This window comes from Staphylococcus sp. KUGN1, assembly GCF_045984185.1.
Lineage (GTDB): Bacteria > Bacillota > Bacilli > Staphylococcales > Staphylococcaceae > Staphylococcus > Staphylococcus warneri_A.
In genome coordinates, this window is sequence record NZ_JBJQIL010000003.1 from 115,344 (window position 1) to 230,686 (window position 115,343).

The 115,343-nt window shown below is 32.4% G+C and carries 112 protein-coding genes, 3 pseudogenes, 1 riboswitch and 1 other annotated feature (1 of these 117 only partly in view); of the genes and pseudogenes, 72 read left to right on the forward strand and 43 right to left on the reverse strand.

Features of this window, described 5'->3' with window-relative positions; all coding sequences use genetic code 11:
• Nucleotides 1-102: 102 nt before the first annotated feature.
• Nucleotides 103-438 (reverse strand): putative quinol monooxygenase, encoded by a 336-nt coding sequence (locus ACJQQZ_RS09020; protein WP_107532948.1) that lies wholly within the window; start codon nt 436-438, stop codon nt 103-105.
• 185 nt (nt 439-623) lie between these two features.
• Here ACJQQZ_RS09020 and ACJQQZ_RS09025 point away from each other — a divergent pair, with 185 nt between their 5' ends.
• Entirely contained in the window at nt 624-1,331 is a 708-nt protein-coding gene (locus ACJQQZ_RS09025) for an SDR family NAD(P)-dependent oxidoreductase (RefSeq protein ID WP_124228189.1), read from the forward strand.
• Between the two features lie 31 nt (nt 1,332-1,362).
• On the opposite strand, the gene ACJQQZ_RS09030 is transcribed toward ACJQQZ_RS09025, so the two are convergent.
• The gene (locus ACJQQZ_RS09030) at nt 1,363-1,575 is read right to left on the reverse strand and encodes a hypothetical protein (protein WP_124228190.1); all 213 of its coding nucleotides are present in this window, start codon (nt 1,573-1,575) and stop codon (nt 1,363-1,365) included.
• A 214-nt stretch (nt 1,576-1,789) separates the two neighbouring features.
• Here ACJQQZ_RS09030 and lip point away from each other — a divergent pair, with 214 nt between their 5' ends.
• A complete protein-coding gene (gene lip, locus ACJQQZ_RS09035) occupies nt 1,790-3,853 on the forward strand; it encodes a YSIRK-targeted triacylglycerol lipase (RefSeq protein ID WP_124228191.1) in 2,064 nt (687 codons plus the stop codon).
• A 45-nt stretch (nt 3,854-3,898) separates the two neighbouring features.
• Here the strand turns inward: lip and ACJQQZ_RS09040 are convergent, their stop codons facing one another.
• From ACJQQZ_RS09040 to ACJQQZ_RS09050, 3 genes are read right to left on the reverse strand one after another with little or no spacing between them, the layout of a single operon-like run.
• Nucleotides 3,899-4,087, reverse strand: a complete 189-nt coding sequence (locus ACJQQZ_RS09040) for a VraH family peptide resistance protein (RefSeq protein WP_002451605.1) — start codon at nt 4,085-4,087, stop codon at nt 3,899-3,901.
• Between the two features lie 37 nt (nt 4,088-4,124).
• The gene (locus ACJQQZ_RS09045) at nt 4,125-6,005 is read right to left on the reverse strand and encodes an FtsX-like permease family protein (protein WP_124228192.1); all 1,881 of its coding nucleotides are present in this window, start codon (nt 6,003-6,005) and stop codon (nt 4,125-4,127) included.
• Nucleotides 5,995-6,753: an ABC transporter ATP-binding protein gene (locus ACJQQZ_RS09050; protein ID WP_145506181.1), complete on the reverse strand. Its 759-nt coding sequence runs from the start codon at nt 6,751-6,753 to the stop codon at nt 5,995-5,997. The genes ACJQQZ_RS09045 and ACJQQZ_RS09050 overlap by 11 nt, the downstream gene beginning before the upstream one ends.
• A 268-nt stretch (nt 6,754-7,021) precedes the next feature.
• Here ACJQQZ_RS09050 and ACJQQZ_RS09055 point away from each other — a divergent pair, with 268 nt between their 5' ends.
• From ACJQQZ_RS09055 to ACJQQZ_RS09070, 4 genes are all read left to right on the forward strand, one after another.
• Nucleotides 7,022-7,402 (forward strand): LptM family lipoprotein, encoded by a 381-nt coding sequence (locus ACJQQZ_RS09055; RefSeq protein WP_075778695.1) that lies wholly within the window; start codon nt 7,022-7,024, stop codon nt 7,400-7,402.
• A 14-nt stretch (nt 7,403-7,416) separates the two neighbouring features.
• Nucleotides 7,417-8,055 (forward strand): hypothetical protein, encoded by a 639-nt coding sequence (locus ACJQQZ_RS09060; RefSeq protein WP_124228193.1) that lies wholly within the window; start codon nt 7,417-7,419, stop codon nt 8,053-8,055.
• Between the two features lie 27 nt (nt 8,056-8,082).
• On the forward strand, nt 8,083-8,661 hold the full coding sequence (gene lepB, locus ACJQQZ_RS09065) for a signal peptidase I (protein ID WP_124228194.1): 579 nt from the start codon (nt 8,083-8,085) through the stop codon (nt 8,659-8,661).
• A 230-nt stretch (nt 8,662-8,891) separates the two neighbouring features.
• On the forward strand, nt 8,892-9,434 hold the full coding sequence (locus ACJQQZ_RS09070) for a GNAT family N-acetyltransferase (RefSeq protein WP_107532955.1): 543 nt from the start codon (nt 8,892-8,894) through the stop codon (nt 9,432-9,434).
• Nucleotides 9,435-9,546: 112 nt separating this feature from the next.
• Here the strand turns inward: ACJQQZ_RS09070 and ACJQQZ_RS09075 are convergent, their stop codons facing one another.
• Together ACJQQZ_RS09075 and ACJQQZ_RS09080 are read right to left on the reverse strand one after the other, a co-directional pair.
• Nucleotides 9,547-10,269: a DUF3169 family protein gene (locus ACJQQZ_RS09075; RefSeq protein WP_124228195.1), complete on the reverse strand. Its 723-nt coding sequence runs from the start codon at nt 10,267-10,269 to the stop codon at nt 9,547-9,549.
• Nucleotides 10,266-10,469, reverse strand: coding sequence for a helix-turn-helix transcriptional regulator (locus tag ACJQQZ_RS09080; protein WP_002451597.1), 204 nt, complete (start codon nt 10,467-10,469; stop codon nt 10,266-10,268). The genes ACJQQZ_RS09075 and ACJQQZ_RS09080 overlap by 4 nt, the downstream gene beginning before the upstream one ends.
• A 129-nt stretch (nt 10,470-10,598) precedes the next feature.
• Here ACJQQZ_RS09080 and ACJQQZ_RS09085 point away from each other — a divergent pair, with 129 nt between their 5' ends.
• The 7 genes from ACJQQZ_RS09085 to ACJQQZ_RS09115 all read left to right on the forward strand — a co-directional run bounded on the left by ACJQQZ_RS09085 (nt 10,599) and on the right by ACJQQZ_RS09115 (nt 16,925).
• Nucleotides 10,599-11,126: a DUF3267 domain-containing protein gene (locus tag ACJQQZ_RS09085; RefSeq protein ID WP_408023123.1), complete on the forward strand. Its 528-nt coding sequence runs from the start codon at nt 10,599-10,601 to the stop codon at nt 11,124-11,126.
• A 25-nt stretch (nt 11,127-11,151) separates the two neighbouring features.
• Nucleotides 11,152-11,331 (forward strand): hypothetical protein, encoded by a 180-nt coding sequence (locus ACJQQZ_RS09090; RefSeq protein WP_124228197.1) that lies wholly within the window; start codon nt 11,152-11,154, stop codon nt 11,329-11,331.
• Between the two features lie 4 nt (nt 11,332-11,335).
• Nucleotides 11,336-11,857, forward strand: a complete 522-nt coding sequence (locus ACJQQZ_RS09095; RefSeq protein ID WP_124228198.1) for a MepB family protein — start codon at nt 11,336-11,338, stop codon at nt 11,855-11,857.
• 202 nt (nt 11,858-12,059) lie between these two features.
• Complete coding sequence (locus ACJQQZ_RS09100; protein ID WP_124228266.1) at nt 12,060-13,169, forward strand: NAD(P)/FAD-dependent oxidoreductase; 1,110 nt, start codon at nt 12,060-12,062, stop codon at nt 13,167-13,169.
• The gene (locus ACJQQZ_RS09105) at nt 13,163-14,503 is read left to right on the forward strand and encodes a nucleoside recognition domain-containing protein (protein ID WP_145506178.1); all 1,341 of its coding nucleotides are present in this window, start codon (nt 13,163-13,165) and stop codon (nt 14,501-14,503) included. The genes ACJQQZ_RS09100 and ACJQQZ_RS09105 overlap by 7 nt, the downstream gene beginning before the upstream one ends.
• 14 nt (nt 14,504-14,517) lie before the next feature.
• A complete protein-coding gene (locus tag ACJQQZ_RS09110; RefSeq protein WP_124228200.1) occupies nt 14,518-15,447 on the forward strand; it encodes a CobW family GTP-binding protein in 930 nt (309 codons plus the stop codon).
• A 293-nt stretch (nt 15,448-15,740) separates the two neighbouring features.
• Nucleotides 15,741-16,925, forward strand: coding sequence for an acetyl-CoA C-acetyltransferase (locus ACJQQZ_RS09115; RefSeq protein ID WP_124228201.1), 1,185 nt, complete (start codon nt 15,741-15,743; stop codon nt 16,923-16,925).
• Between the two features lie 1,121 nt (nt 16,926-18,046).
• On the opposite strand, the gene ACJQQZ_RS09120 is transcribed toward ACJQQZ_RS09115, so the two are convergent.
• Entirely contained in the window at nt 18,047-18,763 is a 717-nt protein-coding gene (locus ACJQQZ_RS09120; protein ID WP_124228202.1) for a nuclease-related domain-containing protein, read from the reverse strand.
• Between the two features lie 107 nt (nt 18,764-18,870).
• On the opposite strand from ACJQQZ_RS09120, the gene ACJQQZ_RS09125 reads away from it, so the two are divergent.
• From ACJQQZ_RS09125 to ACJQQZ_RS09135, 3 genes are read left to right on the forward strand one after another with little or no spacing between them, the layout of a single operon-like run.
• Nucleotides 18,871-20,430, forward strand: coding sequence for a UvrD-helicase domain-containing protein (locus ACJQQZ_RS09125; protein ID WP_242238606.1), 1,560 nt, complete (start codon nt 18,871-18,873; stop codon nt 20,428-20,430).
• 6 nt (nt 20,431-20,436) lie between these two features.
• Nucleotides 20,437-21,141 carry a DarT ssDNA thymidine ADP-ribosyltransferase family protein gene (locus tag ACJQQZ_RS09130; protein WP_145506172.1) on the forward strand — a complete coding sequence of 235 codons (705 nt, stop codon included), beginning with the start codon at nt 20,437-20,439 and terminating at the stop codon, nt 21,139-21,141.
• Nucleotides 21,131-21,790 carry a DarT1-associated NADAR antitoxin family protein gene (locus ACJQQZ_RS09135; RefSeq protein WP_124228205.1) on the forward strand — a complete coding sequence of 220 codons (660 nt, stop codon included), beginning with the start codon at nt 21,131-21,133 and terminating at the stop codon, nt 21,788-21,790. Before ACJQQZ_RS09130 ends, ACJQQZ_RS09135 begins: the two co-directional genes overlap by 11 nt.
• A gap of 401 nt (nt 21,791-22,191) precedes the next feature.
• On the opposite strand, the gene ACJQQZ_RS09140 is transcribed toward ACJQQZ_RS09135, so the two are convergent.
• Nucleotides 22,192-23,559, reverse strand: coding sequence for an MFS transporter (locus ACJQQZ_RS09140; RefSeq protein WP_124228206.1), 1,368 nt, complete (start codon nt 23,557-23,559; stop codon nt 22,192-22,194).
• 111 nt (nt 23,560-23,670) lie between these two features.
• Here ACJQQZ_RS09140 and ACJQQZ_RS09145 point away from each other — a divergent pair, with 111 nt between their 5' ends.
• A complete protein-coding gene (locus ACJQQZ_RS09145; RefSeq protein ID WP_145506168.1) occupies nt 23,671-24,345 on the forward strand; it encodes an ArsR/SmtB family transcription factor in 675 nt (224 codons plus the stop codon).
• 142 nt (nt 24,346-24,487) lie between these two features.
• Here the strand turns inward: ACJQQZ_RS09145 and ACJQQZ_RS09150 are convergent, their stop codons facing one another.
• Nucleotides 24,488-25,192: a CHAP domain-containing protein gene (locus ACJQQZ_RS09150; protein WP_408023124.1), complete on the reverse strand. Its 705-nt coding sequence runs from the start codon at nt 25,190-25,192 to the stop codon at nt 24,488-24,490.
• An 835-nt stretch (nt 25,193-26,027) separates the two neighbouring features.
• Here ACJQQZ_RS09150 and ACJQQZ_RS09155 point away from each other — a divergent pair.
• A complete protein-coding gene (locus ACJQQZ_RS09155; protein ID WP_124228209.1) occupies nt 26,028-26,234 on the forward strand; it encodes a DUF6440 family protein in 207 nt (68 codons plus the stop codon).
• Nucleotides 26,235-26,485: 251 nt separating this feature from the next.
• Here ACJQQZ_RS09155 and ACJQQZ_RS09160 read toward each other — a convergent pair whose 3' ends face one another.
• From ACJQQZ_RS09160 to ACJQQZ_RS09180, 5 genes are read right to left on the reverse strand one after another with little or no spacing between them, the layout of a single operon-like run.
• Nucleotides 26,486-27,229 carry a cyclase family protein gene (locus ACJQQZ_RS09160; RefSeq protein WP_049425374.1) on the reverse strand — a complete coding sequence of 248 codons (744 nt, stop codon included), beginning with the start codon at nt 27,227-27,229 and terminating at the stop codon, nt 26,486-26,488.
• Nucleotides 27,230-27,250: 21 nt separating this feature from the next.
• Nucleotides 27,251-29,497, reverse strand: coding sequence for a 5-methyltetrahydropteroyltriglutamate--homocysteine S-methyltransferase (metE, locus tag ACJQQZ_RS09165; RefSeq protein ID WP_145506158.1), 2,247 nt, complete (start codon nt 29,495-29,497; stop codon nt 27,251-27,253).
• Nucleotides 29,494-31,332 (reverse strand): bifunctional homocysteine S-methyltransferase/methylenetetrahydrofolate reductase, encoded by a 1,839-nt coding sequence (locus ACJQQZ_RS09170; protein ID WP_124228211.1) that lies wholly within the window; start codon nt 31,330-31,332, stop codon nt 29,494-29,496. Before ACJQQZ_RS09170 ends, metE begins: the two co-directional genes overlap by 4 nt.
• Complete coding sequence (metC, locus tag ACJQQZ_RS09175) at nt 31,286-32,461, reverse strand: cystathionine beta-lyase MetC (RefSeq protein ID WP_002451529.1); 1,176 nt, start codon at nt 32,459-32,461, stop codon at nt 31,286-31,288. Before metC ends, ACJQQZ_RS09170 begins: the two co-directional genes overlap by 47 nt.
• Nucleotides 32,458-33,561 (reverse strand): PLP-dependent transferase, encoded by a 1,104-nt coding sequence (locus ACJQQZ_RS09180; RefSeq protein WP_002451528.1) that lies wholly within the window; start codon nt 33,559-33,561, stop codon nt 32,458-32,460. Before ACJQQZ_RS09180 ends, metC begins: the two co-directional genes overlap by 4 nt.
• A gap of 60 nt (nt 33,562-33,621) precedes the next feature.
• Nucleotides 33,622-33,999, reverse strand: a binding site (T-box leader).
• Between the two features lie 264 nt (nt 34,000-34,263).
• Between ACJQQZ_RS09180 and ACJQQZ_RS09185 the strand changes: the two genes are divergently transcribed.
• From ACJQQZ_RS09185 to ychF, 4 genes are all read left to right on the forward strand, one after another.
• Nucleotides 34,264-35,103 (forward strand): ParB/RepB/Spo0J family partition protein, encoded by an 840-nt coding sequence (locus ACJQQZ_RS09185; protein WP_124228213.1) that lies wholly within the window; start codon nt 34,264-34,266, stop codon nt 35,101-35,103.
• A gap of 147 nt (nt 35,104-35,250) precedes the next feature.
• A complete protein-coding gene (locus tag ACJQQZ_RS09190) occupies nt 35,251-36,129 on the forward strand; it encodes a mechanosensitive ion channel family protein (protein ID WP_002451526.1) in 879 nt (292 codons plus the stop codon).
• A gap of 20 nt (nt 36,130-36,149) precedes the next feature.
• Nucleotides 36,150-36,353: a DUF951 domain-containing protein gene (locus ACJQQZ_RS09195; protein WP_002451525.1), complete on the forward strand. Its 204-nt coding sequence runs from the start codon at nt 36,150-36,152 to the stop codon at nt 36,351-36,353.
• A gap of 11 nt (nt 36,354-36,364) precedes the next feature.
• Complete coding sequence (gene ychF / locus ACJQQZ_RS09200; RefSeq protein ID WP_002451524.1) at nt 36,365-37,462, forward strand: redox-regulated ATPase YchF; 1,098 nt, start codon at nt 36,365-36,367, stop codon at nt 37,460-37,462.
• Between the two features lie 165 nt (nt 37,463-37,627).
• Here ychF and ACJQQZ_RS09205 read toward each other — a convergent pair whose 3' ends face one another.
• Together ACJQQZ_RS09205 and ACJQQZ_RS09210 are read right to left on the reverse strand one after the other, a co-directional pair.
• Nucleotides 37,628-37,819: a hypothetical protein gene (locus ACJQQZ_RS09205; RefSeq protein WP_002451523.1), complete on the reverse strand. Its 192-nt coding sequence runs from the start codon at nt 37,817-37,819 to the stop codon at nt 37,628-37,630.
• Between the two features lie 61 nt (nt 37,820-37,880).
• Complete coding sequence (locus ACJQQZ_RS09210; RefSeq protein WP_002451522.1) at nt 37,881-38,702, reverse strand: GH25 family lysozyme; 822 nt, start codon at nt 38,700-38,702, stop codon at nt 37,881-37,883.
• Between the two features lie 375 nt (nt 38,703-39,077).
• On the opposite strand from ACJQQZ_RS09210, the gene rpsF reads away from it, so the two are divergent.
• The 3 genes from rpsF to rpsR are packed head-to-tail and all read left to right on the forward strand — an operon-like array spanning nt 39,078 to nt 40,196.
• A complete protein-coding gene (gene rpsF, locus ACJQQZ_RS09215; RefSeq protein WP_002451521.1) occupies nt 39,078-39,374 on the forward strand; it encodes a 30S ribosomal protein S6 in 297 nt (98 codons plus the stop codon).
• Nucleotides 39,375-39,395: 21 nt separating this feature from the next.
• A complete protein-coding gene (ssb, locus tag ACJQQZ_RS09220; protein WP_002451520.1) occupies nt 39,396-39,911 on the forward strand; it encodes a single-stranded DNA-binding protein in 516 nt (171 codons plus the stop codon).
• 42 nt (nt 39,912-39,953) lie between these two features.
• Complete coding sequence (gene rpsR / locus ACJQQZ_RS09225) at nt 39,954-40,196, forward strand: 30S ribosomal protein S18 (RefSeq protein WP_124228215.1); 243 nt, start codon at nt 39,954-39,956, stop codon at nt 40,194-40,196.
• A gap of 226 nt (nt 40,197-40,422) precedes the next feature.
• Here rpsR and ACJQQZ_RS09230 read toward each other — a convergent pair.
• Both ACJQQZ_RS09230 and ACJQQZ_RS09235 read right to left on the reverse strand, forming a co-directional pair.
• A pseudogene (locus ACJQQZ_RS09230) lies at nt 40,423-41,648 on the reverse strand (tyrosine-type recombinase/integrase).
• Nucleotides 41,649-41,667: 19 nt separating this feature from the next.
• The gene (locus tag ACJQQZ_RS09235) at nt 41,668-42,582 is read right to left on the reverse strand and encodes a helix-turn-helix domain-containing protein (RefSeq protein WP_260390684.1); all 915 of its coding nucleotides are present in this window, start codon (nt 42,580-42,582) and stop codon (nt 41,668-41,670) included.
• A gap of 149 nt (nt 42,583-42,731) precedes the next feature.
• Here ACJQQZ_RS09235 and ACJQQZ_RS09240 point away from each other — a divergent pair, with 149 nt between their 5' ends.
• The 20 genes and pseudogenes from ACJQQZ_RS09240 (at nt 42,732) to ACJQQZ_RS09335 (ending at nt 55,976) form a co-directional block, all read left to right on the forward strand.
• A complete protein-coding gene (locus ACJQQZ_RS09240; protein WP_124228216.1) occupies nt 42,732-42,980 on the forward strand; it encodes a hypothetical protein in 249 nt (82 codons plus the stop codon).
• Nucleotides 42,973-43,245, forward strand: coding sequence for a helix-turn-helix domain-containing protein (locus ACJQQZ_RS09245; protein ID WP_124228217.1), 273 nt, complete (start codon nt 42,973-42,975; stop codon nt 43,243-43,245). Before ACJQQZ_RS09240 ends, ACJQQZ_RS09245 begins: the two co-directional genes overlap by 8 nt.
• 15 nt (nt 43,246-43,260) lie before the next feature.
• Entirely contained in the window at nt 43,261-43,398 is a 138-nt protein-coding gene (locus ACJQQZ_RS09250) for a hypothetical protein (RefSeq protein ID WP_167321432.1), read from the forward strand.
• A gap of 1 nt (nt 43,399) precedes the next feature.
• Complete coding sequence (locus ACJQQZ_RS09255; RefSeq protein ID WP_260390685.1) at nt 43,400-43,819, forward strand: pathogenicity island protein; 420 nt, start codon at nt 43,400-43,402, stop codon at nt 43,817-43,819.
• A complete protein-coding gene (gene tscT, locus ACJQQZ_RS09260; protein ID WP_124228218.1) occupies nt 43,819-44,124 on the forward strand; it encodes a type II toxin-antitoxin system toxin TscT in 306 nt (101 codons plus the stop codon). The genes ACJQQZ_RS09255 and tscT overlap by 1 nt, the downstream gene beginning before the upstream one ends.
• Before the next feature lie 90 nt (nt 44,125-44,214).
• On the forward strand, nt 44,215-45,084 hold the full coding sequence (locus ACJQQZ_RS09265) for a primase alpha helix C-terminal domain-containing protein (RefSeq protein WP_124228219.1): 870 nt from the start codon (nt 44,215-44,217) through the stop codon (nt 45,082-45,084).
• Nucleotides 45,085-45,095: 11 nt separating this feature from the next.
• Nucleotides 45,096-46,466 carry a DNA primase family protein gene (locus ACJQQZ_RS09270; RefSeq protein ID WP_124228220.1) on the forward strand — a complete coding sequence of 457 codons (1,371 nt, stop codon included), beginning with the start codon at nt 45,096-45,098 and terminating at the stop codon, nt 46,464-46,466.
• Between the two features lie 249 nt (nt 46,467-46,715).
• Nucleotides 46,716-47,069, forward strand: coding sequence for a pathogenicity island protein (locus ACJQQZ_RS09275; RefSeq protein ID WP_124228221.1), 354 nt, complete (start codon nt 46,716-46,718; stop codon nt 47,067-47,069).
• Nucleotides 47,062-47,427 (forward strand): hypothetical protein, encoded by a 366-nt coding sequence (locus tag ACJQQZ_RS09280; protein WP_124228222.1) that lies wholly within the window; start codon nt 47,062-47,064, stop codon nt 47,425-47,427. Before ACJQQZ_RS09275 ends, ACJQQZ_RS09280 begins: the two co-directional genes overlap by 8 nt.
• On the forward strand, nt 47,428-48,069 hold the full coding sequence (locus ACJQQZ_RS09285; protein WP_124228223.1) for a pathogenicity island protein: 642 nt from the start codon (nt 47,428-47,430) through the stop codon (nt 48,067-48,069).
• Between the two features lie 409 nt (nt 48,070-48,478).
• Complete coding sequence (locus tag ACJQQZ_RS09290) at nt 48,479-48,820, forward strand: pathogenicity island protein (protein ID WP_145506155.1); 342 nt, start codon at nt 48,479-48,481, stop codon at nt 48,818-48,820.
• Nucleotides 48,821-48,849: 29 nt separating this feature from the next.
• Nucleotides 48,850-49,500: a hypothetical protein gene (locus tag ACJQQZ_RS09295; protein WP_124228225.1), complete on the forward strand. Its 651-nt coding sequence runs from the start codon at nt 48,850-48,852 to the stop codon at nt 49,498-49,500.
• Nucleotides 49,501-49,561: 61 nt separating this feature from the next.
• The gene (locus tag ACJQQZ_RS09300; protein WP_145506152.1) at nt 49,562-50,020 is read left to right on the forward strand and encodes a pathogenicity island protein; all 459 of its coding nucleotides are present in this window, start codon (nt 49,562-49,564) and stop codon (nt 50,018-50,020) included.
• Between the two features lie 2 nt (nt 50,021-50,022).
• Complete coding sequence (locus ACJQQZ_RS09305; protein ID WP_107541062.1) at nt 50,023-50,364, forward strand: helix-turn-helix domain-containing protein; 342 nt, start codon at nt 50,023-50,025, stop codon at nt 50,362-50,364.
• 4 nt (nt 50,365-50,368) lie between these two features.
• On the forward strand, nt 50,369-50,935 hold the full coding sequence (locus tag ACJQQZ_RS09310; protein WP_124228227.1) for a terminase small subunit: 567 nt from the start codon (nt 50,369-50,371) through the stop codon (nt 50,933-50,935).
• Nucleotides 50,936-51,067: 132 nt separating this feature from the next.
• Complete coding sequence (locus ACJQQZ_RS09315) at nt 51,068-51,586, forward strand: MarR family winged helix-turn-helix transcriptional regulator (protein ID WP_408023125.1); 519 nt, start codon at nt 51,068-51,070, stop codon at nt 51,584-51,586.
• Entirely contained in the window at nt 51,579-51,938 is a 360-nt protein-coding gene (locus ACJQQZ_RS09320; protein ID WP_124228229.1) for a rhodanese-like domain-containing protein, read from the forward strand. Before ACJQQZ_RS09315 ends, ACJQQZ_RS09320 begins: the two co-directional genes overlap by 8 nt.
• Nucleotides 51,935-52,159 (forward strand): annotated as a pseudogene (locus ACJQQZ_RS09325) (terminase small subunit); the annotation flags it as partial. The gene ACJQQZ_RS09320 and the pseudogene ACJQQZ_RS09325, both read left to right, overlap by 4 nt.
• Nucleotides 52,160-54,929: 2,770 nt before the next feature.
• The gene (locus ACJQQZ_RS09330; protein ID WP_241004985.1) at nt 54,930-55,163 is read left to right on the forward strand and encodes a hypothetical protein; all 234 of its coding nucleotides are present in this window, start codon (nt 54,930-54,932) and stop codon (nt 55,161-55,163) included.
• Nucleotides 55,164-55,721: 558 nt separating this feature from the next.
• Complete coding sequence (locus ACJQQZ_RS09335) at nt 55,722-55,976, forward strand: GlsB/YeaQ/YmgE family stress response membrane protein (RefSeq protein WP_002451497.1); 255 nt, start codon at nt 55,722-55,724, stop codon at nt 55,974-55,976.
• Between the two features lie 74 nt (nt 55,977-56,050).
• Here the strand turns inward: ACJQQZ_RS09335 and ACJQQZ_RS09340 are convergent, their stop codons facing one another.
• Nucleotides 56,051-56,227, reverse strand: coding sequence for a hypothetical protein (locus tag ACJQQZ_RS09340; RefSeq protein ID WP_182459457.1), 177 nt, complete (start codon nt 56,225-56,227; stop codon nt 56,051-56,053).
• Between the two features lie 414 nt (nt 56,228-56,641).
• Here ACJQQZ_RS09340 and ACJQQZ_RS09345 point away from each other — a divergent pair, with 414 nt between their 5' ends.
• The 3 genes from ACJQQZ_RS09345 to ACJQQZ_RS09355 all read left to right on the forward strand — a co-directional run bounded on the left by ACJQQZ_RS09345 (nt 56,642) and on the right by ACJQQZ_RS09355 (nt 58,369).
• Nucleotides 56,642-57,271, forward strand: a complete 630-nt coding sequence (locus tag ACJQQZ_RS09345; RefSeq protein WP_002451495.1) for a LysE family translocator — start codon at nt 56,642-56,644, stop codon at nt 57,269-57,271.
• Between the two features lie 20 nt (nt 57,272-57,291).
• Complete coding sequence (locus tag ACJQQZ_RS09350) at nt 57,292-57,870, forward strand: histidine phosphatase family protein (RefSeq protein ID WP_124228233.1); 579 nt, start codon at nt 57,292-57,294, stop codon at nt 57,868-57,870.
• 283 nt (nt 57,871-58,153) lie between these two features.
• Nucleotides 58,154-58,369, forward strand: coding sequence for a hypothetical protein (locus tag ACJQQZ_RS09355; RefSeq protein WP_185291342.1), 216 nt, complete (start codon nt 58,154-58,156; stop codon nt 58,367-58,369).
• 116 nt (nt 58,370-58,485) lie between these two features.
• On the opposite strand, the gene ACJQQZ_RS09360 is transcribed toward ACJQQZ_RS09355, so the two are convergent.
• The 8 genes from ACJQQZ_RS09360 to ACJQQZ_RS09395 all read right to left on the reverse strand — a co-directional run bounded on the left by ACJQQZ_RS09360 (nt 58,486) and on the right by ACJQQZ_RS09395 (nt 66,274).
• Nucleotides 58,486-59,112 carry an NDxxF motif lipoprotein gene (locus tag ACJQQZ_RS09360; RefSeq protein ID WP_124228235.1) on the reverse strand — a complete coding sequence of 209 codons (627 nt, stop codon included), beginning with the start codon at nt 59,110-59,112 and terminating at the stop codon, nt 58,486-58,488.
• 139 nt (nt 59,113-59,251) lie between these two features.
• Nucleotides 59,252-60,901, reverse strand: a complete 1,650-nt coding sequence (locus ACJQQZ_RS09365; protein ID WP_145506148.1) for a hypothetical protein — start codon at nt 60,899-60,901, stop codon at nt 59,252-59,254.
• Between the two features lie 207 nt (nt 60,902-61,108).
• Nucleotides 61,109-62,632 (reverse strand): alkyl hydroperoxide reductase subunit F, encoded by a 1,524-nt coding sequence (gene ahpF / locus ACJQQZ_RS09370; RefSeq protein ID WP_002451490.1) that lies wholly within the window; start codon nt 62,630-62,632, stop codon nt 61,109-61,111.
• Nucleotides 62,633-62,649: 17 nt separating this feature from the next.
• A complete protein-coding gene (gene ahpC, locus ACJQQZ_RS09375; RefSeq protein WP_124228237.1) occupies nt 62,650-63,219 on the reverse strand; it encodes an alkyl hydroperoxide reductase subunit C in 570 nt (189 codons plus the stop codon).
• A gap of 499 nt (nt 63,220-63,718) precedes the next feature.
• On the reverse strand, nt 63,719-64,420 hold the full coding sequence (locus ACJQQZ_RS09380; protein WP_049425230.1) for an ABC transporter permease: 702 nt from the start codon (nt 64,418-64,420) through the stop codon (nt 63,719-63,721).
• Entirely contained in the window at nt 64,407-65,270 is an 864-nt protein-coding gene (locus ACJQQZ_RS09385; protein WP_145506145.1) for an ABC transporter ATP-binding protein, read from the reverse strand. The genes ACJQQZ_RS09380 and ACJQQZ_RS09385 overlap by 14 nt, the downstream gene beginning before the upstream one ends.
• A gap of 98 nt (nt 65,271-65,368) precedes the next feature.
• The gene (locus ACJQQZ_RS09390) at nt 65,369-65,806 is read right to left on the reverse strand and encodes a LytTR family DNA-binding domain-containing protein (protein WP_242238600.1); all 438 of its coding nucleotides are present in this window, start codon (nt 65,804-65,806) and stop codon (nt 65,369-65,371) included.
• A gap of 195 nt (nt 65,807-66,001) precedes the next feature.
• Nucleotides 66,002-66,274, reverse strand: coding sequence for a hypothetical protein (locus tag ACJQQZ_RS09395; protein WP_241004983.1), 273 nt, complete (start codon nt 66,272-66,274; stop codon nt 66,002-66,004).
• A 221-nt stretch (nt 66,275-66,495) separates the two neighbouring features.
• On the opposite strand from ACJQQZ_RS09395, the gene ACJQQZ_RS09400 reads away from it, so the two are divergent.
• A complete protein-coding gene (locus tag ACJQQZ_RS09400) occupies nt 66,496-67,251 on the forward strand; it encodes an NADPH-dependent oxidoreductase (protein WP_049425227.1) in 756 nt (251 codons plus the stop codon).
• A 149-nt stretch (nt 67,252-67,400) separates the two neighbouring features.
• Here the strand turns inward: ACJQQZ_RS09400 and ACJQQZ_RS09405 are convergent, their stop codons facing one another.
• The 5 genes from ACJQQZ_RS09405 to ACJQQZ_RS09425 all read right to left on the reverse strand — a co-directional run bounded on the left by ACJQQZ_RS09405 (nt 67,401) and on the right by ACJQQZ_RS09425 (nt 73,981).
• On the reverse strand, nt 67,401-68,789 hold the full coding sequence (locus tag ACJQQZ_RS09405) for an L-cystine transporter (protein WP_002451484.1): 1,389 nt from the start codon (nt 68,787-68,789) through the stop codon (nt 67,401-67,403).
• Between the two features lie 266 nt (nt 68,790-69,055).
• A complete protein-coding gene (locus ACJQQZ_RS09410; protein ID WP_124228239.1) occupies nt 69,056-71,569 on the reverse strand; it encodes a glycosyltransferase in 2,514 nt (837 codons plus the stop codon).
• Between the two features lie 177 nt (nt 71,570-71,746).
• Nucleotides 71,747-72,616 carry a hypothetical protein gene (locus ACJQQZ_RS09415; RefSeq protein ID WP_002451482.1) on the reverse strand — a complete coding sequence of 290 codons (870 nt, stop codon included), beginning with the start codon at nt 72,614-72,616 and terminating at the stop codon, nt 71,747-71,749.
• A 116-nt stretch (nt 72,617-72,732) separates the two neighbouring features.
• Nucleotides 72,733-73,401, reverse strand: coding sequence for a hypothetical protein (locus ACJQQZ_RS09420; protein ID WP_002451481.1), 669 nt, complete (start codon nt 73,399-73,401; stop codon nt 72,733-72,735).
• A 172-nt stretch (nt 73,402-73,573) separates the two neighbouring features.
• Nucleotides 73,574-73,981 (reverse strand): general stress protein, encoded by a 408-nt coding sequence (locus ACJQQZ_RS09425; protein ID WP_124228240.1) that lies wholly within the window; start codon nt 73,979-73,981, stop codon nt 73,574-73,576.
• 213 nt (nt 73,982-74,194) lie between these two features.
• A riboswitch (purine riboswitch) is annotated at nt 74,195-74,297 on the forward strand.
• A 267-nt stretch (nt 74,298-74,564) separates the two neighbouring features.
• Between ACJQQZ_RS09425 and xpt the strand changes: the two genes are divergently transcribed.
• From xpt to ACJQQZ_RS09455, 6 genes are all read left to right on the forward strand, one after another.
• The gene (gene xpt / locus ACJQQZ_RS09430) at nt 74,565-75,143 is read left to right on the forward strand and encodes a xanthine phosphoribosyltransferase (protein WP_002451479.1); all 579 of its coding nucleotides are present in this window, start codon (nt 74,565-74,567) and stop codon (nt 75,141-75,143) included.
• Complete coding sequence (gene pbuX, locus ACJQQZ_RS09435; protein ID WP_107533229.1) at nt 75,143-76,411, forward strand: xanthine permease PbuX; 1,269 nt, start codon at nt 75,143-75,145, stop codon at nt 76,409-76,411. Before xpt ends, pbuX begins: the two co-directional genes overlap by 1 nt.
• Nucleotides 76,412-76,447: 36 nt before the next feature.
• The gene (gene guaB, locus ACJQQZ_RS09440) at nt 76,448-77,914 is read left to right on the forward strand and encodes an IMP dehydrogenase (protein ID WP_002451477.1); all 1,467 of its coding nucleotides are present in this window, start codon (nt 76,448-76,450) and stop codon (nt 77,912-77,914) included.
• Between the two features lie 27 nt (nt 77,915-77,941).
• Complete coding sequence (gene guaA, locus ACJQQZ_RS09445; RefSeq protein WP_002466433.1) at nt 77,942-79,483, forward strand: glutamine-hydrolyzing GMP synthase; 1,542 nt, start codon at nt 77,942-77,944, stop codon at nt 79,481-79,483.
• Nucleotides 79,484-79,613: 130 nt separating this feature from the next.
• The gene (locus ACJQQZ_RS09450; RefSeq protein WP_124228241.1) at nt 79,614-80,477 is read left to right on the forward strand and encodes a patatin-like phospholipase family protein; all 864 of its coding nucleotides are present in this window, start codon (nt 79,614-79,616) and stop codon (nt 80,475-80,477) included.
• A gap of 222 nt (nt 80,478-80,699) precedes the next feature.
• Nucleotides 80,700-81,899, forward strand: coding sequence for a GTP-binding protein (locus ACJQQZ_RS09455; RefSeq protein WP_107533227.1), 1,200 nt, complete (start codon nt 80,700-80,702; stop codon nt 81,897-81,899).
• Between the two features lie 109 nt (nt 81,900-82,008).
• Here the strand turns inward: ACJQQZ_RS09455 and ACJQQZ_RS09460 are convergent, their stop codons facing one another.
• On the reverse strand, nt 82,009-82,866 hold the full coding sequence (locus ACJQQZ_RS09460) for a trypsin-like serine peptidase (RefSeq protein WP_080496605.1): 858 nt from the start codon (nt 82,864-82,866) through the stop codon (nt 82,009-82,011).
• 593 nt (nt 82,867-83,459) lie between these two features.
• On the opposite strand from ACJQQZ_RS09460, the gene ACJQQZ_RS09465 reads away from it, so the two are divergent.
• The gene (locus ACJQQZ_RS09465; protein WP_124228242.1) at nt 83,460-84,077 is read left to right on the forward strand and encodes a CadD family cadmium resistance transporter; all 618 of its coding nucleotides are present in this window, start codon (nt 83,460-83,462) and stop codon (nt 84,075-84,077) included.
• A 199-nt stretch (nt 84,078-84,276) separates the two neighbouring features.
• Here the strand turns inward: ACJQQZ_RS09465 and ACJQQZ_RS09470 are convergent, their stop codons facing one another.
• Both ACJQQZ_RS09470 and ACJQQZ_RS09475 read right to left on the reverse strand, forming a co-directional pair.
• The gene (locus ACJQQZ_RS09470) at nt 84,277-84,348 is read right to left on the reverse strand and encodes a hypothetical protein (protein ID WP_369008234.1); all 72 of its coding nucleotides are present in this window, start codon (nt 84,346-84,348) and stop codon (nt 84,277-84,279) included.
• Nucleotides 84,349-84,413: 65 nt separating this feature from the next.
• Nucleotides 84,414-84,482 carry a hypothetical protein gene (locus ACJQQZ_RS09475; RefSeq protein WP_222422537.1) on the reverse strand — a complete coding sequence of 23 codons (69 nt, stop codon included), beginning with the start codon at nt 84,480-84,482 and terminating at the stop codon, nt 84,414-84,416.
• Nucleotides 84,483-85,136: 654 nt separating this feature from the next.
• Here ACJQQZ_RS09475 and ACJQQZ_RS09480 point away from each other — a divergent pair.
• The 3 genes from ACJQQZ_RS09480 to ACJQQZ_RS09490 all read left to right on the forward strand — a co-directional run bounded on the left by ACJQQZ_RS09480 (nt 85,137) and on the right by ACJQQZ_RS09490 (nt 89,698).
• Nucleotides 85,137-86,627 carry an NADH dehydrogenase subunit 5 gene (locus tag ACJQQZ_RS09480; protein WP_142996925.1) on the forward strand — a complete coding sequence of 497 codons (1,491 nt, stop codon included), beginning with the start codon at nt 85,137-85,139 and terminating at the stop codon, nt 86,625-86,627.
• Between the two features lie 13 nt (nt 86,628-86,640).
• Nucleotides 86,641-89,214 carry a DUF2309 domain-containing protein gene (locus tag ACJQQZ_RS09485; protein ID WP_145506142.1) on the forward strand — a complete coding sequence of 858 codons (2,574 nt, stop codon included), beginning with the start codon at nt 86,641-86,643 and terminating at the stop codon, nt 89,212-89,214.
• A gap of 112 nt (nt 89,215-89,326) precedes the next feature.
• Entirely contained in the window at nt 89,327-89,698 is a 372-nt protein-coding gene (locus ACJQQZ_RS09490; RefSeq protein ID WP_002451469.1) for a Na-translocating system protein MpsC family protein, read from the forward strand.
• 50 nt (nt 89,699-89,748) lie between these two features.
• On the opposite strand, the gene ACJQQZ_RS09495 is transcribed toward ACJQQZ_RS09490, so the two are convergent.
• Nucleotides 89,749-89,997, reverse strand: a complete 249-nt coding sequence (locus ACJQQZ_RS09495) for a hypothetical protein (protein ID WP_171970117.1) — start codon at nt 89,995-89,997, stop codon at nt 89,749-89,751.
• A 248-nt stretch (nt 89,998-90,245) separates the two neighbouring features.
• Here ACJQQZ_RS09495 and ACJQQZ_RS09500 point away from each other — a divergent pair, with 248 nt between their 5' ends.
• The 5 genes from ACJQQZ_RS09500 (at nt 90,246) to ACJQQZ_RS09520 (ending at nt 94,311) form a co-directional block, all read left to right on the forward strand.
• Entirely contained in the window at nt 90,246-90,953 is a 708-nt protein-coding gene (locus ACJQQZ_RS09500; RefSeq protein WP_002451467.1) for a GNAT family N-acetyltransferase, read from the forward strand.
• Nucleotides 90,954-91,027: 74 nt separating this feature from the next.
• Nucleotides 91,028-91,717: a phosphatase PAP2 family protein gene (locus ACJQQZ_RS09505; RefSeq protein ID WP_002451466.1), complete on the forward strand. Its 690-nt coding sequence runs from the start codon at nt 91,028-91,030 to the stop codon at nt 91,715-91,717.
• A 79-nt stretch (nt 91,718-91,796) separates the two neighbouring features.
• The gene (locus tag ACJQQZ_RS09510; protein WP_241005004.1) at nt 91,797-92,528 is read left to right on the forward strand and encodes an alpha/beta hydrolase; all 732 of its coding nucleotides are present in this window, start codon (nt 91,797-91,799) and stop codon (nt 92,526-92,528) included.
• A 27-nt stretch (nt 92,529-92,555) separates the two neighbouring features.
• Nucleotides 92,556-92,804 carry a hypothetical protein gene (locus tag ACJQQZ_RS09515; RefSeq protein WP_002451464.1) on the forward strand — a complete coding sequence of 83 codons (249 nt, stop codon included), beginning with the start codon at nt 92,556-92,558 and terminating at the stop codon, nt 92,802-92,804.
• 178 nt (nt 92,805-92,982) lie between these two features.
• Nucleotides 92,983-94,311 carry a sodium-dependent transporter gene (locus tag ACJQQZ_RS09520; protein WP_124228247.1) on the forward strand — a complete coding sequence of 443 codons (1,329 nt, stop codon included), beginning with the start codon at nt 92,983-92,985 and terminating at the stop codon, nt 94,309-94,311.
• Nucleotides 94,312-94,388: 77 nt separating this feature from the next.
• Here ACJQQZ_RS09520 and ACJQQZ_RS09525 read toward each other — a convergent pair whose 3' ends face one another.
• The 3 genes from ACJQQZ_RS09525 to ACJQQZ_RS09535 all read right to left on the reverse strand — a co-directional run bounded on the left by ACJQQZ_RS09525 (nt 94,389) and on the right by ACJQQZ_RS09535 (nt 96,762).
• The gene (locus ACJQQZ_RS09525; RefSeq protein ID WP_124228248.1) at nt 94,389-95,006 is read right to left on the reverse strand and encodes a LysE/ArgO family amino acid transporter; all 618 of its coding nucleotides are present in this window, start codon (nt 95,004-95,006) and stop codon (nt 94,389-94,391) included.
• 200 nt (nt 95,007-95,206) lie between these two features.
• The gene (hchA, locus tag ACJQQZ_RS09530) at nt 95,207-96,085 is read right to left on the reverse strand and encodes a glyoxalase III HchA (protein ID WP_075778224.1); all 879 of its coding nucleotides are present in this window, start codon (nt 96,083-96,085) and stop codon (nt 95,207-95,209) included.
• A 146-nt stretch (nt 96,086-96,231) separates the two neighbouring features.
• Complete coding sequence (locus ACJQQZ_RS09535; RefSeq protein WP_124228249.1) at nt 96,232-96,762, reverse strand: pentapeptide repeat-containing protein; 531 nt, start codon at nt 96,760-96,762, stop codon at nt 96,232-96,234.
• Between the two features lie 267 nt (nt 96,763-97,029).
• On the opposite strand from ACJQQZ_RS09535, the gene ACJQQZ_RS09540 reads away from it, so the two are divergent.
• The 6 genes and pseudogenes from ACJQQZ_RS09540 to ACJQQZ_RS09565 all read left to right on the forward strand — a co-directional run bounded on the left by ACJQQZ_RS09540 (nt 97,030) and on the right by ACJQQZ_RS09565 (nt 111,564).
• Nucleotides 97,030-97,938, forward strand: a complete 909-nt coding sequence (locus ACJQQZ_RS09540; RefSeq protein WP_002451459.1) for a PLP-dependent cysteine synthase family protein — start codon at nt 97,030-97,032, stop codon at nt 97,936-97,938.
• Nucleotides 97,931-99,076, forward strand: coding sequence for a bifunctional cystathionine gamma-lyase/homocysteine desulfhydrase (locus ACJQQZ_RS09545; RefSeq protein ID WP_124228250.1), 1,146 nt, complete (start codon nt 97,931-97,933; stop codon nt 99,074-99,076). Before ACJQQZ_RS09540 ends, ACJQQZ_RS09545 begins: the two co-directional genes overlap by 8 nt.
• 158 nt (nt 99,077-99,234) lie before the next feature.
• On the forward strand, nt 99,235-99,699 hold the full coding sequence (locus ACJQQZ_RS09550; RefSeq protein ID WP_145506137.1) for a MarR family winged helix-turn-helix transcriptional regulator: 465 nt from the start codon (nt 99,235-99,237) through the stop codon (nt 99,697-99,699).
• Between the two features lie 25 nt (nt 99,700-99,724).
• Nucleotides 99,725-100,063 (forward strand): annotated as a pseudogene (locus tag ACJQQZ_RS09555) (VOC family protein); the annotation flags it as partial.
• A 272-nt stretch (nt 100,064-100,335) separates the two neighbouring features.
• On the forward strand, nt 100,336-101,403 hold the full coding sequence (locus tag ACJQQZ_RS09560; protein WP_124228252.1) for a Leu/Phe/Val dehydrogenase: 1,068 nt from the start codon (nt 100,336-100,338) through the stop codon (nt 101,401-101,403).
• A 513-nt stretch (nt 101,404-101,916) separates the two neighbouring features.
• The gene (locus tag ACJQQZ_RS09565; RefSeq protein WP_145506133.1) at nt 101,917-111,564 is read left to right on the forward strand and encodes an Ig-like domain-containing protein; all 9,648 of its coding nucleotides are present in this window, start codon (nt 101,917-101,919) and stop codon (nt 111,562-111,564) included.
• A 114-nt stretch (nt 111,565-111,678) separates the two neighbouring features.
• Here ACJQQZ_RS09565 and ACJQQZ_RS09570 read toward each other — a convergent pair whose 3' ends face one another.
• A complete protein-coding gene (locus ACJQQZ_RS09570; RefSeq protein ID WP_124228254.1) occupies nt 111,679-112,038 on the reverse strand; it encodes a DUF1304 domain-containing protein in 360 nt (119 codons plus the stop codon).
• A gap of 143 nt (nt 112,039-112,181) precedes the next feature.
• Entirely contained in the window at nt 112,182-112,382 is a 201-nt protein-coding gene (locus ACJQQZ_RS09575) for a cold-shock protein (protein ID WP_002450876.1), read from the reverse strand.
• A 706-nt stretch (nt 112,383-113,088) separates the two neighbouring features.
• Here ACJQQZ_RS09575 and ACJQQZ_RS09580 point away from each other — a divergent pair.
• Nucleotides 113,089-114,087 (forward strand): LysM peptidoglycan-binding domain-containing protein, encoded by a 999-nt coding sequence (locus ACJQQZ_RS09580; protein WP_145506827.1) that lies wholly within the window; start codon nt 113,089-113,091, stop codon nt 114,085-114,087.
• A 153-nt stretch (nt 114,088-114,240) separates the two neighbouring features.
• The gene (locus ACJQQZ_RS09585; RefSeq protein ID WP_145506830.1) at nt 114,241-115,170 is read left to right on the forward strand and encodes an NAD-dependent epimerase/dehydratase family protein; all 930 of its coding nucleotides are present in this window, start codon (nt 114,241-114,243) and stop codon (nt 115,168-115,170) included.
• Nucleotides 115,171-115,216: 46 nt separating this feature from the next.
• Here ACJQQZ_RS09585 and ACJQQZ_RS09590 read toward each other — a convergent pair whose 3' ends face one another.
• On the reverse strand, nt 115,217-115,343 hold the 3' portion of the coding sequence (locus ACJQQZ_RS09590) for a glycosyltransferase (RefSeq protein ID WP_145506833.1). The gene runs 1,370 nt beyond the window's last position; only the last 127 of its 1,497 coding nucleotides appear in the window; the start codon falls outside the window, past its right edge; it ends in the stop codon at nt 115,217-115,219.

Genomic DNA, 115,343 nt, shown 5'->3' on the forward strand with positions numbered 1-115,343 from the left:
AAGAATGTAATTTGAGAATATTAGACAAAAAGGCGACCTCTATATTAAATCCATAGAAATCACCTTTTTATGTCAGTTAGAAAATTTTATTGTGAAAATGAGTTATTTTTCAGTTTCGCTAGAATATACAATGTGTGTGTCTATACGTTGAGGAGTATCTGCTAATAATTCCATAATCTCATTTGTTTCGTCTTCAGTACTAGGTTTTGAGTAGTGATTGTCTTTAGCTTCATCACTTCTGAAAAATTCAAAGGCCAATAAAACATCGTTATCTTCATCTGAACGACATAAAACCCAATCGGTAGGATCATCGATGCCCAATTCTTCTAAATGTTTAGCCTTTAAACATAGATCGAATAATTCTTGACCTCTGCCTTCCTTAGCTTTCATTTTAATAACAACGCCAGGTTGGTTATAAAATAGTCTTTTATCTTCCATAATCATTACCTCCTTTTTTAGCATTTTAGCAGTTACATATAATAGAACATAATATATTGATTTATTTAAATTAGTGACTTTAATCAACAATTGAAATTTTATGAATAAAAGGAAATAATGTGATTTAAAAGTATCAATATTGTATAGTGGGATTAACAATAAGACAGATTAATAGGAGTATATATATGAGACAAAAAGTATTAATAACTGGCGCAAATAAGGGAATTGGTTTTGAAACGGCAAAACAACTAGGTGACAAAGGATGGACGATATTATTAGGTGCACGTAATGAAGAAAGAGGTCGTGCTGCCGTTAAGACACTCGAAAATAAAGGTATAACAGCTGAATGGATACAAATTGATTTAAATAATATTGATACCATACATGCAGCTGCTGATTATATAGCAACACAACATTCTGATTTGAAAGCATTGATTAATAATGCGGGTATTTCAGGCAATATGAACGCATCACCACTGGATGTTGAACTTGATGAATTAAAGGAACTAGCAAATGTCAATTTCTTTGGTAATTTCGAAATGATTAAGACATTTACACCTATTTTAGCTAAAAATCACGGCAGAATATTAAATTTAACGATACCTTTGAATCCTAATAGCTTTTTCCATCCATTTAGTTATATTGCAACTAAATCTCCATTAAATTCGATGATTAAATTATTTGGTAGACATTTTAAGAAAAATAAAATACCGGTTGAAATATTTGGTGTCATGCCTGGAGGTATTACGACAGACTTGAATAATCATCAAAAAGGATTTTTAATGCGTTCAGTAAATGAAGGCGCACAATCCATAGTAAAAGTACTAACAGACAATCATAATCATAATGGTAAAATTTTATTAAGATTGATGCCATTTAAAATATTCAAATAAAGGGACACCATCATATTGGTGCCCCTTTTTATTATTTAATAATGACATATGAAAGACCTGTTAAAGTAAGGGTCAATACAGTAGTTAAAATAACGATTGTTAAGATTTTTTCTTTAAACGATACAGGTTTCAATCCAATAAATACAGTTAAGGTAAAGAAAAATAAACTTGCTATTAAATAGAAGATAAAAAGTATAAATATAAAACCACTTGGATTATTGAATAACTCTTGATATTGATCCATGAAAGGAACTCCTTAAATTAGAAAGATATTTTCAATATAACAAACATAACCATTAATTATCTAATTTATCAATCTATATAGTATAAAATCAATAAAAAACTTTACTAAAATACAAATAAAAGATTAAAAACAATTAAAGATTATATGATAAAATTAATTAACAGTTATTTTTTTGAATCTATAAGTGAGGGAAATACTTATAGAGGTGATTTTTTTGAAAAATAATAATCCGAAAAGACAGTTTAGTATTCGAAAATTTACAATAGGTGTTGTATCAATTGTAGCTGGTATTACATTTTTTGTTTCAGAACATGACGTTCAAGCTGCTGAGCAACAATCCTCCCACTTATCACAAGAATTAGTTCTTTCTCACTCAAAACCTTCCGATCAAGAAGCTAATGTGTCTTCAAAAGAATCGGAAATCGACAAAAATATTAATAAAGTAGACGGCGCGCAGTCTTATTCTCAACAAAATGAGCAACAATCCTCAAAAGAAGACAATAAGAAAATGCCAAAATCAACACAAGCAGAACAAGTTGAAAAACAGGAGCAACCTGCTTCTAATCAGACGCCTAATCAGTCTTCAAAAGAGGCCTCCATTAATAATCAGGAAAGTCATAACAAACAGCAACTTAGTGATGACAAAACTTCTAATATCAAACCAGAAAAAATTGAAAAAGCAGATGATCATAAGCGTATTCAAGATCAGTATCAAGATAAAAACAAGCAGGTTAATAATAATCAATCTAACCATTCGCAATTAAATCAAAAAGAAAACCCTGATTCATCAAATCATAAACAACAAAAGCAACGTCTAGACGTTAAACCACAAAACGATAACCAACAATTACAATCTCAAAATGATGTAAAAGAAAAATTAGATAACCAGCTAATTGAGCAGAAAGATACCAAACAGCAAAGTACCAATCAAAGCAAAGACAACACAACTTCTGTAAAGTCATCTAGCCAGCAACAACCACATTCATTAAAGACGCAACCCCATTCAACTCCAAGTCAAAAAGTTAACACAAATACATCTACTAACCAAACACAACAGCAAACTACAAATCAGAATATTAAACCTAAAAATACAGATGAAGCTACTGTCAAAAGTAATCAATATAAAAATAAATATCCAGTAGTACTAGTGCATGGATTTTTAGGATTAGTGGGTGACAATGCACCAGCTTTGTATCCCAATTATTGGGGCGGTACAAAATTCCCAGTTAAGAAACGATTAGAGAAGCTAGGTTATGACGTGCATGAAGCGAGTGTCGGTGCTTTTAGTAGTAACTATGACCGCGCTGTAGAACTGTATCATTATATTAAAGGTGGAAAAGTAGATTATGGTGCAGCACATGCTGCTAAAACGGGGCATGATAGATACGGTAAAGTTTATCAAGGGATTATGCCAGATTGGGAGCCAGGTAAAAAGATTCACTTAATAGGTCACAGTATGGGAGGTCAAACGATACGTCTGCTTGAGCATTTTTTAAGACATGGTAATCAGGAAGAAATAGAATATCAAAAAGCACATGGTGGTGAGATTTCTCCATTATTTACAGGTGGTAAAGATAATATGATTTCATCAATCACAACTTTAGCTACACCACATAATGGCACACCAGCTGCAGATAAACTTGGGAATACTGATTTTGTAAAAGGTGTATTTAATAGAATAGGGCGCTTAAGTGGAAATAAATATTCTCATATTGATCTCGGATTTTCACAATGGGGATTCAAACAACGTTCAGATGAAAGTTACATTGATTATGTGAAACGAGTTGCAAATAGTAAGATTTGGAAGACTCAAGATAGTGCAGTCTATGATTTAACGACTGAAGGTTCTGAGAAGCTAAATCAGATGACATCACTTAATCCTAATATTGTTTATACATCATTCACAGGATTAGATACACATACAGGACCATTAGGTAATGAGAATCCTAATATTAGACAATTTTTCTTATTTGATTTAACAAGTAGGTTAATCGGTAGAGATGATAATGTAAATGTAAGGAAAAATGATGGTATTGTGCCAGTGTCGTCTTCATTATTTCCTACAAATCAAGCCGCTAAGACGGTAGGGATGACTTCTCCATCTACAGATAAAGGTATTTGGCAAGTCAAACCAGTGATGAACGGTTGGGATCATTTAGATTTTGTCGGATTAGATGCAACAGATTATAAACGTATAGGTGAAGAATTAAGTCAATTTTATTTAGGAATTATCAATAATTTAATTAGAATTGAAGAAATTGATGGTATAAAACATTAAAAAACAGTGTGTGCTCAATATTGAGCACACACTGTTCTACTGTATTTATTGCTTTTCGTCACGACGTTTTAAGACATAGGCGCCACCTAGTAATCCAATTGGGATACCGGCTATCGGTGTTAAAGCGCTACTTAATACTATAACGATTAACGTTAACATAATGACGTTGAATACATTGACGTTTAAGTTTTTCAAATCCTCGTATGACTGTTTAATTAAATCTTTAAATTTCATGATAAATCTCTCCTTATACTTTTTATTTAAATAATGACTAAATGGCTTTTTTAATAACTCGACTAGAATGTAAGAATCCTATTAGCGCAAATGCAAAGTAGACAATAGTGTACACAATCATCACGATAATGATGGTAGTGTATGACACGTTTCCTATTAATTTCATAAAAGCAATTGCAGCAAATAAGGCATGTAATAATGCGATAATGAGTGGTAGGCCAAAGTTGAAAATGATTTTTAAAGTTAGCCCTTTTAACATGTCATGATGAGTAAAGCCCATGCGATTTAATATACGGAAATGATCAATTTCATCTTCAGTTTCATCTATCTGTTTAATATAAATAATACAGCCCGCAGCAATTAAAAATGATAAACCGAGGAATGATGTCACAAATACTAAAATACCATTTGTCGCATCTAAGTCCTTTTTAATTTCATTTTGCGATTGAATATTAGGATCAATTGATTTTGCAATGTGTGTGGCTTGTTTCATGTCTTGATGATGGTCAAGACTAATGCCATATATATTGTGTGTGATATCAGCCGTCTTTAATTTATTAAATTCGGCACGACTGACTTCAATGGCTGGCATATTAGATGTGAGATCAAGTGGCAGTATTTTATTTTTATCCTCTTTAGTCACTTTAAAAGTTTGTTGTTGCTTACCTTTTACAGTTACCGTTTGATTAATATGAACCTCCATAATACCAGGTGTATTTTTCGTATTTGTAATAATTGCGTCAGTACCCTTTAGATTGTCGTTTGGTACAAGTACATTGTGTATTGCCATACTTTTACTATCATTTTTTAATGTCAAAACCTTATCTTCTACTGATTTAGGAGAAATGGATTCATACGTTTTGGTGTGATAGTCGATATGATTTTTCTCCAATTGTTTTTTTAATAATTGAGCTTGCTTTTCAGTTGTTAAGTTAAAATCTTGAGGTGCTATAGATTTAAAAGTATTGTTGCTATTTTCTTGTGTAATTGTGGCGAAGCAAAGTACAGAAACGGTAACAGCCGAAATAACTGCAATAATAGTTAGAGACATCGCATTTTTCTTCATTCTATGCATAATTGAAGCGGTGAATACGACATCTGTAATAGTGACATGGCCATGTTTAAAGTGTTTAATTGATTTAAAAATCAGTGACACAGTGCTTCGGAAAAATAAATAAGCACCTACGACAGTTAGAAATAATATAATAAATGGTGATGTCATAGATAGTGTTAATTGTTTAAATGTACCGAACATTTCTGTAGCCATGTAATAACCTAAAACAATCATCGCAATACCTAACAGTCCGCTAATTACTTCTAAAAAGGTAATTTTAACTTTAGTGGCCTCAGTCTGACGGCGGTCTTTCATTAAAGCTAAAATACTACGCTTTTTTAAGAATATATAGATTTGGAATAGGATAAGTGTAAATGCAATGATTAATAGCAATAATGTTAAAGATAAAGCCATAGGTTCGAAACCAATAGTCAATTTAATTGTTAAATGCATTAATTTTGATGCGATATACAATAAAAGTTGGGAACCAAATATGCCTATCATCACACCTAGTACACCAGTGATTAGAAATATTGTTAGTTGTTCAATACATAACATTCTTAATATATTACTACGTGTTAAGCCTATAAGTTGAAATAAGGCAAACTCTTGCGTACGCCTTTTAATAAATAAATGATTCGCGTACATCAAGAAAATCACGATAATGATAAATAGAAATACTGACCCCACGGAGGCGCCTTTTTTAATAATTGCCAAAGCATTGTTATTATTAATACTGTGTGTGAATTGCAAAGTGGTAAAGCTAAAATACAAGATAATACTTAAAAGCAATGAAAATAAATAAATACCATAGTGTTTGATATTCATTCGTAAATTTTTAAGTGTGATTTGATTAAATGACATGAGTCACACCACCTAAAGAAGATTGAAGTTGAATGATACGTTCATAAAAGGCTTGTTTACTATCATCTCCTTGGTTAATTTCAGAATGAATATTGCCATCTTTTAACATAATGACACGCTTTGCAAAGCTAGCTGCGACTGGATCATGTGTGACCATTATGATAGTGGATTGAAATTTTCGATTCATTTCTTCAAGACGATTTAATAAATCTTGTGCACTTTTAGAGTCAAGCGCACCAGTAGGTTCATCGGCGAAAATGATTTTAGGTTGATGTACGAATGCACGTGCAGCTGCAGTACGTTGTTGTTGACCACCAGATATTTCATTTGGATATTTTTGGCTTAAATCATAAATGCCTAAAGCATTAGTAACCTCTTTATAATATTGCTCCATTTCCTTCTTACTATGTTGTTGAACAGATAAAGGCAACATAATATTTTCCTTAACTGTTAACGTTGGTAAAACACTATAATCTTGAAAGATAAAGCCTAATGACGTCTTACGAAATTGTGCAAGTTGTTTATTTTTTAATTGAGTTATATTGTGACCGTCAACAATCACAGAACCACTCGAAATCGTATCAATTGAACTTAAGACATTTAGAAGGGTTGTTTTACCGGATCCTGATGGCCCCATAATGGCCACAAATTCGCCCTTTTCAACTGAAAAATTAATATCTTTAAGTGCTTGATATTGCTTCTTCTTACCATAAATTTTGGATAATTGATTGACCTGTAAGATTGACATGTTATCACTCCTTATTTGCTTATATCTTTATTTTAGAAGTGATCTGTCATTCTAGCCTTTATCTAATCTTACAAATCATCGCCCTAAACTTACAGCTTTGAAAGGTTGAAGTGGTTGATGGTAATCATTTGTGATATTTAAAAATACGTATAAAAAATTAGAATTAATCATTTAATTTTTGTAAATGTAATTGAAATAATTTATTAAGTTATGTAATCATATAATTAATTGGTTTTACATATTTATAATTTGAAAGGAGTATCTGTTCATGAAAAAGATTTTATTTTTAGTGAGCACATGTTTATTATGTTTAACTTTAGCTGCGTGTGGGGGTAATGGTGAACAAAAAGAGCCTTCCAAAGAAAGTAAAAAATCTGATAAATATGAATACGAATACTACGAAGTATTAAATGATGGTGATGAAGAAACACCAAATGTTGAAATCAAATATAAAGATAGTAAAGGGAAATCCCATTTAGAAAAAACAACTTTAGATCATGTTTACGAACATATCTTAAGTGACGGCAATAAGAAACCATATATGATTAAAGATGGTAAAAAAATCCATGTTTATCGTCCACCATATATGATGTACGGCGATGATGAAACAGAAGGTAAAGCAGTGTCTAAAGATGAAGTATCTAAATAAGTAGAGGTGAGTTTATGAAGCGTTTATTATGTAAATTTAGTTTAATAACCATTACGTTTGTAACGATCATGACAGTTGCTTTGTCTACTCAATTAGATGCGGCAAGTACTTCAGGTGGTTCTAGCTCTAGTAGTTCTAGTAGCTCATCATCTAGTTCGTCATCAGCTTCATCAAGAGGTGCTTCATCCACATCATCAAGTTCATCTATGAGCCGTTCAAGTGCAGCTAATGCGTCACGAGCAGCTCAACAATCAAGTCAACGAGCGTCTCAACAAGCAGCTAAATCGAGTCAATCTAAGTCAGCACAAAGCAAACAATATAAAAAGAACTCGAATACCAAATCTTTAGTAAGTCCAAGACGTCCTTATAGTTCAAGTGCAGCATATCAAACTCAATTTATGTCGACGTCATTTTATAATAATTGGTTATATTTGTATCTCTTTTCTTCCGCATCTCAAGCCAGTCAGGAAAAGAAAAATAATGTTCAATATCAAATGAACATGTTGAAACATCAAATGAAAGACCATGAAAAATTATATACAGTAACAGTTGATACGAAACAAGGGAAACGTGTTGTAGTTGTACCCAAAAAGCAATACGACAAAATTCAAAAAGGGCAACACGTCAAAATTAAAAATGGTGTTGTTCAATAAATAATCATTTATAGTTAAGGAGTTTCTATGGGAAAAGAAATAATCGAGTGGATTGTTGCATTAGCAATAGGTATTATTATCACTATCATTCTCACAGTATTTATCGGTACTTCTTATACTGTTTCAGGAGAATCGATGCATCCTACTTTTGAAGATAAAGATAAAGTGATAGTTAGTAAAATATCTAAGACATTGAATCATATTGATTCCGGTGATGTCATTATTTTTCATGCTAATTCTAAAAGCGATTATATTAAACGATTGATTGGTAAACCAGGAGATACGGTTAAATATAAGAAAGATCAATTGTATATTAATGATAAAAAAGTTAAAGAACCCTATTTGAGTGAAAATAAAAAGTATAAAAATGGTAAGTATTTAACAGAAGATTTTAATTCTAAAACACTTAATGGAGCGAATGGGAAGGCTAAAATACCTGAAGATAAATATCTTGTATTAGGTGATAATAGACAAAATAGTAATGATAGCCGATATAAAGATGTTGGTCTGATTGATAAAAAGCAAATTGTAGGTAAAGTGATGTTTAGGTATTGGCCTTTCGATAAATGGGAAAGTGGATTTAATCCAGGAACATTTCCCAATTAAGTATCAATAAAGGGTCTCTATCGTTGATTAAAACTTTGAAAGAAAGGTGAGTCAACGATAGGGACTTTTTTCGTGGATAAGTATAGATGTTGTGGATAAGTTTGAATTAACAATTCGATAAAACTGTGCATATCAAGGGTTGGAGATTGATTGTAAGTTATCCACAACGTGTGTTATTATGTTGATAATTAACAGAATTGTGTGACAATAATGTAAATGGGGTGTAAAGGATGTTTGGATTTAAAGTAAATGAAGACGTAACTTTAAAGATATTAGAAGAGAGAGAAGCGGATACATTATTTAATCTTGTTGATCAATCGAGGGCATATTTAGCAGAATGGTTACCATTTGTAGCTTATACTAACCAAGTTGAAGATAGTCGAAAATTTATTCAAGCAGCGTTACGCCAATTTGCCTCAGGTAATGGTTTTCATTGCGGTATATGGATAGAAGACCAATTGGTTGGTGTGATTGGATTACACTATATTGACAATGTAAACAAGAAAACATCAATTGGGTATTATTTAGGTGAAAATCATCAGAAAAAAGGCATCATGACACAGTGTACTAAAGCATTGATTGATTATGCATTCCATGAATTAAAGTTAAATCGTGTGGAAATTAGAGCATCAGTTGAAAACAAAAAAAGCCAAGCGATACCAGAACGATTAGGTTTTACAAGAGAAGGTCGACTGAGAAGCGATGAAAAAGTACAAGGTCAATTTACAGATAGTTTTGTTTATAGTTTATTAAAATCAGAATGGGAATCATAAATAGAAAAAGACTAGATAATTATTCGTTATACATTATATATTCAGTGTTTCGTTGTGAATATATGTGCATAATACATAAATAATTATCTAGTCTTTATTTATTTCAATCAGTCTACGATTTATAAAATTTACGAACTTTTGATAAATAACCAAAGGCATTATAGATAAATAAAATGATAAGAAATAACACACCCAATGTTTGGTTTATGCCAGTATTGATTGAGTGGACAGATAAAAAGACTGCAAAAATTATAATTAATACTAAATTGATATGGTAAGTCTTAAACATTGATGTTAGCGTTATATATCGTTCACCTTCATCCATTAGTGATAGTGTTTTCTCAGTGTAATTAGCTTCGCCTAATTTAGGATAGCGATTATCTATTTTACGTGCGTATAGTCCTATCATTATTGAGGGTATCATTGTAATCATATATGGAACTATAGAATAAAGTGTATAGATATCGCTAACATTACCGATTACAAGTGTGAATAAAAATAGTAAACTAATTAAAATTTGCAAGTAGTATATAAAACTAGCATTTATAAACTTTAGACTAGACTTTTCTTCAAAAATATCTTCATCTACATTGCTATTTGGTTCGTCTATTTTATTTTTTAAGTCAATGGAGTGTTTTAATTCAATATACAGAAATATCGTTAATATAATGTTAATTAATGTCGCAATGATGCAAGATACGATAATAAAATTTTGACTGGTAAAATGAGTTTTATCAAATATACCAAGGTTATGAAGTGTTGGTATTAATAAACCAGCGATACCACCTGCGATTCCACCTATAATCATAAGTAATAGATAGCGTCCTACTTTCATAAATCTTCCTCCTCGATGATAAAGATACTTTCTACGGGTTCATTAAATATACGAGCAATTTTTATAGCTGTAAGTATAGAAGGTGTGAAGTCATTACGTTCTATCAAAGAAACGGTTTGCCTTGATATACCAGCTTTCTTAGCTAATTGAGTTTGATTATATCCATCTCTTGCTCGTAATTCTTTAAGTCGATTTCTCAAGTTGATCAACTCCTTAATATTAATGTATATGATAAACGTCATTTTGACAAGTATATTTGTCAAAATGACATATATGTTGTATATTACATATATCAACGAAATATAAATATATTCAAAAGAGGTGGTTTCATGCAACGCATTGATATTTTAGATAATCCTAAATTAATGAAACAGTTCTCTCAATACATGATTTTATTGTTTATTGTTTTTGGTATTATTTTTTGGATTATAGAGAGAAGTACTAATACTGTATATATATTTCAATCATTTATAGGTAATATTTTACTTTTTCTTATTTTATATTTCTTAATTTTTACAATTCATGAATGCATTCACGGTATTTTTTTCAAAATATTTTCACCTAGACACAAAGTACATTTTGGATACTCTAGTGGTATGATTTATTGTGCTATACCTGGTGGACAATTTACACCTTTGACTTTTCTAATTAGTGCTATTGCACCATTTATAATTATAACAGTGATATTAATTATTACGCTTTATTTAGGTATATTACCAAAGTTTTTCTTTTTTATTTTGGCGACATTACATGCTGGTAGTTGTGTTGGAGACTTTTATTGGGTTCTTAAAATGATTCAAACTCCAAAAAACTCAGAAATTGAAACTACTGACAAGGGCATTATTATTTATGAATAATTATTAGAACAAAGGGGTTTTAAAAATGGAGAATAAAGGATTTATGATTTCTAATCTACTAAATATATTGTTCATGTTTGTTATTGCCTTAGGTGTGATTGATAATCATTTAATTTTAGCTATTGCATTTGCTATTTTGGCAATGATCAATGCAGCGTATTTAATTTATAAGAGCAATGAAATAATTAAACAGAATGAAGGTTGATCACATGGTAAAAAATCTTAAATCATATCAATCAATAGAGTTATTAAATGAATTAGAACAAGTTTATCAGACTGCCATTTTAGATACAGTTGAACGAGAATTGTGGAATCATGAATATGAGGCACTGGAATTTAAATTATTTGGGTATAATTTCAAGAGTCGTTTAGCTAAAAAGACACCAAAGAAAAAGGGTTATTTCGTCACTTTGTGGGAAAAAGATATCAATGAGCAAAATACCCCATTACATTTTGATCAAATGAGTGACTATTTAATGATTTATGTAAACGATCAAGCACAAAAAGGCATATTTATTTTCGATAAAAAAACACTGTTAAATCATGGTATTTTAACTGATAATCATCACCAAGGTAAAATGGCTTTTCGTGTTTATCCAGATTGGGAAACAGATTTAAATGTAACTGCTTTAAAAACGCAACAATGGCAACACAAATATTTTATCAATTTAAGTCATAGTGACAGGGAGAATCAATTATCTCAAATTAATACGATGATTCATGTGAATTAAATAACAAAAAAACATCTACAAATAATATCACCCAATACTAAATTTACTTTATTAGTGGATTTAGTATTGGGTTATTTATGTTCATTAATGATAAAAGAATTGAGAGATATATTGAATTTTTAATAAGATAGGTCTATAATTTATAAATCGTAATTGTTTCGATTTAAATCTGAAAATAAATATCTCAAGGAAGTGTTTAATGATGCAACAACATCGAAAGTTAGTCATTATTGGCGCAGGTGCTGCGGGTATCGGCATGGCTATCACATTGAAAGATTTTGGTATAGATGATTGTTTAATATTAGAAAAAGAAGAGATAGGTTCATCATTTAAACAATGGCCTAAGTCAACTCGTACCATTACGCCATCGTTTACATCTAATGGATTTGGTATGCCAGATATGAACGCTATTTCTAAAGAGACGTCACCTGCGTTCACTTTTAACCAGGAACATGTATCTGGGGAAACGTATGCGAAATATTTAGAAGTTGTGGCTTATCACTATGGTATCAGTATTCAAACTAACACTGCTGTAACGCAAGTCTCTATGGAAGAGGGTCTATATCTCATCAAGACAACTCAAGGTGATTACACGGCAGATTATATTTTTGTAGCTACTGGTGATTTTCAATTTCCAAACAAACCATTTAAGTATGGTATTCATTATAGTGAAGTGACTGACTTTAATGAATTCGATAAGGGAGACTATGTTGTGATTGGTGGTAATGAAAGTGGTTTTGATGCTGCGATTCAATTAGCTAAAAATCAGTCGACGATTTCATTGTATACACGTACGACCGGTCTAAATGATGAAGACGCTGATCCAAGTGTAAGGTTATCACCTTATACACACCAACGCTTAAGCCAAGTAATCCAACAAGGTGCGTTGATAGAAATGAATGTGCATTATAGTGTTTCAGAAATTAATTATCAAGACGGTAGGTACTATATTTATTTTGAAAATGGTCATGAAGTACAAACCGTGAATGAACCTATTCTTGCTACCGGATTTGATGTAACGCAAAACCCTATCGTTCAAGAATTATTCGAAACGACAAAGCAAGATGTGAAATTAACACTTCAAGATGAGTCGACACGCTATCCTAATATTTTCTTAATAGGTGCTACAGTTGAAAATGATCATGCCAAGTTATGTTATATCTATAAATTCAGAGCGCGATTTGCTGTATTAGCACATGAGATTGCACAGAGGGAAGGCTTACCGGTCAATCATCAAGTCATAGAATCATACCAAAAGAATCAAATGTACTTAGATGACTATACTTGTTGTGATGTGGCGTGTTCATGTTAGAAGTGAAATATGATTTGAAGCGTGGGTATCATGATGCGATTCTCGAAGATACTCATCTCTTAACCATGCAACATATATCAAGATTGACATCTGCTGAAAAAGCTTTATTAAAATCAACGATTATCAAGAACAAATTGGATATATCTTTATTGGAGAGTGTAGTGTCTACTTCTCAACATAGTCACTATGTTATACAACACCTTGAGCAATTTCAGAAACAGCGACAACATCAAACACCGAATATCTTACAAATGATACTTGGCTGGTTGATGATATTACTCATGTTCGCATTGCCTATTGGTGTTGCATATCACTTTTCAGATTGGCTACAAAGTCATTATGTCGAACATTGCATTACCTTTTTAGCTTCATTAGAATATTTCCAAAATGGTATCATGCAACATATTTTCTTCGGAGATTATGGTGTGTTATCGCTAGGGACATATTCATTTGTATGGGCATTACCTGTAGTGGTGTTAATCAGTTTGTCTTCAGCTATCGTTGAACAAAGCTATTTAAAGGAGTGGATCACTTGGGCAATTGAACCCACGATGATACGCATTGGATTAAATGGAGAAGATATCATTCCTTTATTAGAAGGATTTGGATGTAATGCTGCGGCTATTACACAAGCAGGTCATCAATGTCATGCTTGTACCAAAACACAGTGCATGAGTTTGATTAGTTTTGGAAGTTCATGCAGTTACCAAATAGGAGCGACGTTATCTATATTTAGCGTAGCAGGTCATTCGTGGCTATTTATACCTTATTTAATATTAGTATTGGTGGGTGGCATTATCCATAATCGATTATGGATGAGGACAAACCATCACCCATTTGCAATTCAAATTGTTAATAGGTCCACCATACACTTGCCTTCTATGCGACAATTGAGTCAACAAATTTGGGGTAATATTTGCATGTTTGTCATTCAAGCTATGCCAATCTTTATCACAATCTGTTTCATTGTTAGTATCATTTCCTTAACGCCCGTTCTATCGCTCATTTCACATGTATTCATGCCAATATTGATGTATTTAGGTATTCCCAATGAATTATCTCCAGGTATCTTATTTTCCATGATTAGAAAAGATGGCATGTTGTTATTTAATATGCATCAAGGTGCTTACATTCAACAATTGTCTGTCATACAACTATTGTTATTAGTCTTTTTTAGTTCCACATTTACAGCGTGTTCTGTCACGATGACCATGGTATTTAAACAACTTGGATTGAATGAAAGTTTTAAAATGATAGCAAAACAAATGGTGACATCACTTAGTATGGTTATCATTATTGCAACCATTGCTAAGCTTATAGCAATTATGAATTAAAAGGAGTGGCTAAGATGGATATTGTGATCATAGGAGGGTTTTTAGGTGGTGGTAAAACCACATTATTGAATCATCTCGTGTCTGAAGCGGTGGCACAAGGGTTACAACCAGCGGTAATTATGAATGAGTTTGGTAAGCAAAGTGTGGATGGTCAATTAATTGATCAAAAGATTCCTTTAAATGAGCTTACTGAAGGCTGTATTTGTTGTGCAATGAAAGCAGATGTTTCAGATCAATTGCATCAACTATATTTAGATTATCAACCTGATATTGTATTTATTGAATGCAGTGGGATCGCAGAACCACTGGCAGTTGTAGATGCATGTTTAACACCCATCTTAGCACCATTTACTAGTATTAAACATATGTTGGGCATTGTAGATGCACAAATGTATCAATCGTTAAAATCTTATCCAAAAGATATCCAAGGTTTGTTTTATGAACAATTGAGTCATTGTTCTCACTTATTTGTGAATAAAATTGATTTAACACATGTGGATGTTACTAGCCAATTATTAAAAGAATTAGAAATTATCAATCCAGAAGCAGATATTCAAGTAGGTATGTACGGTCGAATCACTTTGCCTAAGTATACAAAAACTACCGATAACAATGTACAAATGACAAAGACTAAAATAGACCATCAATCACTTCATAAAGGTATTCATCATCAATACATCGATGTACCAGTCAAATGTACCAAACTACTGTTTATAGATTATTTAGACGCCTTACCGTCAAATATTTATCGTATGAAAGGATTTATTCAATTCATAGACCAACCGCATACTTATTTAGTTCAATATATGCAAGGCCAGTTTGAATTAACGCCAGTAGCATTTAAGAAAGAAGTCCCGCAATATTTGGTGTTAATTGGTAAAAACATACAATATGACGATTATCGTCAATTATGTAATAGTAACGATATGGAAATAGGTTATTAAAGTATAAATAAATCCCCATATAGACATGAAGATAACTTAGTTGTTATCTTTATGCGTTATATGGTTTTTTTAGTTATGACTGTTTCTCGTTAGGGTCTTTGTGGTAAATTTGAATAGAATTTTGGTAAAATATGAATAATGAGTGAACTAGCGTGTTAATAACTATTTTTCATTACCAGACATTATAATGTATTGATCAACAAGGCATTTTTGTGATGAAAAAAGTTGCTTTATTCATTAATGAAATTGACATAGTATATCTTTATATAATTTAAAAGGAGATGAGCTAACTTATGTCTCGTATCGTATTAGCTGAAGCATATCGTACACCAATTGGCGTGTTTGGAGGTGCTTTTAAAGATATCCCTGCCTATGATTTAGGTGCTACTTTAATTAAACACATTTTAAAAACAACTCAAATTGATCCAAATGAAATTAATGAAGTGATATTAGGTAACGTTTTACAAGCAGGTCAAGGACAAAACCCAGCTCGCATAGCATCAATTAAGGGCGGTTTACCTGAATCTGTTCCAGCGTTTACAGTAAATAAAGTCTGTGGATCAGGATTAAAATCTATTCAATTAGCGTATCAATCCATTTTAGCGGGTGACAATGACGTCGTATTAGCAGGTGGCATGGAAAGTATGTCACAATCACCGATGCTTATGAAGAATGCACGTTTCGGATTTAAAATGGGTAACCAAGCGTTAGTTGATAGTATGGTAGCAGATGGATTAACAGATGTATTTAATGATTATCATATGGGTATTACGGCTGAAAACTTAGTCGAAAAATATAGTATTAGCCGTGAAGCACAAGATGAATTTGCTGCTCAATCACAACAAAAAGCAGAGGCCGCTCAAAATAGTGGTGCTTTTGATGCGGAAATCGTTCCAGTCGAGGTACCACAACGTAAAGGAGAGCCTATTGTCGTATCAGAAGACGAAGGTATTAGAAAAGGCACAACTGCTGATAAATTGAGTCACTTAAGACCCGCCTTTAAAAAGAATGGCTCAGTAACAGCTGGTAATGCATCAGGTATTAATGATGGCGCATCAATGATGTTAGTAATGACTGAAGAAAAGGCAAAAGAATTAAATATCAAACCTATCGCTATTTTAGACGGCTTTGGCACTAGCGGTGTGGATCCATCTATTATGGGTATTGGTCCAGTAGACGCAGTGAAAAAAGCACTACAACGTACAAATCAATCTATTGAAGATATCGATGTTTTCGAACTTAATGAAGCATTTGCATCACAGGCTTTAGCAGTAAATCAAGAATTACAATTACCTGTTGAAAAGGTCAATACTAAGGGTGGTGCTATTGCTTTAGGTCATCCAATAGGTGCCTCAGGTGCACGTATATTAGTGACACTGTTACATCAATTAAACGAAGAAAAGCAATCTGGTATCGCTTCATTATGCATTGGTGGCGGACAAGGTATTGCGACAGCAGTATCTTATTATAAAGGTTAAGGTAAATTTCTAAAGTAACGGTTAGGGCATGATTAGCCTTAACCGTTTTTTATGAATTAGAAATAAATGAGTAAAATTATTAATAATTAAACTAAATCTATAGACTGTGTGAGCTTATTTAAGAAGAATATCGATTCAGAAATTGGACAAACATGATTCAGTAAGTTATACTTTTACAATATTGTTTGAAAATTTCAATTTCAGAAAACTAAATTTAAATCCGAATTTATTTTAAGAATAAAATGAATTTGTATATACATTTTATAATTTTGATGTTATACTCACCATAGTTTGTTTGGTAAAAAATCTTGTTTTTTTAGCCTATGTATACCTGTTCAGTATACATAGGTTTTTTTATGGAATGAATTTACAATTTAAGTACCATTACAAAAAATAAGTCCTAAAATCACTAATTTAGTAAATAAGCTTTGCGAAAACAATATCTTACTGGAGATGATGATTATGAACTAATATAAACATATAACTATAGAAGAGTGTGAAAGAATATTATTTCTTAATGATAAAGTTTTCACTTATCTAATAGTTATAATATGATTTATCACGCTATTCATTTAAGATGATTAACCCGTTTAAGTAAGTCATGGTAATCGTAGGTGTATCAGATTGCTTAGACATAGAGACAAGGTTAGGCATATTAAAAATCATCTAGAAATAGTGGGAAATTAGAATAAGATATTCAATACACGAACGACCTCAAGTAATTATGAAAGAGATACAACTCGGGTGATTGAGAAGCTCTTTCTGTCATTGGAAGAATTGGTAAATCTTGTCTCATTAGATTAGTAAATCGGAAAAATGTTTTTTACTTTGTGGCATGACCTAAAAGAAACCTGGCTTTGTTAAGCAGAAAACTGTAGATTTACTTGTAAATTACCCAATGGTAAACGAGTATCTATAACAAGAGACAGATGCAAATATTTGTCTGAACATTCAGAAAAATATACTTAGAGCTAGATTTTTAAGTTTATAAGTCGAATACTCGTAAACAACTTAATTGGAAGACATCGGTTGAGTTCTTAGAAGATAAGATATTACACTTAATTTGAAAGGACATAAAAAGCGGTCCTTCAAATTAAGTGTTTTCTTAAAATCCAAAATAATTATTTTATATGATTTTCGATGATCTTGCAGTAATTATTAAAGATTGTTTCATTCATATTTTTCTTGTTTTTTGGAGAATTTATTTTACTTTTTATAAAATCTAGTAACATTTCTTTATTGTAGACACATCCAACATATTTATCTTCATTACCAATATATACATTATAATCACCTTGATAGTTGAAATAAACTATTGGATTAATGAATGGTAAATTAAGTGTTTTTTGAAGAAATGTTGCGCTAGTCATTGTCTGGATATAAGGATGACCATATGTATTAAAATGAAGAACATCATCATCGCTATCTAAAATAAATGTTTTATAGGACTTATTTTCAGCATCGTATATATACTTTTCCAGTCCTGACATATTATATTTCTTCAAGTCATCTCCGCTAAAGTTATAATAAATATCGCCTTTCCAATATTTACTTTCTACCATAAATATACCTTTATTAGTAATAGCCAAATGATCTATTTGACGATTTTTGTTACATTTTAAATCATAAATAACTAAATCATCATATAAACTATACATAGAAATAATTGAATCGTTTTTTAATGTGGTCATTATCTCTTTTAACTGTTGAGAGGTTATTTGTTCACCTCTATTAGTAGGGGCATTTATTCTCTTCTTTAATTGATTATTTTCTTTCTTTAGATTTTCATTTTCTGATCTTAATTTATTAATTAAATTTATATTAGATGAATTTTCCATGTTATCCCACCTTAATAATTCATAGTTATTAAATAAATGTTATACTCATAATATATTATATCATTTTATTTTATAATTATTAATTTGAAACAAGGGAGATGTGGTTTATGACATTACCTAACTTAATAGGACTTCAAACTCAAGTTCTATATATGTCTGATAATCAAAGTCTTTTTATCAAAGGTAGTGCAGGAAGCGGTAAATCTTTATTAGCGTTATATAGAGTTTATTGGCTTGCGAAAGTTCATCCAAATGAAAATACATTACTATTAACGTTTAATAAAGCTGTAAACGTAGATATGCAAAATAAGTTAAAACAAATTGCTTTTAGTAGAAATGAAGAAGTTCCAAGTAATTTATTAGTTTATACATACCATCAATTTATGAGAAAGGTTCTTAAAAAATTATGGAATCACTTTGGTAGCAGTCTTGAGGGTTTATCTAAGTATATTAAAGATGATAATGGTACTACAAAAGTACGACTTTATAATTCTTCGAAATTAAAAACAGAAATTATTGAAAAGGCACTTGAAGAAACTAGGAAAAAGTACCCAGAAGAAGTAACTTTACAAAGACCGGTTACTGTTTTTTTTGATGAAATATCTTGGATACAACGTATGGCTATTAAAGATGAAGAAGAGTACTATGAAGCAGATAGAATTGGTAGACAAGGAACTAGAATAGAAAGGGCTAAAAGGCATTATTTTTATGAGGTTTATAAACTATATATAGAAAAAAGAGAATCAGATGAATATTTAGCTTTTTGTGACTTTGATGATATAGGTACCATTATAAGAAATCTACTCGATAACTGCACAGATAATCAATTCATCGAAAATGTTCTAAAGTTAAACCATATTGTTATTGATGAATTTCAAGATTTTTCCTCTGATATGTTAATGACCATGAATAAATTGTTGAAGGAAAAAGGCACGTTAATGCTATTAGGCGATATTAAACAAGGAGTATTTGGAAAAAGAATTTCATTTAAGTCTCTAGGAATAGAATTAAATAAATATAAAAATTTTGAATTAGAATTTAATTATAGAAATACTAAAGAAATTAGTGATTTAGCTGAAATAATAGTAAACTCTGAGTATTTTGATAAAACAAATGAACTGTATTCTAAAACGATTAAAGGTGCAAGAAAGGGCCGAGTGCCTAAAATTTATAAATATAAAGATGAAAATGCTGAACTAGCTGCAATAGTTAGATATATTAAAGATTATTTAAATAAGCATTATGAATCAGTTAGTGTTGGTATTATTGTTCCAACATCAAAATTCAATAATACAAAAACATATTTAGAGAGTCGTCAAATTAAAGTAAATAATTTTAATGAAATATCAAATGATAAACAGAAAAATAAAGTGTATTTTGGCACTTATAAGCAAGTTAAAGGACTAGAGTTTGATGTTGTATTAATGCCGTTTATGAATAGAGAGAATTTTTTAAGTCAAGCGAGATCTTATAATGAAGAGTTAGATATTGATGATGATATCGGTTTAGAAGATATAGACGCAGATATTTTGGAAATAGAATTAGCTCAGTTATATGTAGGTGTCACTAGAGCTAGAAACGAATTGTTTATAACTACAACTGGTGAACTGACTCCGTTATTACCATCGGAAACATTTAAACAATATATTTTTGAAGGGAGTAACTAATTGAATATGTATCAAAGTATTATATCTAACCGTCATATTACTAGACTTTGTCACTTTACTAAAACTAAAAATTTGCCGTTTATTTTAGGGAACGGAGAAGATAGCAATAATGGAATAGTGGCTAATCAATATATAACTGATTTATCTTTTCTTGAAAAAATAGACCAGAATAGATTTGATAATCATGAGGATTTTATATGTACATCCGTTCAATATCCGAATTGTCTATATTTTTCAACAGCAATTTCTAAAAACGAAGAAAATATATTTAATGAATGGGTAATTCTCGAAATAGATCCGAGCATAATTAATGATAATAGTAAGTTTTGTCCTGTTAATGCTGCTACAAAAAATGGTAGTTTAATAAATTCAGGTGTTAATTCTTTTGAGGGGCTATTTGATTCAGTGGTGTCAGGCAAAAAAGAAATCAAACGTAATATATTTTATCCAGATAATACACCAACTAATATACAAGCTGAAGTGTTAATTTACAAAATGATAGATAAAGCTGATATCAAAGGACTGATTTTTCCAAGTAAAAATATAGCCCAAAAAGAATGTTTAAGATTAGAATTATGCAATATCGACTTAAATGAATTAACTATTAAAGTATCTCAAGACCTATTTGATAAAAAACGTATGCTAGATTTATTAAATAATGGCGAAACGCCTAAGGAAAGGATTTTAAATAAAGAAGATTATGGCTTATAGATATGTATATATTGTTGATCAAGAAACTAAAAAGAATAAAAAAATTAAAGTTGAATTTACGTGGCATTCAGGATTTTCGAAAGAACAAAAACAAAAAAATATGATATCTTTACATCAAACTTTTTTAGAGCGATTTTCTAACTATAAAATATTAGAAGTATCTACAAAATCAAAAGTTGATGTTGGTGTAAAAGCAAGTGCATTTAATTTAACTATTGAAACAAAGAAAGGAAATACATTTTCAGTAGAAGAACTATTTCAGACAAGCAAAGTATATAAAAAAAATGGTGATCAATCCCATTTGCTTAAAGATAATGTTGATATTCGTGAAATCAAACGTAAATTGAGAGAGATAAATGAAAATGATGAGATGATTAGATATTCATGTTTTAATCAAAATTTTCCTTTAGAACCTAGGACACTTTTTTACAATTGGCTATACATTAATGTATTAAATCGAAATGAGCAACTTGCTAAAGAAGTATTAAAATTTGACGCTTTTACTGATATAGAATTTAATCCGAAACGTTCATATAATTGCCAAGCTGAAGCTTGCTCTATATACGTATCCTTAGTTCGAAGAGATTTACTTGAAAAGGCATTGAATAGCGTAGAGAACTTTAAAGAAATTGTGTATGCAGATGTATAACATTTAGTTTAATGAATAAAAAGTTATGGAGATTTTTCTGGATAGTGAATTAGAAGATGGGAGTGGGACAGAAATAAAATTTATTTCGTTGTCCCACCCTGGCAAGGTTGACTAGAATTAAAAAGTTTATAATTAACCAAATTAGTTGTATCGAAACTGTTATGGCAAACTGATCAATCAATAACCACATCAATGCTTTAGTTTGTTTTAATGTTTCACTAATTAATTCATTAAATATAGAATATACAACTAAATTTAGTATTGATAATAGCCAGAATAAGATTACAATTCATCAAAATATCCACGATATATTCATCTAATTTTTTCCTTTTATCTTTACAATAACATTTATATTATATTTAAATGAGACACGTAATTTTCAAATATATAATTAATATACTTCATTTATTTTTTAATATTCTCAATAAAAAGGGGATTAGTGCTAAAAAAAGTGATAATGATGCAAATAACCAAGCATGACTTGTCCCACTTATGAGTTTGTCTGAATTTGAAGAATTACTAATAAATAGCGAAGTAACTGCTGTATAAAAAGCAATACCTATATTTTGAACCATTCTTTGCGTAGCTCCAACTGTACCTTGAATGTCTTGTGACACAGTTTTCATGATTGCTGATGTATTAGATGGTAAGAAAAAACCTCCACCTATACCATATAGTAATAACAATAGACTTATTGTTATAGGGTTTAACATATATTGTAATAATCCTAAGTTGGTATATGAAACAATCATAATAAGTAACCCTATAGTCATTAAGATAATATTGCCAATACGATAAATTAATTTACCAGTTACTTTTGAAATAATTACTAATCCTAAAGGAGATGTCAAATTCACTAAGCCTATTTGCCAAGATGAAAGATGATTAACTTTCTCTAAAACATAGGGAGGAATGATAAACCCTAAAGATGTTGTACCTCCAAAAACAAATATTGCAAATATAGGAGCTGAAAATGATAAGTTTTTAAATAAATGTAAATTGATAATAGGATGATTCGTTTTTAGCTCCCATACAATAAATAAACAAAAAACAATCATAAATAATAAGAAATTCCCATATACTGATATATTAAAAATAGAGTGGGAAGACCAAGACGTTAAACTTATTAATAAACAAAATATAGATATAAATAGTAAAAAGTTCCCTCGCATATCTAAATGAATAGATGCACTTTTTTGCTCTTTAATATATTTTTTTAAAAGCAAAGATCCTATTAATCCTATAAAAATAAAGGGAATATTGATCCAAAATATCCATCGCCAATTACCTATAGATATTAAAAGACCTCCGATACTTGGTCCTAAAACAGGACCTATACCTAATAGAATACTTAGAGTCCCTAATGCTGGTCCTTGTCTATCTTCAGGAATAGTTGTAGTAATAATTGCTGTAGCAGTTCCTTGTAGCATAGCAGCGCCAATACCTTGTAAACCACGAAACACGATTAATTGCATAATACTATTTGAAAATCCGCAGAGAATAGAAGCGATTAAAAAAGTAGTTAATCCCAAACTATATATATTTAAGCGACTGTATTTATCACTTAATCTCCCAAATATTATAATTGTACCTGTTAACAATAAAGTGTACAGTGTAACGCTCCAAGTAATAAAAGAAGGAGTGACATTAAAAGATTTTGATAAAGTCGGTAATGCGACATTGATAATTCCACTATCAAGAGTAGATAAAAACATTCCTATTCCTGCTGTAAAAACAACTAAATGATCGAAATACTTAGAAGAATACATCTGTCATACCTCCTTATTTAACTAATTTAATCATACCGATATAATATTTCGTTGAACACCGAAATATTATATCGGTATGATTGAGTTGTACTAATAGAAAGGGTGTATTATATGTATGAAAATTTTGCTGATAATATTCTCCTTATTGGACATAAGACACGTTTAACTATGCTAATTGAATTATCAAGTGGTAAAGCACTTCCAGCTGGAGAATTAGCTAAATTGGCGGGTGTAAAACCTCAAACAGCCAGTGAACATCTTTCAAAATTAGTAGAAGCTAATTTAATTTCAGTTAATACGTGGGGACGACATCGGTATTATAAAATTGATAATGATAAAGTAGTGGATGCTATCAATGCTTTAGCTGTGATATCTCCACCTATGAATAGCAAGTCGTTAAAAGAAACAACAAAAAAAGAGAAGTTATCTTATTGTCGTACTTGTTATGGTCATATTGCTGGGAAAGTAGGAGTTGAATTTACTGATTCATTGCTACGTAATGATTATCTTGAGGAGTGTGAAGGTTATTATAAATTAACTGAAAACGGAAAGGTATGGTTAGGACAATTAGGTCTTGAAACAGAAAGGAATTTATATACTAAGCCTATTCCAAAACATTTAGATTGGACTGAAAGAAAATATCATATAGCAGGACCTATTTCTTTGAAAATAACTAAAAAGTTAATTGAATTGTCTTGGTTACAAGTAACGGAAGTAAATAGATGTCTTAAAGTAACGAGAAAAGGGGAAGAATCTTTTAAAACACAATTAAATATGATTACTTAATAAAAGTTACTAATTAGATCCCTATAAAAATGCCCTTACTGTTTCGTAAAGTAAGGGCATTTTGTGTATTAATTAATGTTAATTATTTCTTCTTTTTAACAGTTTTATAATAGGTGCTGTTTCCATATATCTAATCTCTCAATTATGATAAATGAATATAGTTATAAGATTTAGCTTGGCTTGCAGAAATGTTACGAGTGTCTGTTACAAATGGTCCTCCCGAATAGTTCATTTCTGAAACGGTTACTGAACCATCACTACTGACGCTTTCTACATAAGCAACATGGCCATAATTACCCGCTGATGATTGTAAAATAGCACCTTTTTCAGGTGTGTGATTTACAGTATAGCCATCTGCTTGTGCTGCACTTGCCCAATTGTTTGCATTGCCCCAAGTAGTACTGATTTTGCCTCCGACTCTATCGTAAACGTACCATGTACATTGTCCAGCAGTGTATAAGTTGCCAGATGTAGATGATGTGGTTTGTTTTGATGTTGATGTAGTTGTAGATGAACTACTTGATGATGAACTGCTATTTGATGAAGTGGAATGTGTTGTGTTGCTATTATGATTGAATGATTGCTGTTTGAATTGTGGTTGCTTGTACCCGCTAGGTTGATGGTAAGATTGTGGATGCCATTGCCCATTTATTTGATTATAATTTTGGTTGTCTTGATGGCTAAATTGTCCATTAAATCCTCTAGGGTTTTGTTGGTGAAATTGCCATTGTTGTTGAGGTGCTTGATGATGATTATATTCTGCAGCATCTGCATGATTGTCATTTATCCCAAATAATGACACGCCAATACCAGCAGTTAGAGTTGAAATTGTAGCGATTTTTTTCATAATAAAATGTCCTCCCAAAAGTTGTATGTCTACCATAGATTAAAGTAGCGAAAGGCAGCATACATTACCGTTTTTACTTAAAAATTTCGTTGCGAACAACGATAAGCTACACTCTAACAGAACAATTGATAATGATGGTCAATGTTACGATTTCGTAATTGAAATTCAATTCACCTGAACAACACCGTAATAATAGAGTTGGCAATATTACTTAGTGTAATAAAACGTGAAGTAGTGATGTTTGCTATGTTAATTTTTTGTTTTGTAATTATTGAATTAGCTTGAACGTTACAAATGATTGTAATAAATGTAGGAGGATGATGTATTATAAAACTACGATAATGAGCCGATATTCTGATTTGAAAAGTAAAAAAGCACTCATCAAAGAGTGCCGTTTGATTTAAAAGAATGTGAGTAGTATGAAGATGATGAAAAAAATGCTAGTGAAAGTAACTTCTTTCCAATTTTTCTCAATGGTATATGCCCCCACGGAGAGTAATAGACCAATAAGGATAAAAATATTATCTACTGATTTTAAGTGGGATCCTCCATAAATACTATCTAATATAATACGAAGAATAAAAATGAGCACGCCAATTATGATTAGCGCTATACTAACCAATTTTAAGTAACGGGATATTTTTGTACTATTTGTCTTTTTGTCATTTATATTGTTAGAACTCATATGCGCCACCCCCATATAATAAATTTACCACTCTATTATTATTAATATTCACAATAAAAGAAATTGAAAATGATGATTGAATAATAAGATGTTTCAGATAATAGTTAAGTGAAATAAATAATTAGAGAATGATTAAGGAGGGCTTTGTACATGTTTAATAATAAGAAATCAGATGATCGCTTTGATGTAGAAAAGGTCTCAAAAGACTCTAATATGCGTTGTTATGTATTGACTGATAAAGAAACAGGCATTCAATATCTTGCTACTTGGGTGAGTACAGGTGGTGGTATTACACCATTATTAGATGAAAATGGAAATGTAACTAAAGTAGATACTACTTCATTGAAAAATGATTAATTTTTTATAGGAGGTATTACTTTGTTACTTATGGTTATAAGCGGCTTCGTAACCATTTTTATTCTATTTAGTATAAGTAAATTTTTTAAAGAAAATGAGAAATAAAAACTGCAACGGCAAGCTTGTAATTCAAAACAAGTTGCTGCCGTTGCAGTTATTTATATATTAGAATACTTTTGTCTATATTAAGATGAATGAGTCATGTCGAATTTATTTTAATATCAACACTATGCATATGTCCTTTTAATAAATTAAGGTTTAATTGCAAATGCTCGAACTGGGAAACCAGGTGCATCTTTAGGCTTAGGACTTATTGCATAGATAACCGCACCTCGGGTAGGTAGTTGATCTAGGTTTGTTAACAGTTCGACTTGGAATGTATCTTGGCCTAAGACATAACGTTCACCAACGATATCACCATTCTTTGCAATGTCTACAGATGCATCGGTATCAAATGTTTCATGACCGATAGATTTGATATGACGTTCTTCAATTAAAAACTTTAATGCATCTAATCCCCAACCAGGTAGGTGTTGTTGACCTTCAACGTCTTTGTTTTCAAATGATTCAATGTCCGGCCAACGTTTTGACCAATCTGTACGTAAAGCTACAAATGTGCCAGGTTCGATCGTTCCATTTTTTGATTCCCATTGTTCTAGGTGCTCACGTGTAACAATAAAGTCTGAGTTTTGAGCAACTTCTTGTGAAAAGTCTAAAACAATCAGTGGTAGCACCAATTCCTTTAAATCTAATTCTTCAAGGTATCTCTGATTTTCAACGAAATGAATAGGGGCATCGATATGCGTACCATATTGTGTGACGATATTCCATCGTTGAACATAAAAACCATGTTCTTGAACTGTGAATAACGTAGATACTTCACCTTTTTCAAAATCACTGAATCTTGGAATATCAGGGTCGAAAGTATGTGTTAAATCGACCCATTTAGATTCTTTTAACTGATTTAATTGATCCCATAAAGGATAGTTTGACATAAGCATCATCCTCAATTTATTTTATGCTGTTGTAGCATTATTTTCTTCGCGTTTCTTTCTAACAGCGTTAACTAATACAGTTAATGCTTCTTTAACTTCATCTTCTTTACGTGTTTTTAATCCACAGTCCGGATTCACCCAGAATAATGAACGATCAATTTGTTGTAAAGAACGATTAATTGCAGTAGTAATTTCATCTTCTGTAGGGATACGAGGGCTATGGATATCATATACCCCTAATCCGATACCTAAGTCATAGTTAATATCTTCAAAGTCTTTAATCAAGTCACCATGGCTACGAGATGTTTCAATTGAAATAACATCTGCATCTAAATCGTGAATCGCATGGATGATTTGACCAAATTGAGAATAACACATATGCGTATGAATTTGTGTTTCATCTTTGACTGATGATGTTGCTAATTTAAATGAATGAACTGCATCTTTTAGATATTGTTCATGGTACTCAGAACGTAGTGGTAATCCTTCACGAAGTGCTGGCTCATCTACTTGAATGACTTTAATACCATTTTCTTCTAATGCTAGCACTTCTGCATTAATTGCTAACGCGATTTGATCTTGTACAGTTGTACGTGGAATATCAACGCGTTCAAATGACCAGTTAAGAATTGTGACAGGACCAGTTAGCATACCTTTAACTGGTTTGTCAGTTAAACTTTGTGCGTAGACAGTTTCCTTAACTGTTAATGGTTCAGTCCATTTAACATCCCCATAAATAACTGGTGGTTTTACTGCACGAGAACCATATGATTGAACCCAACCAAACTTAGTAACTAGGAATCCTTGTAGTTTTTCTCCAAAGAATTCAACCATGTCATTTCGTTCGAATTCACCATGTACGAGCACATCAAGTCCAATCTCTTCTTGAATTTTAATCCAACGTGCAATTTCGTTTTCTAAGAATTCTTTATAAGCTTCATCAGAAATACGTTGGTTCTTCCAATCTGCACGATATTTTCTAACTTCTCTCGTTTGAGGGAATGAACCAATCGTTGTAGTCGGTAAATCCGGTAAATTTAATCTATGGTATTGTGCTTGTTTGCGCTCAGAGAATGGTGATTGACGGTGTGTACGGACACTATCAAAATCATAGTCTAAGTTTTTGAATGATTGACTTTGGAATCGTTCATAGCGAGATTTTAAGTTGTCATATTTCGTACTATCGTTATTATTGAAAAGACGGCGTAAAGCATCTAACTCGTCTAATTTTTCAGTAGCAAAGCTTAAACCTTCAGCGATAGATTCATCTAACGTTTCGTCATCTAATGATACAGGCACATGTAGTAAAGATGAAGAAGGTTGAATTACAATATCTTGAGCATATTGTTGTAAAGTTTCAATCAATGACTTTTTAGCTTCAATATCAGCAGCCCAAACATTACGTCCATCGATAATACCTGCGTATAATGTTTTGCTTGAATCAAAATCACCAGCTTTAACTTGCTCTAAGTTGTAGCCATGATCATGAACGAAGTCTAATCCTAAGCCGCCGACTGGTAATGAGCTTAAGAATTTAAGATTTACGCGTTCGAAATAAGTTTGAATCACTAAATGTTTGCCTAATCCAGTATTAGTTAATTCTTCATAAGTTTCTTTAGTAATATTTTCATAATTTTTACTTTCGTCCGTAACTAACACGGGCTCATCAATTTGAATATATTCTGCACCTGCATCAACAAGTGATTGTAATACTTCTTTATATAATGGCAATAATGTTTTTACTTTTTCTTCGAACGATAGGTTACCACCTTTTGATAATTTAACGAAGGTAATAGGGCCTACAATGACTGGATGTGCATTGACATTAATAGATTGTGCATACTTAAAGCGGTCTAATAACACATTACGATTTAATTTAGGTTCTACATTATCCCATTCTGGCACGATATAGTGGTAGTTTGTATTAAACCATTTGATTAATGCACTTGCGACGTGTTGCTTATTACCACGTGCAATATCAAATAACAAGTCATCATTCACTTCTCGTCCTTGGAAACGTTCAGGAATAATATTGAATAGTAGTGATGTATCTAAGATATGGTCGTATAAAGAGAAGTCACCTACTGGAACGCTGTCTAGATTGTAATTCTTTTGTAGTAAAAGGTTTTCTTTGTGTAAGTCAGTAAGTGTTTGATCTAGTTCATTTTTATCAATTTTTTGAGCCCAGTAGCTCTCAATTGCCTTTTTCCATTCTCTTTTTCTACCTAATCTTGGGAATCCTAAGTTTGAAGTTTTAATTGTTGTCATAATATTGCCTCCTTATGAGTGGTAATAGATTTTGAATACGCTGCAAGTTCTAGTGAATAATCGACTTTTTGGAAAGGTGTAATAATGTATAATCCATTAAAGTATTCATGCACCGTATCGATGAGTTCCTTTGAAAGTCTAAGACTAAGTTCTTTAGTTTTTTCTTTATCATCTTTAACTGCTTTGAATTGATTGAGTACCTCTTCCGACATTTTGATGCCAGGTACTTCATTGTGTAAAAATAGTGCATTGTTATAACTTGCGATGGGCATAATACCTATGAAGAAAGGTGTATTTAAGTGTTTTGTTGCTTCATACACCTGCTTAATTTTTTCTTTACTATATACAGGTTGAGTGATGAAATAACTCATGCCACTTGCTACTTTCTTCTCAAGACGTTTGACTGCACCATCGAGTTTTCTTACATTAGGATCAAATGCACCAGCGATGTTAAAGTTCGTATGTTTCTTCAGCGCATCACCGTCTGTGTTGATACCTTGATTAAAGCGAAGTGCAATTTCGGTTAATCCTTTAGAATTAACATCATAAACATTGGTTGCGCCAGGCAAATGACCTACTTTTGATGGGTCACCTGTAATGGCTAAAATTTCATTAACACCAATGAGTGAGAGACCTAATAGGTGAGATTGTAGACCTATGAGATTTCTATCACGACAGGTAATATGAACGAGGGGTTCAATATTAAATCGTTGTTTGATAATACTTGCTGCAGCAATGTTACTTACGCGAACAGTTGCTAAGGAATTATCTGCTAATGTCACTGCATCGATATCTGCATCATCAAGCTTGCCAATATTGTTGAAAAACTGATCAGTATCTAAATGTTTAGGTGTGTCTAGTTCTACAATGACAGTAGGGCCTTGTTTGACTTTGGAAGTCAATGATTGTTTGGAATTCAGGTCTTTTGTACGATTTACTTTTTTATTAATTGGTATGACGTTTTTATGGACAACAGGTCTTAAATTCTTTACAGATGTTTTAATGTATCGAATATGTTCTGGCGTAGTACCACAACAACCACCAATCAATCTCACACCTTCGTTGATTAACTCTTGTGCCACATCACCAAAATATTGTGCGTTATCACTATATTTGAATTCGCTATTTTCAATATCTAACAAACTTGCATTTGGATAACAGGATAGAAATGCTTTATCTGGTAACTCGATATGTGAAAATGAACGTTGCATATGATGTGGGCCATGATGACAATTAAGTCCTACAATATCTGCACCATATTCAACTAATTGCTTTAATGCATCATTGATGGGTGTACCGTTTACAAGATAATTTGTGTTAGAAGCGGTTAATTGAGCGATTATGGGAATGTGATGTTTTCTTTTAGTTGATACAACGATACCTTTTAATTCTTCTAAGTCATAATAGGTTTCAAACAATAAAGCATCTACACCTTCATCAACTAAAGTATCTATTTGATGCTCAGTATGATATTGGATAGTTGAAAGGCTTAGGTCATCTTGTTTAACACCTCTAAAGCCTCCAACCGTTCCTAAAATGAAAGTATCTTCATTGGCAGCTTTTTTAGCAATTTGAACAGCTGCTTTATGAATTTCTTTGACCTTATGTTCTAAACCGAAGGCTTTTAACTTTTCAAAATTGGCACCGTACGTATTCGTTTGTATAACGTCAGCACCGGCATCAATGTATGATCGATGGATACGTTCGACCTTTTCCGGATGAGTTAAGTTATAAGCTTCTGGGCATGTATCTAGGCCTTCTGAATAAAAAATGGTTCCAATTGCGCCATCAGCTACTAAAACGTTGTTCTGTAATTTGTTCAGGAATTGACTCATTAAATGCCTCCTTTAAAGCATAGTTGATGTCCGCAATAAGTTCGTCAGGATTTTCTAATCCTACACTTAATCGGAATAATCCGAAGGTAATACCACGCGCATTTCTAATATCTTCTGGAATCGCTGCATGTGACATCGTTGCAGGATGAGATAGAATGGTTTCTACACCACCTAAACTTACTGAAACCAATGGAATAGTTAACGCATCTACAAACGCTTGTGCCTTTGTTTCATCTTTTAGTCTGAAACCAATGACAGCACCACCTGTTTTAGCTTGTTTAAGGTGTGTTTTGTTATTTCCTGGGTAATACACTTCTGCGATTTCATCTCTTTGACTTAAGAATGAAACAAGCTTTTCAGCATTTGCTACAGATTGTTTGAATCTAATAGGGAAAGTCTTAAGATGTTTAGCTAATGCCCAACTATCATAAGTAGATAGGGCGTTACCAGTACCGTTTTGAATAAGATATAACGCATCCGCCACATCTTCGCGATTTGTAATGACTGCGCCTGCTAGTAGGTCACTATGTCCACCTAAAAATTTAGTTGCACTGTGAATAACAATGTCTGCACCAAGTGCTAAAGGTGATTGTCCTAATGGCGTCATAAAGGTATTATCTACAGCTAATAACAATTGGTTGGCTTGCGCAATCTCTGCAACTGCTTGAATATCGGTCACTTTAAAACACGGATTAGAAGGTGTCTCTACATATATAAGTTTCGTATTAGTTTGAATTGCATTGTTAATATTTTCTGCTTGAGTCGCGTCTACAGTTGTAAATTCAATATTGAATCTTTTTAAAATATCTTCAGTTAATCGGAATGTACCACCATAAACATCATCAGGTAATATGACATGGTCTCCGGATTTCAATGTAAGTAAAACTGCAGAAATAGCTGCAATGCCTGATGCAAATGCAAACCCATATTTACCTTTCTCTAGATGAGCTAATTTTTCTTCTAAAATCGCTCTGTTTGGATTACCACTACGTGCATAATCGTAAAGTGGACTACCACCAAGTTGGTCTTGATGAAATGTTGATGAATCATAAAAAGGTGGATTGGCTGAGATATAATCCTTTCCTCGACGTTCGTCGAAAATTACTTCAGTATCTATTGATAAATTCATGAAATCACTCCTACTTTTGAATGCGTTAATGCTTGGATAATGTCTGCTTCAATATCAGAATAATTTTCGATTCCGATTGATAAGCGAATTAAAAACTCATCGATACCTCGTTTGTCTTTCTCTTCATCGGGCATATCCACGTGAGTCTGTGTGTAAGGGAATGTAATAAACGTTTCTGTACCACCTAAACTCTCTGCAAATATACAAGTTTCTAAATTTTCCAAAAATTTAGGAACGCTATATGCCTTGTTGAGTCGTAAACTTAACATGCCAGTTCTACCGCTATATAAGACCTCGTCAATTGCATCTAAATCTTGGCATTTAACTGCTAATTTTTGAGCATTTTCTTGTGAACGATCGATTCGTAAATGCAAAGTTTTTAGACCTCTTTGTAGTAAATAGCTATCCAACGGTGATAGCGTAGCGCCTATCATATTGTGGAATTGTCCCAATTCTTCAGCTAACTTGTCGTCTTTGACTGTAACAACACCTGCTAGCACATCATTATGACCACCGATATATTTTGTAGCCGAATGTAAAACAATGTCGGCACCTTCTTCTAATGGTGTTGAAAGATATGGTGTTAAAAATGTGTTATCAATAATAGTTAATAAATCATGTTTTTTACTGAGCACATAATAAGGTGTAACATCGATATCAATCATTTGTGGATTAGAAATGGGTTCGATGAATAGTGCTTTTGTTTGTGATGTAATTTGATTTTCAACTTCTTCATAGTTTAGGAAATCTACGTACTTAAATGTCACACCGTATTGCTGTTCGTAAAAATCAAATAGTCTAAATGTGCCACCGTATAAATCAAATGCAACTAATACTTCATCACCAGGTTTAAAAAGGTTACATACAAGTTGAATTGCAGCCATGCCACTTGAAGTTGCAAATGATGCTACACCTTTCTCTAGTTTGGCGAATGATTCTTCAAAAGCTGTCCTTGTTGGATTCTTCGTTCGTGTATAGTCATAACCTGTTGACTGACCTAGTTGAGGATGTTGATATGCAGTTGATAAATATATTGGATTGGCAATAGCTCCTGTATGATCTTTAGTCAAAGAAATTTGTGCTAATTCTGTATCCTTCATTACTAGACCCTCCTTAAAATTAAAAAAAGCTTCCGTCCTTTAAACCCGATTCTTTCGGATGTAAAGGACGAAAGCTTTGATTTCGTGGTACCACCTTTGTTTGTTACTTTATTACTAAAGTAACCTCTATCAGTACACCATTTTGGTAATAGGCACTGATAAAAATGAAGAAATCACAAAAATATCGTTCATAAAAAAACTCATCCATTCAGAGATTGAAGAAATGAGTATTAACGATAAAATGTGCGTCTTTAATTCCAGTACGCCATTTAACAAAATGTTAATACTGTATCGCTATAACGGGCGAACCCGTTGACACCTCATATTGGCATCAACACTCCAAGGCCATTTTCAAACTTTCTTACAATATCTTCTCTCAGCTACGAAGATTCTCTGTATAAGCAGTGTAAGTTTTACTTTCCTTTTTATAGTGTGTAAAATGTTTCGTTTTTAATTGTTAATACATAGCTTACAGATAGAAGAATCATTTGTCAACAACTTTTCTGAAAATTTAGATTAAACTTACAATTCAGATTTGTCGAATCGTTGAAATCATAGCGTTATCTTAAAATAATATTTTTGAAGAAATTGTCGTAACTTGTGATTTCTACTTGTGAAAAAAGGGTCAAATTTTTAAAATAAAATAGAGATACAAATTATATTTATATCACGGTATTAATTTTTAGAGAAAGATGTGAAAAAATGGCTCATCGAGAAGATCAAAGATTGCAATTAAACAAAGATGAACAAGTACATTCCGTTTCGTTAGCCTTAATTAAAGCTAATCCTTATCAACCGAGAAAAACATTTGATGAATATAGACTAAATGATTTGGCACAATCAATTAAACAACATGGCATATTGCAGCCGATTGTAGTAAGAAAAACTGTTCAAGGTTATTATATTGTTGTAGGAGAACGACGTTTTAGAGCCTCCCAAAAAGCAGGTTTAACTGAAATTCCTGCAATCATTAAAGAATTATCTGATGAAGATATGATGGAATTAGCCATTATAGAGAATTTACAACGTGAAGATTTGAATGCTATAGAAGAAGCAGAAAGTTATAAAAAGCTAATGGAAGATTTGAATATAACACAACAAGAAGTTGCTGAAAGACTTTCTAAATCACGTCCTTATATTGCTAATATGTTACGTTTATTAAAATTACCTTCAGACGTTGCTAAAATGGTACGTGATGGTGATCTTTCAGGTGCACATGGTCGCACATTACTAGGTTTAAAATCTCCACAGAAAATGAAATCAATAGCGAAAAAAGCTGTGAAAGAATCGTGGAGTGTAAGATATTTAGAGAGCTATATCAATGATTATGTAAGCAAAACTTCTCCAAAGACTTCGGTTGATGAACAATCGTTAAATAAACCCAAATTTATTCAAAAGCAAGAAAGACAACTTAAAGAACAATATGGTTCTAAAGTAGATATATCAACACATAAAAATATTGGTAAAATTGCTTTTGAATTCAAATCAGAAGAAGAATTTAAGTCATTAATAAAAAAACTAAATCAAAATTATGAGATATAAGTGTAGAAGTCACATAGAAACATATTAAAAATAAACGCTGCTTACTATAGAAAGCAGTTTTTAAATCAGAAGACTGATTTAATATAAGTGGTTTTAAGATATAATGATTTAATTATGAAAAGTTTAAAGTGAGGAGGTAAATGCATAATGAATCAAGTCAAACATATCCTTTCTTCGTTAATTGAGCCACTTACAAAAGTTGAAACTTATGAAACGTTGGCGATCAAGATTATCATGATTTTGATTTATATTGTTGCAGCGATTATAGTCATAAGCATTTTAAATAAAGTGATTGAACAAGCGTTTAAAATTCAAAATAAGAGTAGAAAAGGGAATAAAAAGCGTTCTAAAACATTAATTTCACTTGTACAAAATGTAGTTAAGTATATTGTCTGGTTTATCGTTATTACGACCATCTTAAGTAAATTTGGAATTAGCGTAGAAGGTATAATAGCGAGTGCTGGTGTAGTTGGTTTAGCCGTAGGTTTCGGTGCACAAACAATTGTTAAAGATATCATTACTGGATTCTTTATCATATTCGAAAATCAATTTGATGTAGGCGACTATGTTAAAATTAATAGCGGTGGTACGACAGTTGCTGAAGGAACTGTTAAATCAATTGGACTGAGATCAACACGTATTAATACTATCTCAGGGGAATTAACGATTCTTCCAAACGGTAGTATGGGTGAAATTACTAACTTCTCAATTACTAACGGAACTTCGATTGTAGCGATACCGGTCTCAATAGAAGAGAATTTAGATCATGTTGAGAAAGAATTGAATAAATTATTCACATCACTTAGAAGTAAATACTACTTATTTGTGAGTGACCCTGTTGTAGAAGGTATTGATTCTATTGATAATAATAAGGTGACTATCAGAATCTCTGCAGAAACAATACCTGGAGAAGGTGCAGCTGGTGGTAGAATTATTAGAAAAGAAGTGCAACGATTATTTGTTAGAGAAAATATTAAAATGCCTAAACCCATTTTTGCTCCATATGAAGAGCAAAAACGTGGCTAATTATCATTGGAGGTAATTTCATGACGTCAAATTACGGAATAAATGATATAGTAGAAATGAAAAAACAACATGCATGTGGGACAAATCGTTTTAAAATCATAAGAATGGGCGCTGACATTAGAATTAAATGTGAAAATTGTCAACGTAGTATTATGATTCCACGTCAGACGTTTAATAAAAAATTAAAGAAAATTTTAGTATCCAATGAAGATACAGAAAGTTAGGAGAATGATTAATGGCTTTAACAGCAGGTATTGTAGGTTTACCAAACGTAGGGAAGTCTACACTTTTTAATGCAATTACTAAAGCGGGGGCTTTAGCAGCTAACTACCCATTCGCAACAATCGATCCAAACGTAGGAATCGTAGAAGTACCGGATTCACGTTTGTTAAAACTAGAAGAAATGGTTCAACCCAAAAAGACGATTCCAACAACATTCGAATTTACTGATATTGCAGGTATTGTTAAAGGTGCATCAAAAGGTGAAGGTTTAGGTAATAAATTCTTATCACATATTCGAGAAGTTGATGCTATTTGCCAAGTTGTTCGTGCATTTGATGACGAAAATGTAACGCATGTGTCTGGTCGAGTTAATCCTCTAGATGATATTGAAGTTATTAATATGGAGTTAGTATTAGCCGATTTAGAATCAGTAGAAAAACGTTTGCCTAAGATTGAAAAAATGGCTCGCCAAAAAGATAAAACTGCTGAAATGGAATTACGCATTTTATCTAAAATTAAAGAAACATTGGAAGAAGGTAAACCCGTACGTAGTATCGAATTTAATGATGAAGATCAAAAATGGGTTAACCAAGCACAATTGTTAACATCTAAAAAAATGTTATATATTGCTAATGTTGGTGAAGACGAAATTGGCGATGAAGAAAACGATAAAGTGAAAGCAATTCGTGACTATGCTGCTCAAGAAGACTCTGAAGTTATTGTCATCAGTGCAAAAATAGAAGAAGAAATTGCAACATTAGACGATGAAGATAAAGAAATGTTCCTAGAAGACTTAGGAATTGAAGAACCAGGTTTAGATCGTTTGATTCGTACAACATATGATTTATTAGGTTTATCAACATACTTTACTGCTGGTGTACAAGAGGTACGTGCTTGGACATTCGTACAAGGTATGACAGCACCACAATGTGCTGGAATTATCCACACAGACTTTGAACGTGGTTTTATCCGTGCAGAGGTTACAAGTTATAGTGATTATGTTGAACATGGTGGCGAAAATGGTGCTAAAGAAGCAGGTAGACAACGTTTAGAAGGTAAAGACTACATCATGCAAGATGGAGATATTGTTCATTTTAGATTTAATGTTTAATTATAATCAACAGTATCAATCATTAATTAGATTTTAACTACTCTAGATTAACTAGAGTAGTTTTTTTATGGGAGAAATTGCAGATTAAGATAGAAAAAGCAATGTAGTACATGGTCGGAGTTACTAAGTGACAAGACTACATTGCTTAAATACAACATTATTATATTAAAAGAAAGGAATAACCTCACTTGCTTTAAGAATATCTGTAGTTCTAAAAAATTGTTTGCCTTCACCAGTATAAGCAGGTACTAAAATCATATTAGCTTTGGCATTGTATAACCATTCAGGGTGCAAACCACAATTTAAAATATCTTGAAACTCTTGAAAGTCTTTATTCCAATCTAAATTTAAGTTCATGTTAAACACCTCACCACTATTATAGAACAAACGTTCGCGTTTGTGAAGTGTTTTGATACTTTTATGATGTAAACCAGTTTGTGCTTACATTTGAATCAACATAGTTAGCATCTACATTTTGATTAAGTTCTGATGAATAGAAACTATCTGTATATTGCCATAACACTTTTTCTCGAGTTGGCTCTTGAGCTTGATATGAAGCTAACCAATAACCGTCATATGAACTCACTGCGTTAGCCACATTATTAACCATAAAGTTTTCGTATGAATAGAATAATACTTTCTTATTACCAGCTAGTTTTTTCATTTGATCAGCCCAAGCTACTGTAGCAGTGTTCGCATCGCCAGAAGTAACCGTTTGTTGTTCATAATCGTTGATATAAAATTCTGCTTTTGGCGCACGATTGTATAACATTCTCGCTTCATAACGAGCATCGTCAGCATTTTCGTACATACTATATGAATAAACACCGAATTTCATATTGTTTTTATCTAACAAGGCAGAATTGTGTTCTAAACATTTATCGACATATTCAGAACCATATTGTCCACGAATAATGATAAAATCATAATTTTTCTTAAGTTGTTTTACTTGAGCATCGGTTAAGTTACCTTGCCATTCGGAAATATCAAGTACACGTTCACCACTATTAGTTGTTGCAGCGCGCGATTTAGTTGAAAAAGTAGATCGATTTTGAGTATCGTTTTTAGCTTTTTCAGGATGCTTTTTCATATATTGTTGATAGCCGTAGCCCATTGTACCTTTTTTACTTTGAGTATCGTTTGTATTATTTGAATTTTCATCTGCATATGATAAATTAATGCCTGAAATCGTAGTTAACATTGTTGCAGCAAACATCGAGTAAGATAGTTTCTTTAACATAAAAGTTCTCCTTTATTTATAAAAAATTAAACGCAATTAAATTGAAAACGCAATGATGATGTTATTACAATTAATTTTTATTTACAATGATACGACTTACACAATATAAAGAACGATTTTATTATGTATATTCACATTGATTTTTATAAAAATTGGTTGAAAAAATTATATTAAAATTAGATGCTCTATCGAGTAAATATCAAAAAGAAGACATAGTGCCTATATGTTTGTCATTTCGTTTATTATAATTTTAAATATGATTGTAAAAAGTAATACTCTGTGCTATAATTCTTGATTGTGAGTAATGAAAATTATTCCTTGCTTATCACAAAATGATGATAAGCCGTATAGACCACAAGGAGGTGCAAATATACAATGAGAACATATGAAATTATGTACATCGTACGTCCAAACATTGAAGAAGATGCGAAAAAAGCAGTTGTTGAACGCTTTAACGGTATCTTAGCTTCAGAAGGATCAGAAGTTTTAGAAGAAAAAGACTGGGGTAAACGTCGCCTAGCTTATGAAATCAATGATTTCAAAGAAGGTTTCTATAACATCGTACGTATCAAATCAGATAACAACAAAGCTACTGACGAATTCCAACGTTTAGCTAAAATCAATGACGATATCATTCGTTACATCGTTATCCGTGAAGACCAAGATAAGTAATAATTTGACGGGGGCGTTTAAATGTTAAATAGAGTTGTATTAGTAGGTCGTTTAACGAAAGATCCAGAATACAGAACCACTCCCTCAGGCGTAAGTGTAGCGACATTTACTCTAGCAGTTAATCGTACTTTCACGAATGCTCAAGGGGAACGCGAAGCAGATTTCATTAACTGTGTTGTTTTTAGAAGACAAGCAGAAAATGTAAATAACTACTTATCTAAAGGTAGTTTAGCTGGCGTTGATGGTCGCATACAGTCACGTAGTTATGAAAATCAAGAAGGTCGTCGTATCTTTGTTACTGAAGTCGTTTGTGACAGTGTTCAATTCCTTGAACCTAAGAACTCACAAAATGGCGGTGGCCAACGTTCACAAAACAACGAATTCCAAGACTACGGTCAAGGATTCGGTGGTCAACAATCAGGACAAAATACTTCGTATAACAACAATTCATCAAGACCTAATTCAAATCAATCAGATAATCCATTTGCGAACGCGAACGGACCTATTGATATTAGTGATGATGATTTACCATTCTAAAAAATAACTAATTAAAATAAAATTAAAAGGAGGCAGTTAATCATGGCAGGTGGACCAAGAAGAGGCGGACGTCGTCGTAAAAAAATATGCTATTTCACAGCAAATGGTATTACACATATCGATTATAAAGACACTGAATTATTAAAACGTTTTATCTCAGAACGCGGTAAAATTTTACCACGTCGTGTAACTGGTACTTCAGCTAAATATCAACGTATGTTGACAGCTGCTATCAAACGTGCACGTCATATGGCTTTATTACCTTATGTTAAAGAAGAACAATAATATATAGTTTATTGTAAAACCCCTTAAGCATAGGCTTATGGGGTTGTTTTTGTGTTTTTAAATATAAAAAAAAGGCAGAAAAAGGGCGTTATATGAAAGTTTTGGAAATTTAGGCATAAAAAATACGCCTATATTAAAGCGTATTTATTTTGATATTTTATTGTTTTTTTACAGGTCTGTATTCGTGACCTTATATCAGATATAATACAGTTCGCTTTATATTCAGTTAACTATAAGTACTAATATGTTCCAATTTATTCATCATATCTTTAGCCATCTGATCAGTAACATGTGTGTATATCTCTAGTGTGGTTTTATAGTCTGAGTGACCTACACGTTCTTGTATAGCTTTTAAGTTAATCCCCAATTGAGCAAGAGTGGATATATGCGTGTGACGTAATGTGTGCGTCGTTACAGACTTCTTAATGGAACTAATCTCAGTAGTCTCTTTGATAATGGTGTTTATTTTGTTCAAGTCGATAGGGCTACCAGCTGTATTTGTGAATATGTACCCTCTATCAATAAAATTGTCATTCCACTGGTTTTCTTTCTTGTTTTCTAAAATAAGCGTTTTAAGTAAGTTAATACTTTGGGTAGTGATTCCGATGGTTCTATAGCTTTTACTTGTTTTAGTCGTCTCTTTTACTCCGAATGCTCCCGTTTCTTTATCAGTTACCCAATTAATTGTACCGTCGATATCTAGCGTTTTATCTTCATAGTTTATATTTTCCCTCTTTATTGCAAGTAGCTCACCGATACGCATGCCATTAGCAATTTGAAACTGTACTATAGCTTTGACCATTTTATAATTACGTTTTCTCGTTGAATGTTTTTTGTGCTTAATTAGGTAATCAAAACAATTAAGTAACTCTTTAACTTCACTATCTTCTAAATAATTATTACGTTTAGCTTGTAGTTCATCTCTAGTTTTAGCCTTTTTAGGAATATCTATTTTATCTAGTACACTTATATCTTGTAGATCGTAATATTTAAACGCATATTTGAAAACAGAACGAATGATAATAACAAGAGACTGAACGTGTCCTTTACTATGTATACTAGCCCAGTTGTTAATTATATCTTGTAGATAAGTATGAGTAATATTGTTTATCAGCACTTCTTTATCTATAGCATTTTTAACTGTGTTTGTATTGCTAATCTTTTCTTTGATTGTTGTAGCCTTTGAACCAGAATGATTTTTATAATACTCTAACCACTCATCACATGCAGCATGGAAAGTTAGTGACTTAAGTGTAGTGTAGGTGTCTTATCTTTCAACTTCGCCTCTATACGCTTATTTAAGAGTTTCTGAGCCTCCTTTTGTGACTGCTTACCATTCTTATTAAGAACCACGCTAACACGTCGCCATTTGTTTGTGAGAGGGTCTTTGTACTTCTCGTAATAGCGATATTGTACATCACCATGTTTGTTAGTAAATTTCTCATGCCACATGTGGAAGAACCTCCTAAATTTACCATTTTCCTTTTTTTAAGACCTCAATTTTTTTATTAATATGTCGGGGTATTTTATTATTAAATATATTTATTAAATCTATATTAACTTTTTCATTATCTTTAAAGAAAGGATCATACTCCAATATTTCCGCCATATGTAATGCTTCTTCACTTAACTTTTCCAATTGTTCTATTGTTAGTGTACTACTTAAATCATTAGTAATATACTTTTCAGTAAAATATCTCAATAAAATTGACTTGATCTGATCCATCTTATCGATATAAATTTCTTGTTCGAAAGTGTAATTTTCTGAGGAAAAAACTTCTATAAAAAAGTACTCTAATAAAATATCGTTAAAAGAAACATATTCATCATTAATAATTTTATTCACTATATTTAAATCAGAATGGTTTTTTAAAACTTCTTTATCTTTTTTTTTGAGTTCTTGAATAGCAATTTTCCCTTTTTCAATAACAGAATTTAGTTTTATAGGTAATTCTATTTCAACTTTTTCAAGAAATTGACTATAAGTTAATGGAACATATTCCTCTCCATTAATAGAATATTTAATCATTCTGTTATTCTCTTTAGACTGTACATCATTCATCATCATAGTAACTATTAAAGATTTTTGGTAAGCGTCATTTTCTCTAGGGATATTTAGTTTATTGTAATCAATATTTATATTGTCAATAATGTAATTATACATAGAGCCATATAACAATTCGTCTAAACTTACATTACCTAATTCGGATATTCTTTTTAGTCTTTTTTTATTTGGTTGTGATTGACCTTTTTCCCATTTAGAAACTAGCGATTTATGAGCTGGTGGTTCAAAACAATTCCCAAACTCCTCCATAGTTTTATTTAATTCTAAACGAATTTTTTTAATGTTATTAGCCAGTGTAATTGATTTAGTAATGATAAACACCTCATTCTAATAAATTTCTTGCTATATCCATAATACCATTAGAAAAATAGTATAAAAAGAAAAAGTTTCATTTTGTAGCAAGAAAAGTATTGCTTTTTATAATTTCAGATTGTACAATGGTAGCATAAAGTAGCAAAGGAGGTTTTGAAATGAGTAAAGTAGAAAAATATAGGAAATTTATAGGCTACACACAAAAACGAATGGCTACACTTTTGAATATATCCACTCAAGCCTATAGAAACAAAGAAAAAGGTTTTACACCATTCAAAGATACTGAGAAAATAACAATCAAAAGAAAGCTTGTAGAGAATGGTTTTAAAGACATTACGATTGATGAAATTTTTTTTGAAGAAAAAGTTTCAAAAAGTAGCACGAAAGGAGAAGGGATTAATGACTAGAACAAAATTGCAAGATCTACCTACTAAAGAAAATACTGTTACAGAACCAAAACAAGTTGTAGTGAATCCTTTGTTTGCTAAACCTAATACGTTAGCTAGTATCTTCGGAATTTCGTACAGTTCAGTTAACCGTATTTTAAAAGAGTGGGAAAAAGATTCTAAAGGTATTGATGATTTGTATTATTCATTGTCATCAACAATGACTGTTATCAGTATTCCGCGTTTTGAAGAGTACATGAAAAAACGTCATAAAAAATGGATGTAGAAAGGAGTGAGACAAATGAAAAATTGTCTAACGTACATTGGTACGATTTCATTTATAACGTTAGCAGTAGCATTAGTTGCAAACGTATTTATTGCTTTCGCTTTATATATTTTAGCGTCGGCATATGGAATTAAATTATTGGAGGTTGAATAAGATGAAAAATAAACAAAACTTAAATAAAAATAATAAATTCAGAGAGGAAAATGAACAAATGAATAAATTAACTAGAGAAGATTACAAAAATATTGATGGTAAATTGAATTATGAGCACATAGTGAATAATAAAAAGCAAAATAGAAAAATATCTAAATTATTACGAAAACGTCGTAACAGAGATATTTCAATTATAAAAAATGAATATCCTAATTTAAGTAAAAGTGAAATTACAAAAGTATTAAATGATTACAGAAATTATAAAGAGTTTGTAAAATCTTCAAATATTTTGATCGACTTTCCTATTAATTATGAAGATTCTAATATTCGCTATTTTATTACTAAAGATGATGTTGAAGAATTAAAACTAGCAATCGAAGAAATGACGAGTTTTATTGGGAAGTTGGAGGACATAGAATAATGAAAATGGAAATTAGAAATTTATTTAGTGATTTGGAAGTATTGAAAGATAGATTGGAAGATTTAAAGGATAATCATGGTTGGCATTTGGATGAATATTATCCTTATAAAACAAGTCATATATTAAATAAAGATGAGTTAATCAGAGAAGGGATTTCTTATCATGAAAGACGTATTCATGATGATCAGATGATTGACCTACTACGTCTTTATTTACAACAGTTTGATGAAATTCTTGAAAAGTTTCATGAAATAGAAAAAGCGTCATCTGATGTAAGTTTGCCGACAGAATCAGATAACGCATAGAAAATTAATAATCTAACAACAGAGTAATTAAGAAATTACACATTTTTATTATAACATCATTGCTCTGTTGTTTCATTAGAGGTGAAGAAATTGAACAAAATAAAGCTAAAACATGATACCCAAGTATCAGTGGTTTGGTATAACAATCTAGATTCTCGTTCATTTAAAAATTTTTCGCAACCCAAATGGAGTGAGTTAGTTAATAGGTTAGCTATACCTCAAAACAATACAAATAAGTATGCTCGTGGTGTTGCTGTATATGGTGATATGAAAGACGGTACTGACGAAGATGGAAACGAATATAAGAAATATCGCAATAATGACAATGTTATTTATCGTGATGTGATAACTCTTGATTATGACGATATTCCAAAGTTGAGAACACTGCACGATGCAATTACAGATACTTTAAAAGGCGTTGCATGGTTTTGGCACACTACATTTAGCCATCGTACAGAACAAGCTAGAATAAGATTGTATATCGCTTTGAATAAGCGCATTAGTGCAGAGGATTACCGTAGATACACTAAAGTAATTGCAAATAAGATAGGTCATCCAGTAGATGAGGGATCATACCAACCTAGTAGAGCAATGGCGTTGCCAGTTTATGAACAAGATAAGTATGCTTTTTTACATCAACATAATGACGCACCGATTTTGGAGATTCAAACATTAGAGAAATGGCTTAAAGAATATAAACAACAACATAAAGAATCAACTAAATTTAAATATCCTAAACGTCGTGATAATGAGTTCTGGAAGTCTATTGCTTTTGGCGTATCAACAGGGAATCGAAACCAAACGCTAACATCTTTGATTGGTGTATTACTCAATAGACGTGTACCAGATCCATTAGTATACGCATATTGTTATATGTGGAATGAAAATTGCAACCCTCCATTGAGTTCGAGAGAGTTTAACGCCACATTTGAATCTATATACAAACGAGAACATAAATAAGGAGGCATTTTATGGCAACATTTCCAAACTTTTTGGAAGATAAAACAATATTTGATGAAAAAGATTTCTTTGATGGGAATAGATTTAAGTTCTATGAATTTGCCTTGTTCTTATATGAAGAATATCACGGTTGCTATATTGATAACCGTCCACATGTTTATACAGGTAAAAAGTACGAGCCACTTAATATAGATGTTGTCCGTAAAATGACTATTAAATATATTCCATCACTAAGAGAACAACAAAATAAAGAAGTGTATCAGAAGTTAAAAACATTATGTTTGAGTAATTATCAAGAGCAATGTTCAGCACGTTATATAGGTTTGAAAAACGGCATATATGACACGGTAGAAGAAAAGTTAAAGCCATTTAGTCCTCAATACTATATAACGAATATTATTGATGTTGATTACGATGAGAATTCACAAAGCGATTTGATAGAAAAGTTCATCAAAGATATTTCAAATGAAGATGAAGAAGTAGAACAACTTATTTATGAAATGATTGGCTACGGTCTATATCGTGATAATTTCTTACAAGTTGCGTTCTTTTACTATAGTCCAGGCGGCAATGGTAAAACTACTTTATTTAAATTATTGCACCATTTCTATAACCCAGAAAATACTACAGCATTATCTTTTAATGACTTAAACGATAAATTTAAACCTGCAAACTTACAAGGTAAATTAGTGAACATTGCTGATGATATAGATCCAAACAGAATTAAAGATACAGGCAACTTTAAAATTATTGTTACTGGTAACTACATTACACTTGAATTTAAAGGACAAGATGCATTTGAGTTCAAACCGTATGTAAAACTTATATTTGCTAGTAATGAATTGCCGATGAGTAATGACAAAAGTGAGGGCTTTTATAGACGTATGGTTATTATTCCTATGTTGCGTAAATTTGGAAAAGACGGACAAAAGAAAGACCCGATGTTATTAAATAAATTGATAACACCACATAATATGTCAGCATTGCTTAACTTAGCATTAAAAGGTTTAAAGAGAACGTTAGAAAACAATGAGATTATCGAACCTCAAATCGCTAGAAAAACAAAAGAAGAATATCAGCACGACAATAACCCAATCTTGCAATTTATCGAAGATGCAGAAGATAAAGACTATAGACAGTTACCAGTAGTTGAGGGAAGAAACACTGATAAAGCATACGAAATATATCAAATATGGTGTGCTAAAAATGGCTATCATCATATGAATAAGTTTAACTTCTCTAAAGAATTAGCAAAGATTGGATATAAAACAGTTAGTTATTATTCGAGAGCAGAAGAAAAAAGTAAAAGATTTTATAAAAAAGACAATACCACAGTAATTTATGATACTGACGGTAAAGTTCTAAAAAATCTCACAGAATAAGTGTGAGTATATCATATTAAGTGTGAGGTTATAAAAGTTGATATAACAGTGTTTATATATATTTCCTCACATCTCACACTTTATTTTAACTTTAAAATGAATCTTCAAAATTTGTTATATATATTTTAATATTTACAATTTGCTTATTTATCTGTGAGGTGTGAGGAATAAGCCTTAAGTATTGATTTAACTAGGTTTAAAGCATTACAGGTTGGTGTGAGAAAAAAGAATATACTGTGAGGTTTTGTAATGAACAATATAAAAAATGAGTTAGTAGATTATATTAAAAACAATGCTGGTACATCATTTGTGGAAATAGAAAAAGTATTCGATGAAAATGACTTTGATTATAAAGGTCAAGGAGCATATACCAGTGCAGAGAATAACAATATCGTATTTTGGTATGGATGGAATAAACAAGCGTTTGATGTAGTAAGTGGGTTAGTCAACGATGGTGTGATTGAAATGAGTAGATGTGAATCAATAATTTATATAGTTGATGGTAAAGGTTTAAACTTTCCTATTTTGAAGTCAGATGATGTAGAAACATATCATTGGTTGCCGGTAACTTTTAGTTTAACTAAGGAGGCGCTACATGACTGATTTAGAACAGTTAAAGAATGATGTAACTAACTTCATTGATGAAAAAGGAGACGTATTTATATATGAACTAGAACCGTTATTTGATAAAGCAGGAATACCGTTTGACGGTGAACGTTCACTGATATTTAAAGAGAAGAAAAATCAAGTAATCTTTTATCATTGTTCAACGGAATCTGGTTCAGTCATAAGTGAATTGAGCAACGAAAATAAAATATTAATCAAGCATAAACCTAGTGCAGTGAATAGATATTTATTAGATGGAAAAGTACCACCATTGCCATTGGCTATCACTGATGAGGTAAGTAAACCATCATGGATACCAGTAGTATTACGAATAAAAGATAAAGGAGCAAACTAGATGAATATTGAAATTATCGCAAATCAATTTGAAACAAGAGCAGGCACGTTATTAAGATACTACACGGGATTATTGGATAGTAGTAGAAAGACACCATTTGGATTCAAAATATATAACGATCCGTTTGATATAGTGTATGTGGTCTTGGAGGGGAATTTATACGGTCACATTTACATTCAAGACTGCAATGTGAGAAAAGCGTTTGAATTAGCGTCTCCTAAGCATACTGAAGGACTTATAAGAAGTATTGAGGGGCATTATGCAGGTTATGAAATACCAGATGGGACACATGACACTATCAGCGATATGATGGCTAGTTTCATGTTTGATAACGAATACTTCATGTATGGATTGGAAACATTCGCAGAAAGTAATAATACTGATATGTTCAAGTATATGGAAAAAGATTTTGGCGTAGAAGAACTTGAGGGCATTCAGTCTAGTAATGCTGATGTGATAGGTAATATGGAAATGTTATACCAGTTAGCAACAGGGATTAATGAACCAGCAACAGAATTAGTTGAGGGATTGAAGTTGGTAACTGAATTTGTGCAAGATGAGAACGCTACACAAGAGGATTACAAAGCGTTAGAGCGTAAGTTAAGTGAATTGAAAGCAACTTATTATAGTTTAAATAAGTAGTGTTAAGAGGGGTCACATATGTTGTGTGGCTCCTATATAAAAATAGGAAAGGTTTTATGAAGGTATGAAAAAATAGCAGAGTTCAAATTTAGGCTTTGATTAAAAACTAAAAAAAGCTAAGTATTCAAAAATTCATAAGGGGCAAAACTACACTCTTAAATAGAACGTTTGTTCTTATTAGAGAGTTTGTGAAAGTATATGAATGTCATTATAAATATTGTTATATCAATGTTTAAGTTGAATGATAAGAAATAATTAAAATCAGTAAAATAGAGAACGTAAGTTTGCGTTTTAAGTGTAAATTTAGTATAATAGAGATAAGGAGAAAAAGTTCAGAGCGAAAGAAATCATGTGTAAGAATCATTGAAAATTAGGGGACAACAAATACTAATATATAAGAGGTTTTGACATGATAAAAACGATAGAAAAACAGGTAGCTCAACCACCAACCGAATATTTAAGAGTTTATGATATTATTCAGAACTCAAATGAAAAGTATGTAACTAAGACTAAGATATTGAATCAACTGGGTTATCCCCTAAATAAAGCCAATGATAGATGGCTTACACAAGTTATTACTAGCTTAATTATTAACTATCAATATCCAGTAGGTTATAGCTATAAGAAAGATGCTAGAGGCTACTACATCATTAAAAGTGAAGAAGATAAGCAACAAGCTATCTATAGTGTTAAACGCCAAGTATTAGGCGCACAGGCACGCTTAAAAGCGTTAGAAGAAATAAAAGTATAAAAAATTTGAAAAGAAAGAGGTATAAGAGTATGACGACAACAACCAAGCAAAATACATGGGGTGTATTCTTTGATGATAGGAAATATAGAAATCTATTAGGAGATTTAGACGATCTATTTACTGAAACTAAGACAATGTATAGACAGGGCTATCGTCCAGATGTCATTGATAAGCAACAACAACCAAAAGTTGAGGCGTTAACTGAAAGTTTTAAACAGTTTGCTATAAATAAGATGGAAGATATCAAAAATAAACTAGATACATTAACTGAACAAGCGCAACAGGATTATAACAATCCTCAATCAGAAATGTTAAAGCGCCAAGATCTATCAGCTAAAATTGATTTAATTGATAACACTGAAGTTATCGCAATGATTGTAAATGCTGATGCTACTAATACGACGGTATATGAATTGAAGTTACTCCAAGATGTCATCAATAAGCGATTTACTGAAAGTGAAAAAAATAAAGTAGCCATGAGTTTTGAAACATTGAAACAAAATGTTCTATATCCAGAGCGTAATGATGAATTTGCTCAACTTGAATATAACTATAACGTAATTAATCAAACGGGAATGGATAACAGTGGTGTGGTTGTAACAGAAAATGAATATGGTTCAGTGGATTTCAAAACGATTAATGACCGATATGCTGATGCAATCAAAAGTGTGACAAAATAAAAACTAACTAGCGCCTATCCTTAATTGGGTAGGCTCATTCTATATTATTGGGGGTATTATCGTGCAGGAACATACTAATGAATCATATCAACAATCAAAGATATCTGAATATGAGTTATTAACAAAATATAATCCTAAATACATTAATTCTAAAATCAAAACGGCACAGTCACATATAGATGAGATGTATCATTTAAGTACTTCCATTACAACATGTGACCAGATTATGGGTATTATTTCTGTATCTTATCCAGTTGATAAGCTCGTGATTTGGATTAGTGAAACAAAAGCTAATTTGAAACGCTTTAAAGATGATTCAGCAATACGATTATATTTATTAAAGCAGGTGCTCAATACCTATACCAAAGAAGAACAACAAAAAGTGGTTAGATACATGCAATCGCATGGACGTATCAAGACGCATGAGCTCATTGAACGTTTGCAGGTAGATTTATACAACATTAGCCATGATACGCCTTTAACAAAGGCTAGTGAGCCACAACAGACAATGGTGGTGTGATTATGTTTGTTGGTGATAAAGAGACACTGAAAGACTTTATATTAAACTACCATAATAATGTGGATGATGATTATAAGTATGTATCAGTTAATGATTTCTTTACGTTAAATGATGATGTAGAAGAATATTCATATCAAACAATTAATGCAGATGAACATATATTTATGAATGACCTAGATATCCTGGTTGATCGTATTGCAGATTTTAGAGAATACAATATTTTTATGTTGCTATGTAATGGACGCACATTTAATGATATAGCTCAAATACTAGAAATTACCCAATCCAGAGTCCAACAATTATTTGATGGTTTACTAAATAAAGTTATAGAAAATAAGGAGTGATTCAATGGACAAATTAACGCCTAAACAAGAGCGTTTTGTGAATGAGTATATGAAGACACTTAATGTTACTCAAAGCGCTATAAATGCCGGTTATAGCTCAAATAGTGCACACGTAACAGGTAGCAGACTACTGCGCAATGAGAAAGTAAAAGACTATATTCAAAGCAAGAAAGATGAGATTATAGACGATACAATTTTAACTGCAAAAGAAACGTTATATTTACTTACAAAATCAGCTGTTGGTGATGAAACTGAAACTAAGGAAGTTGTGGTTAAGAAAAGCTCATTTGAGCGCAACCCAGATACAGGACGTATGAATCTTGTATACAATGAGCATGTGGAAACAGTAGAAGTACCAATTAAGCCAAGTGATCGTTTAAAAGCACGTGATTTACTTGGTAGATACCACAGTATCTTTACTGATAAAGTAGATATGAATGTGGCGACACCAATATTTATAGATAGTATCGGTCAAGATGACGAAATGAATGAGCGAGATTTAGAAAAGTTAAGTAAACAATATCCTAATGCAGAATTTCACATTGATGATATAGGGAGATTTGAGGAGTAGTATAAACAAGCACCAGGCCTAAGCGGTTTGGTGTTTTTGTTATATGAAGTGTATTTATACTTTTCAAATACTAAAAGGTATGTTAAGTTTTAAGTAGTTAGGTGCCTAACTATATTTTAGGGGTGAATTCACGTGAATGAATTTTATTTGATAGATAGCCCAACTTATAAAAAGTTAGAATGGCTAAAAAAGAAGTATAGTAACTTAGATATTATTTCAGTTATGTTGTTTCTTGAGATTAATAAAACCTATAAACTTATGAAAAATGATTACGATAGTTTTATAGAAGATTATGAATTGACAGAGGCTAAATTTTCAATATTGATGTTGCTATTATATGAAGAGGATTTAACGCTATCACCGTCAGAATTATCCAAGAAAATAGGTAATAAAAAGTCAACTATTACTGGTATTATTAAAGGATTAGAAAGACAAGGATTAATTAGAAGAGTGAACATATCTAATGATAAAAGAACTAGTTATGTACAAATGACTGAATTAGGTTATTCAAAATTAAATGAGTTTTTACCACATAACTATGACTTTGTTTCAAATGTAATTAGTGGTTTTGATGAACAAGAAAAAGAAATGTTTTTCCATTTAATGAATAAGTTACGTAATAATATTGAAAGGGATGGAGAAGATGAATAGAATTGAATTTTTAGAAACTTTTTTAAGCTTGTATATTAATCACCATGTTGTTCTTGAAGATATGGAAAAAGGTACAAATAAATATACTGTTATAGATGTTAGAAACGCACCAAAGAAAGTAAAAAAAGATAAAATAAAAGGTTCAATTGAAATACCAACTAAGGAATTACATGAACATTTAGGTGAATTATCAAAAGATAAGATCTATGTTGTATATGATTGGACTGGTGGAACTATTTTAGGTAAACGAGCATTATTGGAATTATATCAAAATGGTTTTGAGGCATACGAATTAGCTGGTGCTCTAGAGGGATGGAAAGGCATGAGTTTACCATTAGAAGATGTAGAATGATTGTTAAACGTGGTGAGTATAAAGAGAACCCACATAATGGCAAAGTCCAATTAGTTTATAATGAATATGTTGAACTTATAGAGGTTCCTATTAAGTCTAGTGAGCGCTTACGTGCTCGTGATATGTTGGGTAAATATCATAAATTATTTACAGATAAACAAGAAATTACAAATCGTAATTTTGAAATTAACATAGGCGAATGGGATGAAGAAGTGGAATAAATACCACAATATATACTGATAAAGTAGATATGAATGTGGCGACACCAGTTTTTATAGATAGTATTGGTCAAGACTATGAAGAGAAATGAGCGAGATTTAAAAGAATTGGAAAATAATATCTAAATAGTGAGATTTAAGAAGGAATATATCTACTTATCTATGTTTAATACTTAAAAAAATGGTTATATTAATATAGCAGTTATGCATTTGTATAACTTTAAACACTCAAAAAACTATAGTTTTTACTACACTTATTTAAGATATGGTATTTATCTTCTATTTATTAAATAATTATTTTCCCTTAGATTTTCACCCAATCTCTTGTTATTAGTAAAGCTTTCGTTAACCATATCTTAATAAGGTAGTTTTTTTTTTTGTAAAATGCTTCATTTGGGGTTATATTTATAAGAAATTAATGGTAGATTAATAGTAGTGAGATATTAATTACGTTCTCACGAGGCATTCTATCATCATTATTAGTTTTCTTTCGAAAGATAGTCCTAGTGGCTATCTTTTTGTATTGTGAAAGTCTTTGTAAGTGTGTTATAATCTACGTCTAAAACTAAAACTTTTTTACATCTAAAGTACTCAAAAATGAGTACTTTAGTTTCAAACTAAAGTTACGTAAATAAAATTGTAAATTTTTGCATTATAGAGTTCAATATTATATTATATATATTAGTAATTGATAACCTCATATATTCGTTACTATTTAAGAACAGTTTATTTAACTGTTCTTATTTTTATGGTATTATATACAATACATGCAACCCTTTGTAGAAAGCTATAAAAAATCCCTGACTAATTTACTTATGCATGTCACTGGGTAAATTCGACATACTTTTTAACTCAGAGTCATTGACCGTATCAGTTATGATACGGTTTTTTTATGAAAGGATTGTCAAAAAATTGTAAATTAATGTGATTTCATCATTAGTAAAATAATGATACATTAAAATAGGAATATAAACGCTACAAAATAATTGTAGTGATTTTGCTTTGAAATATTCCCTCTTGTTTCTATTTGTGTAAAAAGCAGTCATAGTGACTGCTTTTTTATTGAATGACATATTAAATCTTGTTTTTATGTACGATGGTATGTTATAACATAAATATCACATGAAGTGAGAACTCATAAAATATCTTTTACTTTCTGCAAAACCACGTTCATTGTGATCGTGGTTTTTAATTTGTAAAAATGTTATGATTAGTTACGGAGTTCCCCAACTCCATTATTGCTTACGCATTTAAATATCTTTTCGCCACACTCTATATTGAGTGTGGTTTTCTGTATTGAATAAGAATTGTAATGATTGAATCAACTGAATTTAAATAATAGTACAATAATAACCGTCATACATATTGCATATAAAATAGTCCATAATGTGTAAATTATCTTATGATGGTGGTCTGTTAAATTAAATAACATGTATAGATAATAAGAGAACAGCAAAAGACAAATAAAACAGAGTACATATAGGCATACTATGACAAAGGTCAATGCATCATCACCTCACTAAAAATTCATCTATTTTTAGTTTAACAGATATTTTAATTTATTTAGTGAATACTATGTTTAAAATTTAAATTTCTAGGTATTATATGATCGTCCAACTTTGTTTATTTATGTTTTTTGCGCTACATCTTTTAGGTGTAGTGCTTTTTAATGTGAGAAATCTATTTTGTTGCAATGGAGGAACGAGTTCGTGTGACTAAATATGTTTAAAATATAAGAAATCGGTTAGACAATGGTAGAGTCAATGGAGCCAGTTGGCTCTACCCCTTTGTATAATATTCATGAAAACCCCAACACCACTTTAATTAGTGGTGTTTTTTTATGTTTAAATTATTAGAAACCGGTTATACGTATAATAGATTTTAAGCAAATCTATTTTCATTCAAATCTCCATTGTTTTACTTAGCTTAACTAGGTTATGCCACATCTTTTTTAAGGTGTGGTATTTTTATGTTTAAATTATTAGAAATCGGTTATAATATCTGTAGAGCTGGTCACTCGTTTTTAAGATCTTCAATATTTTTTCAATCTTTAAAGAATACCATATCTATTTAAATAGGTATGGTATTTTTTTATGTTCTGAGAAACGTCCTGTGTTACAGTGGCAAATATTATTTCGTAACTATACTATGTGTGTTAATGGTAAATGAATTTGGCGTCATGAAATGCAAGATCAGTATAATTAGTAAATCTAATTATGAAATAGCAGAAGATTAAAGCAAGTTAAAGAAAATGATCTTGGCATGGTGAGTGATCAAATTGATTAAAGTCAGTAAATTTAAACAGAACTCAAGTAACTAAATTTATAAAAGTTAGTGAAGAACTTTCTGATGATTCCACGTGGAATCAAACAATTTTAAGGGCAAAAAAAAGGCATAATTTTGAAACAAAGAGCAAGAGTATGAACTTTAATTTAACGATGGCATAGCTATATATACTGATTTATAGGCGTTTTGATTGTTGATGGAATGTTATAAAATATGTCTATATAAAAGAAGAACAATAATATATAGTTTATTGTCGGAACCTTGTAGGCTTAGCCTATGAGGTTCTTTTTTGTTTTCAAAAACTTCATGAGGGATATTCAATATATAAATAATGTGAATCTGAGGACTTTGAAATTTTCCATGTGTGGAGTTGCTTAGTTATTTTTGTTAATCTTAAAGTATACATAATGATTTATTGATTTTTACGGGGTGATGGGTAATCAATTCTAAAGTGAATGAAGTAATTAAAGGTGTATGTATTAATTTAATGATTACATTTGCAATTGGTATAGCAATTACTTATTTTAACTTTGATTACGGTATTGATAATGCCTTTTTTCATTTTTTAGAAAAAATTAGCGTTGTAAAGTTCTTTGACAATCATTCTGCGAATACTGCAGTGACGCTAGGACTATTGTTAACAGCTTATGAAGTCATTGATACATTATTTTTAGAGGATGATGAAGAGGATGAAACTGAGCGCTCTATACACGAAAAATAAATCACGAATAAAGAAAAGCTATGGCTGAAATTGATTGAATGTCAGTGCCATAGCTTTTCTTAATTATTGTTATTAAAACGACCTAATAAAAATGAAGTTATACTACTTAAAATAATTAATATAATAAGAAAAGAAAGTAGATAAATTTGATTGCTTTCAACATGAAAACCCATCTCAAATTGACCATGTAAATGACCATTAATATAAAAATTGAGTGTAATAATGATCAGAATTAAAATAATAGATATCGCACTTAATAAATCGAAACCTATTTTAAAAATGAAAAATTTATTTTTATTTGCGTTCAAGATGATACAACCTTTCATATTCTTAGAAAATAATAAGTCGGTACCATCCCATTTGTTTATTGTACATTCGTTATTGAATGAATTGCAATTAGAAATTTTAAATGAATGGTTAATAATTATCAATATATAAATATCTATTTTTTTACTAGTTTTAATAAATTTTTAACTAAAATTGTTTCGGGATGTGATTATGGGGTATACACCATAGGTAGACATAATGATAATTATGTATTGAAAGGAGTGAAGACACATGTTCGGATTAATAGGAATGATCATCGTAGGTGGTCTTATCGGTTGGATTGCAGGTGCAATTCTTGGTAAAGATATCCCAGGCGGTATTTTAGGTAATATTATTGCTGGTATCGTAGGTGCATGGGTTGGTTCAATGATCTTTGGACATTGGGGACCAGAACTAGGTAAAATTTATATCTTCCCAGCATTATTAGGTTCAATTATTTTAATTTTCGTGGTATCACTTATTTTAAAAGCTTTAAGAAAAAAATAATTGTAACATAGCAATAGAGATGACCTTAATTGATAAGGACATCTCTATTTTTTTATTATTTAATAGTAGCCCAATTACTCGACGTAAATACTGGCTAAAATGGTCATTAGAAGTGTTAGTAAACATGCTAGAAGGATGATATTTTGTACTTTAATTGAATTACTTTTATAACCATTTTGTCTGTAAATATAAAATAAAAACAACCATGACAAAATGACGAGTATACCTAAAATAATAATCACTATTTTCATAACATATATACCTCCTCATTGGTTACGTACCCTAATCGATTGATCATAATTGAAGAGTTATATTGAGTAAAGTGATTATAAAAATATATATCATTTAAATTTAGACAAAAAAAGAGGATGACGCTGGGTAACGCCATCCAGGAGTATTATGTTCATGAATATAAAAGACTTTGTAGTTACTTATTAACTACATGTATATAATATCATGAATTATATTATATTACCAATTAAAACAACTTAATTCTAAAATAAATTTTTCGTTGTGTACATTTAATTATAAATATGCAATCATATCATTCATTTTTTAATTTTATTTATCATATATGCATGAATAGTTAGTCAATTCTTAATATTTTTCGAAGTGTTGTATGTTTATGCATGGATTGATACGATAGCTTTATGGAGGGATTCATTTTGGAAGGTATATTAACATTTATATTGATTTCACTCTTAATCATCATTGTACCTGGACCTGATTTTCTAATTGTAATGAAAAATACGGTCCATTCAGGAAAAAGAAACGGTATGATGTCCGCATTAGGTATTACCACGGGTCATATTGTTTACGCTAGTTTAGCTATTTTTGGAATTATATACATATTAACAAGTTTATATTATGTCTTTGTTTTGATTAAAGTACTTGGTGCATGTTATTTAATCTATTTAGGCGTACGCTCTATCTTATCAGCACGTCAATCGATGTCATTTAATGATAAAAAACAAGACTTAAATCAAGTGTCATATCTATCATCATATAGACAAGGTTTCTTAAGTACGATATTAAATCCTAAAGCATTACTTTATTACATGAGTATATTACCTCAATTCTTATCACAAGGAAATATACATATGACCTCTCAAGTTGCAGTTTTAGCATTATCGGTAGTGCTTGTAACATGTTGTTGGTTCCTATTCTGCGTCTTTATATTTCAATATATTAAATTACTGTTCAGTAATCCTAAAATTAAAGCTATTTTTGATTATGCGGTAGGAATTATTTTAATTGGATTATCAATTAATTTATTATTAAGTAAAACAAGTTAATATGAGCGAGGAGATTCAAAATGAAAATATATTTAGTAAGACATGGTGAATCTAAATCCAATTATGATAATAAGTATGGGGAACCATATTTTTGTGGTCAACTTAATGTGCCATTAACGCAACAAGGTACAGAGAGCGCACAAACATTAGTGAATTATTTTACGAATAAAAATATTGATCATGTATATGTTTCAAGCTTATTGAGAACACAACAAACGTATGAAGCAATATTTCCTTATAATATACCGACAACATTTACTGATTTATTAAAAGAAAGATCACTAGGTGTCTTTGAAGGGAAATATAAAAAAGAAGTGTCACAGGATGAAACCTTTTATAAATATTTTAATGATGATAACTTCAAAGATTTCCGTCATAGCTTTACTCAAAAAGCACCAGAAGGAGAAAGTTATCAAGACGTATTTGATAGAGTAGCAACTTTTTTCAATTCTATTGTTGATCATAATGCAGATCCAATTGTCATAGTTGCCCATCAGGTTGTCATTAGATGTATCTTTGTGTATTTAGAACAAATAACGAAAGATGAAGCGTTAACTGCTAAAATTGAGAACTGTAAACCTTATCTTATTGAAATGTAAAAAAGAGTGAAATGCCCCTAAATGAAAGGTGCATTTCACTTTTTTAAATTTAAGACGTCCAGTAGTCTAAATAGATACATTTTAATTTGTTGACCTTTTCTTTTGTTTCGATGAGTCCACTATGAGCGTTACAAAAACACTTATTATAATTAAAATTGAAGATATAGTAGCGGTAACGCCAATCCAATAGTTTTCCATAAAGAATGCGATAAGTGCCAATAATGCCCATACAGGAACCGCAATAATTTGAAGAATACTTGAAATAATTCTGGTTGTCATATAGTTGAAAAAACATAATATGAGTGCAGGTAATGCTATTGCTACCATAGTACCTATTGCAGACCAAAGTTCTACAGGCTTATCCAAACTGATTGTATTAGACCCAGTTGGATATTTAGCACACATTAAAATAGTTAACACTGTTGATAAAATCGCGAGCACTAAAAAAGATACACGTAACTTCATCTTGTCACTCTCCAAAATTTTTTTAAATGAGTAAATAAAAAGTTTAACTATCTATAGTGTGACTTAGACGTCGGGTGATGTCAATTTGGCTTAAGATATAAATAAAAGCTTCTAATCCGCAAATTTTATAACGGTTAGAAGCTTTTTAGTTTATTTATCAAATACATCAGTTTTGATATTTTTCTTGTCTAAGAAAGATTTGATTTTATCTTGTTGCTTTTTGTTTACATCGCCTGCATAGTTGGTTGGTACGTCTACGACATTGATTGAATTTTGTGGTTGATAATTCAATTGCTCAATGTCTTCATCAACGTTAGCGATTGTACTATTAAGTGCTTTAAAATATTTGATAATACGATTAGTTGGATCTTTATATTCACTTGGAATCTTATTATTATTCACAAACTTTTTAAAGTGTAAGTCGTTTTTTACTGCAAGATTAGACAATTCACTTAATTGTTTGGATTGCTTTTTAGTAATCTTAGTGCTGCTATCACTCTGTCTGTCTAATTTATGTTGCATCACGTACTTATTATCTAAAATATCATTGTTAACTTGTAGATATTTTTTTAACGCTTTATTCATTTCATCTTCACTGATAGTGGCAATGTTTTTATTAGATGTGAAAATATCTTTTTCCTTTAATTGCTTAGCATTTTTAGGTGCATGGGCACTACTATGTGAATCATGATCATTATCATCTTCACTTTTATTTGCACAAGCTGATAAGATAAGTGCAAAAGATAAAATTAACGTGAGTAGAACTCTTTTTTTCATCAGGTTTGGAACTCCTTTTATTCATACAATATTCATTATTTTAAATTCTTACATATTATAGCGTATCACTTATCAAAAATGATTTGAATGTTTAAGCACTTAGTTATTTATGAACTATGAACATTTTGTGTATAAATAATTAAAGTGATTTTGTTTCATTAACAGTATAACCGCGCAAACTCCATAAACGTAGATGTGTCCAACCTTTTTCAATTTGCATAGATAATTTTTTATCTGGTATCGGTAAAAGTTTATTTTGTTTAATTAAGTTATTCATCATCTCGACTGCATGAGCTTCATCTGGTGCTATTCTTAGGTGGAATAAGATATATCTTACGGTTTTTTCTTTTTTAACATCGTCATCTTCTTTTATGTTATTTCTAAGAAACTTGATGAATTGTTTCAACTTGGTATTACGTGTGTAAAATTCATTATTTGCATATATTAATAGTTCATCGAGATGGCTAGGTTCATAAAATCCTTTTAGTGGATCGTCTATCTCATCACTATTTGCGAGCATAGGAATTACTGGGTGTAATAACATATCATTTTGGACGATGACTAATTGATTGATATTCATAGCTTCTATTTCATCTATAATATCCTTTTCTGTCATATCTCTGTTGTATAAGTGTTTCATTAAATGAACAACACGTTCTAATGATGCATAGCCATATAAATTCGTTATCGCAAAATAGATATTGAAGGGTGTTATATACTGTTGCATGTTCTTATCATTTTTAAATTGAATTAATTGTTCTTCGGCTAAATTTTGGCGGATTTCGGGATCCATGTATAATTCAAGTTCAGGTACTTCACTTTCTTGATCTTTAATGTCTTCGTTAACAGTACTACTAGAGACATTGTCATCATTGATCGCAGTATCTTTACTATATAAACGTAGAGTCTCGAGTACTTGATTATCCTCAGAAGCGATATGTTGCTCTTGTTGACTAAGGAAAGTCTCAATACCACCCTTATTATTAATGTAATTTTGAATAAAATCTAAAGCGTCATAGGGAATAGATATGATATTATGGCGCTCATTATAATTAAATATAAATAAGTGATCTAAAACGTCTGACACAGTATGTAAATTTGTCTGTTCAGCGACTGTAGCTGCTAAATCAATGTTGTTGTTGTAATTGGTATGGCCTTTAATGATTTGATGTAACATGAACAAAGATGACGGTTTAAAATGATTAAAGACATTTTCTAATAAAGTAACATCTTTGAAAAAGGTATCATGAATTAAATTGACGGAGTCTGATTTTTTAATTTTTGACGGACTTTTAATTTGGTAAAATTTCAAAATGTCTTGTAAGCTTTTCGATTTCAAAGTTGATAAATAATCTTTCAAAGATGTATGTTGAATGGCATTGAAAAGTTCTTTATCTAATTGATCTAACTGTTGAATAAGTAGCTGTCCATCTTCGTCTTGGACTTTATTTTGGTAATGATTAGCGAAAACATATGTATTGATTTGGTTTAAATAGTGAGTATCTACCATAAATGTATTTGTTGAAGTTTTAAAAATAAAACCTAAGCGTTCTGATAAATTACATTTATGTTTAATATCTTCATTGATTAAGACTGGATTATCGTAGCTGTCTAGCATGGATTTAATACAGTCTTGTTCGGTTTTATCCATTTGGTTATAAATGAAGTTAATGTGATGTGATTTAAAAGCAATATGTAATGTCTCAAGTGGTGAAAGTTTTCTAGGGATGTCTAAAAAAGATTGAATTTCATAGATTTTTGCTTTGGTAATATGATTTAAGGTATTCATAATAGCTCCTTTAAAATTTATGATATGAGATGGATTTAGACTAGAAAACAGTGTCTTGATATTGTAAAAACCCAACGATGTTAAAGATTAAAACTTTTCATTAATTCCATCATAACATGTTTAAAGAATTAAATAATAAAAAAACAGAATTCCATAGGGGAATTCTGTTTTGAAGATATATATTAATGAAATGCTGAATCCATTTAATTAGTTTCTAATAATATAATCGAAAGCATTCAATGCGGCATTAGCACCAGCACCCATTGAGATGATGATTTGTTTGTTTTTCTGATCAGTTACATCACCAGCAGCGAAGATACCTGGAACATTAGTGCTATTATTGCGATCAATAACAACTTCGCCACGTCCGTTAAGTTCAACTGCATCAGAAATCCATGATGTGTTAGGTACTAAACCGATTTGTACAAAGATACCGTCTAAATTAACGACTTGTTCTTCACCAGTGTTCATATCCTCGTATTTAATACCAGTGACATGATCTTCACCGATGACTTCAGTAGTTCTGGCTTTAGTTTTAATGTCGACATTTGATAATGAACGTAAACGATCTTGTAGAACACTGTCTGCTTTCAACTCATCTGAGTATTCAAATACAGTAACATGTTTAACAATTCCTGCTAAATCGATTGCAGCTTCAACACCTGAGTTACCGCCACCGATGACTGCAACATCTTTATTTTCGAATAAAGGACCGTCACAGTGTGGGCAGAAAGCAACACCTTTGTTGATTAAACGATCTTCGCCAGGAATATTAAGTTTACGCCAACTTGCACCTGTTGAAATGATGGCTGTTTTAGTTTCCAATACAGCGTCATTTTCTAAAGTAACGCGAATAGCGCTATCAGTTTTTTCAATATTTGTTGCACGAATACCAGTCATTGTATCGATATCATATTGAGCGATATGATCTGCTAAATTAGAAGAAAACTCAGTACCTGTCGTTTCTTTAACAGTGATGAAGTTTTCAATTCCAGCAGTATCATTAACTTGACCACCGATACGGTCTGCAACAATACCAGTACGTAACCCTTTACGTGCAGTGTAAATCGCAGCACTACCACTTGCAGGGCCACCACCGATAACTAATACATCGTAAGGGTCTTTGCCTTCAAATTCCGATGCATCTGCAGTGCTTCCTAATTGGTTAAGAATATCTTGAATTGTCATACGACCATTACCAAATTCTTCTCCATCTAGGAAAACAGCTGGTACAGCCATGATGTTTTCAGATTCTTCACGGAAGACAGCACCGTCAATCATTGTATGTGTAATGTTAGGGTTAATTACACTCATTAAGTTCAATGCTTGAACGACATCTGGACATTTTTGACAAGTTAAACTTACGTAAGTTTCGAAATTGAAAGAACCTTCTAATCCTTTAATTTGATCAATCACAGATTGTTGTTCCTTAGGTGCACGTCCACTAACTTGTAAAATAGCTAATACAAGAGAGTTGAACTCATGTCCTAATGGAATGCCTGCGAAAGTAATACCTGTTTCTTCGCCAGGGCGATTAACTGAGAAACTAGGTGTACGTTTTAAAGATTTTTCAGTAACTGAAATGTGCGCAGACATTTCAGCTACTTCATCTAATAACTCTTTTAATTCTTTTGATTTATCGTCAGAGCCAAGGCTAGCGACGAATTCAACGTCGCCTTCCATAAGCTCAAGTAATTGTTTTAATTGTTGTTTTAAATCAGCATTAAGCATTTTCTAATAATGCCTCCTTAAATTTTACCTACTAAGTCTAATCCTGGTTGTAAAGTTTCAGAACCTTCTTCCCATTTTGCAGGGCAAACTTCACCTGGATGTTGACGTACATATTGAGCAGCTTTGATTTTGTGAACTAATGTGCTTGCGTCACGGCCGATACCGTCAGCATTGATTTCAGCTGCTTGAACAACGCCATCAGGGTCGATAATGAAAGTACCACGTTGAGCTAAACCAAGTTCTTCATCTAATACGTCGAAGTTACGAGTAATAGTTTGAGAAGGGTCACCAATCATATTGTATTGGATTTTGCTAATAGCATCTGAATGATCATGCCAAGCTTTGTGTACGAAATGAGTATCAGTTGAAACTGAGAATACATTTACGCCTAATTCTTGTAATTTATCATATTGGTTTTGTAAATCTTCTAATTCAGTTGGACAAACGAATGAGAAGTCAGCTGGGTAGAAGCAAACTACACTCCAAGAACCTTTTAAATCTTCTTGAGATACTTCATTGAATTCATCTTTCTTTGGATCATAAGCTTGTGCTGTGAATGGTAAGATTTCTTTATTAATTAAAGACATAGGTAAATTCCTCCTGATAATTTGAAATGTTTTATTAGAATTAGATAACAATCATTGTTTGTTTATAATAATTCTAATCTCTTACTAATTATTATTACATTTAGGATTTAAATAGTCAACTTCATCAACTTATATATTTAATGACTCGTTGAGAAATTGATGATACAAGTATTATAAGCCTATTAATGAAATTGATAGTTTAAGTGAAATGAATGATATTAATGAAATGATTCACTGTTATTACACTTAAAATAGTCATTAACATTCTCAACTAAACACTTGTTATTGATAATATAGTGTAATTTTATTACATTACACTATACTCTGATAGTAACATGTTGTTTCAAAACTTTCATAAAAGAAGGTTTGTTATAGTGTTAACATTATTAGACTTTAATTAAATGATGATATTAAAACACGTCCAGGCTAACTAATGAAACTATTAGGTAGCCTGGACGTGTTTTTGAAGATAGAACAAATTAAATTTGGAAGGTCTAAATTACTGTAATTTTGAACGTTTTCTATATGTCATGATTGTTAAAATTACAATACTTATTACCCAAATGGATAAATAAATTAAGTTATTAGCTTCGTCTTCTAATAATAAAGTGAATACTAAATTAGATGGGACAAAAGATAAAATTTTATCGATGATTTCATTTGTATCTAAGAACATTTTCATTTGTGCCATACCAAATAGGAATATAATAATGAAATTATAAAATTGAGATTTTCCTATAGTGTTTGATAGTAAGCCAGCTAAAATGCCTAGACATGTATAGAATATAAGTAACAATAATAGTGAAACAAAACCACTCCAATTAATTGAAAAACTTTGTCCCAATAATAAGAGACTAATTACGGAAATGATTACAGATAATATTATACCTAAAAGTGCTTTTGATAATAGGATTTCTAACATTGTAGTTGGTGTTTGGATTAATCCTATCAATGTCTTTTTATCATTTTCTTCTGCGATACTTTGTAAAGTAATTGCTGTATTGCACATTATAAATGAAAAATTAATAATTAATACTATGAAGAATATTTTTTGTTCTTTATTAGTCTCCATTTCATTAAGCATAAAATGATATAAAAGTGTAAGGCCAATGACGAGTAAAGGCATTAAATAAACAGAAGGGTTTCGCCATGTTTCTTTTAATTCTTTTTCGAAAAGGGCAGTTAATCTATTCATTTTCATTATCATTTAACTCCTCTCCGGTTACTTTTAAGAACACTTCACCAAGCGTAGGTAGGTCTGTAGATAGATATTTAATTTCATCTTTTAGCATCAAATCATGTATATAGTCTGCTGTTTGTTTGTTAATCTTCATTGTTTTCATTATGTCTTTATGATTAATTACTGTTAGAGAGTGATTTGAAAATGAATATCTTAAATTTTGAGGTGTATCAATTAATTTCACTTTACCATGGTTTATAAATGCGACTCTATCACATAATTTATTAGCTTCTTCCATATCATGAGTTGTAAGGAAGACAGTTGTGCCTTTTTCATTTAAGGCTTTCAATCCTCTGTGGATGTGGTTTCTAGTTGTTGGGTCTAGTGATGAGGTTGGTTCATCTAGAAATAGAATGTCGGGTGAATGGATTAATGATTTTGCTAGAAGAACTCTTTGCTTCATTCCAGCTGATAGATTTTTACATACTTTCTTTTTAGCATACTTTAAATTAACTAGTTCTAAAGTTTCTTCTACTTTTGATAAAGGAACGTCATATAATTGGGCAACAAGTTTCAAATTGTCATATATAGTTAATCTTTCGTATGTATTACTTATGTCGGTTAGTATACCAATTGTCGCCATGAATTTACTAGAACCTATATTAGTATTATTAAATCCATTGACTGTTAGACTTCCCTTTGACGGACGTGAGGCTCCAATAAGCATACTTATCGTAGTAGTTTTGCCTGCACCACTCGGTCCTAAAAAACCAAATATTTCTCCTTTTTTCACTTCAATGCACATATCATCAATTACGACTTCGCTATTAAATTTTTTAGTTACGTCACTCATTTCTATGATATTTTCCATAGTCATCCTCCTTTGTAATCTAATTTAAGAATAGGAGGAACAGCTAGTTACATCATTAAAAATAGGATGAAATGTAAACTGGATGAGTTGAAATGTATCTATTTAATTCTAAAATGTTCTTCGATTTCGTTTATTTTATTTCTTGAGATAGGAATTAAAGAATCTTTCGAATAATTTAGTCTTATAGAATATGAATTTTTGGACCAAGAAATAATTTCTTTAACTTTTTGAAGATTGATGATATAAGAACGATGACATCTGTAGAATCCGTATGGAAGTATTAAGGCTTCCATGGATTGTAAAGTAGCATCATGTTCGTAAGTTTCATTATTTACATGAATCTGAACTTTTCCATCTCTACTTTCGATATAATCAATATCGCTAGGATCTAGAAACATTGTTTTGTCATTTAATTTAACAGTTAACCTAGGGATTTGCTTTACTTCGAGATTTTTTGTACTATCTTCTTTTGATTCTGTTGAAATTTCAACAGGTTTAAGGACATCTTTTGAAATTCTGAAAGAGTTATTAGTCATGAGTAGGGCTTCTTCTGTATGGTTAGTAAGACAGATAATATTTTTTGTGTGCTTTTGATTGTTTAATAACGTAATGATGATATCTTTTGTTTCTAGATCGGTACTTTGAATAGGTTCTTTGAGTAAAATGTTTTTGGAAGGGTGTAGTAGAGCTCCAGTTATTTTAAGGAGTTTGCTTTCTGAAATAGTTAAGTTTTATACAAATTTATTGTCAAATTTAGATAAATAAAAAGTATAAAGAATATCATCAATAGTTGTATCAATACTGTACCACTTGATCCAAAATTTTATTATTTCTTTTACTTTCATTCTTTCTGGAAAAACATTATCTAATAAGAAGCAATAAATTAAGTCATTAGAATGATTTGCCTCAACTATCTCTTTTTGAATTTCTTCTTCTGCGATAATTGAAATTAAAGAAGTTTTTATATCTTGCTTCTTTCGAGCATTTTTATTTAAGTAAATCATCATTAATACCCCTTACCAGTCTTATTTATCTATAGTATAACTAAAAAACGCTATTTTTATAACTTTAAACTTTTACCTTATTAATAAAAAAATATGTTTTGAAGATTAAGATACAATAGTCGCTATAAATCCAATTAATTTAATTTCCAGTCGAAAAGGGTATACAATATTTAAAGATTATAAACGAAAATATTATTTTTTCGAGAGTAGGAGTGGAAATAGTGTCAGATTATGTATATGAATTAATGAAAAAACATCACTCGGTGCGCCGTTTTAAATCAACACCTTTAAGTGAAGATACAGTTGAAAAATTAGTGGAAGCAGGTCAAAGTGCTTCTACATCTAGTTATTTACAAACTTATTCAATCATTGGTATTGATGACCCTGAAATTAAAGAGGATTTAAAGGAAGTATCAGGTCAACCATATGTTGTTGAGAATGGTTACTTATTTGTTTTTGTTCTAGATTATTATCGTCATAATTTAATTAATGAGAATGTGGAATCAAATATGGAAGTTTCTTTTGAATCGGCTGAAGGTCTGTTAGTGGGATCGATTGATGTAGCTCTTGTTGCTGAAAATATGGCTGTTGCAGCTGAGGATATGGGTTACGGAATTGTTTACTTAGGATCATTACGTAATGATGTTGGTCGTGTACGCGAGATTTTAGACTTACCTGAGTATACTTTCCCATTATTTGGTATGGCTATTGGTGAACCAGCAGAAAATGAAAATGGTTCTGCAAAACCTCGTTTGCCATTAGAACATGTTTTCCATAGAAACCAATATAATTCAGATAAAGAAAAACAAATCAATGAATTAAAAACGTATGATCAAACGGTAAGTGATTATTATAAAGCGCGTACCAATGGAGAAAGAACTGAAACTTGGTCAGAACAAATTGAATCATTCCTAGGAAATAAAACAAGATTAGACATGCTAAATCAACTTAATGATGCAGGATTAATCAAACGGTAATAGCATTATATAATCAAAAGTGATGTTATGAGTTTAGGGATAATTGTAGATAACAGATTAGTGTAGCGCTAATTGTAGGTTTAATAAATTAATATGAGAAAGGGAGGGGACAATTTATAAGTTGTCTCCTCCCTTTTATTTTAAAATATTTAATCTGTTGTCAGTTCACCATATTCATTAGATTCGAATGCTTTTTTGTCCCAATTTTTAGTGAGTTTGGCAGTTCCTGTGCCTGCTAACATAGAATCATTAACATTAAGAGCAGTACGACCCATGTCAATAAGAGGTTCAATAGAAATTAAGACGCCGGCTAATGCAACCGGTAAATTTAGTGTTGATAAGACTAATATAGATGCGAATGTAGCACCGCCACCTACACCAGCAACACCAAAGGAACTGATAATAACCACGGCTACTAATGTCACGATAAATTGTAAATCGATATTTACATGTGCAACCGGTGCAACCATGATCGCAAGCATCGCAGGATAGATACCTGCACAACCATTTTGTCCAATAGATAAACCGAATGTTGCGGAAAAGTTAGCGATACCTTCAGGTACACCAAGACGTGTTGTTTGTGTTTGAATATTTAACGGTAAAGAACCAGCACTTGAACGTGATGTAAAGGCAAAGGCCAATACTTCAAATGTTTTCTTCATATATTTGACTGGGTTGATACCAAGGATAGTTAAAATTACGAGGTGAATGATATACATCGTAATTAATGCTGCATAAGACGCTATCATAAATTTACCTAAAGTCCAGATAGCGGCGAAGTCACTGGTAGCAATCGTTGAAGCCATTATAGCTAAGATACCATAAGGTGTTAATCGTAATACGAAGGTTACAATAGCCATGACAAGAGAATAAATCGCTTCAATACCTCGTTTAAGTGTGTCGCCATGTTCAGGTTCTTTACGTGCAACACGTAAGTATGCAAAGCCCACAAATGAAGCGAAGATAACGACCGCAATCGTAGATGTTGTTCTTTCACCTGTAAAGTCTAAGAACGGATTGCTAGGTAATAGTTCTAAGATTTGTTGTGGTAATGTATGTGCGGTTAAGTTTTTAGCCTCTTTAGTGATTTCACTACCGCGTGAATGTTCAGCGCTACCTAAATCAATGGAAGATGCATCTAAACCGAAGAGTAATGCATATCCAATACCAACCAAGGCAGCTATAGCTACAGTCCCAATTAAAAACATGAAGATATAACTACCGATTTTAGCAAATTTGTCCCCAATTTGTATTTTACTGAATGCAGAAACGATAGAAATAAAAATTAACGGCATGACAATCATTTGTAATAGTGCGACATATCCATCGCCTACAATACTAAACCAATCACTTGTCGTTTTGATTACTTTTGAGTCGACTCCATAGATTAAATGCATTGCGATGCCTAAAATGATCCCTATAGCTAAGGCAGTAAATACACGTTTAGGAAATGAAATGTGTTTTTTGGCCATGACATTTAGCATAATAATGAAGGCAATAAGCACGATAACATTAATCACAGTTAAAAATGAGTCCAATGAATAACACTCCTTTTTAATTATTATGTTCTAAATTTATGTATTAAGAATATTACTCATATTTTTATAATTCAAGGTTATAAACTTAAAAGGTATATTTTTTATAATTAAAAATGTGTAAAGTATTAAATTGTTTGATCAAATAATACTTATTTGTGGAATGTCAGAAAGAAAATATAAAAAATAGGTGTTACACTCCAGATAAAAGAATTGGAATGTAACACCTATATAAAATGGATTAATAGGATGGTCAGTAACGATTTAAGTTAATCTAATAAACTATAAAACTCATCCATGACTGCTTTATTATAAGATTCGACATCAAATGTACTATAGCTAGGTTGTGTTCCTTTAATGAATGTTTCAATACCATTGGCTATATATTGAACCTCATTTTTAACTAGCATGCCGTATTTTCCATCTTCTAAAACGTATCGATTTGCAATAATGTCAGACGCTAATACTGGTGTCCCAGCAGATAAAGCTTCCAATATAACCATTGATTGTCCTTCATAATGTGAAGTTAAAGCAAATAAATTAGCACGTTTTAATAAATAAAACGGATTGCGTTGATGGCCTAATAAAAACACATTATGTTCTAGATTTAAATGATTAATCATGTTTACCAATGTTTCTTTTAAAGGTCCATCACCTAGAATATAAAGTCTGATGTGAGGATGTTTTGTCTTTAATTCATGAATTGCTTGAATGAGTAAATCAATACCTTTTTCCGGTGACAATCGACCTATAAAGACAATATTAAAATGACTATGATCAAATGGCGTATTAAATAAGTTACCATCTGAATAAGACACGATAACTTGTTTACCATCTTTATTATAGATTTCACTATCATCATTCATTAGACGTTTGATTTTTGAGTAATTGATTGTATTTCTACAAACATTAAATTTATTTTTGGGGACCGTAGATGAAAATTTTTGTTGATTCACTTTCATTGTTGCTTCAGATACGCTAATTAGTTTGTCAAAACGTTTATAAATACTGAACAATGTTTTTAAATTTTGATAGTGAGGTCGTTTTCCATTAACCGTTCTCTTTTGATCATCTTGCATGTCACTATGCATATAAATATATTTTTTCTTCGCATTGGTAGCTAATACTAAATTTCCCCAGAAAAATGCATATCCACTATAGTCGATAGCGTAATCAAATTGAATATCTCCGAATACTTTTCTCATTTCACGACGATAGAGGTGCTTTGGATGAATAGCTTCTTCAAAGTGATGATATACACCGCGTTGTCTAATAAATTCTACGCGATATAATTCTTTAAAAGAAGTAAGGAAAGGACTACTTCTAAATAGCACTCTAACATTAGCATTTATTTGATTGAGATTATTTTTGAATTCAATACTTTTGTTATTAGTCACCATTAATGTGACGTCGTATTTTTCATAATCAATATTTTCAAGTAAGTTCAACATTGAAGTAGTAATACCGTTGTTCTTTAAACCACCAGGATAAAATAGTAATTTCGTCTTTTGCTTTTCACTATCTGCATGTGGATGGATTGGTTTGAATGAAGTATTAAAGATTGCTTTAATTAATCTTTGACAAGCATTACCGTCATCATATGAACAGAATTGAGATTTAAATTGTTGATAATTTTTATCGTATTGCTTATAGGTTTCGTTTTGAATGCCTTGAACGACATCATTAATGTTTGTATAAACTGGACCAGGAAGTCGCTCATTATCAATATACAATCCACGAGTACGAGTGTATTCATCATGATTAGTTGTGTAAAAAATAATAGGTTTATCAGTGACTAAAAAGTCGAAGAAAATACTTGAGTAATCTGTAATCATTAAATCTACGACTGTTAATAATTGATTAGTATCAAAGGTATTAGGTACAAGATACGGTTTTAAATTGTCTGATTGAGCTATTTTCTTATATACAAAAGGATGTACTTTTAATAACACTTGATAACCTGTTATAGATTCTAATGATTTAACTTCATTATAGATATTGTCTTCTTCTATGATAGGTTTATTTACATCCGTGCCTTGCCAAGTAGGGCAATATAATATTATTTTTTTCTGATTTAAATGTACAAATGTGCTTAATCTTTTTCTAATATCTACTTCTGTTGAATTGATTGTTAAATCAAGACGTGGATAACCTATTTCTAAAAATTTACCTTGATAAATAGGTGATAACTTGAAAGCACGGTTTAAAATAGTTGTTGTGTGCTTGTTTGGCGATATGATGTAATCAGAAATTAAAAAATTACGCATTGTATTTTGCGTTTTGATAAGGGAATGAGGAATATCTAATCCCATATGTTTTAAAGGTGTGCCGTGCCACGTGTTGATATAGACTTGGTTTTCTTTTTTCGTAAAATACGCTGGAAATGTAGCATTATTTATAAGGTATTTACAAGTGGTCAATGCTTTTAGATACGATTTTGATTCTTTAATGACAAATGATACATGGGATAAATGTTGAAATTGTTTACGATAATGTTGAGCCGTACTTTCAGAATCTACAACCCATGTATGATGTAGGTGTTGATATGCCTTATGACGCGTTAAATATAAAAAAATGGCGTAAGGACTATCGGTCATGCTTTTGCCATCGGTTACTTGGTAAAGTATATGTGAAGGATTAACTTTATTTTTTTCATAATAATGTGCATATGTCATCACTTTTTTGAAGTAAGGAGATTTATTAAACGTTTTAATTGGTTTAGTTAAAAAGGAGGTTTTTCTTTTAAACTGATTTTTGATTAATGATTGTGTCGCTTTTCTCATAGTGTGTCAGTCCTTTGTTGTGATATAGCGTAAAACATTTATATATATATTTGGTATTATATATTATAACATCATTATAAGAATTGGAGTAAGATATTGATATAAAAAAAGGCGAAGCACCAGTTGAGACTTAAAGTGATACACTTTTGTCTTAACCGATACCTCACCTTATATTTACTATAAGTTAAATAATCTTGCGAAAAAGCCTTTTTTCTCTTCCTTAGGTTCTGGATGGCCTAGAGGAGATGATTGTGACTCAGTATGATTATTTGTATTTGTAACTTGAGACTCTGAAGTAGTGTGTGATTTTGTTTCTGATAGTGATGTTGATTGTTCAGATGTACTTAGTGAGGTGCTCTCACTTTTAGTCGCTTCGTCAACATTACTCAAACTATTTGAATGATGAGATGTTGAAGTAGAAGTAGATGCTACTGAATTACTTTCACTTGATGAAGGTGAAGTAGATTGTTTAGGTTGGTGACTTTGGCTTGACTGATGACTTGCACTTGATTCAGAAGCGATAGCTTGTTGTTCATCTAACTTTTTAGTATGAGACTGCTGTGTTGACTGGATTGCATCTTGAGTTGTTTGAATCGCTTTTAATGATTCAGTATTCGCATCAATCTTAGATGTGATTTGATTTTGTAACTCTTTAAGTTCCTGTTGTTGATGGTGCACTTGACTAATCATTTGGCCTAACATTTGACGTTCTTCACGCATTTTTTGAATTTCACTACGTAAGTCTTCAACAAGTTGTGAAATATTCTGATCAGTAGGTAATTGACTATTATCTTCTTTTACTAATACTTGCAGGAAGTCTTTTTCCTTTTCAAGTTCTTCAAATGCTAAATCATAGCTATTCGTTTGTTTTACTTTATCTGCGATATCTTTAAATAATTCGATATCTTCTTCTTTAAAATCAGTAGCTTCACGTCCACGGTACTCTGTCTTACTAAGTTGATAGCCACGTTCTTCTAAATGTTGGACGATTTTACGGACTTGTTTTTCACTTAGCTCGACGCGTTGTGCGAATTCTTTAGTTAACATTAATAAAGTCCTTTCATATATGGTTTATGTATACTGACGTTTGTCTTCGGTTAGTGAAACGTCAGTCTTACCTCATATGATAGTTTACCGTTAATCATGGTTGATTTCAAGTCATGTTACAGTGGACTTCTTAAATTCATTTGTTCTAGTAGAGGGTATATAATCTCTCTTGAAATGCCATTAGCAAAGACATATTTCAAAATATAATTAGACTTCACACTTGTACCATAAATATCTTTAGATAAGACAATGTTGGCTTTGATAAATAAGTCGATGTCTTTAGGGTTATCGTCGGTTGTATAATTGGGATGGATATAATCAATTTCACTTTGTTTTTCAAATTGATGTTCATAGAGAAACTGTCGACGACGCTCAAGCACTTTGTTTGTTTCTTCATCAGTTGTTAAGGGTTCTTTAGGCACTTCCATCATTATAAAGTTAATGTTTCTATCATGAATTTCATTAGCGTAGACATTGAGTTGTTCCTCGATTTTATCTAGGGTCATAGACATGACTTCGTCATGATTATCTTTATTTTTGGTGATAAGATATATAAGGAAAGCGGAATTAGTAGTCGCTTCATAATGTGCTGTTGCCATGCTAATCACTTCATTGTTCTCAATACCAACGATAAAGGCATAATCCTTTTCGGTTTTATTGTTTTCTAATGATTGTTTGAAAATATGGCTGTCTTCGGTAAGACTAATATCTAACTTTGAGTCATAAATTTGTAATGCTTCTTTGAAAAATGGATCTTTAACAGACGTTATTGCTTTAAATTCCATCACGGCACCCCCAAAAATATATTTTTTAAATTATAGCATAAGTTTATTTCTATAAATGGATAAATTAATATAGTGACGTTTATGATAGTAAAGTAAAACACCACAACTTAAACGGCTTAGCGTACAAGTTATGGTGTTCTTTTTATATCCATTTCATTTTTACGAGATTGTTTTAAGCTTTTGGGCCTTTAGATTCAGCAGCATAATGTGTAATATCAAGTTCTTCATAGGCTGCATTATTTTCTTCTACTTCATTATGAAAACTACGGTCGCGTCTTGCAACAACTAAAATTTTGTTGTCTAGAATATCTTGCTTATGATTTTCAATTTCTTCATCAGTTAAATCGTATCTAGTAAGAACAGCTTGTTCGCCATCTTCACCGATAAGTAATCTAGACATACGGTCACTAAATGATCCGCTAGTAGCGATTAAACTAACTTGAGAGTCATGTAAATCATCTAAATGTAATTTTGAACGACTGATAACCGCAAGTTCACTTTCTAAATAGCCTTCAGATTTCTTTTGGTTAATTACGTTGTATAATTCAGATTTGTCTTTTACTACTGTAATTTCTGCCATGATTATCGCCCCTTATATTTTCTCTACTTTCAAAATCTATACCCTTACCATTTAATTATAAAACTTTTGTTTATATAAATATATAATTTTACTGCTTTATCTACCTAATTTAATTTTAAATTATATGTCAAACGCTTTCAGTATAAAATACTGTTAATTCAACGATGATCGTATTTAATAGTTATTGAAAAAGTAGCTAAAATTTGCTATCATCATAAAATAATTTATATGACTCATATAATCTGAAGAATATGGCTTTAGAAGTTTCTACCATGTCGCCTTGAACGACATGACTATGGGTAACAATTCAATACTTAGGAGCAGTTTAAATCGTTCAAACAACACGAAGGACTAGTGTAATGTGTCATCGATATAAGTTTCTTTAAATGACTTACAAAGGAACCACTGTATCTAAATGTATACATTTTTAATTATCGATTAATTTGGCGTATCTACTTCTTTATTTGCAATTATACGCAATGTATTGCACGTTCCCTCATAGATCCTGAAACTTATTAAAAGTTTGGGGATTTTTTTGTATCAACAAGTCTATGGATTACATAATATTGAGGAGGTTTTCTGGGTGGAGTCGTTAGGACGTAAAGTAAAAGAAGATGGTGTAGTCATCGATGAAAAGATATTAAAGGTAGATGGATTTTTAAATCATCAAATTGATGCAAAGTTAATGAATGAAGTAGGGCAAACATTCTTTGATCAATTCAAGAATGAAGGTATTACAAAGATATTAACTATTGAAGCATCTGGTATTGCTCCAGCAATAATGGCAGCATTCCATTTTGATGTACCTTGCTTATTTGCTAAAAAGGCTAAGCCAAGTACTTTAAAGGATGGATTCTACCAAACAGATATTCATTCCTTTACTAAAAATAAAACAAGCACAGTCATTGTTTCTGAAGAATTTCTTGGGGAAGACGATACTGTCTTAATTATTGATGATTTCTTAGCAAATGGCGATGCTTCTCTTGGTTTGAACGATATTGTTCAACAAGCTAACGCTAAAACAGCAGGTGTTGGTATCGTTGTTGAGAAAAGCTTCCAAAATGGTAGACAAAGACTCGAAGCAGAAGGTCTAAACGTATCATCTTTATGTAAAGTAGCATCATTAAAAGGTAATAAAGTGACGTTATTGGGTGAAAATTAATGAAAAATTTCATTCTTAGTATTCAACATTTATTAGCGATGTATGCCGGAGCGATTTTAGTTCCTATTATCGTAGGAACAAGTTTGAAATTCACACCAGAAGAGATTGCATATTTAGTAACAGTTGATATTTTTATGTGTGGTATAGCGACATTCTTACAAGTGAACAAAGTTACAGGTACCGGATTACCAATTGTATTGGGGTGTACATTTACAGCGGTAGCACCCATGATTTTAATTGGACAGACAAAAGGACTTGGCGTATTATATGGTTCATTATTTTTATCAGGTATTTTAGTAATTATCATCGCACCATTCTTCTCTCATTTAGTTAAGTTCTTTCCACCAGTCGTGACAGGAAGTGTTGTGACGATTATTGGTATCAATTTAATGCCAGTGGCAATGAATTATTTAGCTGGTGGAGAAGGTGCTAAAAACTATGGTGATCCAAAGAATTTAGTATTAGGTGGGGTGACACTCATTGTGATACTGATTTTACAACGGTTTACGACAGGATTTTTAAAATCAATCGCAATTTTAATTGGATTAATTATTGGGACAGTGTTAGCAGCAATATTTGGTCTTGTAGATATTAAGCAAGTAGGTGAAGCGCACTGGGTAGGCATTCCTGTGCCGTTCCGTTTTTCAGGCTTTGGTTTTGATGTAGGCGCAACTTTAGTGTTCTTTATTGTCGCTATAGTGAGTTTGATCGAATCTACTGGTGTCTATCACGCATTAAGTGAGATTACTGGGAAGAGATTAGAGCGAAAAGATTTTCGAAAAGGTTACACTGCGGAAGGTCTTGCGATTGTGATTGGGTCATTATTTAATGCTTTCCCTTATACAGCATATTCACAGAATGTTGGTTTAGTATCTTTATCAGGTGCTAAGAAAAATAAAGTGATTTATGGCATGGTGATTTTATTACTGATATGCGGCTGTATTCCTAAACTAGGTGCCTTAGCTAATATCATTCCATTACCAGTTTTAGGTGGTGCGATGATAGCGATGTTTGGTATGGTAATGGCATACGGTGTTAGTATTTTAGGTAATATTAACTTTGCCAACCAAAATAACTTATTAATTATAGCAGTGTCTGTAGGTTTAGGTACTGGTATTAGTGCCGTACCTCAAGCGTTTAAAGGTTTAGGGGAACAATTTGCATGGTTAACTCAAAATGGTATCGTGTTAGGCGCTATCTCTGCAATTATCTTAAATTTCTTTTTTAATGGTATAAACTATAAACAAAGTGAAGAAAATGTGAAATAATAGAACAAACTATATAATATTGGAGGCTGTTTTTAAATGTGGGAAAATAAGTTTGCTAAAGAGTCATTAACATTCGATGATGTATTATTAATTCCAGCTCAATCAGACGTGTTACCAAGTGATGTTGATTTGAGTGTTCGCTTGTCAGATAAAATTAAATTAAACATCCCGGTTATTTCTGCGGGTATGGATACAGTTACAGAATCTAAAATGGCTATTGCGATGGCAAGACAAGGTGGACTAGGCGTTATCCATAAAAACATGGGTATCGAAGAACAAGCTGACGAAGTACAAAAGGTAAAACGCTCAGAGAATGGTGTTATTAGTAATCCGTTTTATTTAACACCTGATGAAAGCGTATATGAAGCAGAAGCTTTAATGGGTAAATATCGTATTTCAGGTGTGCCAATCGTAAATAATTTAGATGACAGAGAGTTAGTAGGTATTTTAACTAATCGTGACTTACGTTTTATTGAAGATTTTTCAATTAAAATCTCAGATGTTATGACAAAAGAAGATTTAATCACAGCTCCAGTAGGTACGACTTTAGACGAAGCAGAAGCAATTTTACAAGAACATAAAATTGAAAAGCTACCTCTAGTAAAAAATGGTCGTTTAGAAGGATTAATTACTATTAAAGATATTGAAAAAGTGCTTGAATTCCCATATGCGGCTAAAGATGCTAATGGTCGATTACTAGCAGCGGCAGCAATCGGTATTTCTAAAGATACTGACATTAGAGCAGAAAAATTAGTTGAAGCAGGTGTGGATGCACTTGTTATCGATACAGCACATGGTCACTCAAAAGGTGTTATTGAACAAGTTAAACATATTAAAAATAAATTCCCTGAAATTACATTAGTAGCAGGTAATGTTGCGACTGCAGAAGCGACAAAAGATTTATTTGAAGCGGGTGCAGATGTTGTTAAAGTTGGTATCGGTCCAGGTTCAATTTGTACAACACGTGTTGTTGCAGGTGTAGGTGTACCACAAATCACAGCTGTTTACGATTGTGCAACTGAGGCACGTAAACATGGTAAAGCAATTATTGCTGATGGCGGTATTAAGTTCTCAGGTGATATTATTAAAGCGTTAGCAGCTGGTGGACATGCTGTTATGTTAGGTAGTCTATTAGCAGGTACTGAAGAAAGCCCAGGCGCAACTGAAGTATTCCAAGGTAGACAATACAAAGTATACCGTGGCATGGGTTCATTAGGTGCAATGGAAAGAGGTTCAAACGACCGTTACTTCCAAGAAGACAAAACACCTAAGAAATTTGTACCCGAAGGTATTGAAGGACGTACAGCTTACAAAGGGCCTTTACAAGATACAATTTATCAACTTATGGGCGGTGTAAGATCAGGTATGGGTTACACTGGTTCTAAAGATTTAGAAACGTTACGAGAAGAAGCACAATTTACACGTATGGGACCTGCTGGTTTAGCAGAAAGTCACCCACATAATGTTCAAATTACTAAAGAATCACCAAACTATTCATTCTAACTATAGATTTAAAGGAGAACGACAATTATGGAAATGGCGAAAGAGCAAGAGTTGATTCTTGTCCTAGACTTTGGTAGCCAATACAATCAATTAATCACAAGACGTATACGTGAAATGGGTGTATATAGCGAATTGCACGACCATGAAATTTCTATAGAAGAAATTAAACGTATGAATCCTAAAGGTATTATATTATCTGGGGGTCCTAATTCAGTTTATGAAGAAGGTTCATTCACTATTGATCCAGAAATTTATAATTTAGGTATCCCTGTATTAGGTATTTGTTATGGAATGCAACTAACGACTAAATTATTAGGCGGAAAAGTGGAACGTGCTAATGAGCGTGAGTATGGTAAAGCAATTATTAATGCAAAATCTGACGAGTTATTCTTCGGTTTACCATCAGAACAAACTGTATGGATGAGCCACTCAGATAAAGTCATTGAAATTCCAGAAGGCTTTGAAGTGATTGCAGATAGTCCAAGTACAAACTATGCTGCTATTGAAGATAAATCACGTCGTATCTACGGCGTACAATTCCATCCAGAAGTACGTCATACGGAATACGGTAATGATCTTTTAAGAAACTTTGTTCGCCGTGTTTGTAATTGTACAGGCGAATGGACAATGGAAAACTTTATCGAAATTGAAATCGAAAAAATTCGTGAACGTGTAGGAGACCGTAAAGTATTATGTGCGATGAGTGGTGGCGTTGACTCATCTGTAGTAGCGGTACTATTACACAAAGCAATAGGTGATCAATTGACTTGTATCTTTGTTGACCATGGATTACTTCGTAAAGGTGAAGGCGACATGGTTATGGAACAATTCGGTGAAGGGTTCAACATGAATATTATTCGTGTAAATGCACAAGATCGTTTCATGAAAAAATTAGCTGGTGTATCAGATCCAGAACAGAAACGTAAAATTATTGGTAATGAATTCGTTTATGTATTTGATGACGAAGCATCTAAGTTAAAGGGTGTGGACTTCTTAGCCCAAGGTACGCTTTATACAGATGTGATTGAATCAGGTACAAAAACAGCTCAAACAATTAAATCTCACCACAATGTAGGTGGTTTACCAGAAGATATGGAATTTGAACTTATCGAACCGATTAATACGTTATTTAAAGATGAAGTACGTGCATTAGGTATCGAATTAGGTATTCCTGAGCATTTAGTATGGAGACAACCATTCCCAGGCCCTGGTTTAGGTATCCGAGTGCTTGGTGAAATTACGGAAGATAAATTAGAAATCGTAAGAGAATCAGATGCAATTTTAAGAGAAGTAGTGCGAGAAGAAGGTCTTGAAAGAGACATCTGGCAATATTTCACTGTATTACCAGGCATTCAATCTGTAGGTGTTATGGGAGACTACCGTACATATGATCACACTGTCGGTATCCGTGCTGTAACATCAATTGATGGTATGACAAGTGACTTTGCGCGTATCGATTGGGAAGTCTTACAGAAGATTTCAAGCCGAATCGTTAATGAAGTGGATCATGTTAACCGCGTTGTCTATGATATTACCTCTAAGCCACCTAGTACAATAGAATGGGAATAAGATACTATGATATAGTCCTCAACCGTATAGGTTAGAGGACTTTTTTATACTACAATGCTTAAAAATTTACCTACATATAATTACCAGTTACAATTGTAAGCGAATATAAAAGATAAAGAGGTTAATTCATATGAATTCAAAAGTAGCATTAGCATTAAGTGGTGGCGGTCATTATGGTATCGCATTTCACATTGGATATTTAAAAGGTTTATTTGACAAAGGACTCGATTTAAGAACTGTGGATTATATCATTGGTACATCTGCAGGGTCTCAAGTAAGTACAACGATATCGTCGATGATTGATTGGGATACAATTTGGCAGGAACAAATTATTGAAAAGGTTAATGAAACAACACCTATTTCTGATAAAGAAATGGGAGAATTATTCCATGCTTTTGATCAATTAGCGAAAGAAAGTAAATCAACTAAGGCTTGGGTTGATGGTATGGGTGAAATCTCTAAAAATACTCAGCCACATGTATCATTAGAAGCACGTCGTGATATGATTAGACATCGTTTAGGTAGTGTGCCATTAGAATGGAATGACAAACTAAATATTGTCGCAACAGAATTAGAGACATCTGAACGTAAAGTATTTAATGCACAATCTGGTGTAGCATTAATAGATGCACTAGCAGCGAGTTCTGCGTTACAAGGCGTATGGCAACCGATTCCAATTAGTGGATACCACTATTATGATGGTGGGTCTTATTCAATGGAAAATCCGGATGTCGTTGATGATGTAGATAAAGTGATTGTGTTAACTACTAACTTACCAATTGAAACACCATATGCGCTTGATCAACTCGTAGAACAAATGAAAGCTGATGGGAAAGATATTTATGTTGTAAAACCTAGTGACGAAGTGGTGTCAATTTTACAAGCTTATCAATATAATACTGTGAATGCTGATATGAGAGAAGAAATAGCACAAGCAGCCATTAAACAAGGTGCTGCAGATTATGAACAATTAAAGTCTTTTTTAAACACATAGATGAATTGATATAATATATTATTCTTTGTATTGAAAGGTATAGTTAAAAGTATTTAGGGGAGTTAAACATCCTAGATGCTTAAGACTATGCCTTTTATATTTGTAAAAATAATATGATGAATAGTCCTATTAAGATAAAAATCGTTATTGATAAATCGTAATTAATCCGATAAAATGTAAAACGTAATAATTACTATTTGCAAATAAGAGAGGGCGTATATTATGGCTAAAATTCCAGTAACTGTATTAAGTGGATATTTAGGTTCTGGTAAGACGACATTATTAAATCATATTTTACAAAACAGAGAAGGACGACGTATCGCAGTTATTGTAAATGATATGAGTGAAGTTAATATTGATAAAGACTTAGTGGCAGAAGGCGGGGGCTTGTCACGTACGGATGAAAAATTAGTAGAGCTATCTAATGGATGCATTTGTTGTACATTAAGAGATGACTTACTCAAAGAAGTTGAACGTATTGTGAAAAAAGGTGGCATCGATCAAATTGTTATAGAATCTACAGGTATTTCTGAACCTGTACCAGTGGCTCAGACATTTTCATATATAGATGAAGAATTAGGTATTGATTTAACAGCGATTTGTAGGTTAGATACGATGGTTACAGTTGTCGACGCAAATCGATTTATCAATGATATTAATTCAGAAGATTTATTAATGGATCGTGATCAAAGTGTAAGTGATGAAGATGAAAGAACGATTGCTGATTTACTGATTGACCAAGTAGAATTTTGTGATGTAATGATTATTAATAAAACAGATTTAGTTTCCGAAAAAGAATTGGGACGTTTAGAACAAATCTTAACTACATTACAACCGGATGCTAAGATCATTAAAACAGTTAATTCAGAAGTCGATTTAAAAGAAGTATTGAATACACAGCGTTTTGATTTTGAAAAGGCGAGTGAGTCTGCAGGGTGGATTAAAGAATTAACAGAAGGTGGACATGCTGAACATACACCAGAAACAGAAGAGTATGGGATTTCTTCATTTGTGTATCGCCGTCGACTTCCATTTCATGCTGAAAGATTTAATGCATGGTTAGAACAAATGCCAGATAATATTGTAAGGGCCAAAGGTATTGTTTGGTTAGCGCAATATAATCATGTCGCTTGCCTGTTATCACAAGCAGGATCATCATGTTCGATTCATCCAGTGACGTATTGGGTAGCAAGTATGTCAAAGGCTCAACAGGAGAGTATTCTGGAAGAACGTCCTGATGTTGCTGAAGAATGGGATATAGAATATGGAGATAGACATACACAATTTGTGATTATTGGGACAGATTTAGAGAAAGAAGAGATTATTAAATCACTAGATCAGTGTTTATTAGATAGTCGTGAAATCGATGCGGATTGGTCACAATTTTCAGACCCATATCATTGGACTATCACACAACAATAATTACAATGGATGAATCAAAAAGTTTCACGTGAAAAAAACATATAAAAATAAAGGTACGCAATGATACTACTTTAAATGATAATTGTAGTGATTTGCGTACCTTTTGATATTATTTAATATTATCTTTTACAAATTGACCTGCTTTACCTTTAAAAGATTCACCGCCAGCCATCTCTTGTTTGGCATATTTGTCAGTAGAATTGTTCCATAAATTATAACCATAAGTACGTAGACCATAAATTTTTGAATATTTACTATCTAACATTGGAGAACCTGAGGCACCTGCTCTAAAGATATCTTTAGTCATTATTTCAGTACCATTGGCTGAAAATTGTGTGAATCTTAATTGACTGTAATAGGCTTTCGTATTATCACCATTTTGCCAAGGGTAGCCTAGTGAATAAAGTGGTGTATTAAATTTTAGACTATTGATTTCTTTATCTGATGCGATACGAATAGGCTTAGCATATTTAGACATTTTTTCTTTAGTATGTACAATAGCAATATCATAATGCGGTAGTTTTTTAACATTAGATGCATGGAATTTGTATGGGATATGCTTGCCATCACGATTCATTGCGAAAGTAATATATTTAGCGGAAGCAGCTTTTCCATTTTTATCATCGATGACATGTGCATTGGTAATTAAAGTATGATCACCAATTACAGTGCCTGTTCCCATCGAATCCTTACCTTTCCCTTTATGACCGTTCATGTTAGATACACGACCAATGGCTTTTAAATTATTTTGATTCGCTTTCGTATAATGTTGAATGCTAATCGAACTTTTACTAATTTTTTTAGCTTTTTGATATGCTTGTTGATCTGAAGGATAATTTAATCCATCACGATAGTAATAATCTGTATCTGCATGTGCCTGGTTTGACAGTGTGGCTGTTGTAGACATTGCAAGTGAAGCGATTAATGTACTACAAATCATTGTTTTAATTGGTTTGAAATATGGCAAAATATAAATCCCCTTTGTGATTGGTTAGTATGAAATCATTTAAAATATGTGTTTATCCATTTTTAAACTTTGTTATCCCCAATTATATGCGAAATAAGTTGTATTACAATAGAAAAAGCAAATCTTTTTATAATTATTTAATGATATTAATAAAATGATTATTTGTTAATTTTAGGATAAAGGTTCAAATATTAATCCTTTCAACTATAGTGCCCATCTACATGTTTATATATCAAAAATATGGTGTTACCAAATAATTTCACGAAATATCTATATCTTTTCTTATATAGATATGATAATTTTTATTATAAAGAAAAATCATTTTATCCAATGAGAGGTTAGAATAAAGCTCCTCAAGGTTTCATTAGACCTTAACGATGTGTTAAACGTTACATTTAAACTAGATGCTTCTAAAAATTTGACGTATTGTGAGCTAATCGGGGGAAATCCTGATATCGAGATGTCACATTTTTCTTATAAAGTGGGGCGTTTCTTTTTGTTCTAATCTCTTTTTTTATATCATCTATCATAGATTTTAAAAAAATAAACAGAGATGATGTACAATAGCTATGTATAGATGGAGTGTGATATGGATGCTTTCAATTATATTTACAGCGATAGTTTTATACACGGCAACTGCCATAGATTTGTTAGTCATTTTATTAATTTATTTCGCTAGAGCACATACTAAAAAGGAATATCGAGATATTTATATAGGCCAATTTTTAGGATCGATGACGTTAATTATTATTAGTTTATTTTTTGCTTTTGTATTACACTATGTTCCTGAAAAATGGATGCTTGGATTATTAGGTTTAATACCCGTTTATTTGGGCATTAAAGTTGCTATTTTTGATGATTGTGAAGGAGAAAAAAGAGCAAAAGATGCTTTAAATGATAAGGGTTTGTCAAAATTAGTGGGGATTGTTGCTCTGGTGACGATAGCAAGTTGTGGTGCAGATAATATTGGTTTGTTTGTACCTTACTTTGTGTCTTTAAATTTCAGTCAGCTTATTGTGACGCTCATTGTATTCGTGATTCTTATTTTTGTACTTATTTATACAGCACAACGGTTAGCCGATATTAAGGATATTGGAGAAATCGTTGAAAAATTTAATCGTTGGATTATGGCAGTTGTTTATATAGCTCTCGGAATCTTTATTATAGTTGAAAATGATACGCTAACTACACTATTTCATTTTATATTTTAACTATGCAATAGATGCTCTCGGCCAAAAATAAAAGAGGTGGGAATAAGTCCCACCTCTTTTATGTATCATGATTTATTATTTGAAGAAACCAAGGATTGTTTTGATGATTGAAATGATGCTTGTTACGATTTCCATGATTTAGTCCTCCATTTCTATCAATTGTAGTTTATTTTGGGTTTGTACAAGTTTTGAAGTAATCTTATTGTTTGTTGCCTTTAACAAGGTCGATGATTGTTTTAACTAAAGAAATGATACCTGAAATGATTCCCATGATAATATCCCTCCAATTCAAATTTTTAGTGAAATCTAGGTTTGTGTAGCAAGTAATAAGGTGAATTATTTGCTACCTTTAACAAGGTCGATGATTGTTTTAACTAAAGAAATAATACCTGAAATGATTCCCATGATAATTACCTCCCTCGATTGATTTGTTAATTACATTGTAACGAGGATATTCAGTAGATATGGTGAAATTTCCTAACTCGTATGTTAGAGGTCATAAGTGGTTCGTTTAAATGAAAACAGTACAGTCTTTCATGCCTAAGTGTGTACTGTGTTGGAATCGTTTACATTCACTTTACAAAGTTGTTTTAAAGTTGTAATATAATGACTTTTTTAGAGAAAAGTCTCTTGATTTGTATGAAGTTTGACATAATAAATAGAATCAACTATATTTATATTGTTATGCTCAAAAGTAAAATTAAGCCTTAGCTAGCGATGTATGCTAATTATTTTTTAAGTGTATGTCGAAAGACAAGGAGTAATTAACGTTTGAACGGATATATTGATAAGCAGGTAGCTTTTTAAATGGAAATAGAATCAATCAAGTAAATGAAGGATTTTAACATAGATAGTACATTAAGATACATACTTTTTAGATAGAGAATGTATGCTTTAGTATTGAATGTTGAAATCTTAATGATAATATTTCAAGTTAAAATGAAGCCTACAGTAGCAAGTTTCTCATTTGTAAAAATTGGGGAAGTGACTATTGTAGGCTTTTTATTATACATAAATTTAAATGATCGAATCTTTATCAAGGAGGTATCTAGAGTCAGTATGAGTGTACTCTTAATTTTGTTTCTTATTACACTGTTGCTAGCAATGATTAGCGGATTAATATTTTTATCTGCTTCGATTCCTACGCAATATATCAAGATACATATGTATATTATTGTTTTACCAATCATAGTAGGCCTAATTGGATTATTTACAGTAAATAATCCAATAATCATCGGACCTTTTACGTTAGATAAATTAGCGTGGTTAATGGGAAGTTTTATTTTAATATTAGGGTTTATTATACAAAAGTTTTGTGTACGTTATTTGCTTGGTGATAAAAACTATCGACAATACTTTCCGCTGTTTACACTCATTACTGTATTTGCGTCTGTCGCTTGGTTAAGTGGGGATCTAAGACTAATGGTTTTAAGTTGGGGTGCAACGTTGTTGTGTCTGACTTTATTAATCAGGGTCAATCGATTCTGGAAAGTGCCGCATGAAGCGGCGAAAATTTCAGCTAAACTGTTTATCGTTGGATGGTTATCACTAGTGATTGCCGTGCTATTGTTATTTGTTTCAACTGGTCATTGGTATATCGACGCAGTAGCTGTTGATTATAGTCACCTGTCTTTTGGTATGAAATTGATTATTGATTTATTTATTGTGCTTGCTGTGATTATCCCAGCGGCTCAATTTCCCTTCCAAAGTTGGTTGATAGAATCTGTTGCGGCGCCTACACCTGTATCAGCAATTATGCATGCAGGTATTGTAAACGCTGGGGGTATTATATTAACACGCTTCTCTCCAGTATTTGACAACCCAATCGCGATTACAGTGTTGTTATTCATCGCGAGTGTGTCTGTATTGTTAGGTTCAGGGATAAGCCTTGTTCATGTTGACTACAAACGTCAACTTGTTGGGTCGACGATGAGTCAAATGGGCTTTATGTTAGTGCAATGTGCATTAGGTGCATATTCAGCAGCTATTATACATCTAGTATTGCACGGTGTATTTAAAGCTACATTATTTTTACAATCTGGTTCTGTTGTGGGTAGATTTAATATTCCTACACCACTCACAGCTAAGCAATCATATAGTTGGATTGTACTTGGCAGATTGTTAGCGATAATGAGTGCATTTGCTTTCTGGTTCAATAGTGATCATAGCGCATATGAATTAATTAGTGCACTTATTTTAGCATGGTCATTAATGGTGTCATGGAATCAACTCGTTGCATTTAGTAAATCTGCAATGGGCAAAGTAATTGGTATCGGCATGATTGTTATTGTTGCCTTAGTGTATATCGTGACACATCATTTCTTTAATTATTTATTAAACACAGTGCATATTAGTGTGACACATCCCCCATTACTAAGCAGTATATTAAGTATTGGCATCATTGTATTTGGAAGTATTCTAAGTATTTGGGTAGCACGTCATCGAAATTCACACACCTTTGCTGTGTTGTATTTATGGCTAGTTAAATTGGGTGAAGCTAAATCTGCATCCATTGAAAGCCATCCGAATTATTTGAAAAAGTATTTATAAAAGGGTGAAAAATATGGTTAATTCACAACAACAGAATGATATAGCAATGATTGTTTCAAATGCGAAACGTGTTATTACACCGTTGTCTCCGATTTCGATTTTTGCGGCAAGAAATCCTTGGGAAGGTTTAGAAAACCAAACTTTTAACGAAGTAGCAACTTGGTTGAAAGATATCAGAGATGTTGATATTTATCCTAATCACAATGCTATAGAAGATGCTAAAGAACATGGAGAAATCGATGTAGATATTTTTGAATCTTTATTAAATGATGCACTTCAAACGGCGGAAATTAATATTGAAACTGACCTTGAAAAACGCTATATCAATAATATTCAACATATTAAGCGTGTGCCAGATCACCTTTTAGGTAATCAAATACGTCGTGATATTTTGAGATCATTGCCGGATCAAATTAAAAAGAATAAGCAAACAGATTTACACAGACCTAAGAGTGCGGACCGTGTTAATCATAAAAATGAAAAGTTAATTGATGAGGTAGATGTACATATCATTAAGTGGTCTAAATTATACTTAGATCAATTTCAATCGAGTTGGACGATGCCTAAACGAGAAGAAGGCTTTTATACAGCGTGGTTACACTTAGCACAACATGACCCTGCTTTAACTAAAGAAGCTAGACAATTGATCCGCCACATGCCATCAAAGTCACATGAATTAATTAATCATGTATTAACCAAGTTAGATATTACTAATGATAATAGGCAATCTTATATAGAAGGTCAGTTACTGGCTTTGCCTGGATGGGCAGGGATGATGTATTACAGAGCGGAAGAAAATGAATCAGAGCGGGAGCTATTAACAGATTATGTAGCAATCAGATTAGCTATCGAATATGTATTATTAACCACTACTAAAGATCAATTTCAATTATCAGAGTTACATCATCATAAAGAAATTGAATTCGTTTGTGCGTTTATATTTTATGCGGAATTATCGTTAGAAGAATGGCTTAACCTATCAGATGAACTAAAGTTAAGATATCTTAATTTTGCGCGTCAATTTCAACGTCAATATTTTCAAAATTTATGGCTTAACGCTTGGGAAGAAACGCATGAACGCGACTTAGTCAATACGATTTATGAATCGCAATCTGGAAATAAGTCTCAAAAGATACAAGCGCAGTTAGCATTTTGTATCGATGTCCGTTCTGAACCATTTCGTCGCCATCTTGAAGGTGAAGGACCGTTTGAAACGATTGGTATTGCTGGGTTCTTTGGTTTACCTATAAAAAAAGAAGTGATTGATGCTCAATTTGAGCATGAATCTTTACCGGTGATGGTGCCACCAGCATATAAAATTCAAGAATATGCAGAACGACATAAACTAGAACGTTATCAACAACAACAACATACGATTACATCAATGTTTTATACATTTAAATTAATGAAACATAACGTGTTACCTAGTTTATTATTACCAGAATTAAGCGGACCATTCTTAAGTATAAATACGATTGCTAATACACTCATACCTACCCAAGCTAGACAGTTTGTTCATCGTTTTACAAAGAAATGGCTTCAAAAACCTGAGACAAAATTATCAATTGATCGTGAACATCACGTGTATTCGGAATTGCCAATCGGATTAACAGAGGAAGAACAAATTCAATTTAGTAAGCAAGCATTACAATTAATGGACTTAACCAAAGACTTTGCACCACTCATCGTTTTAGGCGGTCACGGTAGTGAATCGCATAATAACCCATACCATTCTTCTTTAGAATGTGGTGCATGTGGCGGTGCGTCTAGTGGTTTCAATGCTAAGTTATTAGCTATATTATGTAACCAGTCATCAGTCAGAACAGCACTTAAAGAAGATGGCATTATCATTCCAGATGAAACTGTATTTGTGGCAGCCGAACATAAAACGTCTGTAGATGAATTAGAATGGATTTATGTACCAGAATTAACTGAAAGTGCAAAACAAGCCTTTGATTTATTAGAATCAGTTATGCCTCAAGTGAGTTACAAGTCTAATTTAGAGCGTTTAGCACATTTACCAAACTTAGATAAAGTACATAAAGATCCAGTTGCTGAAGCATATCAATATGCAAGTGACTGGAGTGAAATTAGACCTGAATGGGGCTTGGCTAAAAATGCAGAATTTATTATTGGGAAACGTTCGATTACTGAAAATAGTAATTTAGAAGCACGTGCATTCTTGCATAATTATGATTGGTCACAAGATGAAGATGGTCATATTCTGAATACAATTATTTCAGGCCCAGCGCTTGTTGCACAATGGATTAACTTACAATATTACGCATCTACTGTGGCACCTCATTTTTATGGCAGCGGTAATAAAAGAACGCAATCTGTAACATCTGGACTTGGTGTTATGCAAGGGAACTCCAGTGATTTGATGTATGGTTTACCATGGCAATCAGTGATGGCACAAGATAATGAAATTTATCATTCACCCATACGTTTATTAGTTGTTATTCAAGCACCAGACACACATATTCAAAGATTACTTAATGAAAATCAGAAATTTGCACAAAAAGTGGACCATGGATGGGTGAGACTAGCTAGCATAGATGAAAAAAAAAGTTGGAAAGATTGGTAAAATATAGGCGGTATATTAAAAAGTAATTGTAGATTATAGCGATGATCCTATTATTTCCGAATAGTAGATAAGATGTTAAACTATAGTTAATTAATGTTTAGGAGTCGTCTATATGAAAAAATCTAAAGGTGTATATGAAGCTGAAATCAGTAAAGCCATCACGCAATGGGAAAAAGATTTTTTAGGTAGAGGTTCATTATCGGTTAAGACAGACATATTAAGAGATATGATCATTATCAATTTACAAGGTATATTAACACCTGCAGAATATCGTGTATGTGAGACCAGTGAAGGATTGTTAAATATCAAACGCACAAGATCTGAATTAGTAGAGTCAGGACAAGATGATCTCAATGACCTTATATATGAAATTACTGGTGTCAAAGTAAGTAGTTTTCATAGTGATTTGAGTACAGTTACTGGAGAGAGAGTAATTGTATTTAAATTAGAAGATAATTTTGAGAAAATGATTAACCAAGGTTAAATTTTATAAAGCAGTATGATCTTACGAGAATGAAAAGGTCATACTGTTTTTTATTTCAAATATATTAAATACATAATGTAGACATATAGTCGATAAATAATACCTAATAAATTTGGAATTATAACCATAGTGGCGATTAATTTGTCACCTTTGAAACCAATGACACATAAAATGATAGGTATCATATAAAGGACAAATAACCAAAATAATAATGTTTCGAATGATGGATGGATAGGTAAGAAAAAGCGAAATAATGTAATTAATAATGCGAGATAAATCATAATTATTTTGCTCATAATGAATGCCTTCCCTACTATCAAGCACAATGGATTAGTGTATGTGGTACAAGGTTTAATGTGTGATAGTCATATATTTGAAATTTATAATTATTTCAATTATACAATATTTTATATGCAAAAGGTATTAGAAATAAAGAATGCTATAGTATTTCATTTTATATTTTATAATCGAATATTATAAGGTACGTAATATAAAAGAATCAGTTATAATACATATTAAGATTTCAAAAATGAAGGGATGGTTGTTTATGAAAAGGAATATACATCATCAACCAATAGGTGAGTCCGTAACAGATTTTGAACCGCTGAATTTCCCGGATATTAAACAATTAGACGGACGGTATAGTTCATTAGTTAAATTAAGTGAAACACACATTAATGATTTGTTTGACGTATTATGTAATGAAGATAATGATGCGAATTGGACTTATTTGTTTAGCGAACCAATCCATGATTACGGTATTTTTTCAGAGTATATTAAAGGTTTAATGTCTAATGTAAACTCGTATTATTTTGCTATTATTGATCATAAGCGTGAAAAAGCGTTAGGTTACTTATCATTAATGAATATTGATTCGATTAATGGCAAGATAGAGGTTGGAAATGTCCATTATTCAAATGGATTAAAAAAGACGAAAGTCGCCACTGAAGTTCAATATTTGCTAGCGAAATATGTGTTTGAACAATTAGGGTATCGTAGATATGAATGGAAGTGTGACAGTTTAAACGAACCTTCTAGAAAGGCAGCATTGAGATTAGGGTTTACTTACGAAGGTATGTTTAGACAGGCAGTAATATATAAGGGACGTAATCGGGATACAACATGGTACTCAATGATTGACAAGGAATGGCCGATATTAAATGAACGTTTCGAACAATGGTTAAGTCCGAATAATTTTGATGAAGCCGGTCAACAACGTATTCGATTACAAGATATAAATAGGGCACGAGACTGAGCGAATTTCCTTTTGTTTTTTATAAAATAGAGATAAGGAATGATTGAATAAGATAAAGAGATAAAGGAGAAAGTATGAAAAATAGACGGGCAACAACAGGTATGTTTACGATTCCTTTATTTATCATAAGTATGATGATATTTATTTTAATGGCTGTCGGCGTTATACAAGATATACCATTTTTAAAATTTGTCGATAGCCATTCACTAGACTGGTTTACTACTACATTCGGTACGCCACAACGTCAATTTGAAGGAGACATGTTGAACTATTATATGACATTTTGTGCCACGATTGGTGATGTTAGTGGTGTCATTGTGATGTCAGTGATCATTACAATAATATTATTATTTAAATATCCGCGTTTAGCTATATGGTTTATTTGCACAATATTAAGTGGAACATTAATTAATATTTTGATTAAAATGACAATCGAACGAATGAGACCGTATAATCATTTAGCCATTGACTCAGGGTTTTCTTTTCCTAGTGGGCACTCTAATGCGAGTACATTGTTTTTTATCACTTTATTGATTGTGGTGATGCCTTTAATTAAAAGAGCGGTCTTTAAATCTATTTTGAGCGGTCTTGCATTAATATTATGGATAAGCGTTTTGATTTGTCGATTATATTTCCATGCGCATTATCTGACAGATGTGGTTGGTGGAGTGACTTTAGGTTTAACCTGGATCGCTTTATGGTTAATGGTTTATCCACTGTTTGAACGAATCAAGTTTAAAAAGAATAAACATGTTATACATTGATAATTGTAAAATGAGAATGGATATATAGGCATGTTTCCGTTGTATATACGATAATTAAAACTAGGGGAGTTATTTTATGATGAATATTAAATCACCAAGTCCACTTTATTTAAAAGGGACAAGTCAACAAGCTATATTGTTATTACATTCATTCACAGGTACTGTTAAAGACGTAAAGCATCTTGCTACAACGTTGAATGAACAAGGATTCACGTGTTATGTACCTAACTATCCTGGTCATGGATTACCGGTTACACAGTTTATTAAGTATGATGTTAACGATTGGTGGGCATGTGTGCAAGAAGCGTACCAGTTTTTAAAGGAAGAAGGGTACGAAGTCATTAATGCAGCCGGTGTATCGTTAGGTGGATTATTTACATTACGATTAGCTGAAAATGTTGAATTAAATCGTATCGTAGTGATGTCTGCACCTAGCGAGAAAACAGAAGCTGGTATTGCTTGGCGCTTAGAAAAATATGGCAAACGCATGAATCAGATAATGAGGCTGTCTGAGGATGAGAGTGTTGAATCATTAGCCCAAATTGACCAATATCAAGATGAAATTAAAGTATTTCAAGGTGTTATTAATGATATTATGTCAAATTTACATGATATTAAATCGACTGCTAGAATTTTATATGGTGGACAAGATGAAGCGGCTTATGAAGAAAGTGCACACTATATTTTTAATCAAATTAGTAGCGATAATAAATCAATTCAAGATTTTCCACTCAATCAACATTTAATGACCCACGGTGAAGGAAGAGATGAATTAGAACAAGATATCGTTGAGTTTTTCACTCAAAAATAAAAACTAGCAATAAGGTGGTGTTCAACTGTGACGAGAACATTTTTATTAACCTATATTACGATTTCAGGCCACAGATATACAGAATTTAAGACTTTTGATAAGGGCATCGATAAGGACAAATGTGTTAGAAGAATTATAGATGAGTTTGATGAATTACCTTATCTTTATCTAGAAAAAGGTGATTCAATACATTATATTAATGTCGATCATATTGAAAGTTTAGAAATTGAAGAAGTAAATGATGGCCAAACGATTACTTATAGTAGCGAAGATTAAAATATAAAGAATAGTCATAACTGATGCTAATCAATGTATTAAATGAAAGGCAACGTTATGGGCTGTTCTTTTTTTATTATTCTGACAATTTGTATGAATATTGCACTTATAACTAACTAATGGTAAAGTGTTACTTAAGTACGTAAACGCTTTAACGCATTAAAGGAAGTGAGTGAATATGAGTAAGCAATCAGAATGGAAAACTTCTACTGGGTTTATATTAGCAAGTGCCGGTTCCGCAATTGGATTAGGAGCAATGTGGAAGTTTCCTTATATGGCTGGTATATATGGTGGTGGCGCCTTTTTATTAATGTTTTTAATTTTTACCATTTTTGTAGGACTGCCATTATTAATTATGGAATTTACAGTAGGGAAAATGGGAAGAACGTATACAACTCAAATCTATAGTAAACTCACAGGTAAAAAGTGGCTCAATGTGATTGGGTGGAACGGGAATTTAGCAGTTTTTATATTGTTTGGTTTCTATAGTGTCATTGGCGGATGGATTATTATTTATATGGGGAATGTTATTTGGCAAATATTAAGTTTAAATACAACTCACCTGACACAACTCAATTTTGAAGCAATGATTAGTAATCCATGGCTTACTGTTTTAGGACAGGGTATTTTTATCTTCTTAACGATGATCATTGTTATGTTAGGTGTAGAAAAAGGGTTGGAAAAAGCATCCAAAATCATGATGCCACTATTATTTATCTTTTTAATTATTGTAGTGGTAAAATCATTATCTTTAGACGGATCGCTAGAGGGTGTGCGTTACTTGTTACAACCTAGAGTGGAAGATATTTCAATTGAAGGTATTTTATTTGCGTTAGGTCAATCATTCTTTACCTTATCATTAGGAACAACTGGAATGATTACATACGCAAGTTATGCACCGAAGACAATGACTATTAAATCATCAGCGGTTTCCATTGTATTGATGAATATTTTAGTTTCGGTCTTAGCGGGCTTAGCTATTTTTCCTGCTTTGAAAACATTTGGTTATCAACCACAAGAAGGTCCAGGATTATTATTCAAAGTACTACCGCTTGTATTTGATAAAATGCACTTTGGTATTGCCTTTTATCTGATGTTTTTAATTTTATTCTTATTTGCAGCGTTAACATCATCCATTTCACTGTTAGAATTAAACGTTTCTAATTTTACGAAAAATGATAATACGAAACGTCAACCTGTCGCATTGATCGCAAGTATACTGGTCTTTTTAATTAGTATTCCAGCGACATTATCATTTGGAAGTTTGAGTGGCGTTAAATTTGGCGCAGGTACAATATTCGATAATATGGATTTTGTCGTTTCGAATATATTAATGCCTTTAGGGGCACTTGGCACAACATTAGTAGTAGGACAATTGTTGGATAAACAGCTGCTACAAGAAAGCTTTGGAAGAGACAAATTTAAATTGTTTTTACCATGGTATTATTTAATTAAATTTGTAATGCCAGTAGTCATTATTTTAGTATTTATTGTTCAATTATTTTAATTTATACGATGAGAACAACATCATTATAAATGCCATAGGGCTTATCGAAATTTAAATTTCGATAAGCCCTATTTGTATTAATTGGCTAAAATATGCCAGATATTTTTGATGATTATACAACTTACGATGAGTACGATAACACTTGAAACTTTATTTAGAATAATAATATATTTTCCTGTTTTATCGACCGAACCTATCATTTTACCGAGTATCGCTAATAGGATAAACCAAATCCAAGATACTAACATAGTAGCGCCAGCAAATAATATCTTTTCGGTGCCATGATACATAGACGCACTTGTTCCAATTACACCAATCGTATCCATTATCGCGTGAGGATTAAGTAATGAAACGGATAATGCGAAGCCGATTTGTTTTTTTGCGCTCATGGGTTCCATATGTTCTAAATGACTAGGCTTTTCATTCCATAATGACCATGCCATATATAATAGAAAGGCGAGACCAATGATATAAATGACTAACTGTAAAATAGGAAGAGACATTAAGATTAAGGATACGCCTAAAATAGCTAACACAATTAAAGTAGTATCACATAAGCCAGCTGTGACGATCACTGGTAATGCTTTAGTTAATTTCTTTTGATTTGCACCTTGATTAAATACAAATACATTTTGAGCACCTAAAGGTAGAATCAGACCTAGTGCTAATAAGAAACCGTGAATGATCGGTTGCATAAAAAATACCTCTCTCACTTTTGACTTGAAATTAAGTAAAATGATAAATTCAGAAACAAATATCAGAATATTTAAAAATATTATACAAAAGCAATATATAATTTTCAACATTGAATTATTTAGCCATTTTAAAAAGCCCTAGATACATCATTACGAATGTATCTAGGGCATGAAAATATATCGATTAAATATGATTTTACTTATGATTGTTGGACGGCTTCTACTAATGCATCCGCTGCAAGAAGTCCAAGTTTATTAGAAGCCAGTGGGCTATCGCCAGTTAATAATTTACGATCTTGATGAGTTTGGCCACTCATTTCTTTATTTACAACTTGAAGTCCTTGTTTAGTCAATAAATCAGCGACTAACCATTTAAGTTTACCAGGTAAATAACCGATATCGATATTTGCGCCTTCATCTAATGCATCTGGGAAGACACATACAGAATATCCTTCAAATGGAGATTTTTCTCTATTTAATCCAGCAGATAATAATGCTGCCGGGCCGTGACATAATGTGATAACAAATTTATCATAATCTAATGCCCAATCTAAAGCTTGTTGAACATCTTCACTTTCAGAAATACCAACAACAGCGGCATGTCCACCAGGGATAAAGAGTGAAATATAATCTGAATCAGGGCCAAGTTCATTTTTGATGACTTCAGATAATACTTTAGGTTGTTTTAATTTTTCTTTTAGCTTATTATATGTTTCTTGTACTGCTTCATCTTCCGTAGGCATTGCCCAGTGCTCTAGTTTGACAGGGTAACCAGTTAATGTAGCGACATCTACATCGAAGCCTGCTTCCATTAAATGGTGTAACGGTAATAGCATTTCAACTGGATGATTTCCTGTTGAAAACATTTTACCGTTTTCTAATAATACATAACGCTCTTCAGCGGCAATCATTAATACTTTCCATTTGCCACCAGTATAAGCATTTTTATGATTAACACCATTAAAATCTGTTTTAGGCGCTGTATATTGACTTAATGAATATGGTGAAGGGAAAAATGCATTATCCTCCGCTTTGTCAGGGGTTGGTGCTTTACTTAATTGACTAGAATCTTGAGTCATTTATATTCCTTCTTTCCTAAGTTTGTATGCTTATATCCATGAAAATAGTCTCTTAAACATTCAATAACGCATTCATCATACTGAATCATCAATAAAAAAGTGTACTTAGACATCATGGTTGAGTCAAAGTACACAGGTTTAATGATCTATTGAATATTTTCGAAAACAACATTTTGTTTTTTTAATTCTTCTTCAATGTTTTTAGGAAGACTACAATTTTTAAATGTGACATGATCAAAGATACAATGTTTTAATTTGATATTTTCAAATGTTGAATTGCTAATTTCTGTCTTTTTAAAAACAACATTTTTAAATACAGTATCTGTGATTTTAACGTCGCTAAAAGTATTTCCGTCGAATACAACATCTTGGAATGTTGTATTATTGATCGTTGTTTCATCAAATGTTGTATTTTCAAAAGAGATTTTTTTGAAGAGGTTTTTATAAAAATTCACTTGTTCAAAAATACAATCATTCATACTACTATTAACCACTTTACTGTTAGAAATAGCATTAATATTTTTGAAAATACCTTCATCAAAATTACAATTTTTAAAGCGACCTTTATTAACTTCTAATTCATCGTACATTGAATTTCTAAAATTAGTCGCTGTATGGCTCAAGTTTTTATAATTTTCTTTAGTGAATACAGATAATGATAGGTCTTTATTTGACATCTTATTGTGAACTCCTTTACTTGTATTATCCATGAAAATGTATGAACGGTATTATCATTATCATAACAGAATAAAGTAGATGACACATTTGATTGAATTTAAAAATAATGATGTAAAAAAATATAAAAAGTTATAAACTATGAAATTGCAAATTTGTGTACAATCCTTTATAATTCATACCTGTTAAATAAGAATTAATTAATCCATTTGAGAAAGAAGGGAATGTTCAATTTTCCACTGAATAAAGGATGATTGAATATATAGAATATGATTGCATATGACTTAATAGGAGAGACACCACTCGTGTTATTAGAGAGTTTTAGTGATGAAGACGTAAAAATCTATGCGAAACTCGAACAATTTAATCCAGGCGGAAGTGTAAAAGACCGACTAGGAAAGTATTTAGTTGAACAAGCGATTGAAGAGGGGCGTCTACATCGTGGTGATACCATTGTAGAAGCTACAGCTGGTAATACAGGGATTGGTTTAGCAATAGCTGCCAATCGTTACCAACTTAATTGTGTGATATTTGCACCAGAAGGCTTTTCCGAAGAGAAAATATCAATTATGCGTGCTTTAGGTGCTGATGTTAAAAGAACTGTAAAAGCTGAAGGCATGATAGGTGCACAACAAGTTGCCCGACAGTATGCTGAAGACACGCAATCGATTTATATGAATCAATTTGAAACAACACATAATCCAGATGCCTATACTCATACATTAGGTAAAGCGTTAACAGATGAACTAAATCATATTGATTACTTTGTTGCTGGTGCTGGCTCGGGCGGTACATTTACAGGCGTCGCGAGACACTTACAACCATTAGGTGTTAAAAATTATATCGTCGAACCTGAGGGGTCGATATTAAATGGCGGTCCAAGTCATACGCATGCCACAGAAGGTATTGGTTCAGAAAAATGGCCTAGCTTTCTAGAGAAATCATTAGTAGAAGGTATTTTTACAATTAGTGATCAACATGCCTTTGATAATGTAAAAGCCATCGCTAAACAAGAAGGGTTACTAGTAGGTAGCTCATCCGGCGCTGCACTTCAAGGTGCACTTGAATTAAAAAAACAAATAGATAAAGGGATTATCGTGACGATATTCCCTGATGGTAGCGACCGATACATGTCAAAACAAATATTTAGTTATAAGGAGAATGAGAATAATGAATAAAAAAACACAAATGATACATGGCGGACATACAACAGATGATTATACAGGTGCTGTAACGACTCCAATTTACCAAACAAGTACATATTTACAAGACGATATCGGAGATTTACGCCAAGGTTATGAATATTCACGTACTGCCAATCCAACACGTGCGTCTTTAGAAAGTGTTATTGCAGACTTAGAACATGGTAAACATGGTTTCGCATTTGGTTCAGGCATGGCAGCTATTAGTGCAGTGATTATGCTATTAGATAAAGGAGACCAGCTTATTTTAAATTCAGATGTATACGGTGGTACGTACCGCGCTTTAACAAAAGTATTTACACGCTTCGGATTAGACGTAGATTTTGTAGATACAACCAATATTGAAAATGTTGAGAAATATATTAAACCAGAAACAAAAATGTTATATATCGAAACGCCTTCTAATCCATTATTACGTGTGACAGATATTAAAGGTGCTGTAGCGATTGCTAAAAAACATAACCTTATTTCTGTAGTAGATAATACATTTATGACACCTTATTATCAAAATCCATTAGATTTTGGTATTGATATAGTTTTACATTCTGCTACTAAATATATTGGTGGACATAGTGATGTAGTTGCAGGATTAGTAGTGACTGCAGACGATGAATTAGGAGAACGTATAGGCTTTATCTCAAATTCAACTGGTGGTGTGCTTGGACCACAGGATAGCTACTTATTAGTAAGAGGAATCAAGACGTTAGGTTTACGTATGGAACAAATTAATCGTAACGTAGAAGCAGTGATTGATATGTTACAGTCTCACGATAGTGTACAAAAAGTATTCCATCCAAGTATTAAAAGTCACTTAAACTATGATATTCATGCTGCACAAGCAGATGGACATACAGGCGTTATTGCATTTGAAGTGAAAGACACAGAAGCTGCGAAACAAGTGATTCATGCTACGCAATATTTCACGTTAGCTGAAAGTTTAGGGGCAGTAGAAAGTTTAATATCAGTTCCTGCATTAATGACACATGCATCTATTCCAGCAGATGTACGCGCTAAAGAGGGTATCACAGATGGATTAATCCGTTTATCAATTGGTATTGAAGACACAGATGATTTAGTCAATGATTTAAAACAAGCACTTGATACATTAAACTAATGCTATCACTATTTTTAAGGTCTAGGGAGTTGTCCCTAGGCCTTTTTTGAGCAATTACATAAATAAAGTTAAGAATCTTTCATTAGAATCTGAATTGTGTTAAAGTAGTTAGACAATCGAATATCTTGATAATCAAGGTAAATAGAGGTGGCTTAAAAATGAATGATGATAACAATCAAAATGATGTTAAACATGATGATATGGTGACTTCATTTAGAGGTTTAGGACGGCGAGTTGTTTTATACCAACATAAAATTGCAGAACAATTAGATGTATATAACCATGATTGGACTACGATTGATATGTTAAGTGAGACGGGGCCTATCACTGCTGGTGAATTAGGTAGAAGAGTTGGACTTACAACGGGAAGTGTTACAGCATTGGTCGATCGATTAGAAAGAGCAGGCTATGTTAAACGTGAGCGTCATCCTAAAGATCGTCGAAGTATTATGATTGTTCCACAGTATGAAGATAAATCAGAAGTACAACACGCTTATGAAACATTGAATCAACATATGACTGAACTGACAAATCAATATACGGCAGAGCAAATGGAAACCATTCAGTCGTTTCTAAAAGCAACAACAGCTATTTTAGATAATGAAATTGAACGTAAGAAATAAAATAAAGAAAAAGAAGGTCTGAATTATGAAAATTAATCATATTAATATAACGGTCAACGATGTAAAAACAACGCGAGCATTTTTTGAAAAGTATTTCGATTTAGTTTGTATTGGTAGTGCTGGCAATATGTTTGCAGCTATGAATGACGAAGATGGATTTCTGTTTAATTTAATAGAAGGAGAAAATATAAAATATCCAGATACATTCCATATTGGTTTCCCGCAAGAAAGTAAAGAAGAGGTGGATCGTATACATCAAATCTTAAAAAATGACGGGTATGAAGTATGGGATCCTGAAATGGCGCATGCAACATATACTTTTTACTTTAAAGCACCAGGCAATTTTACAGTAGAAGTTTATTGTGAAGTACAAGAAAAAACAGAAACATATGTACACTCATATTTTGCAGACTACAATAAATAGCATTTAAAATATTGGCAATTTGAAGATATGAAATATAAATAGTGACTGAGACATGTTGAATTGTCTCAGTTTTTTAATGTAAACATAAAGACGAAAAAATTTTCTTATAATTCATAATTTAGCTAATATTGTGCGTGTTTCAAATCGAGATTATTCCCATATTGTCAGGGTATGCGAATAATGTAGATTAATTTTATGAGAGGAGTATTTGAATGATTTTTGAAACAATGGAACAAGAAGATTATGAACAAATAGTATTTTGCCAAGATCAATCAACGGGTCTAAAGGCAATCATTTGTATTCATGATACAACGCTTGGACCAGCATTAGGTGGTTGCCGCGTGAGAAATGATTATGCATCAGAAGAAGAAGCAATTGAGGATGCTATGAATTTAGCACGTGGAATGACATATAAAAATGCTGCAGCTGGCTTAGACCTTGGTGGAGGTAAGACAGTAGTGATGGGATCACCTAATAAAGAAGATGAAGAAGCATTCTATAGAGCATTAGGGCGTTATGTTCATACATTAAATGGTCGTTATTATACAGCTGAAGATGTAGGTACATCAGAGCATGAAATGAACCTTATTCATAAAGAAACACCTTATGTTTGTGGTACAAGTAAGTCGTTCGGCTCAGCAGGTAATCCAAGTCCTATGACAGCTTATGGTATATATATTGCTATGAAGCGTACGGCTTTAGAACAATTTAATGGTGAATCTCTTGAAGGTAAGACCATAGCAGTTCAAGGTGTGGGACACGTGTCCTATGAACTTTGTCGTCTTTTACATGAAGATGGTGTTAAGTTGATTGTTACTGATATTAATAAAGATAATGCACAGCGTGCAGTAGATGAGTTTAATGCGACATTTGTTGAACCAGATGATATCTTTTCAGTAGAAGCGGATATTTTCGCGCCATGTGCACTCGGTGGTATATTAAATGACGATACAATTCCTCAATTAAAAGTTAAAGCGATTTGTGGTTCAGCAAATAACCAATTAAAAGATGAAAACAAACATAGTCAAATGTTAGAAGAAAAAGGTATATTATATGCACCAGATTATATTGTGAATAGTGGTGGTGTAATCAACACTGCTGATGAGTTGAATGGATATAATGAAACGCGTGCTAAGGAAAGTATTGAAGGTATAGATAAAATTGTGAAACATATCTTTGATATCGCCAAAGAACAACATAAAACACCATTAGAAGCGTCACAACATTTTGCAGAAACACGATTGAAACAAATGTCCCATATTCAAGATATTAGAAAATAAAATAACAGAAAATATCAATAAAGCAACCCAGGATTAATGTCCTGGGTTGCTTTTTAGGATGAAATGATAGTTAAAATGTATAAACAAAATATCATGGAATTTTAAATTAACGAATGAGGAGATTAAAAATTAAATATGAATATTCGGGTTTATTATTAATGAATTCGGTTAATAGAAATATACGAAAGAACAACTTTATTATTTTATGCATATAACATCATAAAATTTAATTTCTGAAATATTAATTGATTATTAAATGTAACGACAAATTGAATTGAGTTCCAAATAATTTGCAAACAAATGTTTTATTTATGTCGATTTGCCAAGAGTTGTGATTTTATTTCTAAAAAAGAATAAATACTTTTTCGTTTTTAGGTAATAATAATTCTATTTACTTTTGAATATAAAGCGTGGATATATATGGTTTTGCAACATTTGTAAATTTTCAATCAATTAAGTATTATATGTACATACAATGTTAAAGTTGTGAAAAATATATGATGTGATTCATGAATGAAGAATAGACAAGGCTTTTTACCAAACAAATTAAACAAATATGCAATTAGAAAATTTACGGTAGGTACTGCATCGTTATTAATAGGTGCGACATTAGTATTTGGCGTAGGAAATGTAGCGAGAGCAGATGAATTAGATAATGCATCGTCACAAAATAACGACGGCAATAAAGATAAAAGTGAACCTGTCGATATAACCGAACTGACTAATACTAACGAAACAGCTAGTACAGAGGATCAAGCAACTGACAAAGCAACTACAAATGTGTCAGAAGAAGCTAATCATGCTGATCAAACGACAGCAACGACTCAAGATACTAGTCAAACAGAAAAATCTAATACGGAAGAGACACAAAATACCGAACAAGCAAACACAGAAAAAGCTTCTTCAAATCAAACAACAAAAGACTCCTCTAATATAGAACAAGACACAATTAATAAAACAAATGATAAAACATCAACAACGACTGAAGATAATAAAGGTGTTACATCAGTAACTGATGAAAAATCAGATGCTTCTTCAACGACTGACAAGAATAACGATGACAAAACAACAACTGCAGAAGAAAGTAAAACATCAGAAGAACCAACTACAGAAACAACGACTACTAAAGAAACTCAATCAACAGATAATAAGTCGGCCTCTACAACTAAAGAAACTTCCTCACAAGACCAATCAACAAATGAAAATTCAACAACAGACAATTCATCTCAAGAAAAGCAAACAACATCAACTAAGGAAACTGCTAATACATCAAAGAAAGCAAGTTCAACAGAAAAAGTTAATGAGCCACAAACTACAACATATGAAAATAAAGTGGATACAGAACTTGGTAAACAATTAGCAGCATCAGATAATAAAGAACAAGCTGTTCAATCATTCTTAAATGATCAAGTGTCTAAAACAGAAGCTAAAGAAATTTTAAATAATACAGATGTTGATTTCAATAAAGCAACAGACGAAGAAATTAATCAAGCCGTTTTACAAGCTGCATTAACTGAAATGGCAAACAAACAGAAGAGTACAGAAACATTAGCTACGCCACCTAAAACTAGAACGTTTATGCGTGCAATGGCTACACCTAGAATGTTGGCAGCAGCTGTAACATCCCCTGATCAAGATGCTCAAAAATCATTAGCGACATCAGATAACTATACATTTGCGTCATTAGTGTTTGACCCAGAAGCATTAGATTCAGATGCTGTTAAAAATAGTACATCAATTCCATTTAATATTGATGCTTATATGTCGGGTGCTAACTCAGGAACAAGATATAAAATCGACTTAAACTTAGACTCTAAAATTGCTGATCATGTAACGAAAATATCAGTTAACCCAGCTGGAAGTAATACACCGGTTCAATTTACAAGATTAAAAAATGATGACGGTACACCTTCTAATATTTGGGAAGTGAATTATATTCGAGCTAGCGGTGGATTATTTGGTGGTGCAGAAATTTTAGCATCTAAAACTGCATCAGGCGGTAAAATTGAATTAGATGATACTGTGGGTAATATTTTAAATAATGCAGGAGATTTATCTGATAATAAATTAAATTATCAAATTTATGTTAGAGATTCTTCTAATAATACAATTATTCGTACGTCTGAAAGCAGTGGTTACTTCCTTACAGATGCAGATAAAGATTTAGTTGATTTAAACAATAATACTTCAACAGCAAACTCAAATGATTTTAAAGCAAGTAGTGGTACGGCTAGTTTAGACACTAAAGTAGGCGACAATGGCGCAATTATCGTTGACCAACAAGTTATCAAAAATGGTATCTTCGGATATGGTGGCGCTCAAAATAAACAATGGAGCTACAATTATCAAATTGATAAAGATTTAATTCCATTTATTCAAAGTGTTGAATTAGATAAATATGATTATGATGGATTAAAAGGTTTTGATAAAACATATAATGCTGCTAACAAAGTAGCTGATTTATCTATCGATGCCAATGGTAATGGTACGATTACAGCAAGTGATTTAAATAAATTAATCGAATTTAATAATGGTTTACCTGAAACAGTAGGTATGAGAATCGTTATTAAATTAAACCAAAGTCCCAATAATATTTTAACTAAAGATGCACAATATGATGCCAAAGGTAATTTAATTAGTTCTACAACTGACCAAGTTGAAGATTTTACATTTGCTGGATACCTTACAGATAATGCTGGCAAATTAATTAATAACACATTAGGTACATCTTCGTTAGAATTACAAGACTATGATAAAGATGGCTTATTAGATCGTTATGAAAGAGAAGTATCATTAACTGATGCCAATAATGCAGACACAGATGGCGATACTAAAAATGATGGAGACGAAGTGAAAACATATCATACATCACCATTAGTAGGTCAACCTAATGCTGCAGATATTACGATTAATGACACTAAAGTTAGTGGTTCAGTAACGTTAAAACCAAATGCAGGTACACAAACTGCTAAAGTCATAAATTCAGCGGGTCAAGTTATTGGTACGTCTACTGTTAATAGTGATGGTACATTTGCTGTAACGATTCCAAAATCAGCTGCTGGTCAATACACAATTGCTATTGATGCGCCGAATTATGATAATGATGAAACAAATACATTTAATATTGTAGATAATACTATTGTTCCAGCACCATTAGTGGATCCTGTCGATGATAACGACACGACTATTGGCGTTCATGGTACTGCTGGTTCAACAGTGACGGTAAAAGATAGTAATAACAATGTCATTGGTACAGTTACATTAGGTGCAAACAGTACAACTGGTACGTTAACTTTATCAAAACCTTTAGCTGCAGGAACTCAATTAACATCAACTGCAACTAAAAATGGTAAAACAAGTGCGGTTTCACCAACAGTAACAGTGACAGATGCAACAGCACCAGATGCGCCAGTGATTAACCCGGTAACTAGTGATGATACAACGGTTACAGGTAAAGCAGAACCGAATTCAACAGTAACAGTTACATTCCCAGACGGCACTACGCAAGTTACAACTGCGGATGCATCAGGTAATTATACTGTTAATATCCCTGCTAATGAAGACTTTACTGGTGGCGAAACAATTAAAGCTTCAGCTAAAGATGCTGCAGGCAATAAATCAGTTGATTCAAACGTGACTGTGACAGATACAACAGCACCAAATCAACCAACGGTCAATCAAGTAACAAGTGAAGATAAAACAATCACAGGTAAAGCAGAACCAAACTCAACAGTAACAGTAACATTCCCAGATGGGACTAAAGTTCAAGCCATTACAGCAACAGATGGTAGTTATCGAGTGGCTGTACCTACCAATATTGATTTAGTAGGTGGCGAAACACTAGGCGTTACTTCAACTGATAAAGCTGGAAACACATCGACGGCTGCAAATACAACAGTTGTAGATGTTACAGCACCAAAAGAACCTGTAATTAATGATGTAACAAGTGAAGATAAAACAATTACTGGTACATCAGAACCAAACTCAACAGTAACAGTAACATTCCCAGATGGTACAAAGGCTTCAGCGACAGCAGATGCTTCGGGTAATTACACAATTGGTATTCCAGATTCTGAAGACTTAAAAGGTGATGAAGAATTAAGTGTAGTTGCAACAGATGCAGCAGGTAATGTGTCAGTCGATGCTGGTACAACAGTATTAGATAAAACACCGCCTGAAGTACCAACCATCAACCCAGTAACAAGTGAAGACAAAACAATCACAGGTAAAGCAGAACCGAATTCAACAGTAACAGTAACATTCCCAGATGGTACAACAGCGAATGCGACAACAGATGACGACGGTAATTATACAATTGATATCCCTGCCAATGAAGATTTAAAAGGTGGAGAAGCATTACCAGTGACATCAACAGATGGCGCAGGTAACCAATCTGGTGCAGCGACTACGACAGTAACAGATACAACGGCACCGACAGTACCAACAATTAATCCAGTAACAAGTGAAGATACAACAATTACAGGTCATGCGGAACCAGGTTCAACAGTAACAGTAACGTTCCCAGATGGAAATACAGCTACTGGTACAACGGATGCAGATGGCAATTATGTTATCAATATTCCTACTGATGAAGACTTAAAAGGTGGAGAAGAGTTACCAGTGACTTCTACAGATAAAGCTGGTAATAAATCTGATGTTGCGACAACTGAAGTAACAGATACAACAGCACCAGAAGCACCAACAGTTAATCCAGTAACAAGTGATGATACAACAATCACAGGTAAAGCAGAGCCAAACTCAACAGTAACAGTGACATTCCCGGATGGCACAACAGCAACAGGCAATACAGATGCAGATGGCAATTATGTGATTGATATTCCAGCTAACGAAGATCTAAAAGGTGGCGAAACATTACCAGTTACATCTACAGATAAAGCTGGCAATAAATCTCAACCTGCGTCAACAGTGGTAACAGATACAACAGCACCAACAGTACCGACTGTAAACCCAGTATCTAGTGAAGATAAAACAGTTACAGGTAAAGCAGAGCCAAACTCAACAGTAACAGTAACGTTCCCAGATGGTACGACAGCTAGTGGTACGACAGACGCAGATGGAAACTATACAATAGATATTCCAGCGAATGAAGACTTAAAAGGCGGCGAAACATTACCAGTTACAGCGACAGACAAAGACGGCAATAAATCAGAACCAGCAACAACGACAGTAACAGACACAACAGCACCAGAAGCACCAACAGTCAATCCAGTAACAAGTGATGATACACAAATCACAGGTAAAGCGGAGCCGAACTCAACAGTAACGGTAACGTTCCCGGATGGAAATACAGCTAGTGGCACAACAGATGCAGATGGAAACTATGTTATTAATATCCCTTCAAGCGAAGACTTAAAAGGCGGCGAAACATTACCAGTTACATCTACAGATAAAGCTGGAAACACATCAGAACCAGCAACAACAGTGGTAACAGATACAACAGCACCAACAGTACCATCAGTGAATCCAGTGACAAGTGATGATACGCAAATTACAGGTAAAGCAGAGCCAAACTCAACAGTAACAGTGACATTCCCGGATGGTACGACAGCTACTGGAACGACGGACGCAGATGGAAACTACACAATAGATGTTCCAGCGAATGAAGATCTAAAAGGTGGCGAAACATTACCAGTTACTGCAACAGATAAAGATGGTAATAAATCAGAGCCAGCAACAACAGTAGTAACAGATACAACAGCACCAACAGTACCATCAGTGAATCCAGTGACAAGCGATGATACACAAATTACAGGTAAAGCAGAGCCAGGATCAACAGTGACAGTAACATTCCCAGATGGAAATACAGCTACTGGTACAACAGATGCAGATGGCAATTACGTGATTAATATTCCAAGTGGTGAAGACTTAAAAGGTGGAGAGACGCTACCGGTTACTGCGACAGACAAAGATGGCAATAAATCAGAGCCAGCAACAACAGTAGTAACAGATACAACAGCACCAACAGTACCGACTGTTAATCCGGTAACAAGCGATGATAAGACAATCACAGGTAAAGCGGAACCAGGCTCAACAGTGACAGTAACGTTCCCAGATGGAAATACGGCTAGCGGTACAACAGATGAGGATGGAAATTACACAATTACTATCCCAACTAATGAAGACTTAAAAGGTGGCGAAACATTACCAGTAACGTCTACTGATAAAGATGGTAATCAATCAGAGCCAGCAACAACAGTAGTAACAGATACAACAGCGCCAACAGCACCGTCTGTAAACCCAGTAACAAGTGATGATACGCAAATTACAGGTAAAGCAGAACCAGGCTCAACAGTAACAGTAACGTTCCCAGATGGTACAAAAGCTAGTGGTACAACAGACGCAGATGGCAATTATGTTATCGATATTCCTGCCAACGAAGATCTAAAAGGCGGAGAAACATTACCAGTGACGTCTACAGATAAATCTGGAAACCAATCTGGAGAAACTACAACGACAGTAACAGATACGACAGCACCAAGTGTTCCGTCTGTAAATCCAGTAACAAGTGATGATAAGACAATCACAGGTAAAGCGGAACCAGGCTCAACGGTGACAGTAACGTTCCCAGATGGTACAACAGCTACTGGTACAGCTGACCAAGATGGTAATTATGTGATTGACATTCCAGCTAACGAAGATCTAAAAGGTGGCGAAACATTACCAGTTACTGCAACAGATAAAGATGGTAATAAATCAGAGCCGACATCAACAGTAGTAACAGATACAACAGCGCCAACAGTACCTTCTGTAAACCCAGTAACAAGTAATGACACGCAAATCACAGGTAAAGCAGAACCAGGATCAACAGTAACAGTAACGTTCCCAGATGGTAAAACAGCAAGTAGTACAACAGACGCAGATGGAAACTATGTCATCAATATTCCTTCAAGCGAAGACTTAAAAGGTGGAGAAGAGTTACCAGTAACAGCTACAGATAAAGCTGGTAATACGTCTGATAAAGCAACAACAGTGGTAACAGATACAACAGCGCCAACGGTACCATCTGTAAACCCAGTAACAAGTGACGATACACAAATCACAGGTAAAGCAGAGCCAAACTCAACAGTGACAGTAACATTCCCAGATGGCACGAAAGCTAGTGGAACAACAGACGCAGATGGTAATTATGTGATTGACATCCCAGCAAACGAAGATCTAAAAGGTGGCGAAACATTACCAGTAACAGCTACAGATAAAGACGGTAATGAATCAGAACCAGCAACAACAGTAGTAACAGATACAACAGCACCAACAGTACCATCTGTAAACCCAGTAACAAGTGATGATACACAAATCACAGGTAAAGCGGAACCAGGTTCAACGGTAACAGTGACATTCCCAGATGGCACGAAAGCTAGTGGTACAACAGATGCGGACGGTAACTATGTGATTAATATTCCTGCCAACGAAGATCTAAAAGGTGGCGAAACATTACCAGTAACGTCTACTGATAAAGATGGTAATAAATCAGAACCAGCAACAACAGTAGTAACAGATACAACAGCACCATCTGTACCGACTGTTAATCCGGTAACAAGTGACGATACACAAATCACAGGTAAAGCAGAGCCAAACTCAACAGTGACAGTAACATTCCCAGATGGCACAAAAGCAACTGGTAAAACAGATGCAGATGGCAATTATGTGATTAATATTCCTGCCAACGAAGATTTAAAAGGTGGCGAAACATTACCAGTAACTGCAACAGATAAAGATGGTAACGAATCACAACCGTCAACAACAGTAGTGACAGATACAACAGCACCAACTGTACCATCAGTGAACCCAGTGACAAGTGATGATACACAAATTACAGGTAAAGCGGAACCAGGTTCAACGGTAACAGTAACGTTCCCAGATGGCACAAAAGCAACTGGTACAGCTGACCAAGATGGCAATTACGTGATTGATATCCCAGCTAATGAAGATTTAAAAGGTGGCGAAACATTACCAGTAACGTCTACAGATAAAGATGGTAACGAATCAGAACCAGCAACAACAGTAGTGACAGATACAACAGCACCAACTGTACCGACTGTTAATCCAATAACAAGCAATGATAAGACGATTACAGGTAAAGCAGAACCAGGCTCAACAGTAACAGTGACGTTCCCAGATGGAAGCACTTCAACTGGCAAAGCTGATCAAGATGGCAGCTATGTAATTGATATTCCAGCTAACGAAGATTTAAAAGGCGGAGAAACATTACCAGTAACGTCTACTGATAAAGATGGTAACGAATCAGAACCAGCAACAACAGTAGTAACAGATACAACAGCACCAGAAGCGCCAACAGTTAACCCAGTAACAAGTGATGATACACAAATCACAGGTAAAGCAGAGCCAAACTCAACAGTGACAGTAACATTCCCAGATGGCACAACAGCTAGTGGTACAACTGATGCAGATGGCAATTACGTGATTGATATTCCAGCTAATGAAGACCTAAAAGGTGGCGAAACATTACCAGTAACTGCAACAGATAAAGATGGTAATACATCAGATAAGACAACAACAGTAGTAACAGACACAACAGCGCCAACTGTACCGACAATCAATCCGGTAACAAGTGAAGATAAAACAATCACAGGTAAAGCGGAACCAGGTTCAACAGTAACAGTGACGTTCCCAGATGGCACAACGGCAACAGGTAAAACAGATGAAAACGGCAATTATGTCATCGATATTCCTGCCAACGAAGATCTAAAAGGCGGAGAAACATTACCAGTTACTGCAACAGATAAAGACGGTAATGAATCACAACCAACAACAACAGTAGTAACGGACACAACAGCACCGTCTGTACCGACAATCAACCCAGTAACAAGTGACGATACACAAATTACAGGTAAAGCAGAGCCAAACTCAACAGTGACGGTAACATTCCCAGATGGCACAACAGCGACTGGTAAAACAGATGAAAACGGTAACTATGTGATCGATATTCCAGCTAACGAAGATCTAAAAGGCGGAGAAACATTACCAGTTACTGCAACAGACAAAGACGGTAATACGTCAGAACCAGCAACAACAGTAGTGACAGATACAACAGCACCGACAGTGCCGACAATCAATCCGGTAACAAGTGAAGATAAAACAATCACAGGTAAAGCGGAACCAGGTTCAACAGTAACAGTGACGTTCCCAGATGGCACAACAGCAACAGGTAAAACAGATGAAAACGGTAACTATGTGATTGATATTCCAGCTAATGAAGATCTAAAAGGCGGAGAAACATTACCAGTAACATCTACTGATAAAGATGGTAATGAATCAGAACCAGCAACAACAGTAGTAACAGATACAACAGCACCAGAAGCGCCAACTGTAAATCCAGTTCATAAGGGAGATAAAACAATCACAGGTAAAGTGGAACCAGGCTCAACAGTGACAATAACATTCCCAGATGGTACAACAGCAACAGGTAAAACAAATGAGGACGGTAACTATGTGATTGACATCCCAGCTGGAGAAAATCTAAAAGGTGGAGATCATATTGGCGTTACAGCAACAGATGCTAATGGAAATACATCTCCATCTACTGATGGAACAGTGATTGATGATGGTAAACCTGTAGATCCAAGTCAACCGACAGACCCAACAGACCCAGGTAAACCTGTAGATCCAAGTCAACCGACAGACCCAACAGACCCAGGTAAACCAACGGATCCAAGTCATCCAACAGACCCAACAAATCCAGGTGAACCAACGGATCCAAGTCAACCGATAGACCCAACAAATCCAGGTGAACCAACGGAACCAAGTCAACCGACAGATCCAACAAATCCAGGTGAACCAACGGAACCAGGTCAACCGGCAGAGCCAACAAATCCAGGTGAAGTAACAGAACCAGGTCAACCGGCAAACCCAACAAATCCAGGTGAACCAACAGAACAAACAACACAAGGTCATGTATCTGGAAATAATGTAACTTCAAATGGTGCTGTACAACAAAGAAACCATGATACATCATCAACAAACAAAGGTAATAATCATGAAAAAGATCAAAGTGAATTACCTGAAACTGGACAAGATGGTGTGAACAAAGGAACATTATTCGGTACATTATTAGCTGGATTAGGAGCGTTATTCTTATTCTTCAAACGTCGTAGAGAAGATGAAGAGGAAGAGGAAAAATAAAGAGTAAGTCAAAAGAACAAATATAGTTAAAATAAAGACCCATTCCAATATACTGGAATGGGTCATTTTTTATAAAAAAAACCGCTAAATCGAATATCGACTTAACGGAATGGATTAAAATAATAATGATAAAAGTGCAAGTATTGGTAAAAGCCCTTGTTTAATGATGATGGCTTTTTGACTTGTTAGCGCACCATATATAGCAACAATAATCATATATATAAGAAGACATGTAGTCATTTCTTTAGGATGAGTACTCAAAAAATAGGCATAGAGAATGAAGATACCAAGTAAACCATTGTAAAGCCCTTGATTCTTCATTAAAGTATTTAGGTTTTTATCTTTTAATGCAGATATGCTCATTTTAAAAGTTTGACTAGTTTTGTTAGATGTGGTTAGTAATGTTTGTAACACCATGATTAATAAGAATTCTATTGCCACAAGTATTACTAAAATAGCAGTGAGTATACTCAATTTAAATCATTCCTTTTTCTCTTTATATTTATAATCAAATAGTAATGTAAATACATATTCATTACAATACAATATAATTAGATAAATAAAAGTAATTTTAGGCATAAAAAAAAACAACCATGACGGTTGCTTTGAAAATGTTATTACATTTTTACGACATTAGCTGCTTGTTCTCCACGATCGCCTTCAACGATGTCGAATTCAACTTTTTGTCCTTCTTCTAATGATTTGTATCCTTCTTCAGCGATTGCTGAGAAATGTACGAATACGTCGCTTCCATCTTCTCTTTCGATGAAACCAAAACCTTTTTCTGAATTAAACCATTTAACTGTACCGTTATTCATATAGAATACCTCCGCGTGCTTTTGCACTAAATATTTGTAACAAGTTTCATTAAATCAAAAGAGTATATTCTAAACAAATAAACTTCAATCAAATTCACGACCTTTTATTACGTTAGATTAACTATACACCCTAAAACACAATAAGTAAAGGAAGAATAATTATGAATATGAAAATGTTAGTATAATACAATGTTTAAAAATAGCTGGAGAGACTGTTATGACAGAGTGTTATGAAGTTTTGGCCATCCAATATTATCTCAAAATAAATTTTGGTTTTAGTAGTATTAACTTGTTAAAACATAACTTTTAAAAATTTTGGAATAGCCTATATGATTGTTTATCTTTCATTTAATCAATTAGTTTTCATTTATCAATTGCTTAATGAAGTGTCTAGATTTACTTAAAAAATAATGAGTTGATGAATTAAGTAATAAAGTTTAGAAGTATCAAGATTAGCATTTAAAATTAATATAGAAATTTAAAAAAATTTGTAAATTGATGCTATTTGTAAATATTAAAGGTAATAAGAAAATGTCGCATATATATAGTAGAAATGAGTTTTATATATGAATCAATTCGATAAAAATATTATATTTGTAATCATAATGTCATGAAATACAAACACCATATTCATATTAAGAGAGTATAATACTTATTGTATAAAAAATCCGAGAAACAAATAGAGTATTTGAGGAGGAATAAGTAATTGAATAAAAAAATTATTGCTGCAATTGTTGGGACAAGTGCAGTGAGTGCTATTGCAGCAACACAAGCAGACGCAGCAACGACACACAAGGTTAAAAGTGGCGAATCTCTTTGGTCTATATCTAGTAAATATGGAATATCTATTTCAAAATTAAAATCGTTGAATCATTTATCTTCTAATATAATATTTCCAAACCAAGTATTAAAGGTATCAGGTTCAACTAGTACTAGTAAACCAAGTAGTTCATCATCTACAGGAACAAGTTCGTCTACATATACAGTAAAAGCAGGGGACTCAGTATCATCAATAGCCGCTAAATATGGCATGAGTTATCAAAAATTAATGAAATTAAATGGTTTAAAAAGCTTTTTAATTCATCCAGGACAAAAATTAAAAGTATCAGGTACAGTTAGTACTAGTAAACCAAGTAGTTCGGCATCAACAACTGGAAGTTCATCAACATATACTGTTCAAGCGGGAGATTCATTATCATCAATAGCTGCTAAATATGGTACAACTTATCAAAAAATAATGAGCCTTAATGGATTATCTAATTTCTTTATTTATCCAGGACAAAAATTAAAGGTATCAGGTACTGCTTCTACATCAAATAGTAGCTCAAATACAACTAACTCAAGTAATAATGGTTACAATACACCAGTATTTAATCACCAAAACTTATATACATGGGGACAATGTACATATCATGTATTCAATCGTCGTGCTCAAATTGGAAAAGGCATTAGCACATATTGGTGGAATGCAAACAATTGGGATAACGCAGCAGTAGCTGATGGTTACACAATTGATGGTAAACCAACAGTAGGTTCAATCGCTCAAAGTGATTCAGGATACTATGGCCATGTCGCTTTTGTAGAGCGAGTTAATAGTGATGGTAGTATTTTAGTTTCAGAAATGAACTGGGCAGCGTCACCAGGTATTGTGACATATAGAACAATTCCTTCATATCAAGTGAATACATATAGATATATTCATTAATATCATCTTATATGAACATAGAACTACTGATTAAGTTTAATTACTTTTTCGGTAGTTTTTTTAATTGATCAAGCAATCATTATTATATTTTAGAAGAAAATCACACAGTAATTACATGGTTTATACCGTGCAGGCATCTAGGAGGACAACAACATGAAAGCACTAATTACGGGTGGGGCTGGTTTTATCGGTTCACACATAGCGCACAAATGTATTCAAAATAATATTGAAGTACATGTAATTGATAATTTATCAACTGGTCGTATTGAAAATATACCGTATGTAAAAAAAGAGTATTTCTATCAAGAAGATATCAATAATTTGAAATTTGTCTCGGACTTAATTAAAAAAGAACAATTTGATTATGTCATTCATTTAGCAGCTATGGTGAGCGTCGTGGAAACAGTTCAACAACCGGGACGATCTAACCAAGTGAATATCGATGCTACGTTGAATATTTTAGAAACACTCAGGTTACAGCATTCTAATGTAAAAAGATTCTTGTTTGCATCATCTGCAGCCGTTTATGGACAATTAGAAGGGTTGCCTAAAGCGATTCATTCACGTATTGATCCAAGGTCTCCATATGCAGTACAAAAATATGCTGGAGAAAGCTACGCTAAAATTTATCATCAATTATATCAATTACCTACCGTTTCATTACGCTTCTTCAATGTGTATGGTCCTAAACAAAATCCATATTCTGATTATTCAGGGGTCATTTCAATTCTTAATCACAAATTTAATCATAAAGAAACATTCACGTTTTATGGAGATGGTTTGCAAACTCGAGATTTTATTTATATTGATGATTTAGTTGAAGCATGTTGGTTAGTATTGCACAATGACAACGTTAATGGCAATGTTTATAATTTAGGAACTGGGAAACAAACGACCTTAAAGCAGATGGTCAACATATTTGAACAGCATTTTAATTATAGTATTCCATACGCTTATGATGAGGAAAGAGTTGGAGATATTAAACATTCATATGCAGATATTTCGCCAATTCAAAGTTTAGGATTTAACCCTCAATATTCTGTTGAAAAGGGAATCCAGTCTTATCTAGAATATCAACCATAAAATATCCTCCTTACTTTGTCTTAATAACAAAGTGAGGAGGATATTTTTAAATTGCCTTTAACGCTTCGAGTAATTGCTTATAATGATTAACGGCTGATGAATAATATAGTTTTTCATTATTTTCAACTTTAGTGAGGGGTTGTTCGATGATTTGAGTCATATATTTGGCTAAT

Bases quoted from the DNA above. Each gene is read 5' to 3' on its own strand.
- ACJQQZ_RS09020 (WP_107532948.1), bottom strand. From the start codon at position 438: ATGGAAGATAAAAGACTATTTTATAACCAACCTGGCGTTGTTATTAAA.
- ACJQQZ_RS09025 (WP_124228189.1), top strand. From the start codon at position 624: ATGAGACAAAAAGTATTAATAACTGGCGCAAATAAGGGAATTGGTTTT.
- ACJQQZ_RS09030 (WP_124228190.1), bottom strand. From the start codon at position 1,575: ATGGATCAATATCAAGAGTTATTCAATAATCCAAGTGGTTTTATATTT.
- ACJQQZ_RS09040 (WP_002451605.1), bottom strand. From the start codon at position 4,087: ATGAAATTTAAAGATTTAATTAAACAGTCATACGAGGATTTGAAAAAC.
- ACJQQZ_RS09045 (WP_124228192.1), bottom strand. From the start codon at position 6,005: ATGTCATTTAATCAAATCACACTTAAAAATTTACGAATGAATATCAAA.
- ACJQQZ_RS09050 (WP_145506181.1), bottom strand. From the start codon at position 6,753: ATGTCAATCTTACAGGTCAATCAATTATCCAAAATTTATGGTAAGAAG.
- ACJQQZ_RS09055 (WP_075778695.1), top strand. From the start codon at position 7,022: ATGAAAAAGATTTTATTTTTAGTGAGCACATGTTTATTATGTTTAACT.
- ACJQQZ_RS09060 (WP_124228193.1), top strand. From the start codon at position 7,417: ATGAAGCGTTTATTATGTAAATTTAGTTTAATAACCATTACGTTTGTA.
- lepB (WP_124228194.1), top strand. From the start codon at position 8,083: ATGGGAAAAGAAATAATCGAGTGGATTGTTGCATTAGCAATAGGTATT.
- ACJQQZ_RS09070 (WP_107532955.1), top strand. From the start codon at position 8,892: ATGTTTGGATTTAAAGTAAATGAAGACGTAACTTTAAAGATATTAGAA.
- ACJQQZ_RS09075 (WP_124228195.1), bottom strand. From the start codon at position 10,269: ATGAAAGTAGGACGCTATCTATTACTTATGATTATAGGTGGAATCGCA.
- ACJQQZ_RS09085 (WP_408023123.1), top strand. From the start codon at position 10,599: ATGCAACGCATTGATATTTTAGATAATCCTAAATTAATGAAACAGTTC.
- ACJQQZ_RS09090 (WP_124228197.1), top strand. From the start codon at position 11,152: ATGGAGAATAAAGGATTTATGATTTCTAATCTACTAAATATATTGTTC.
- ACJQQZ_RS09095 (WP_124228198.1), top strand. From the start codon at position 11,336: ATGGTAAAAAATCTTAAATCATATCAATCAATAGAGTTATTAAATGAA.
- ACJQQZ_RS09100 (WP_124228266.1), top strand. From the start codon at position 12,060: ATGCAACAACATCGAAAGTTAGTCATTATTGGCGCAGGTGCTGCGGGT.
- ACJQQZ_RS09105 (WP_145506178.1), top strand. From the start codon at position 13,163: ATGTTAGAAGTGAAATATGATTTGAAGCGTGGGTATCATGATGCGATT.
- ACJQQZ_RS09110 (WP_124228200.1), top strand. From the start codon at position 14,518: ATGGATATTGTGATCATAGGAGGGTTTTTAGGTGGTGGTAAAACCACA.
- ACJQQZ_RS09115 (WP_124228201.1), top strand. From the start codon at position 15,741: ATGTCTCGTATCGTATTAGCTGAAGCATATCGTACACCAATTGGCGTG.
- ACJQQZ_RS09120 (WP_124228202.1), bottom strand. From the start codon at position 18,763: ATGGAAAATTCATCTAATATAAATTTAATTAATAAATTAAGATCAGAA.
- ACJQQZ_RS09125 (WP_242238606.1), top strand. From the start codon at position 18,871: ATGACATTACCTAACTTAATAGGACTTCAAACTCAAGTTCTATATATG.
- ACJQQZ_RS09130 (WP_145506172.1), top strand. From the start codon at position 20,437: ATGTATCAAAGTATTATATCTAACCGTCATATTACTAGACTTTGTCAC.
- ACJQQZ_RS09135 (WP_124228205.1), top strand. From the start codon at position 21,131: ATGGCTTATAGATATGTATATATTGTTGATCAAGAAACTAAAAAGAAT.
- ACJQQZ_RS09140 (WP_124228206.1), bottom strand. From the start codon at position 23,559: ATGTATTCTTCTAAGTATTTCGATCATTTAGTTGTTTTTACAGCAGGA.
- ACJQQZ_RS09145 (WP_145506168.1), top strand. From the start codon at position 23,671: ATGTATGAAAATTTTGCTGATAATATTCTCCTTATTGGACATAAGACA.
- ACJQQZ_RS09150 (WP_408023124.1), bottom strand. From the start codon at position 25,192: ATGAAAAAAATCGCTACAATTTCAACTCTAACTGCTGGTATTGGCGTG.
- ACJQQZ_RS09155 (WP_124228209.1), top strand. From the start codon at position 26,028: ATGTTTAATAATAAGAAATCAGATGATCGCTTTGATGTAGAAAAGGTC.
- ACJQQZ_RS09160 (WP_049425374.1), bottom strand. From the start codon at position 27,229: ATGTCAAACTATCCTTTATGGGATCAATTAAATCAGTTAAAAGAATCT.
- metE (WP_145506158.1), bottom strand. From the start codon at position 29,497: ATGACAACAATTAAAACTTCAAACTTAGGATTCCCAAGATTAGGTAGA.
- ACJQQZ_RS09170 (WP_124228211.1), bottom strand. From the start codon at position 31,332: ATGAGTCAATTCCTGAACAAATTACAGAACAACGTTTTAGTAGCTGAT.
- metC (WP_002451529.1), bottom strand. From the start codon at position 32,461: ATGAATTTATCAATAGATACTGAAGTAATTTTCGACGAACGTCGAGGA.
- ACJQQZ_RS09180 (WP_002451528.1), bottom strand. From the start codon at position 33,561: ATGAAGGATACAGAATTAGCACAAATTTCTTTGACTAAAGATCATACA.
- ACJQQZ_RS09185 (WP_124228213.1), top strand. From the start codon at position 34,264: ATGGCTCATCGAGAAGATCAAAGATTGCAATTAAACAAAGATGAACAA.
- ACJQQZ_RS09190 (WP_002451526.1), top strand. From the start codon at position 35,251: ATGAATCAAGTCAAACATATCCTTTCTTCGTTAATTGAGCCACTTACA.
- ACJQQZ_RS09195 (WP_002451525.1), top strand. From the start codon at position 36,150: ATGACGTCAAATTACGGAATAAATGATATAGTAGAAATGAAAAAACAA.
- ychF (WP_002451524.1), top strand. From the start codon at position 36,365: ATGGCTTTAACAGCAGGTATTGTAGGTTTACCAAACGTAGGGAAGTCT.
- ACJQQZ_RS09205 (WP_002451523.1), bottom strand. From the start codon at position 37,819: ATGAACTTAAATTTAGATTGGAATAAAGACTTTCAAGAGTTTCAAGAT.
- ACJQQZ_RS09210 (WP_002451522.1), bottom strand. From the start codon at position 38,702: ATGTTAAAGAAACTATCTTACTCGATGTTTGCTGCAACAATGTTAACT.
- rpsF (WP_002451521.1), top strand. From the start codon at position 39,078: ATGAGAACATATGAAATTATGTACATCGTACGTCCAAACATTGAAGAA.
- ssb (WP_002451520.1), top strand. From the start codon at position 39,396: ATGTTAAATAGAGTTGTATTAGTAGGTCGTTTAACGAAAGATCCAGAA.
- rpsR (WP_124228215.1), top strand. From the start codon at position 39,954: ATGGCAGGTGGACCAAGAAGAGGCGGACGTCGTCGTAAAAAAATATGC.
- ACJQQZ_RS09240 (WP_124228216.1), top strand. From the start codon at position 42,732: ATGAGTAAAGTAGAAAAATATAGGAAATTTATAGGCTACACACAAAAA.
- ACJQQZ_RS09245 (WP_124228217.1), top strand. From the start codon at position 42,973: ATGACTAGAACAAAATTGCAAGATCTACCTACTAAAGAAAATACTGTT.
- ACJQQZ_RS09250 (WP_167321432.1), top strand. From the start codon at position 43,261: ATGAAAAATTGTCTAACGTACATTGGTACGATTTCATTTATAACGTTA.
- ACJQQZ_RS09255 (WP_260390685.1), top strand. From the start codon at position 43,400: ATGAAAAATAAACAAAACTTAAATAAAAATAATAAATTCAGAGAGGAA.
- tscT (WP_124228218.1), top strand. From the start codon at position 43,819: ATGAAAATGGAAATTAGAAATTTATTTAGTGATTTGGAAGTATTGAAA.
- ACJQQZ_RS09270 (WP_124228220.1), top strand. From the start codon at position 45,096: ATGGCAACATTTCCAAACTTTTTGGAAGATAAAACAATATTTGATGAA.
- ACJQQZ_RS09275 (WP_124228221.1), top strand. From the start codon at position 46,716: ATGAACAATATAAAAAATGAGTTAGTAGATTATATTAAAAACAATGCT.
- ACJQQZ_RS09280 (WP_124228222.1), top strand. From the start codon at position 47,062: ATGACTGATTTAGAACAGTTAAAGAATGATGTAACTAACTTCATTGAT.
- ACJQQZ_RS09285 (WP_124228223.1), top strand. From the start codon at position 47,428: ATGAATATTGAAATTATCGCAAATCAATTTGAAACAAGAGCAGGCACG.
- ACJQQZ_RS09290 (WP_145506155.1), top strand. From the start codon at position 48,479: ATGATAAAAACGATAGAAAAACAGGTAGCTCAACCACCAACCGAATAT.
- ACJQQZ_RS09295 (WP_124228225.1), top strand. From the start codon at position 48,850: ATGACGACAACAACCAAGCAAAATACATGGGGTGTATTCTTTGATGAT.
- ACJQQZ_RS09305 (WP_107541062.1), top strand. From the start codon at position 50,023: ATGTTTGTTGGTGATAAAGAGACACTGAAAGACTTTATATTAAACTAC.
- ACJQQZ_RS09310 (WP_124228227.1), top strand. From the start codon at position 50,369: ATGGACAAATTAACGCCTAAACAAGAGCGTTTTGTGAATGAGTATATG.
- ACJQQZ_RS09320 (WP_124228229.1), top strand. From the start codon at position 51,579: ATGAATAGAATTGAATTTTTAGAAACTTTTTTAAGCTTGTATATTAAT.
- ACJQQZ_RS09330 (WP_241004985.1), top strand. From the start codon at position 54,930: ATGATTACATTTGCAATTGGTATAGCAATTACTTATTTTAACTTTGAT.
- ACJQQZ_RS09335 (WP_002451497.1), top strand. From the start codon at position 55,722: ATGTTCGGATTAATAGGAATGATCATCGTAGGTGGTCTTATCGGTTGG.
- ACJQQZ_RS09340 (WP_182459457.1), bottom strand. From the start codon at position 56,227: ATGAAAATAGTGATTATTATTTTAGGTATACTCGTCATTTTGTCATGG.
- ACJQQZ_RS09350 (WP_124228233.1), top strand. From the start codon at position 57,292: ATGAAAATATATTTAGTAAGACATGGTGAATCTAAATCCAATTATGAT.
- ACJQQZ_RS09360 (WP_124228235.1), bottom strand. From the start codon at position 59,112: ATGAAAAAAAGAGTTCTACTCACGTTAATTTTATCTTTTGCACTTATC.
- ACJQQZ_RS09365 (WP_145506148.1), bottom strand. From the start codon at position 60,901: ATGAATACCTTAAATCATATTACCAAAGCAAAAATCTATGAAATTCAA.
- ahpF (WP_002451490.1), bottom strand. From the start codon at position 62,632: ATGCTTAATGCTGATTTAAAACAACAATTAAAACAATTACTTGAGCTT.
- ahpC (WP_124228237.1), bottom strand. From the start codon at position 63,219: ATGTCTTTAATTAATAAAGAAATCTTACCATTCACAGCACAAGCTTAT.
- ACJQQZ_RS09380 (WP_049425230.1), bottom strand. From the start codon at position 64,420: ATGAAAATGAATAGATTAACTGCCCTTTTCGAAAAAGAATTAAAAGAA.
- ACJQQZ_RS09385 (WP_145506145.1), bottom strand. From the start codon at position 65,270: ATGGAAAATATCATAGAAATGAGTGACGTAACTAAAAAATTTAATAGC.
- ACJQQZ_RS09390 (WP_242238600.1), bottom strand. From the start codon at position 65,806: ATGACTAATAACTCTTTCAGAATTTCAAAAGATGTCCTTAAACCTGTT.
- ACJQQZ_RS09395 (WP_241004983.1), bottom strand. From the start codon at position 66,274: ATGATTTACTTAAATAAAAATGCTCGAAAGAAGCAAGATATAAAAACT.
- ACJQQZ_RS09410 (WP_124228239.1), bottom strand. From the start codon at position 71,569: ATGAGAAAAGCGACACAATCATTAATCAAAAATCAGTTTAAAAGAAAA.
- ACJQQZ_RS09415 (WP_002451482.1), bottom strand. From the start codon at position 72,616: ATGTTAACTAAAGAATTCGCACAACGCGTCGAGCTAAGTGAAAAACAA.
- ACJQQZ_RS09420 (WP_002451481.1), bottom strand. From the start codon at position 73,401: ATGGAATTTAAAGCAATAACGTCTGTTAAAGATCCATTTTTCAAAGAA.
- ACJQQZ_RS09425 (WP_124228240.1), bottom strand. From the start codon at position 73,981: ATGGCAGAAATTACAGTAGTAAAAGACAAATCTGAATTATACAACGTA.
- pbuX (WP_107533229.1), top strand. From the start codon at position 75,143: ATGAAAAATTTCATTCTTAGTATTCAACATTTATTAGCGATGTATGCC.
- guaB (WP_002451477.1), top strand. From the start codon at position 76,448: ATGTGGGAAAATAAGTTTGCTAAAGAGTCATTAACATTCGATGATGTA.
- guaA (WP_002466433.1), top strand. From the start codon at position 77,942: ATGGAAATGGCGAAAGAGCAAGAGTTGATTCTTGTCCTAGACTTTGGT.
- ACJQQZ_RS09450 (WP_124228241.1), top strand. From the start codon at position 79,614: ATGAATTCAAAAGTAGCATTAGCATTAAGTGGTGGCGGTCATTATGGT.
- ACJQQZ_RS09455 (WP_107533227.1), top strand. From the start codon at position 80,700: ATGGCTAAAATTCCAGTAACTGTATTAAGTGGATATTTAGGTTCTGGT.
- ACJQQZ_RS09465 (WP_124228242.1), top strand. From the start codon at position 83,460: ATGCTTTCAATTATATTTACAGCGATAGTTTTATACACGGCAACTGCC.
- ACJQQZ_RS09480 (WP_142996925.1), top strand. From the start codon at position 85,137: ATGAGTGTACTCTTAATTTTGTTTCTTATTACACTGTTGCTAGCAATG.
- ACJQQZ_RS09485 (WP_145506142.1), top strand. From the start codon at position 86,641: ATGGTTAATTCACAACAACAGAATGATATAGCAATGATTGTTTCAAAT.
- ACJQQZ_RS09490 (WP_002451469.1), top strand. From the start codon at position 89,327: ATGAAAAAATCTAAAGGTGTATATGAAGCTGAAATCAGTAAAGCCATC.
- ACJQQZ_RS09500 (WP_002451467.1), top strand. From the start codon at position 90,246: ATGAAAAGGAATATACATCATCAACCAATAGGTGAGTCCGTAACAGAT.
- ACJQQZ_RS09505 (WP_002451466.1), top strand. From the start codon at position 91,028: ATGAAAAATAGACGGGCAACAACAGGTATGTTTACGATTCCTTTATTT.
- ACJQQZ_RS09510 (WP_241005004.1), top strand. From the start codon at position 91,797: ATGAATATTAAATCACCAAGTCCACTTTATTTAAAAGGGACAAGTCAA.
- ACJQQZ_RS09520 (WP_124228247.1), top strand. From the start codon at position 92,983: ATGAGTAAGCAATCAGAATGGAAAACTTCTACTGGGTTTATATTAGCA.
- ACJQQZ_RS09525 (WP_124228248.1), bottom strand. From the start codon at position 95,006: ATGCAACCGATCATTCACGGTTTCTTATTAGCACTAGGTCTGATTCTA.
- hchA (WP_075778224.1), bottom strand. From the start codon at position 96,085: ATGACTCAAGATTCTAGTCAATTAAGTAAAGCACCAACCCCTGACAAA.
- ACJQQZ_RS09535 (WP_124228249.1), bottom strand. From the start codon at position 96,762: ATGTCAAATAAAGACCTATCATTATCTGTATTCACTAAAGAAAATTAT.
- ACJQQZ_RS09540 (WP_002451459.1), top strand. From the start codon at position 97,030: ATGATTGCATATGACTTAATAGGAGAGACACCACTCGTGTTATTAGAG.
- ACJQQZ_RS09545 (WP_124228250.1), top strand. From the start codon at position 97,931: ATGAATAAAAAAACACAAATGATACATGGCGGACATACAACAGATGAT.
- ACJQQZ_RS09550 (WP_145506137.1), top strand. From the start codon at position 99,235: ATGAATGATGATAACAATCAAAATGATGTTAAACATGATGATATGGTG.
- ACJQQZ_RS09560 (WP_124228252.1), top strand. From the start codon at position 100,336: ATGATTTTTGAAACAATGGAACAAGAAGATTATGAACAAATAGTATTT.
- ACJQQZ_RS09565 (WP_145506133.1), top strand. From the start codon at position 101,917: ATGAAGAATAGACAAGGCTTTTTACCAAACAAATTAAACAAATATGCA.
- ACJQQZ_RS09575 (WP_002450876.1), bottom strand. From the start codon at position 112,382: ATGAATAACGGTACAGTTAAATGGTTTAATTCAGAAAAAGGTTTTGGT.
- ACJQQZ_RS09585 (WP_145506830.1), top strand. From the start codon at position 114,241: ATGAAAGCACTAATTACGGGTGGGGCTGGTTTTATCGGTTCACACATA.